Origin of the sequence: Massilia pinisoli (assembly GCF_024753285.1) — a bacterium.
GTDB classification, from domain to species: domain Bacteria; phylum Pseudomonadota; class Gammaproteobacteria; order Burkholderiales; family Burkholderiaceae_D; genus Telluria; species Telluria pinisoli.
The window spans coordinates 1-113,090 of the sequence record NZ_JANUGW010000021.1 but is presented as its reverse complement, the minus strand read 5'-3'; the positions used below and the strand labels follow the sequence as shown (position 1 = coordinate 113,090).

The following is a 113,090-nucleotide window of genomic DNA, read 5'->3' as shown; positions in this document are numbered from 1 at the left end:
AGCGACCTGCTGCGCACGCTCGGCCTGCCCCTGTTGATCGGCTACGTCGGCCTCTCCGTGTGCGGCATGCTGCTCGTCGAACAGGTCTACCGTAACAAGACCATCGAAGAACGCTGGGCGATCAAGTTCGCCTGCCTGGGCATCGGCGGCCTGTTCGCCTACGACTTCTACATGTACAGCAACGCGCTGCTGTTCCGCAAACTCAGTGCGGACCTGTGGACGGCGCGCGGCTTCGTCAACGCATTGACCGTGCCGCTGGTCGCGCTGTCGATCACGCGCCGCAAGTCGTGGACGACGTCGTTCGCCGTGTCGCGCCGCGTCGTGTTCCATACGGCCGCGCTGTTCGGTTCCGCGATCTACCTGCTGGCCATGGGGTCGGTCGGCTACTACCTGCGCTTCGTCGGCGGCAGCTGGGGCACCGTGATGCAGACGGGCTTCCTGTTCGGCGCCATCTCGCTGCTGGCCGTGATCCTGTTTTCCGGCACGGCCCGTTCGTGGCTGAAGGTCTCGATCAGCAAGCACTTCTTCCGCTACAACTACGATTACCGCGAAGAGTGGATGCGCTTCACGCGCACGCTGTCCGAGCGCGGCCCGAACCTGGGCGAGCGCGCGATCGAGGCGCTGCCCACCCTCGTCGAAAGCCCCGGCGGCACGCTGTGGCAGCGCGATGCGGGCGGGCGCTTCACGGTGCAGGCGGGCTGGCAGGTGCCCGACATGCACGTGGCCGAACCGGCCAACACGCCGTTCTGCCGGTTCCTGGAAAGCACGCAGTGGGTGATCGACGTCGACGAGTACGTCGAGCGGCCCGACAAATACGAAGGTCTCGCACTGCCCGACTGGTTGCTGGACGCGCCGCGCCGCTGGCTCGTCGTGCCGCTGATGCTGCAGGAAAAACTGTTCGGCTTCGTCGTGCTGCAGCGCGCGCGCAGCCCGCTGAAGCTGAACTGGGAAATCATCGACCTGCTCGAAATCGCCGGCAGCCAGGCCGCCAGCTATCTCGCGCAGCAGGACGCGGCCAATGCGCTGATGGTGGCGCGGCAGTTCGAGTCGTTCAACCGCATGTCGACGTTCGTCGTGCACGACTTGAAGAACCTCGTCGCCCAGCTGTCGCTGATGAACGCGAACGCGGAAAAACACAAGGACAATCCGGAATTCCAGCGCGACATGCTGGAGACGCTGAACCACTCCGTGCAGAAGATGAAGCTGCTGCTGCAGAAGCTGTCGCGCAGCGAGAATGCCGACAAGCCGCAGCCGCTGGCCGTGGACGACGTCGTGCGCCAGGCGCTGGCGCTGAAAAGCGCGTTCGAACCGCATCCGCAGCTGCTCGTCGAACAGGCCGGCCTGCTCGTGCTGGCCGACCGTGAACGTCTCGAACGCGTGCTGGGCCATCTGATCCAGAACGCGATCGAGGCGACGCCGCGCGACGGCCACGTGATGGTGCGCGTGGGCCCGGCGGGCGGCCGCGGGGACGCCGTCGAGGTCGACATCACGGATACGGGTGAAGGCATGACGGAGGAGTTCATCCGTGAGCGCCTGTTCAAGCCGTTCGACTCCACCAAGTCGGCCGGCATGGGCATCGGCGTGTTCGAGAGTCGAGAGTACATCACAGAGCTGGGCGGGGCGCTGGAAGTGACCAGCCAGCCCGCGCACGGTACAACATTCAAGGTCGTCCTGCCGCTGCACCGCGTCGCCGCGGCAGCGACGATCGCCTGAAAGAAGACACCATGACCCCATCAAAACCCAAGCTGTTGATCATCGAAGACGATCCTGGCCTGCAGAAGCAGCTGCGCTGGAGCCTGGACGCGTACGACGTCGCGGTGGCCGGCGACCGCGAGGCGGCGCTGGCGCAGATCCGCCGCCACGAGCCGGCCGTCTGCACGATGGACCTGGGCCTGCCGCCCGATCCGGACGGCTCCACCGAGGGCCTGGCCACGTTGCAGCAGATCCTGGCGCTCGCGCCGGACACGCGCGTGATCGTCCTGACGGGCAACCAGGACCATGCGAACGCCGTCAAGGCGATCGGCATGGGCGCCTACGACTTCCACCAGAAGCCCGTCGATCCGGAAGTGCTGAACCTCGTGATCCAGCGCGCCTTCTTCCTGCACAACCTGCAGCAGGAAAACCGCCGCATGCAGCAGTCGCAGGCCGACTCGCCGCTGGCCGGCGTGATCTCGCGCGACCCGGGCATGCTGAAGGTCTGCCGCACCATCGAGAAGGTGGCGCCCACGTCCGCGTCCGTCATGCTGCTGGGCGAATCCGGCACCGGCAAGGAGGTGCTGGCGCGCGCCATCCACGCGCTGTCGCCGCGCGCGAAGGAACGCTTCATGGCCATCAACTGCGCGGCCATTCCCGAAAACCTGCTCGAAAGCGAATTGTTCGGCTACGAGAAGGGCGCCTTCACGGGCGCCGCCAAGCAGACCAAGGGCAAGGTCGAACTGGCCCACGGCGGCACGTTCTTCCTCGACGAGGTGGGCGACCTGCCGATGGCACTGCAGGCCAAGCTGCTGCGCTTTTTGCAGGAGCGCGTGATCGAGCGCGTCGGCGGCCACGAAGAGATCCCCGTCGACGTGCGCATCGTCTGCGCGACGCACCAGAAGCTGAAGGACTTGTGCGCGCAGGGCCGCTTCCGCGAGGACTTGTACTACCGCCTGTCGGAGATCGTCGTGACGATCCCGCCTCTGCGCCTGCGCGAAGGCGACGCGGCGCTGCTCGCGCACCATTTCAAGAACAAGTTCTGCGCGCAGGAAGCGCGCGCCTCGCTGCATTTCTCGCCCGACGCGCTGGCCGCGATCGAAGCGTACCAATGGCCCGGCAACGTGCGCGAGATGGAAAACTGCATCAAGCGCGCCGTCATCATGGCCGACGCCAACACCATCGTCGCCGACGACCTGGGCCTGCCCGACACGGTCGTGGAGGAAGAGCCGCTGAACCTGCGCCAGGTGCGCGACGAGGCCGAGTACAAGGCCATCGCGCGCGCGCTCGCGCGCACGGACGGCAACATCGTCAAGGCGTCGGAGATGCTGGGCGTCAGCCGGCCCACGTTGTACGACCTGATGGGACGCCACGGCATCAAGGCGAGCGCGTGACGGTGCGCAGGCTGGCGCGCCGCGGCCTGCTGGCGGCGGGCATCCTCGCCGTGGCGGGTGCCGCCGCGCTGCCGGCGCTCGTCGACCGCGTGGGCGTCGCGCCGCGTACGCTCGCGCCGTACATCGAAAAGCGCACCAGCGGCCATAACCCCGTCATCGTCGGCACCGGCCGGCGCGTCGCCGCCACCTTGCTGGCGCTGGACCGCGGCACCGCCGACGCGCCGCCGCGGCAGCTCCCGCGCGACGCCGGCGCGCAGGCGCGGCCGGCGGGACAGGCTGCCGGCGGCATCGAGGTCGCCACGCCCGACGCCTTGCGCGCCGCGCTGCTGCAGGCGGCGCCGGGCGACGTCATCACGCTGGCGCCGGGCACCTACCGCTTCCAGGGCAAGGGCATCGCCGTCGGGCGCCCGGGCCGCGCGGACGCGCGCATCGTCGTGCGCGCAGCAACGCCGGGTACCGTCCACATCGAACTGGCCACGGTCGAAGGTTTTGTCGTCGCCGCGCCGTACTGGCGTTTCGAGAACCTGGACATCCTCGGCGTGTGCGCGGCCGACGACTACTGCGAGCATGCGTTCCACGTCGTGGGCGACGGCCATCACTTCGAGAGCGTCAACAACACGATCCGCGACTTCAACGCGCACTTCAAGGTCAACGGGGACCGCGGCCGTTACCCGGACGACGGCCTGATCGAGCACACGACATTGGGCGCCACCCACGTGCGCGCGACCACGAAGCCCGTCACGCCCGTCGACATCGTCGCCGCGAATGGCTGGACCTTGCGCGCGAATCTCATCACGGACTTCGTCAAGCGCGACGGCAACGGCGTCAGCTACGGCGCATTCGTGAAGGGCGGCGGCAGGAACAACGTCTTCGAACGCAACGTCGTGTGGTGCGAACAGAATCTGCGGGGCGAGCCGGGACAGCGCATCGGCTTGTCGCTGGGCGGCGGCGGTACCGGGGGCGAATTCTGCCGCGACGGGCGCTGCATCACGGAGCAGGAAGGCGGCGTGCTGCGCGCGAACCTGATCGTCGGTTGCTCGGACGTGGGCATCTACCTGAACAGCGCGGCTGCTAGCCGGATCCTCGACAACACGCTCGTCGACACGGCCGGCATCGACGTGCGCTATCCGACGAGCAGCGCGGTCGTGGACGGGAATCTCGTCGACGGACCGGTCCGCAGCCGCGAGGGCGGCATCGTGCACCTGGGCGACAACCGCGCACTGCCGCTGTGGCGCACGTACCTGGGGAATCACCCCGTGCGCAGCCTGTTCCGCGCGCCGGAAACGGGCGATTTCTCGTGGCGCGACGGGGCACCGATGCGCGAGGAATCCGATGCCATCGAGCGGCCCGCGGACGCGCTCGACCTGTGCGGCGCACGCCGCGCGACACAAGCCGTGTACGGCGCGTTCGCCAGCTTCAAGGATTGCGCGGCAGCGCCTTGAGCGTCACCACGACACGACCCAGTCGTGGGTCCATGCGGCGACCTGGTCGCGCCAGGCGCGCCGCGAGAACGTGTGGTCGGCATCGTCGAGGCGGCGCCACGTGACGTGCGGCGCGGCCGCCAGGCGCTTCCACGCCGGCGTGGACCCGGCCACGTCGCAGAACTCGCGTCCCGTCAGGTCGGCGCCGCCGATCACGAGCAGGGTGCGGCCCGTGAATGCGTGCAGGCCCTGGCGCATGCGCTCGGGCAACGGGGCCGAGGCGCCGGCGGCCGCCGGGCGGCGCGCGAACGCCGCGCGCACGAGGCCCAGCATCGACTTCAACGAGCCTGCGGCGTCGAACCGGCCGCGCGCCAGCTTGCGCCAGAATTCCGGGTCGCGCAGACGGTCGCGGTAGTGGTGTTTCAACGTCGTGCGGGCCACGCCGTCGTCCGTGCGCACCCAGGGGTTCAGCAGCACGAGCCCGCGCACGCGCGCGTCGCCCGGCGCATACATCGCGGCCGCCGACGCACCGTCGCACAAGCCCCACAGCACGACCTCGCGCACGTCCGGCACGGCCGCCATGAACGCGTCGATGGCGGCGCGGATATCGTCCTGGATCGCTTCGAAATCCCGCTCGTCGCCTTCGCTGTCGCCCATGCCCCGGACGTCGAAGCGCAGCGCCGCGATGCCGTGCGCGGCCAGGTGGCGTGCGAGTAGCGCGAACTGGCGGTGGCTGCCGACGCGGTATTGCGGCCCGCCGACGATGATCAGGATGCCGCGCCGTGCGGGTGCGGCGGGGACGCTGGCGATACCCACGAGCGTGGCGCCGCCACAATCGATGGCGAGCGCGCGTTCTTCAAACGGCATGGGCACGCTCCTCCAGCACGGCGGCCGTCGCGTCGAGCAGTTCGGGGCACGTGGTGATGCCCGTCGTGGCCCAGAACGGCAATCCCTGCACCGTGTGCACGTGCAGCGCCGCGCCCTGCGCTTCCCACGCCGCCTTGACGCGCGCGGCGGCCGGTCCCGGTGCCTGGTTCGGTGCGCCCAGCACCTCGAACCAGTGCGCGGGCACGGAGGGCGCCATCGCATCGGGCGCGGGCAGCGCGTCGATCGCGTGCGCCAGGTCGGGCGTGAGGTCGTAGCCGGCGATTTCCAGCGTCTCGCCGGCCTGCAGCGCGGCGCGCAAGGCCTTGGTGCCCGTCTGCGCGGAGGCGTCGTCGCCCAGCATCGCGTTGGCCGTGCGCAGACGCAGGAACTGCGTCAGGTAGGTCGAACCGCTGGCCACCGGTTGCCACAGCAGCAGCGGCGCGAGCGGGGCTTGCGCCGTGCGCGCGTAGTCGAGGGCGAGCAGGGCGCCCAGGCGCAGGCCCCACAGCGTGAGCGGCGCGTCGATGCGCGCGCGCAGCCAGGCGGCGCCCGTGTCCAGGTCGTCCTTCCACAGGTCCCAGCGTGCGTCGGCGAAGTCGCCGGCACTGTCGCCCGTGCCGGCCAGGTCGATCTGCAGCACGCCGTAGCCGTGCGCGGCCAGGCGGCGCGCGCCGAGGGCGGCCATGCGGCGGCTGCGGTTGAGCTCTTCGGCGAACGGCGGGACGTACAGGACGGCGCCGCGGCAGGGGCCGGCCGGCCGGTGGAACAGGCAGAAGCGCTGGTGGGCGCCACTGCCGAGGAAGAACGGTTCCGTGTCCACCTCAGCCGGTCCGGAGGTCATTCGGCGCGTTTCGCGGCCACGAAAGCGGCCAGGCTGCCGAGGGTTTCGAAGGTGCTGGCGCTGATGTCGTCATCGTCGATGGCGATGCCGAAGCGTTCTTCGAGGGCGCCGATCAGGCTGACGACGGCCATCGAATCGAGTTCGGGCAGGCTGCCCAGCAGGGCAGAGTCGGCGGTCAGGCGCTGGCCGGCGTCGCCCAGGCTCAGCACGTCGATCAGCGTGGCTTTGACTTCGTCGAGATACGTCATGATGGTCGTTCGGTTCGTGAGCGGGCGCTTGCGGCGCGCGGTCGATTATACATTCGGAAGCAGCAGGGCCAGACGGGCCTTCAGCGGCGCGGCGAGGCGGTGCACTTCGCCCACCAGTTCGTGGCGGGTGACGCGCAGCAGCAGGTACCAGGTGACGGCCAGCGGCAGCGCGAGCACGAGCAGGCGCGCCATCGGCGGAACGGCCGCGGGCAGCAGCAGCGCCAGCAGCCAGGCGACGGCGCCGGTGCCGATCGCCACGAGGGCGCTGGGCAGCAGGGCGCGGATCATCAGCGCGGTCGTGAAGCCGAAATAGCGGCTTTGCTGGATCGCGGTGACGGGGGCGCTGGCGAGCGTCGCGAAGAACAGTGCCCACGCAAATCCGTTCAGGCTGCCGTCGAACAGCAGCACGCCGAACAGGATACGCGTGCCCAACGTGACGACGACGGGGAAGGCGCTCAGGTAAGGGCGGCCGATCGCCGTCACGGCCATCGGGATGTAGTTGAAGGCCAAGGTCACGACGGCCGCCAGCACGAGCGGCACGATCGCCGGGACGCATTCGAGCCATTTGGCGCCGTACAGCGCGACGACGATGTCCGGGCCGAGCACCGCGGTCAGCGCCAGTGCCGTCCAGCCGACACCCGTCAGCAGCAACGTGGAGCGGGCCAGGATGGGCGCCAGCGATTCGCCGCGGTGCCAGGTCTGCGACAGGTAGGGGATGGCGCCGTAGTTCATCGTCGAACCGGCCACGTAGCTGAAGATCGACACCGTCGAATTGGCGCGGCTGAACAGGCCGACGTGGCGCGCCGTCCCGAGCTTGCCCAGCAGGATGTCGGGAATCGAATTGTTCAGTGCCACGGCGCAGTTCGAGAGCAGCGAGCCGACGCCGAAATGCGCGACGCTGCGCCAGTGGCGCAGGCCCGGCATCCACGGCATGCCTTTCGGGCGCAGGGGCACGTACGCGATGCCGCAGGCGAGGATGTTGATCAGGTTCCCGTAGGCCATGGCCATGGCGCCGAAGCCCAGGTTGCCCAGGATCAGGGTGCTGGCGCAGAACGAGATCGTGCCGGCCGCGTGCACGATCGCCTGCTTTTCCGCGTCAAAGTTCCGGTTCAGCAGGGCACCCGTGACGGTGCCGAACGGGATGAACACGAAGCCGATGGCCAGCACTCGCATGACGGGCACGATGCCCGGTTCCTTGAACCAGATGCCGAGCCAGCCGCTCGCCGTGTACAGGACGGCCGCGATGACCCACGACGTCGTGAACACGACGCCCGTCGCCGAGCGGATCTTGTCGTTGTCGAGGTCCTGTTCCCGCTGCAGGTAGTTGGTGACGCCGAAATCGCGGAAGACCTGGGCAAAGTTGACGAACACGATCGTCATCGAATAGATGCCGATCTCGCTCGGGCTCAGGATCCGGGCCAGCAGGATGCTGACGATGAATTGCAGGACCTTGGCGCCGGACGTCGAAAAGAAATTGATGATCAGCGAGCGACGCAGATTTGCCATGACAGCGCAGTAGGGAAAGGAAAACCGAGCGGAACGATCAGGCCGGCGCGCTCGAGATCAGGTGGATGGCCTGGCGCGACGTCGTCTTGTACTTGTTGTTAATGAAGCGCATCGGCCCGATGAAGTGGAAGAACGCCGTCTCCGCCGTGGCGCAGTCCGGAGTGCCGTATTTCGGGAACGGCAGCGACCTGGTGGCAAACGCGTTCGCCACCAGATAGTTCGAGGTCACCTGCTCGGTGCCCCAGCGTTTCCAGTCGTCGCCCAGCTTGCCCGTCATGCGGCGCGAGAAATCGAGCAGGTTCTCGCGCATCGCCGCCGACGGCGGGAAGCCCGTGAAGCCGGAGCAGCCGCGCACGTAGCGGGCATCGCCCGGCAGGCCGACGTTGGCCATTTCCGCTTCCGACAGCGTCTGGATGTGCGCACCCGGCTTCACCTTCGGCAGCGCGTGTTCGCGCACGGCGTCCAGCGGGCGGATCGGCGTATCGGGGATTTCGCCCAGCACGAAGCCCGCGCCCGTCTGGATGGCGTGCAGCACTTCCGGGATCGGCTGCATGGTCAGCGTGTCGGCATCGAGCTGGATGACGTAGCTGTCCAGCGCATAGCCGGAGATCGCGTACAGGCGCTCCCACGTGCCGCCACGGGGGATGTCGGGATGCGTGAATTCGGCCGCCTCGCGCAGGTCGACGTGCGGCAGGTGGTGTTTCAGTATCGCGCGGTCGTCCTCGTCGATCGACGGATCGCATACGACGACGATGCGGGACGGGTTCAGGAAATGGGTGAACGACTTCACCGCGACCAGATAGGAATGGACGTCGCGCTGGTGCACCATCGACAGCAAGGTGAACGGCAGGTCGCCGCGCTCGACGGGGCTGGTATCCAGGACCTGGCGCGCGACTTTCTGGTACTGCCATCGGAAATAGTCTCGCGTGACGCGCTGGACCACCCTCTCGACTAAAGACATTCCTCAGGACTCCCTTTTCTGCTGATCGAATTCAAAGCATGGATGCGATGTGTTTGTCGGGTAATCACAAGAATCGCTCGATGTGTGCGGCGAACTCCTTGCTTTGACGCACAACATTATATGCGGTATCGACGTGAGCACGCGCGTTCTTTCCATGCATTTTTGTTATTTCCGGATTGTCCACATAATGCAGCACGGCCTGCCTGAAGCCGACGAAGTCGTCCACGCCGGCGACGGCGCCCGTTTTGCCGTCGAGGATGATTTCCTTCGGCCCCAGCGCGGCGCTCGCGACGACGGGCAGGCCGCTCGCCATCGCCTCGACGATCGCGTTGCCGAAGCTTTCGCGCTCGGCCGCGTGCACGAACAGGTCGGCGGCGTGGTAATACGGCACCAGATGGTCCTGGCGGCCGGCGAACATGCAGACGTCGTCCAGGCCGAGCTGTGTCGCTACCTGCTTCCATGCCGCGGCCGGCTCGCCATCACCCACGTAGATGAAGCCGATGCGGCGGTCCGGGCGGGCATCGATGACTTCGCGCACGACGTGCAGGATACGCTCGAGCCGTTTTTCCGGCCGCGCCTGCGACACGGCGAGCAGCCAGAAGCGGTCGGGATCGAGCCCGAGTTGCGCGCGCGCGACGGCCCGGTCGCCCGGCTGGTATTTGACGCTGTCGACCGAGTTGCGCATCAGTACGACTTTGTCGCGCGGCAGCATCTGATAACGCAGCAGGAAATCCTCCTGGGCAGCGGAATTCGCCAGGTGCAAGTCGTGCTGTTGTAGACGCAACACACGCCGCGCGACGTATTTCGCCGCCTTTTTGAGCGCGCCGTCGCGTCGGCGTGGATCGAAACCGTTGTTTTCCGTGTTGAGCGTGCGCACACCCAGCCGGCGCAGCAGGTCGAGGCACACGGTGTGGGAAAACGCACTCATGAACACGACCACTTTGACGTTGTGACTGCGTACGAATTGTTCGATCGCGGTGCGGCCTCGAGGGGTGTTGTCGTAAAAATCGAGCTCCACCGGTTGCAGATGCTTAGTCTGGTAGCTGGGATTTCCGGACAGTTTCGGAAAGGCCATATAGACGTCCGCCCGTTCGCGCAGATGGGCGCTGGCCCGGTCGCGCACTGCGGCCGTGAAATTCCATACGTAACCGGTATCGTCGGGATAACGCATGGTGAACACGACGCATGGCCTTTCCAACATTGTCACACAGTCCCCTGTATTTGTTGCAATATTGCAATAATTGACACAAATTATAGCCCATTCATGAATTTTGCATGTTGCGGCGCAACGTAATCGTGCGCACCCGCTTGGCATTTCTAAACACTGCGCGACATGCGTTCAGGCGAGAAACGGCCGTGCCGTCACACGATTGATTTCCGAGCGACAAGCGCGTTGTGCTAGTATTGCAATACTTTTAACGGCAACACCTTAGCGCGGCATCTTCACGTGGAACGTTATCGACCATGCGCGCTCGGTGCCATCGATACGGGCCGCAAGAATTCAAAGCGATGTTGAAAAAAGCTCAGCACGTGCCTGCGCAACTGGCACCCGGACAGCGTCCGGTCCTGCTCGTAATCGTCGACACCGAAGGTGAATTCGCCTGGGACCAACCGTTCAACCGCAGCGCCATCGGCACGACGTCGATCGCCAGCCAGCCGCTGATGCACGCGCGCGTGTTCGACAAGTTCGGCATCGTTCCCACGTACATGGTCGACTGGCCCGTCGCGACGACGCCGTCCGCCGTCGCCACCTTGCGCGCCTTGCTGGACGCGGGCCGCTGTGAGATCGGCGCCCACTTGCATCCGTGGGTATCGCCGCCGTACGAAGAGACGCTGTCCGACTTCAATTCCTACGGCGGCAACCTGCCGCGCCAGCTCGAGTACGACAAGCTGCGCCTCCTCACCGAGACCATCGCCGACGCCTTCGGCAGGCAGCCCCTCGCGTTCAAGGCCGGTCGCTACGGCCTTGGGCCGCACACGGCCGAGTCGATCGCCTCGCTCGGCTACGACGTCGATGCGAGCGTCGTCCCGTACAGCGCGTTCACGGAAGACGGCGGGCCGGATTTCCGCGCTTTCGATGAGCATCCGTACTGGTTCCGCGCCGGGCAGCGCGAATTGCTCGAACTGCCGGTGACGACGGGGTATTGCGGCTGGTTGCGCGGTGTCGGGCCGCGCCTGTACGACGCCGCGCAGGGCCGCTGGGGACGCCGCGCGCGGCTGGGCGGCGTGCTGGCGCGTACGCGCGCGCTCGAGCGCGTGCGCCTGAGTCCGGAAGTGGCGAGCGGCGCCGAGATGCGCCGCCTGACCGGCGCTCTGCTGGGCGGCGGCTGCCAAGTGTTTTCACTCACGTACCACAGCCCGTCGATGATGCCGGGCCATACGCCCTATGTGCGCAGCGCGGCGGATCTGGAACGTCTGATCGCCGCAGTGCACGATTATTGCGCCTGGTTCCGCGACGAGGTCGGCGGCGAGTTCATGAGCCTGTCGCAGCTGCGGCAGGCGCTGGCGGCGCAGCGCTGACGTCCGCCTCGCCGCCCCGGTCGCGCGCGGCGAGGGCGTGCAGGCGGCCCAGCAGCGGCCAGCGGTAGCCGTTCAAGTGGTACATCGTGCGGATCTCGTCGGTCCAGCGGGTGTGCCATTCCATCACCCGTCCATAGAATTCGATGCGCTCGAAACGCGCTTCGTCGAACAGGCCGCGCGTCGCTTCCTCGCGCATCAGCAGCGCGGGCGACAGCTGCGGTCCCAGCGCCTCGTCGTACGCCGTCTTGAGGATCACGATGCAGTCGCCGCCTTCCACGCACAGGTCCATCGCGGCGAGATGCGGGCCGCTTGGCCCGTCGAACCAGTAGCGGTACACGCTGGCCGCGCCGCGCCGGGCAAAGGCTTCCAGCAGCGCGCGGTAGAAGCGGCCCTGGTCGTTGTCGGCGGCGACGGCCGTGCCTTCGGCGGCCTTCCAGCCCGTCGTCTCGAGTTTGCCGTAGTCGGCGACGGCGCCGGCCATCAGCTCCCGTTCGCGCACGACTTCAAGGCGCGTGGCGATGCCGTCCTGGCGCAGCCGGTTGCGCTGCTTTTTCAGGTTGTTGCGCAGGTTCTTGCCGCGTGCATTCCAGTAGTCGTCGAAGCCGCCCTGCAAGGTGATGCGGGCGGTGCGGATGTAGTCGAAGCTGCGCGCGCCGCTGGGCGTGTCAAAGGCCGGGCGCGGCATCAGCATCGGGTCGCATTGCGTGAGGCCCAGCATCAAGGCGGGGCCGGGCAGGGCACGCAGCAGGCCGGCCAGCAGGCCGTCGGCGGGACGGGTATCGCGTTGCAGCCACAGCCCGACGGGCGCCTGCGCGGGCTGGAACGTGTTCCAGGCGCCGAGCCGGCCGGGCGTGACGATCGTCATCGCGTCCGTGTCATCGGCATCGCCGTGCCAGGCCAGCATGTCCCGGCCCGTGCCGAACACGTCGAGCAGGGCTTGGACAAAATCGACGTCGAGCAGGGGCGAGGCGGGACCTGCCGCATGCAGGCGCTGCCAGCGCGAGGCGTGGCGCGCGAAGTCGGTGGCGGGAACGACGGTCCAGCTCATGCCGGCACCGCCGCGCAGGCTTCCAGCGCCTGCCGTACCTGCGCGTGCAGCCACGCGCGCTCCGTGTCGGTCAGCGCCTGGTGGCAGGGGAAGGCGATCAGGCGCCGGCCGAGGTCCGCGCTGTTGGTGCACACGCTCGCGTCGACGCCGGGCCACAACGTGGCGCCGAAGCGGGTGATCGGTACGCCGGCGCGTACCAGCATCTCGGCCACGGCCTGCGGCTGGTCGACGAGCAGCGGGAACATCCACGGACATGCACCGTCGGGCAGGCGCGCAAACAGGGGGCGGCAGCCGGGCGCGCCGTCCAGCGCGCGCTGCAGCTCGAGATAGTTGCGGCGGCGGCGTGCGACGATGCGCGCGGGTGACGCCAGGCGCAGCACGGCGCGCGAGAACCAGGACGAGCGTTTGTCGGCCCAGCGCGCGTCGAACTCGAAGCTGCTGTCCGACGACGATGGCGCGAGCGGGGCAGCCCGTGCACCGGTCTCGGCACCGGCCGCCGTGCCGCGTGCCTTGACGGCGCGCCACAGCGCGCTTTTCAGCCGCAGCGGCAGCGCGAGCAGCATGCGCAGCATGGGCAGGCGGCCGTGGGCGAAGGCGGCTTCCAGCGTGTTCAGCGCCGCTTTCATTTCGAAGCCGGCGCCTGCGCCGTGCAAGGCGACGTCGAGCCGATGGCGCCGCGACACGAGGCAGCCACCCTCATAGACGGGGAAGAATTTCATCGTGCTGCCGATCGCGTAATCGCCCGTGCTGCCGATCGTCACCCCGTCGCGCGCGCCGAAGAACGCGTGGGCGCAGTCCTCGACGAGGCCGATGCCGTGGTGGTCGCACAGCGCACGCAGCGGCGCCAGGTCGTGTGGGATGCCGAAGAAATGGGTGGCGATGATTGCCTTGACGCGGCCCGTGCCGATCTTCGCCTCGATGTCGGCCAGGTCGGGCGCCGTGTCGGGCAGCACGCGATAGAACGCGACCTCGGCGCCGCACCAGTGCGAGGGTGGGATCATCGATGGGCTGTGGTAGGCCGGCACCAGCACGACGTCACCGGCGCCCACGCCGAGCGCGCGCAGCGCGAGGCCGATGGCGATGCGGCCGCTGGTGACGAGAAGCACGTCCGCACCGTCCAGCAGCGACGGCAGCGCAGCGCGGCGCCCGCCACCGAATGCGTCGAGTGACAGGATCGGAACGTGGGGAATCAGGGGACGGCGTGCGGCCGGCCGATCGGTCGTGGCGTGCATGCTTTGACTATACCATGTGCCCGGTGGACGGCCGCGCCGCAGGCGCCGTCAGGATTTCTGGGCGCCGACGCCGAACCTGCCGAGATGCCATTTGGCGATGGAGACGACGCGCTTGTAGTTCTGGCGTACCCACACCTTGGGCGGCTTGATCGGGTGCCACAGCACGTCCTTGCGCCGGCCGGCGAACAGGCGGATATTCATCGTGCCGAAGCTGCCGTTCTTCTGGAAGCCGTCGTTCGGCAAGCCGTAGTAGCGCTTGTTGCGGTCTTCGTCCGCGACGTATTTGCCGTTGCCGCCGAAGTCCACGACGTCCATCCCCGCGTGCTTGAGGATCGTGGCCCACATGTTTTCGCTGTGCCCCGACCAGCCGTCGCGGTAGTAGCGGTCGATCGTGTCGAGCGCCTCGCCGCTGATCCGGAAGAACGTCAGGAAGACCAGCCACGTGTCGGCCGGCTTGACGTCGCCGCCGGGCGAACGCAGCATCGACGCATACGTCCAGCCGTCATAGCCGTGCGCCAGGTGGGTCGCAAGGAGGTCGCCGCGGCGGCCGTCCAGGCTGGCGAGCAGCTCGTACGGATCGCCCGAATACTCGACGTCGTCCTCGATCACCCAGTACTGCGCGTACTGCGGCGCCGCCTTGCGGGCCAGCAGGGCCATCAGGTCGCAGTTGCCGGGAATGAGGCGGAACGGACGCGCCGCGCCCTTGATCGGGTACGCCAGCGTGTCGACGGCGTCCTCGCTGAACACGTAATGGTCCATGCGCACGCCGTCCAGGTCGACCTTGCGCACTTCCGTCTTGGCGTTGGGAAGATAGGACACGAGGGCGAATTCGTAATTCGGTCCCAGGCGGAGGAACGCTTCGCGAAACCGCAGCAGGCGTTTCTTGACGTGGACGGGATCGGTCGTTTGGAACAGCAGGATTTGTTGGGGCGCCATGGTTTTTATCGTTGGCAGGGGGATGCACTCTCGGGAATGTCTAGCGTGTAGACAAAAAGATACTAACAGGCCGGTATTTGTGAGTCCACCCCTGCAAAAATTCGGTGAACCATCTGTCGTGTAAAGTTAACGATCGCCCGGCCCACTCGCTCGGTGAATACGGCGGCAACACTGTGACGAGGCGGCCGGTCGCGCCGCTGGGCGAGTCGCCGGAAGGCCACGCCGGACCGTCAGCTGTTCCATTCGCGCGGCCCGAACTGGTAAGATGGGCATTTGCCCGACCACGCCCTGCCAGCCATCCGCGCTGTGGGCAGAACCTTGGCAGCGATGAACCATCTGATCCACGATTCCCTGTTCGACAGCGCCGCGCGCACGCCCGCTGCCGAGGCGCTCGCGTATGGCGACAAGCGCTGCACCTATGCGCAGCTGGCGGCGCAAGTGCGCGCCGTCGCCGCGCTGCTGCTCGACGCGCGACTGGAACCCGGCGCGCGCGTGGCCGTGTACATGGAAAAGCGCATCGAGAACGTGGCCGCCATGTTCGGCGCCGCGGCCGCCGGCTGCGTCTTCGTCCCCGTCAATCCGCTGCTCAAGCCCGAGCAGGTCGCGTACATCCTCGCCGACTGCAACGTGCGGCTGCTCGCCACGACGGCCGAACGGCTCGCGCAACTGGCGCCCGTGCTGGACCGCTGTCCCGACCTGCGCACCGTGCTGCTGGCCGATGGCGACGCGCTGCCCGCCCAGGCCGCGCCGCCCGTGCTGGCGTGGCCCGCGCGTGAGGCCGCAACCTGCACGCCGCACCGCCGCATCGACACGGACGTCGCCGCGATCCTGTACACGTCCGGCAGCACGGGCCAGCCGAAAGGCGTCGTGCTGTCGCACCGGAACATGGTGGCGGGCGCGCAGAGCGTCGCCAGCTACCTCGGCCTGCGCGCCGACGACCGCCTGCTGGCCGTGCTCCCCTTGAGCTTTGACTACGGCCTGTCGCAGCTGACGACCGCGTTCCTGTGCGGCGCCAGCGTCGTGCTGATGAACTACCTGTTCCCGAAGGACATCGTGGCGATGGTCGCGCGCGAGCGCATCACGGGCCTCGCTGCCGTGCCGCCGCTGTGGATTGCGCTGGCGCGCCTCGCGTGGCCCGCCGATTGCACGCTGCGCTTCGTCACGAATTCCGGCGGCGCCATGCCCGTGCCCACCGTGCACGCGCTGCGCGAAGCCTTGCCCGCCACGCAGATCTTCCTGATGTACGGACTCACGGAAGCGTTCCGCTCCACGTATTTGCCGCCGGACGAGGTGGCGCGCCGTCCCGATTCGATCGGCCGCGCGATCCCGAACGCGGAGATCCTCGTCGTGCGTCCGGACGGCACACCGTGCGATGCGGACGAACCGGGAGAACTCGTGCACCGCGGCGCGCTCGTGGCGCTGGGCTATTGGAACGACCCGGCGCGCACGGCGCAGCGCTTCCGCGCCGCGCCCGGCCACGATCCGGGCCTGCCCGTGCCGGAGCTGGCCGTGTGGTCGGGCGACACCGTGCGCCGCGACGCCGACGGCTACCTGTACTTCATCGGCCGCAGCGACGACATGATCAAGGTGTCCGGCTACCGCATCAGCCCCACCGAGATCGAATCCGTGCTGCACGCGACGGGTCTCGTCGCCGAGGTGGCCGCGTTCGGCATCGACCATCCGCAGCTGGGCCACGCCATCGCCGTGATCGCGGTGCCCGTGGAAGATGCCGGGCTCGATGCCGCCGCCCTGCTGGCCGAATGCAAGCGCCGCCTGCCGGCATACATGGTGCCGGCGCGCGTCGACCTGCGCGCAGGTCCGCTGCCGCGCAACCCGAACGGCAAGATCGACCGCAACCTGCTGCGGCAAACCCTGCAAGCGAACCAGACCTCATGAACAAACCGCGCCACGCGCCGCAGATCCACTTTCCCGTCGTCGACGACGTCCTGCAGGTCGGCGGCATCCCGCTGACCCGGCTCGCGCAGCGCGTGGGCCGCACGCCGTTCTTCGCGGTCGATCGCGCGCTGTGCACCGAGCGCGTGCGGGAGCTGCGCGCCCAGCTGCCGCAAGGCGTGCTGCTGCACTACTCGATCAAGGCGAACCCGATGCCGGCGCTCGTGCAGCACATGGCGGGCCTCGTCGACGGCCTCGACGTCGCCTCCGGTGGCGAATTGAAGACGGCGCTGGACGCCGGCATGGCGCCCGCGCGCATCAGCTTCGCGGGACCGGCCAAGCAGGAGGCCGAGCTGACGCAGGCCGTCGCGGCCGGCGTGTGCGTGAACGTGGAGTCGGAACGCGAACTGGTTTCCCTCGCGCGCATCGGCGACGCGCTCGGCGTCGCGCCCCGCATCGCGCTGCGCGTGAATCCCGACTTCGAACTGAAATCATCCGGCATGAAGATGGGCGGCGGCGCCAAGCCGTTCGGCATCGACGCGGAAGAGGTGCCGCGCCTGCTGCGCATGGCGGGCACGCTCGCCGTCGACTTCCAGGGCTTTCACATCTTCGCCGGTTCGCAAAGCCTGCGCGCAGATGCCATCATCGACGCGCAGGCGAAGAGCATCGATCTCGCGCTGCGCCTGGCCGACGCGGCACCGGTGCCCGTGCGCCAGGTGAACATCGGCGGCGGCTTCGGCATCCCGTATTTCCCGGGCGAGGAGAGGCTGGACGTGGCACCGATCGCCGCGCGCCTCGCACCGGAATTCGACAAACTGACGGCCGCGCTGCCGCAGGCGAAACTGGCGCTGGAACTGGGCCGCTACCTCGTGGGCGAATGCGGCATCTACGTGATGCGTATCGTCGACCGCAAGGTATCGCGCGGCGAAGTGTTCCTCGTGACGGACGGCGGCATGCACCATCACCTGGCCGCCTCCGGCAACCTGGGGCAGGTCATCCGCAAGAATTATCCGGTCGCGGTGGGCAACCGCGTGGCGCCCGTGGACAGCGGCCCGGCCAGCGTGACGGGCCCGCTGTGCACCCCGCTCGACATCCTCGCCGACCGCATGGAGCTGGCGCATGCGCAGGTCGGCGACCTGATCGTCGTGTTCCAGTCGGGCGCCTACGGCCCGTCCGCCAGCCCGGGCGCCTTCCTCGGGCACCCGGCGGCGCTGGAAGTGCTCGTCTAGCGCTTGCGGGGCGCGGCCGCTGCTTCCGGCCGCTTCCACGCATCGCGTTGCTGCTTGCTGCGCGACAGGAACGGCAGGCGCAGCGGCGGCGTGTTGTCCGGCTGCGGTGCGATGAACAAGACTTTCTCGAGGCAGACGAGGATCGCCAGCACGTAATAGGGCAGGTCGTAATAGGCCATCGCGAGGAACGCACCCGCCGTCATGTAACCGATGATGCTGACCTGGCACATGCGGGCGGTCGTCGCGGCCCAGGCATATTCCGGATTCGTGCCGCACTTGCGTACGATGCGCGATCCGGTCCGCCACGCGAAGAGAAGCAACAGCAAGTACAGGAACAGGCCGATGTAGCCGTGCTCGCCCAGCACCTGGAAATAGATACTGTGGGCGACGTAGAACACGGTCGGATCGGGCGCGTAAATCTGAAAGATCTTCGGTGTGAACGTGGCGAAGCCGCCGCCGAGCGGCAGGTGGTTGGCGACGTTGATCGCGAACCCCCACGAGTTGAGGCGGCCCATCGCCGACGCGTCCTGCTGGTAATTGTCGATCGAATGCATGCGCTCCATCCACGCGGGCGGCATCGCCACCAGCAGCAGCGGAATGACCAGCGCGAATATCAGGCCGGTCTTGAGCTTCGAGTGCGACTTCAGCCACAGGAACAACATCATCGCGGCACCGCCCAGCAACGCGCCACGCGAATAGGACCCGATGACGGACACGCCGGTGAGAACCGCGACGCCGATGGCCGCGCGCTTCGTCCACTTGGTCGGCGCGAACGAGGCCGCCGCCACCATCAGCGGAATACTCGTGATCATCGCCAGCGCCAGCGTGTTGTTGTCGCTGATGTAGGTTCCCGGTGGGCCCAGCAGGCCGTTGTGGCCGCCGGTCGCGATGGTCCACAGCCCGCCCTTGAAACCCCAGAAGCCGAGCGACAGCACGACGGTCAGCACGAGCGCCTTGACGTCGTTGACGGTGCGCACGACGGCGATCGTCAGGACCACGATCAGCATCGTCTTCATCACGGTCGTCCATTCGTCCCAGGCGCCGGTCGAGTTCAGCGCGAATACGGACGTCAGCGTGACCCAGAAGACCAGCAGGAGCAGTTGGATGACGACGGGGAGGAACGGGACTTTCTTCTCTTCCTTCGAGGCCACCGTCGCGAGGAGCGTCACCACCGCGATGATCATCACGAACGGGAACGTGCCGGCGAAGCCGTAGGTCATCCGGTGCGGATTCATCAGGCTGAAGATGGCGTACATCAGCGCGCCCACGACGGGGCGCTTGAGCGTGTAGGGGATGCTGGCCAGCATCACGATCAGCAGGAATATGTCACGCATGCTGCGTCCTCAAGTGCCCGCGCTCACGCGCAGGAAGGCGTCGAACATCATCAGCGACCACAGTGCCACGCTGTGGTCCGCGGTGCCCGCGTGGTGTTCGGCCACCAGTTTTTCCAGATAGCGGCGGTTGAAGATCCCGGTATCGACGAGGCGCGCGCCCAGCACCGCCTCGCGCACGGCGGCGCGCAGCGGGCCGCGCAGCCAGGCCGCCAGCGGAATCGAGAACCCCTTCTTCGACCGGTACATGATGTCGTGCGGCAGATGCGGCTCGAGCGACTTCTTGAGGATGTACTTGCCTTCGCCGCCGCGCAGCTTCAGGCTCGGGGGCAGCGTCGCCGCGTATTCGCAGAACTCGTGGTCCAGCAGCGGCACGCGCACTTCCAGCGAATGGGCCATGCTCGCGCGGTCGACCTTCGTGAGGATGTCGCCCGGCAGCCAGGTCTTGAAATCGAGGTACTGGATCAGCGACAGCGGGTCGTCCGTCGGCGCCTGCGCGGCGTGTTCGCGCATCACGTCGATCGCGCGGTAGCCTTGCAGGTCGCTCTTGAAGCCGTCCGAGAACAGCTGGTTGCGCTGGCGGTCGGTCAGGCGCGACACGCCGTGGAAATAGCCCTCGACGAGGTCGCGCGCGATCGCCTCGAACGTCGTCTTGGCGCGGAACACGCGCGGCGCCCAGTCGGCCTTCGGATACAGGCTGCCCAGGGTGCCGAACAATGGCTTCCTGATCGCTTCCGGCACCTTCGAGCGCACGCTGTGCTCGGCCATCGCGAAGCGGTAGCGGCGATAGCCCGCAAAATTCTCGTCGCCGCCGTCGCCCGACAGCGCGACCGTCACGTGGCGGCGCGCCAGCTGGCACACGCGGTACGTCGGGATCGCGGAGCTGTCGGCGAACGGTTCGTCGTACAGGTGCGCCAGCGTGTCGATCAGGCCGTAGTCGTCCTTGTCGACGATCTGCGCGTGGTGGTGCGTGCGGTAGCGCTGCGCGACCTGCATCGCGTACTGCGTCTCGTCGAATTCCGGATCGTCGAAGCCGATCGAGCACGTGGTGACGCCTTCGCTGACCGAGCCGTCCCGTGCGCCCGCCATCATCGCGACGACGGCGCTGGAATCGACGCCGCCCGACAGGAAAGCACCCAGCGGCACTTCCGATTCCATCTGGCTTTTCACCGCTTCGCGTACGCGGTCGATCAGCTCGGCCTCGACGTCCGCTTCCGGCCGCGCCGGCGCGACGTTGAACGCGAGGTCCCACCAGCGCTTCGGCTGGACGGCGCGGTCGCCGACCTTCAGCAGGATCGAGTGGCCGGGGCTGAGTTTATAGGCGTTGTGGAAGATGGTGTTCGGCTCCGGCACGTAGCCGTAGGCGAAGTAATCCTCGACGGCGCGCGGGTTCAGCTTGCGCGACAGTTCGGGGAAGGTCATGATCGACTTCAGTTCCGAGCCGAACACGAACAGGCCGCTCGGCAGCAGCGAATAGAACATCGGCTTCACGCCCACGTGGTCGCGCGCGAGGAACAGCGTCTGCTTCCTGCGGTCCCACACGCCGAACGCGAACATGCCGCGCAGGCGGCGCACGCAATCGTCGCCCCACGCGAGCCACGCGTTCATGACGACTTCCGTGTCCGACTTCGTGCGGAACACGTGGCCCAGCGCGATCAGTTCGTCGCGCAGGATCCGGTAGTTGTAGATCTCGCCATTGAAGACGAGGGCCACGTCGCGCGCGGCGTTCAGGAACGGCTGCTGGCCCGTGGCCACGTCGATCACGGACAGGCGGCGGTGGCCCATGCCCAGCGCCTTTTCCAGATACAGCTCGCCTTCGTCGGGACCGCGGTGGTGCTGGCTCTCGTTCATGCGCCGCAGCGCTTCGCGGTCGATCTCCCGGTTGCCCTGGGTGTCAAAGATTCCGACTATTCCGCACATGATTTGCTTTCTTGCTTGTTCGTTGGGTGAAACGGTAACGCGTCAGTGTGCCTTGTTTCGGCAAAGTCCGTCGTAAAGTAGACCGTATGCGGTCACCATGGCACGCAGGCTGAAACGGTCTTCCACGCGCGCGCGCGCGGCGGCGCCGTGCGTGGCGCGCAAGCCCGCGTCCTGCGCGTAGCGGGCGAGCGCATCGGTCAGCGTGGCGATGTCGCCGACGGGGACCAGCAGGCCTTGCACGCCCTCGTCCACCACTTCCGGGATGCCGCCGACACGCGACGCGACGACGGGCAGGCCGCACGCCATCGCTTCCAGCATCGACACGGGCGTGCCTTCGGCCAGCGATGGGAGGGCGAAGATCGAGAACGAGTGCAGCACGGCGGCGATGTCGGCGCGCGCGCCCGGCAGCCACACGGCGTCTGTCAGGCCGAGACTCGCCACCTGCTCGCGCACGGCCTTCAGCAATGGGCCGTCGCCGACGATCGCCAGCTTCAGTCGCGGCGCGAGCTGCGGCAGTTGCGCCCGCAGCCGCGCGAAAGCGTCGACGAGGGCGCGGTGGTTCTTGACGTCCTGCACGCGGGCGACGGTGCCGATGACGATGTCGTCCGCTGCAAACGGCGCATCCGCGGCGGGCGCGCCGCCGGGTGCGTACTTGTCCGTGTCGACGCCGTTCTTGATGAACAGCGTCTTCGCGGTCGGAATGCGCACGACGTCGCCGAGCCAGCGATTCAAATCCTCCGAGACGGGGATGAAGCGGTCGACGAACGGCACGAGGCGCCGGCGCAGGAAGTTGTGCTTCGGGTTCAGGCCGTGCGGATCGCTCGCGTCGCGGCCGTGTTCCGCGTGGACGCGCACGGGGACGCCGGCCATGGTCGCCGTGAACGCGTACTCCAGCGCGGCCAGGTTGTACGTGTGCAGCACGGCCGGTCGCAGGCGCCGCATCAGGCGCCAGAACGTCAGGTGCGTGCCGAGCCCGAGGCCGGGCGGCTTGCCGAGCGCGAAGAGCTCGACGTCGCGGCGCGCGATGCGGTCGGCGAACGACGTGTACGTGGTCAGGCAGACGACGGCGTGGCGCCACGCGGGCATGCGGTTGATGCAGTCGACGAGCAGCGTCTCCAGGCCGCCCACGCCGAGCGAATACACGAGGTGCACGACGAGCGGCCGCGTGTCGACGCCGGATGGCGCGAGCGTCGGGGCAGGTGCGTTCATCGTCGTGCCTTTGCCTTCCGTTCCATTATGCCGCCAGCGCCTTTTGCGTCAGGCGGCCGTAGATCGCAGGGTAGCGGCCCACGCTGACGCGCCAGTTGCGCTCCGTCTCGACGTAGTGGCGGCCGGCCTGGCGCAGCTTCGGCCAGGAGTCGTGCGCGGCGAGCAGGGCGCCGACCTTGTCCGCCAGCGAATCGGGATCGTCGGCGCCGAACAGCACGCCGGTCTTGCCGTCCTCGATCAGCTCGAGGTGGCCGCCGACGTCGGACGCGGCCAGGATGCGGCCCTGCGCCATCGCTTCCAGCGGCTTCAGGGGCGTGACGAGGTCCGTCAGGCGCATCGACAGGCGCGGGTACACGAGCACGTCGAGCAGGTCGTAGTATTTGTTGACCTGGTCGTGCGGCACGCGGCCCGTGAACACGACCTTGTCCGCGATGTTCAGGTCCTTCGCCAGCTGGCGCAGTTGCTCGTCCTGCGGACCGCCGCCGACGAGCAGCACGCGCAGGTCGGGCATGCGCGCGACGAGCTTCGGCACGGCGCGCAGCAGCACGTCCAGGCCTTCGTACGCGTAGAACGAGCCGATGAAGCCGATCAGACGCGCATCGCCCAGGCCCAGTTTTTCCTTCAGGGCGAGGTCGGGCGTGCCGCCCATCGAGAATTTCTCGATGTCGACCGCGTTCGGGATCACGGTGACCTTATTCGCGGGCACGCCGCGCGCGACGATATCCTTGCGCAGGCCTTCGCAGATCGTGGTGACGGCGTCGGCCTGCTTCAGCGCATAGGTTTCGAGCGCGCGTGTGAGGCGGTAGCGCAGGCCGTTTTCCGAGCTGGTGCCGTGGTCGACGGCGGCGTCTTCCCAGAACGCGCGCACTTCGTACACGACGGGGATGCCGAAGCGCTTGCCGGCGCGCAGCGCGGCGATCGCGTTCAGCGACGGCGAGTGCGCATGCAGGACGTCCGGTTTCACGAGCGGGATGATCTCGGCCAGGCGCTTGGCCAGGCCGTCGATCACGTTCACCTGGTTCAGCACCGGCAGCTTTGCCAGCGCGCCCTTCGATTCCGGCGTGCGGTAGAAGTGCAGGCCGTCGACGGTTTCTTCGAGCATGTCGCCGGCGTTCTGCTTGGCGCCGGTGACGTGGAAGGTTTCCCAGCCGAGCGCGCGCTGTTCGCGCAGGATCGAGCGGGTACGGAAGGTGTACCCGCTGTGCAGCGGGATGGAGTGGTCGAGGACGTGCAGGACTCGCATGATCTTAATTCCGTTCTTGGTTCTTGGTATGGCGTTGTTCGATTGTCGTGTCAGCGGCCGCGCGTGGCCTTCAGCGCGCCGTCGATGGCCTGGCCTTGCTCGGCCAGGAAGCGGTGCAGCGCGGCGCGCGCACGCTCCTTGTCGTTGTCGTACGGGACCGCGAGCATGACGGCCGCGCCGTCGTCGCCGCGCAGCATGGCCTTGTTCGCGGCCTGCCACAGCTTGCCGACGTAATCGCTGCCGGTGTAATGCCCGCCGACCCATTTGAAGGCCCACACCATGATGGCACCCTGCGGAACGCGCAGGATGCCTTCGTGCACGGTCACGGGCGTACCGGCGACGGTCTCGCTGCGGCCCGTGCTTTCCACTTCGTGCCAGGCGTCCTGGTAGCCGCTCAGGCGGTTCATGGAACTGATCAGGCTCTTTTCGGGATTCTGGTTGCGGTAGTACAGGACGGTCAGGCTGACGGGCAGGCTGCCTTCCTGGTAGGCGCGGTGGAAGCGCGCGTCCGGCTCCATGTAGAACGGCTTCCAGTCGGCGAAGTCCCGGGCTTCCGGCGAGGTCACGGCGACGTCGGCCAGGCGCACGGGCGCCGGGTTGTCGTTGGCGCGCTCGCCCACCAGCGCCAGCGCGGGCCAGAAGCCGCACACGAGCAGCACGCCGGCCACCATCGCGGGCAGGCGGCGCGGCATCGCACCGGGCAAGACGGGCGCAGGCTTGGTGCCGGCGGCCGTCGCCGCTGTCGCGGGCACGGGGGCGTTGTCCTCGCGCCAGAAGCTGCCGATCCAGAACATGATGAACATGACGAGGCCGAAGAACAGCCAGCCGTAGATGATGTGGTCGACGCCCGTCGCGAGCGCCATGCCGGACAGGTGGCCGATCATCACGATCATGTAGGCGCGCAGGCCGTTGGCGATGACGGGGACGACCATCGCCAGGCCGATGAACAGCGCGCGTCGCGCGGTGGACCGGTAGGTCAGGTAGGCGTACAGGCAGCCGAGGGTAATCGAGGAAATCAGGTAGCGCACGCCGCTGCAGGCTTCGACCACGGACCAGCTGCCGGTCGGCAGTTCGAAGCGCGTGCCGCTGCGCAGCACGGGAATGCCGGTGGCGCGCACGGCCCATACCGTGAAGTCGGCCGTGAACTGGATCAGCGGGGCGACGAAGATCTCGCCGAACGGCACCGCGAACAGCAGGAACAGCAGCGGGAACGTGAGCGAGCCGGCCAGGCGCGGGCCGAACAGCGCGAGCGCGGCGACGGGGAACATCGCGACGAACATGTATTGCGACACGACCTGCACCTCGCCCAGCTGCGCGGCGAGCCAGCCGACGCCCAACACCGCGAGCAGCAGCAGCGCGGGCGGCCACGGCTTGGGCGGATACAGGCTGAAATTCTCGCGCCGGCGCCAGACGAGCCACAGGCTGATCGGCAGGATCACATAGCCGTGCGCGAAGGTCTCGGAACTGTTCCACACCGAGACGATCGAGCGCACGGTGCCGAAATACAGCAGGAACGGGGCGAGCAGGGCGAGCGCGATCAGCACTGCGCCCTGGCGCGACATGGGCGCAGCGGTGGCGTTGATGACGCCCGGTGGCGGATTCAGGAACATTCGAGACTCTCCCCAATACAGGCAAGGTTGCTGGACCAGCTGTAGTTGCGTTGGACCTTGGCGCGCGCCGCCGCGCCGATCGCGGCCGCGGCGCTCTCCTGGCCGGCCAGCAGCGTGCCCACGGCGTCGACGAAACCGGCGGCATCCTCGGCGAGCACGAGTTCGCTGCCCGGCACGGCGTCGATGCCTTCCAGTGCCTGCGGCGACACGACGACCGGCGTGGCCATCGCCATCGCTTCCAGCACCTTGTTCTGGATGCCGCGCGCGATGCGCAGCGGCGCCACCGACACGGCGGCATGTGCGATGTACGGCCGCACGTCCGGCACGGTGCCCGTGACGACGACACCCGGCAGCTTCGCCAGTTCCTGCACGGCCGGCGCCGGGCGCGAGCCGACGATGTAGAACTTCACGTCGGCGAACCGCTCGCGCAGGAGCGGGAAGATGTCGGCGGCGAACCACTGCACGGCATCCACGTTCGGCCAGTAGTCCATCGCGCCCGTGAACACGATGGCGCGTTCGTCCGCCGCGTACGGATTCGCGTGCGGCTGGTCGGGCGAGAAGTAGTCGGTGTCGACCCCGTTGCTGAAGTGGCCGATCTTGCCCGTGCTTTCCGGTGCCAGCTGGCGGAACAGGTCCGCCTCGGGCGCCGAGACGAACAGCGATGCGTCGTAGTCGCGCGCCACGCGGCGCTCGTACGCGAGCAGGCGGCGCGCCTCGTAGCGGTACAGCCAGTTCATCGGCCACGATTTCTGGTCGGCGTACTGGCGCCATTTGTCGGAGTCGACGTCGCAGAAGTCGACGACGCGGCGCGCCGAGCGGTACGGGTCGGCGTACTGCGCCATCGCGCCGGAGAACACGAGCACGCGCTCGATCTTGTGTTTCGCCACGGTGTCGTCGACCCAGCGCGCGAGCGAAGCGTCGCGGTAGTACTCGAGCGACAGCGAACGGTTCTTGAGCAGCGCCTGCAGGCTGCGCACGCGCGCCAGCAGCGGGTTCATGCGGGCGAAACGGCTGCTGGCGCACAAGCCCTCGACGTGCGGCACGTATTGCCAGTCGGCGGGATCGTCCACGAACGTGGCCAGATGCACGCGGTAGTGCCGGGCCAGGTGCTTCAGCAGGTGGTACGAGCGGATCTTGTCGCCCTTGTTGGGCGGGTACGGGATCCGGTGGATCAGCAACAGCAGGTCTTCCACGATGTTTTCCTTATCACCCCAGATTGCGGACGATGTAAGGTCCCATGAAGTTTGCCAGCGGCAGCGGCAGCTTCTTCCACATCTTGATGAACAGCTGGTATTTCGGGTTCAGCGGATTGTTGTCCGGCAGCGCGCTCGCGGCGTACAGCTTGTATTCGTACGGCAGGTGCTGCGCCGTGAAGCCCCAGTTCTTCTTGAAGTCGTAGGCGCCGGTGCCCAGCTTGCTGCGGCCGAAGTCGAACAGCCGGCAGCCGCGCGCGGCCGCCGCCTGCATCAGGTTCCAGTACATGAAGTCGTTGCCGGCCACTTCGCGCGCGAGGTCCATGCCGCCGCCGTAGTAGGGCACGACTTCGTCGCGCCAGTAGAACGACAGCACGGCGGCCACGAGGCGGTTGTCTTCCGTGACGATGGTGCGCACTTCGCACTCGTCGCCGAACACTTCCTGCAGCATGGCGAAGTATTTTTTCGGGAACACCGGGGTGCCCAGCCGGTGCACGCTGTGCGCATACGCGTCGAACATGCGGTCGACGTTCGTGTCGACTTCGCCGCGCAGGCCCAGCTTGATGCCCTTGCGAACCATCGCCCGCTGCTTGCGCGGGATGGCGTTCAGGTTGGCCTCGTCGTCGCCCGTAATCTCCTTGCGGAAGGTGACGTACAGCTCCTTCGTGTGCCAGCTGGCGTCGTCGGGGTGGAAGCGCTGCATGCCGCGGTATTCCAGGTGGCCTACGCCCAGCTTCTGCGCCAGTTCGTCTGCGGCCGTATCCAGCATGGCGCGTGCCGCGTCGCTCGTCGCTGCCGGGCCGCCGTACACGCAGAACGGCATCGCGCCCAGCGAGTGGCCGAACAGGCGACTCTTGATTTCCGCGAGGGGCAGCACGCCGAGGATCTGGCCGTCCTGCTGCACGTAATAAAACCAGGTCTTGATGCCGAACGAGCCTTCGATCACCTTCTGCCAGCCGGACAGGTGGAAGAAGGTGGCGTCGGGACAGGCGCGGACGAAGGCGTCCCAGCGGCCGTATTCGTGCGGCTGGAGCAGGTGCAGCGTCATGGGCGACGTGGACAGCACGGGAGCTGCCCGTTTGGCCTGTGCGGCCTCGATGATCGAATTCATGGGCGGTTGAGGAAGATGTTGTCCATGCGGTCCCACGCGAAGTCGCGCGCGAGGGATTCGATGCGACGTTCCATCCGGTCGATGTTGATGTAGTGGCGGAAGCGCGCCTTGGCGCCGAGGCCTTGGGGACGCGGCTGGCCGGGGTCGACTTCCCACGGGTGGAAGTAGAACAGGGCGGGCTGGCCGTCCTCGCGGTTCACCTTGGCCATCATCCAGCGCGACAGCGCGTACGGCAGCAGGCGGAAATAGCCGCCGCCGCCGGCGGGCAGATTACGGCCCATCATGTGCACGGTCGTGATCGGGATTTCCAGCAGGCCGTCGGTGCCGTTCGGGTAGAACGCGAACCGGGGCGCTTCCGGCATGCCGTAGTGGTCGTGCACGACCGGGTAGATGCTGGAGCTGTAGCGGTAGCCCGCCTCGAGCAGCTCGTCGAGCGCCCACAGGTTGTCGCGGCCGATCGAGAAGCTCGGTGCGCGGTAGCCCAGCACGGCCTGGCCGCCGATGTCTTCCAGCAGCGCTTTCGCGGAGCGGATGTCGTTGGCGAATTCGGCGCGGGTCTGGTCCGACGCGCGCAGGTGGCCGTAGCCGTGGCTGGCCAGTTCGTGGCCGGCGGCCACGATGCGCTTGACGACCTGCGGATAGCGCTCGGCGATCCAGCCCAGCGTGAAGAACGTGGCACGCACCCCGTGGCGCTCGAACAGCGCGAGGATGCGGTCCATATTGGCTTCGACGCGGCATTCGCGCGTGGGCCAGCTGGCGCGGTCGATGTAGGGCGCGAAGGCGGAGACCTGGAAATAGTCCTCGACGTCGCAGGTCATCGCATTGCGGATGCGTTGTCCCGGGGCCGGTGCGGGCCGCGGGGCGAGTTCGAGCATGTTCATTCTTGATTGTCCATCGGATGGGTTACCGCCCCCTGGGGCGTGGCGACGATCTTCTTCAGGATCGACAGCACGGACACGATCGACTTCTCCAGGCGCATCATGCGTTCGTCCAGCACTTCGACGCTGCTCACGCGGCGGTCGCCGACGCGCTGGTCGATGGTGCGCAGGTCGGAGCGGAAGGCCGCGTCCAGGTCCACGTCGGCCGATGTGCCCTTCAGCGTGTCCGGCGCCGGCGTGCCGAGGGGATCGTCCACCTCGAATTCCTCGCTGATGTCCTTCACGACCATGTTGATGTCCTGCTCGCCGAACGCGTGCATCTCTTCCAGGAAGCCCATCAGCAGCACGCGGTCCATCAGCGTGTTGACCTTGCGCGGGATGCCGCCGCTGTATGCGTAGATCGCGGCATGGGCGCCGTCGTCGAACGACGGATCGCCCTTCCAGCCGACGGTCGCGAGGCGGTGCTCGACGTAGGCGTGGGTTTCCTGCGCATCCATCGGGCCCAGGTGGTAGCTGGCGATCACGCGCTGGCGCAGCTGCTGCATGCCGGGGCTGTGCAGGGTGGCGCGGAATTCGGGCTGGCCGAGCAGGAAGGTCTGCAGCAGCGATTTGTCGTCGGTCTGGAAGTTCGACAGCATGCGCAGTTCCTCGACCGTGCGTGCCGACAGGTTCTGCGCCTCGTCGATGACGAGCAGCGCGCGCTTGCCCTGGTGGTCGACGTCGCACAGGAATTTTTCCAGGCGCGTGAGCAGGTCCGTCTTGCTGGCGCCTTCGTACGGCAGCCCGAACGCCGACACGACCATGCGCAGCGTGTCGTCCGGATCGAGGTGCGTGTTGACGATGTGGGCGGCGACGATCTGGTCGGACGGCAGCCGGTTGAACAGGTTGCGCACCAGCGTCGTCTTGCCCGCGCCGACTTCGCCCGTGATGACGATGAAGCCTTCACCTTGTGACAGCCCGTATTCGAGGTAGGCCATGGCCCGCTTGTGGCCTTTGCTGCCGAAGAAGAAATGCGGGTCCGGACGCAGCTGGAAAGGTTTGGCGGAAAATCCGTAGAAAGACTCGTACATCGTATGCCTCCGCGGGCTCAATACTGGACGGAAAGCGTCGCCACGAGCGCATTCTCGTGGTAGTCGCGATTGTCGAACACGCCGCTGCGGCCCTTGGAATGGCGCAGGTCGAGCGTGCCGATGGTCTTGATGTTGAAGCGGCTGCTCAGGCCCACGCTCACCTGGCGGATGTCGTTCGTGAGGCCGGTCTTCAGCGATTGCACGTTCACGCCGTACAGGTTGGCGTGCGCCGAGCTGCGCGAGGACAGGCGGTAGTCGAAATTCGCGCTGGCGCCGTGCTGCTTCGTGTCCTCGTTCAGGGCGCTCAACTGCGTCGGCAGCAGCACGCTGTCTTCCTGCTGGAGCGACAGCGCCTGCGTGCGCTCGCTGAAGACCGACAGCACGAGGTCGCTGCGCGAACCCTTGAACGTGGCGGAACCCTGCAAGCGCTTGTTGCGCATGTAGCGGTTGCTCAGGTAATTGATGCTCTGGAGCAGCGTGGGCGGCAGGCCCGTCTGCGCCATATAGGCTTGCACGGCCTGCTGGCGCGCGATCGGGTCGGGAAACGCGGTCAGGAACAGGTGGTCGAGCATCGCGGCCGTGTCGAGCGCGGCCGGCAGCAGGAATTGCGAACGCGTCGTCGTGACGACGTCGGCATACGTCAGCGCCCAGATGCTGCGCTGCGTGCGGTAGCTCGCGTCGAACGAGCCCGTCTTGCCGAAGTAGCGCCGGCCGTACGATGCACTCACCCGCGTGCGCGACGACGGCGCCCAGATGAAGCCGCCGGACCAGCTGCGGCCGCGCGTCCGCTGGGCCAGCGCGCGGTATTCGTATTTGTCGTAGCCGACGCTGGTCGTCGCGCTCAGGTGCTGCGTGACGCGGTACTGCAGGCCCGCCAGGCTGTTTTCGGTCGTGGTATTGCCCGTGTTCTGGGCACTCATGTCCTGGTGCGAATGGTGGAGGTTCCAGCCGAGCTCGGTGAAGCGCGGACCACTCACCAGGTCGAGCGAGCGCGTGCTGGCCAGGCTGTTGCCGAAGCCGCTCTTGGCGCCGCCCTCGACCGCGTCGCGGGTGTAGCGGGCCGTCATCATGGCCGTCGCGCCGAACCGGTGCCGGAGGTAAGGGCTGATGCTCCACGTGTGGATGTCGGTGCCGTTGTTCGCGCTGAACGAATTGGCCGGCAACGGGCCGAACGCCGAGACGGCCTGGCGCGTGCCGCTGGCGCTCGCGTCCACGTACAGCAATTCCCGGACCGCGATAGCCTCGGCCGCCGCCGAGTAGCGGCGGTCGCTGTCGCGCGTGTTCGGGGTGTCGTCGTTGCTGTAGGCGTATTTGCGCCATTCCGCGCTGGCATTGAACTTCAGGCGCGGGCTGATGCCGATGATGGACACGCTGGGGGCCACTTCGCTGACGAAGCTGCCGCGTGCGCGGTCTTCGGACAGGTTCCCCACGTTGTCGGAATAGGTTTCACGCAGCTGGACACCGGGCGCGACTCTCCAGTCCGCCAGGCAGTCGTTCGACAGCAACAGTGCTGCCAGCGCAAGCGGCGTGAGCCGAAGCGTGGCACTGCTGGGCCATTTGACGAACCGGTGAGCGGACAAGGACAAATTAGCCGTAGTGATAGTCATACGTTTCTTCGATGCCGGGGAACTCCCTGGTCTTGTTATAGATGAGATTGACGTTCGGATAGCTTTCCAACTGGCGCAGGGCTTCCTTGACGGCGTGCTGGGTCGTCGTCTGGGCTTCGATCACCATCACGATCTGTCCCATGTGCGACGCGAGCACGCGCGATTCGCTGGTCAGCAGCAGCGGCGGCGAATCGAAGATCACGATACGGTCGCGATAACGGTTGGCGATTTCGCTCACGAGCGTGCTCATGGACGAGCTGGCCAGCAACTCCGTTGCGCGCGGCGTGCTCGTGCCGGCCGGCAGGATCGACAGCGTGTCGACGTTCGTGCGCAGCATGACGTCGGCCATGTCGATCTTATCGTCCACGAGGATGTCCATCAGGCCGCGGTGCGCCGGCAGGCCGAGCGAGCGCAGCACCGACGGGCGCGCGACGTCGGCGTCGACGAGCAGCACCGTGTGGTCGAGTTCCATCGCGATGCTCATCGCCAGGTTGATGGCGCAATAGGTCTTGCCTTCGCCCGGCAGCGAGCTGGTGACCATGATCAGGTTGCCCGGCTTTTCGCCTTCCGCGCGCTCGGCGAACGCGCGCTGCAGCAGCGGGCGCTTGATGACGCGGAAGTCTTCCAGCAGGCGCGTGCGGCCGCCGGCGGCCGTCACCATGCCCAGGTCGCGCATGCGGTTCAAGTCGAGCTCGACACGGCGCGTCGAGGATTTCTGCGCCGGGCGTGCTTCGGCCTCGGCCGCCTTGGGCGCCGCGTGCGGCGCTGCCTGGGGCGCCGCTTCGGGCGCGGTCGGGGCGTGCGCCGGTGCCAGGTTGATGGGGGCGTTTGGTGCGGCCGCGTGGGCGGCCTCGATGGCGTCGATGGCCGCTTCCGGCGCGTTGGCGGCGGCCGGTGCGTTGCGCTTCAGGTCGATCCGGCTTGCCGCTTTTTCGATGATGCTCACGGTGTACTCCTTAATCTTAAAGCGTGGGGCGGACCAGGATCGCGGCCATCCCGATGCCATAGGCGCCGAACAGCAGCAGCACTGAGCTCGCGAGCGCGACCAGGCGGCGCTTGCGTTTGACGGTCTGTTCCGGCGTCCAGTTCATCCCGATCGAACCGAGCACCGGCAGGCCGGTTACTTCGCGCAGCGCGCTCTGGCTCAGGAAGGTCGGGCGCAGCTGGCTCATCAGGAACGCGACGGCCAGGCCGGCGACGAGGGCGCCGACGAACACGAGCGAGAACAGGCGCAGGCGGTTCGGGCCGCTCGGATGGTTCGGCACCGTCGGCGGATCGATCACGCGGAACTGCAGCATGTCGGTGGCCGACGTCAGGTCGCCCGACAGGCGTGCCGATTCGCGGCGCTCGACCAGCTTCTGGTAGTTCTCGCGGTTGACCGTGTAGTCGCGGTTCAGCTGCGCGAACTGGGCTTCGATTTCCGGCGCCGTCGTGCTCTGGGTGCGCAGGCGCGCCACGCGGGCTTCGTATTCGGAGACGCGGGCACGCATCGACGCAACGTGCGCCTCGGCCTGCGACAGCGACACGTTCAGCTGCTGCAGCATCGGGCTGTAGCTGGCGCCCGGGTCGAGGCTGCGCTTCTTGCCCTTGGCCAGTTCGGCCCTCTGCGCCATCAGCTGGTCGAGCAGGCGGCGCGTGGAGATCACGTCAGGATGCTGTTCCGTGTACTGCATGCGCAGCGTGTCCAGGTTCTTCTGGGCGGCGACGATGCGTGCTTCCAGTTCCGGATCCATGAGGGCCGGATCGACCTTCACGGTGCCCGGCTTGGCCGGGTCGCCGGAGATCTGGCGGCGGATCGCGTTGCGCGCCTGCTCGGCCTCGGCCAGCTCCAGTCGCGCCTGGCTCAACTGGTCGACGGCCTGCTGCAGCTGGCCGCCGAAGTCGCCCGTGCCGCTGCCGCCGCCCGGGAGCATGCCCAGGTTCTTCAGCTTGAATTCCTTCAGCGAGTTTTCCGCCGCCGCCAGTTTTTCCTCATATGTCTTGATCTGGTCGTCGATGAACTGGACGGCTTTTTCCGAATCCTGCTTCTTGCCGCTGAAGCTGCCTTCCACGAAAATCGTCAGCAGCGACTGGACGACGTCCTTGCCCAGCTTCGCATTGTCGGCCGTGTAGGTGATCGTGTAGATGTCGTCGCGCTCGGTGCCCGTGATCTTGATCTGCTGCATCAGCTCGTCGACGATCTTGTCGTGCTCCTTGGTGTCCTTGGCCTTCACGTCGAGGTCGACCATGCGCATCAGGCGCTCGACGTTCGGACGGCTGATCAAGGTGCGGCGCATGAACATCACCTGTTGTTCCAGGTTCGGCACGCTGGTCATGTTGGCCAGCAGCGGTTTCAGGATGCTTTGCGTGTCGACATACACGCGTGCCGAAGCTTCGTATTGATTGGGAAGGCGTAATACCACCACCCAGCCGATCAATGCGACGACCCAGGTAATGACGATGGCATGCCAACGGTATTTGCCAATCGCCTTGAGGAAGTTAAGAAGTACGGCTGTGATCTCTGCCATCTCGTCAGTCTCGCCTTGAACGACCTGTCACCCCTGCGGGACGAAAGGCCAAAAAAATAACCAAATACCACGCATGATCGCTTGTACCCCGAGCAATTGCAATTACGCGCGAGAAAAATGTGGCGAGCGCATTGGGAAGTGCCTCATCCGCAACACAAGTGCCACCAAGCAATCTAAAATGGCGCGGTACTTTGCTCCACAACCGCCAATTATTAGCACGGATTTAATAAAAGTTCGTGAAACCGTTGTATGTCATCGACGCCAACGTGGATGCATTGAGCGATCTCATCGCGTAGACTACCTGCGCAGCAATTGATCAGTTCAAGCGCTTTATTGTAATGTCTAAAATGCAAAAAGGGGTGCACGGTTGATGCTGCCTCGAAATACAGATCGCCCCCGGGGCCACCCGTCCGCCCGTTCGCGGCAGCGCCGCAGTTGGCTGGCGCTGCTGGCCTGGTCGCTGGGCGCGATGGCGCTTCCGGCCGCGGCGGCCGACCTGCGGACGATTGTGCCCACCATCAAACGCTCCGTCGTCGGCGTGGGCACGTTCGAGCGCACGCGCAGTCCGTCCATCGTCTTCGTCGGCACCGGTTTCGTCGTCGGCGACGGCCTGGACGTCATCACCAATGCCCACGTCGTGCCCGCCACGCTGGCCGAGGGCAAGATGGAACAGCTCGGCATCGTGCTGCCGGACGGCGAAGGCGTGCGCTTCCGGCCGGCCGAGCTGGTACAGCGCGACAACGAACACGACCTCGCCCACCTGCGCCTCAGCGGCACGCCGCTGCCCGCGCTCGAGCTGGGCGACTCCGACACCGCGCAAGAAGGGCAGGAACTGGCGCTGACGGGCTTCCCGCTGGCGATGGCGCTGGGGCTGCACGCCGCCACGCACCGGGCGACATTGGCCGCCATCACGCCCATCGTCCGGCCGTCGCTCGGCGCACGCACCCTCGATCCGCGCCAGATCGCCGCCCTGCAGCGCGCGCCGTTCAGTATCTTCCAGCTCGACGGTACGGCCTACCCGGGCAACAGCGGCAGCCCCGTTTATGATCCCGCCACCGGCAAGGTATTGGGCGTGATCAATGCCGTGTTCGTGAAGGGGTTGAAGGAAACGGCGATCACGGCACCAAGCGGAATCACCTATGCGATTCCCGCGAACTATGTGCGTGATTTGCTGCGGAAAAAATGAGCAAAAAACGGGCGCGCGTGTCATGATCAAAAACAATTTGTATCGTGCGCAGTCTTTTCATTCGGCACTATGATATACAATACCACGCTGTTGATGGCTTTTTAACAACGAATATTCGGCCACGGAAGTGGCCAGCGACGAAAGGGACTGACGTGGGCAAGTACAAGGCGAACCTGATGAAACATTCGACGATCGTGCTCGCCGCCGCGTGCGCGCTGGCGCTGGGCGGTTGCGCAACGCATCGCGGCGGACAGCCGATCGAGACGCAGGTGACCGACAGCCAATACCTGATCGGGCCGGGCGATTCCGTGAACATCATCGTCTGGCGCAACCCGGAAGTGTCGATGTCGGTGCCGGTCCGTCCGGACGGCAAGATCACGACCCCGCTCGTCGAAGACCTGCCGGCCGCCGGCAAGACGTCGACCGCGCTGGCGCGCGACATCGAAAAAGCCCTGTCCAAATACATCCAGCAACCGGTCGTCACCGTCATCGTGACGAACTTCGTCGGCAATTACAACGAGCAGATCCGCGTGATCGGCCAGGCTGCCAAGCCGCAGGCGCTGCCGTACCGCCGCGACATGAGCCTGATGGACGTGATGATCGCCGTCGGCGGCACCACCGAATTCGCGGCGGGCAACCGTGCCAAGCTGATCCGCAACGTGGATGGCAAACAGCAGCAGTTCAACGTTCGCCTGGACGATTTGATCAAGGATGGCGACATTTCGGCCAACGTGCCGATGCGCGCGGGCGACATCCTGGTCATCCCGGAAAGCTTCTTCTAACAACATCCCCGTCGATATTTTTTACACCACCCGGCGTTCCAACATACAATAGTCGTTGCTGGGTGGTATGGCGCCAAAATAAGCACCTGATTTGATGTAAGTTTTTCTTCCGGGCAGCATGCTGGCGCAAAACTTGCTAATACAGGTACTGGTCGCCCTCACTGGGCGACATCATTTTGGGGAACGCACGTGGCTACCGAAAATCAAGATAACGACAAGATCAAAGCGGCGCCGTCCTTGACTCAACGGGGCGCGGCCCGCCGTCGCCTGGCCAAAGTCGGCGTGGGTGCCGGCGTCCTCGCGACGCTGCAAAGCAAGTCGGCGATGGCATCGATGGTCTGCAGGTCGCCGTCGGGTTCGCTCTCGAACGGCTTGTCCACCAGCCATTTCGGAAGAACGGCGCCCACCTGCGAAGGGGTGTCGCCCGGTTACTGGAAGCAGGATCAGCACGCCTGGCCTGGGGCCGTGTCGCGCACGGCGATGTTCTCGAGCGTGTTCTACGCCGCCAGTGCCCCTGGGGCGTGTCCGACGCGCGCAGCTTCCTACCCTAACGGCAAATGCTACAACCCGGGCTCATATGCCTGCGCGTCCCTGGAAGACATGCTGAACCACCAGGACTTCGACAACAACAACGTCGGCATGCACCTGGTGACGGCCTACCTCAACGTCATGTCGAAGAAAGTCGGCTTCCTCGAGGTGACCGACTTGCAGACGATGTGGAGCGAGTTGCAGAGCACGGGTCGCTACAGCCCGACCGCCGGCGTGTACTGGGACAATTCCCAGGTCGCGAACTACCTCAGCTCCATCCACGATTGAGGTCGCGGTGTGGCGCTTGACGCCTGGCCAGGCGCTGGCCTGCCGGGAATGGGACGGTGAAGCGGTGCTGTACAACGATCTCTCGGGCAGCACCCATTTGCTGGATGGCGCCGCGCTCGACCTGTTGTACGCGCTGCGCGACCAACCCGCCGACGCCGCCGCCCTGGCGGCTCGCCTGGCCGATCAATTCGACGCCGGCGACGACGATCTCGTTTCCCTCATCGACGACATGCTCGCCACGCTGGCCGGGTTGGACTTGATCGAATCATGCTGACGGTCGGTTCGCTGTCGCGCGCCGAACTCGCGGCGCGCCTGTCGGGTGACGGCATCGTGCTGCGCACGGGCCCGTTCGCCAACCGCATCCGCAGCGACGTGCCGCCGCTGATCGACAGCTTTGCGCTGATGTATGCCGACTATCCGGTCGACCCGGACGGTGGCTTCGTCGATTTTTACCTCGATTTGCGCCGTTCCGGCGGCCTGCGCCGCTGGTATCGCCCGCAGGTCCACTTCGCCTACGACGGCGCGACGCCGTTCCAGCCGCTGCCGCTCGGGCAGGCGTATCCGATGCTGGAATGGACGATGAACTGGTGCGTTTCGCACCGCGCCCACGGTTACCTGATCATCCACGCGGCCGTGCTGGAAAAACACGGCCGCGCCGTGATCCTGCCGGCGCCGCCGGGTTCCGGCAAGAGCACGCTGACGGCCGCCCTGCTGGGGCATGGCTGGCGCCTGCTGTCGGACGAGATGACCCTCGTGCACCTGGACGACGGCACGCTCGTGCCGCTGCCGCGTCCGGTGAGCCTCAAGAACACGTCGATCGACATCATCCGCGCATTCCGGCCCGACGCCGTGCTCAGCCGCCCCGTCGAGGAAACGACCAAGGGCACGATCGCCCACCTCAAGGCGCCGGCCGAGAGCATCGCCCGCGCCGCGGAGCCGGCCCGGCCGGCGTGCATCGTGTTCCCGCGCTGGGAGGCCGGCGCCGCCATGCTGCTCGACCCGCTGCCGAAGGCGCGTGCGTTCATGCAGGTGGCCGACAACTGCTTCAATTACCAGGTGCTGGGCGCACGCGGCTTTGCCGCCCTCGCCGGACTGATCGACGCCAGCGACGCGTACACGTTCCGGTACAGCAGCCTGCCGGATGCGATGGCGCTGTTCGAGCGCCTCGCGCTGGGGACCGCATGAACGGCCTGCCCCTGCCTTTGCCCCTGCTTGTGCGCGTGTTGCGCGACCCGTCCACCGCGCAAGGTCTGGATGGCGCCGGCTGGGACTTGCTGCTGCGCCAGGCCGACGCCGCCAATCTCGACGCCTACCTGCTCGTGCAGCTGGAAGATGCGGGCCTGCTGGACACCGTCCCCGCCGCGCCGCGCGCGCACCTGGAGTGGACGCGCGCGGGCGCGGCCGGCCACGCGCAGGCCGCGCGCTACGAAGTGCGCCAGATCGCCCGCGCGCTCGATGGTCTGGGATTGCCGCTGATCCTGCTCAAGGGGGCCGCGTACGCGCTGGCGGGACTGGACGCGGGCCGCGGCCGCCTGTTCTCCGACATCGACATTCTCGTGCCGAAGGCGCGCCTGCCCGAGGTCGAGGGGGCCCTGATGATGCACGGCTGGATCACCACGCATCACGACGAGTACGACCAGCGCTACTACCGGCAGTGGATGCACGAGCTGCCGCCGATGCAGCACGCGCGCCGCGGCAACTCGATCGACGTGCACCACGCGATCCTGCCAGAGACGGCGCCCGTGCGTCCGGACCCGGACAAGCTGCGCGCCGCGGCCCGTCCGATCGCGGGCGAGCCGGGCCTCGCGACGCTGGCCCCGGCCGACATGGTGCTGCACAGCGCCGTGCACCTGTTTTTCGACGGCGAGTTCGACAAGGGCTTGCGCGACCTCGTCGACATGCACAGGCTGTTCACCGAGTTCGGCGCGCAGCCGGGGTTCTGGGAGGCGCTGCCGGCGCGCGCGCGCGAGCTCGAGCTTGGGCGGCCGCTGTTCTATGCGCTGCGCTATTGCCCGCGCCTGCTCGGCACGGTCGTCCCGCCGGCGGTGCAGGCCGCCATGGCCTGGGCGGCGCCCAACCCGGCGCTGCTGTGGCTGATGGACCGGTTGTTCGGGCGCGCGCTGCTGCCGATGCATGCGAGCTGCGCCGACGCGTGGAGCGACGTTGCGCACTTCGCGCTGTATGTGCGCGGCAACTGGCTGCGCATGCCGCCGCAGCTGCTGGCACGGCATCTGTTTCATAAAGCGTTTATCACGAAGCACAACACGTCGCAGGCGGCCTGAGCCCCGCGCGGCGCCCGTCGACCCCAACAGGAGCGGCCTGGCCGCGGGAACGTATGTCCGAATCGTTAGATATCGACCAGAACTGGGACGCCATCGTCGTGGGCACGGGCATGGGAGGCGCGACCTTGGGCCTGGCGCTGGCGCGTGCGGGCCGCCGCGTGCTGTTCCTGGAAAAAGGGTCCGCGCACCCGGACCTCGTCGGCCGCTATGCGGAGGAGGACTTCCCGGCGCCGGAAGCGCCCCAGACGGCGCACCGGAGCATCCTCGCACGCGCGGGCCGTTACGCGGACGAGATCGTCGACCGCTCGGGGCCGCGCACGCAACGTTTCGTCCCGTTCATCGGGGCCGGCGCGGGCGGTTCGACCGCGCTGTACGGCATGGCGCTGGAGCGCTTCTTCCCATCCGACTTTGCCGCGCAAGACCATTACCAGGCGCCGCGCGGTGCCGACCTGCCGCCGCGCTGGCCCGTGGGCTACGACGAGCTGGCGCCGTATTACGACAAGGCCGAGCAATTGTTCCGGGTGCGCGGCACGGCGGACCCGCTGCGTGCGGACGGGCAGCGCGAACACCTGCTGCCGTCGCCGCCGCTGACGCCGGCGTCAAAGGAGCTGTACGGCTTCTTCGAGCAACGGGGCCTCCACCCGTATCGCTTGCCGCTCGCCTGCGAATTCGTCGAGGGTTGCAGCGGTTGCCAGGGCTATCTGTGCAGCCGCGCGTGCAAGAACGACGCCGGCAAGATCTGCCTGGAACCGGCCGTGCGCGACCACGGCGCGCGCCTGCTCGACGACTGCGCCGTCGTCGCGCTGGAAGCCGATGCGCACCGCGTGACGGGCGTCGTGTGCGAGCGGGGCGGCCACCGGTTCACGGTACGCGCACCCATCGTCGTGCTGGCGGCGGGCGCGCTCGAGACGCCGCGCATCCTGCTCGATTCCGTCTCGGACGCATGGCCGCACGGCCTGGCCAACGCATCGGGCCTCGTCGGCAAATACCTGATGCGCCACCACATCGACCTGTACCTCATCGAGCCCAAGCTCGAGGGGGAGTTCAACAACCGCCAAAAAGAGCTCGCCTTTAACGATTTTTATGTCGTGGATGGGCAAAAACTCGGCTCCGTGCAATCGTTCGGCCGGTTGCCGCCGCCCGCCACCTTGGCCGCGTCGGTCGCCGACGACTTGCGCCAGGGGCCGCTGCCGTGGGTCGCGCCGCTGTTCAAGCTGGCGCAGCCGTTCGTCACGCCCGTGCTGGACGGCCTCGTGCACCGCCGCATGATCCTCGCCGCGACGCTCGAGGATTTTCCGTATGCCGACAACCGCGTCGAGCCCGCGCACGACGATGCACGAGGCGCCCGCCTGGCCATCGAATACCGCGTGCGCGATGCCGACCGCGCGCGCATCGAGGCTTTTCGCGCGCGCATGCGTGAGGTGCTGGCCGGCTACCGTTTCAAACTCATCAAGCAGGCCGAGAACAACCAGCGCATCGCCCACGTGTGCGGCACGTGCCGGTTCGGCGACGATCCCGCACGGAGTGTGCTCGACCGCAATAACCGCGCGCACGGGCTTGCCAACCTGTACGTCGTCGACAGCTCGTTCTTCCCGTCGTCCGGCGGCACGAATCCCAGCCTGACGATCGCGGCGAACGCCTTGCGCGTGGCCGACCACCTGCTGGCGCGGGCGTGAGGCGGCGCAGTGTCTTCATCATTCATCATTCATCGACTAGGAGATCGCGGATGCAGCTTTCCGACTTAACAGGCCATTGGGCGCTCGTGACCGGCGCCTCGTCCGGCATCGGCGAGGAATTCGCCGGGCAACTGGCGCAGGCCGGCATGCGGCTCGTGCTGGTGGCGCGGCGGGAAGAGCGCCTGCAGGCCGTCGTCGACACGCTGCGCACGCGGTACGGCGTCGAAGTGCGGGCCATCGTGGCCGACCTCGCCGATACCGCGGCCGCGGCGCGCATCCGTGCAGAGCTCGATGAGGCCGGCATCCGTGTGCGCCTGCTGTGCAATAACGCCGGTGCGGGCCGCTGGGGACGCTTCGAAGCCACCGAAGCGCGCGTGTACGACGAGCTGGGCACGCTCAACACGACGGCGCTCGTGGCGATGTGCCGCCGATTCTTCGACCACCTGGCGGCATTCCCCAGCAGCGCCGTGATCAACGTGTCGTCCGCGGCCGCCTACCAGCCGGTGCCGTACATGGCCGTGTATGCAGCCAGCAAGGCGTTCGTGCAAAGCTTCAGCCAGGCGCTGCACGGCGAATGGAAGGAGCACGGCATCCTCGTGCAGACGCTCGTGCCGGGGCCGACGGACACCGAATTCGACGCCAAGGCCGGCGCCTACGAAAGCGCGCTGACGGAACGCGATCCGCCGGCCGACGTGGTGCGTGCGTCGCTGGCGGGGCTGGAGCGCGGGGTGCCCGTCGTGACCGCGGCCAAGGGCACGTACAAGCAGCGCATGTTCGCGGGACTGGCGCCGCCCGCGATGGTCATCCGCGAGGTCGGCAAGATGTTCAAGCCGCCCGCCGGAAAGTGAAAACACAATAAAAAAACCGCGGTCGAGACCGCGGTTTTTTCATGAGGCTGATCCGGAAACCGGATTAGGCCTTCGGAGCGCGACGACGTGCGCCGACCAGACCCAGCATGCCCATGCCCAGCAGCATCATGGTGCCCGGTTCCGGAACGGGGCTGCCGTTCAGGGTGGTTGCGCCATCGACCTTGAACACGATGTCGTTTGCGGTCACGTTGTAGCCCGGGAAGAGCGTCTCGTCGCCGCCTTTCTGGAAGTTGTTCGTTGCCGAGCTGCCTGCCGGGTAGTTCAGGTTCGAGTCGAACTGAACGCCGAACAGCATCTCGCCGACGCCTTGCAGGTAAGCCGGATTGATGAAGTCGCCCGGTTCCTTGATCAGGGCTTGCAGCTGGGTCGAGCCTTGGCCTTTCGTCGCGGACTTCGCCGTGAATTGCGACAGCGAGCCGTCCGGGACGACGGTCAGCAGGGCGACCAGCGTACCATCGTCGAAGCCGGTGCCGGCCTTGGTGTTGGCGTTTGCCTTGGTGTCGTAGTAGATCGCGACCTTGTTGGCGCCCGGGGTGTTGTTCAGGCCGAAGTTCGCGGTTGCGAAACCACCGATCACGCCCGACGACGTCACGGTTTCGCTCAGCTTGGCGACGATCGTGAATTCGAAGGCGGTCGGGCTGTTGCGCTTGATGCCGTCTGCGCTCGAATCGATGCCGTTCAGCCATGCATCGGTCTGCGTGCCGGTCACGCCGTTCATGTTAGCTTGGTACAGGAACTGGAAATTGGTGCCAACTGCGAGGGCTTTGCCGCTGTCGAACGGGCCGACGCCGATGGCGACGCCGCTGCCGGTCTCATTCCAGTCCAGTGCGGTTGCATCGGTGGCGTATGCAGTGCCGGTACCGTTCAGCAGGGTGAATGCTTGTGCCGACGACGCGGCGAATGCGAAACCAAGGGCGGCTGCGACCGGGATCAGTTTGCGGAACGAATTCTTCATTTAAGCTCCAAATAATCTGCTGGTTGATTTTTTTTCGGGGGTAGCCCAGCTTTGTTCGCGGGCTCTTGCCAGACTTAATGCAAGGTGCGTGCCAGCTAAGCTACGCTCTGTTTAAAATCAAAGGTTTATGAACAGTTGCAGAAAAACAAATGGTCTACAGGAAATGAGGTGTAAGAATTTCCGACACTTCTTCAGTGCAAGTTTGTCAGTACCGCGCTCCCATCGTCGTCCGCCACGCCGGCGACCTGTTGCCCGTCCGTCCCATGGGACGGCGCGAACCGGTGGAATGCGCGCACGCCTTCCAGGAAGGCGGCCATGCGCTGCGGCGCGGGATAGTTGGCAAACGCGTCTGCCACGCGCCGCGCGGACGTCGCGAGCGTGCGATCGTCGAGCATCGCACTGACCTGGCGTGCCAGCTTCTTGGCGCGGAAGCGGTCGGCGCGCAGCAGGGCGCCGGCGCCGGCCTTCATGACGCCGCTCATGTTCAGGAATTGGTCGAGGTTGGCGGCGATGCCCAGCACCGGCACGCCTGCCACCAGCGCCTGCTGGCTCGTCGGGCTGCCGCCGTTGCAGATGACGAGGCTGGCCCGCCGGGCCGCCAGGTCGCCCGGCAGGTAAGGCGCGACGAATGCGTTCGCCGGCGCGCCGGCCACGTCGATGGTCCCGGCCGTCGCGGCGATGACGGTCACGGGCAGCGCCGCCAGGGCATCCAGCACGAGCGGCAACAGGCGGCCCTGGCCGGAACTGCCGAGCGTCACGTAGATGATCGGCTTGTCTTGCGGCAACGTATCCCACCAGTCGGGCTTGGCCAGCGGCGGTGCCCAGATGATGGGGCCGATGTAGGCGTGCTGCTGCGGCAGCAGGTTCTTTGGCGGGAACAACTCGGGCACGTCGGCGTACATGCTGTAGTCGGCGTCCGTGTAGACCTTGCGCAGGTCGGTGCCCAGCGACGGCAGGCCATACTGGCGCCGCACGCGGTTCAGCGGCACGGAGTGCGAGGCGAAGGCGACGGGACGGGCCATCCGGAAGATCGCATTCGCGATGCGGATCGGCAGCAGGCGCGTCAGCGGGATGTGCGGCACGGCATAGTGCTGCACGACGTACGGGCTCCAGTACGCATTCATCAGCGACACATACGGAATGCCGCGCAGGCGTGCACTGACCGACAGCGACAGCCGGAAGTCGCCGACGACGATGTCCGGACGCACGGCGTCGAGCACGCGCAGGTCGTCCTCGACATAGCCGGCGAGGGTCGCCGTGTTGTACACCGGCTTGCCGCCCGCGAGCGCGTCGAGGAATTGCTGGCTGGGGATGCTGCGGATGGTCCAGCGGGTGAACTGCGTCCCGGTGAAGCAAAAGTCGTAGCCGTCCGCGCAGGCGAAATGCACGTCGAAACGCGCAGGGTCGAGGGATTGTGCGAGCGCAATGGGACGGCCGACGTGGGCCAAGGTCACGGCTTCCGCAAAGAACAGGATTTTTATGCGTTCCATAGGGATATTGATCGTGTAAGGGTTGCGGCAAGTGGACGCCGCTGGCGCGCGGGGAGGCCCACGCTGCAGGTTACTTCATCAACTCTTCGACCGGCTTGCGCAGCGAACGGGCCTGGGGTGCCGGGCCGGCGCCGAGGCGGCCCATGAAGACCGGCTGGCCGTTGCCGGTGCCGATCAGTTTGTGCAGGCGCTGGTGCAATTGTCGTGCCGAACCATGCAATTTGTCGACCGTCGAGAACGGTTGATCGTGCTGCACGTAGGCGGAAAAGATCAGGGGCGTCATTTCCGGCTGCATCGCCAGTCCCAGATGGGTCAGCGTGAGCCAGAAGCGCTGCACGGCGCGGCCGGCGGCGACGTGGTCCTCGACCGTCTCGGGCGCGCGCCTGGCCATGATGACGAAATGGGCAGCGCAGCGCAGGCCGGGCACGAGGTCCATCTGCAGGCGCGGCGCCCAGGTGCCCATCAGGCGGTTCATCGTCGACATCCGGCCCCAGCTGACCATCGCCCATTTCATCAGGCGCAAGGTGGCGGCGTCGACGCCGAGCGCCTGGTCGGGCACGCGGTCGGGGCTGTGGCGCGCGTTCCAGTGGATGATGCGGCGGTGCACCTCGTAGGCTTCCGGCATCGTCAGGCGCAGCTTGGCGTTCGAAAACATCAGGCGCGCCGCGGCCAGCTTGCCCTGGAAACCCTCGATCCAGCGCACTTCGTAGCCGGCACCGACGCTGTCCTCGAGGGCACGTTTTTCCTCGGGCATCAGCGCACGCGTGCTCATCGGGCGGCGCTGCACGCTGCGGGTCGGGATGGCGGGCAGCAGGGGGCTGGGGTTGATCGCGGGATCGGGCACGAAGCGCACGTCGAACACGGGCAAGTGGTCGGTGTCGCCCTCGCGCCGGCGGATTTCCGCGCGCAGGCCGTGGGCGGTGGCGGCGATCGCCATCGTTTCCAGCAGGGCGCCATGCGACAGCTGGCTGGGGCGGCCGCGAAAGTCGTACACGCAATCGTCGCGCGTGTCGTGGAAATGCACGGCGACGTGGTCGGGGCCGAGCACTTCGAAGCGCCAGACCTGGGTATTGTCTCCACTTGGTGCCCAGCGCGCGAGGTCGAGGATGTCGTGGATCGTCTGCGGGAGATTCATGCCTTCGTCGCTTTCGCTGCCAGTTCACGCGTCATCTGGCGCTTGGCGACGGCGATCATCAGGCGGTGCAGCGGATTCCCGTTGCCGCCCGGGCGCCAGGTATGGGCCAATTTGTTGCGGTAGGCGTCGAACTGCATGCCGTGCGGTGCGGCCAGCACCTTGCCGCGGCCGAGCAGGATCTTCAGCGCTTCGGTGGCGACGATGCCGGCGCACAGCTGGCAGGCCATGAACGTCGACGGACCGCGGCGCTCCGCGAAATTGACGGCGTCCGGCACGACGAGGTAAGGGCGATGCAGGCCGGCCGGCGCAAGGCCGACGACGAAGCGGATCGCCTTGTCCAGTTCGGGCAGGTCGCCCCACTGGAAGTACTGTTCGAACGTCATCTGGCCGGGCAGGAAGTTCAGCAGGGCGGCACCCATGCCGAGCGGCGCGGCCGTCGTGGCCGGGATGCCGAGGCGGGCGCAGGCGGCGAACGTCTGCTGGCGTGCGTCGAACGCGAAAAAGTCGAGGGCGTCGACGTACAGGTCGACGCCGTCCAGGAATTGATCGAGATTGCCCGCGTTGACGCCATCGGGAAAAATCTTGACATCGATTTCAGGATTGATGTCCTTGGCCATGCGGGCCAGCACCTCGGCCTTGGGCTGGCCGACCGTCGACATCATGGCGCCGACTTGGCGATTGAAGTTGACGAGGTCGAAGGTGTCGAAGTCGGCGATATGGAACTGCGCCACGCCCAAGCGTGCCAACGTCAGCATGTGCACCCCGCCAACGCCGCCGCCGCCGGCGATGGCGACACGTTTGCCGCGCAGGGTTTGTTGTTCTGAAGGCGTTACCCAGCCGATATTGCGTGAAAACGCTTGTTCATAGCGGAACGGATTTGTCATTGATGAAGAAAAACGGTTTTATCAATAAAGCGGCAAAAACGCGCCGATATCTACTATGAACAGGATTTTTAAGCGTGCTGTTCGTCCATGCGCAGGAGGCGGTTGATGATGCCTCGTTCTTCGCGTGGCGAGAAGAAATAGGGATAAAACGAACGCTCCGAAACGTTGTTATCGGCACTGAACGTGCCGCCGTATTTCTGGATCTGTTCCGTAACAAATTCCAGATTTACCCGTAATAGGTAAGCCGGCGCTTCGACGCGCGGGTTGATCTTCAGTTCGCCTTCCTGCTTGAAGCCGAGCATCCGTTCGTAAAAACGGCGATGACGCGGATTCACCTCGATGACGATATCCGTGCACTGGTGAATGTCGCGCGCATAGATCACGGCCAAGTGGAACAGGTTGGCCAGCGAGGTCTTGGAGCGTACCGACGGGTCGAAGGCGAGCTTCGTGAACTCGCACAGGCGCGCGCCAAGGTTGCGATGGGCATCCAGCTCTTCCTTGAAGATCTGGTCTGCCATCAGGCCGATCGGCGAATCGATACCAATCGTGAGCGTGCCGACCACGTCACCCTTGTCGGTGGCGGTCAGCGTAATGCGATTCGGGTCGTCGCTGAATTGATGGGTGCCCGCATAACCGCGCCAGGCATACATCTTGTTGATCAGCATACTGGCCGAATTTCGCCCGTCCGCAGTATCGGTAAGCCGGATTCCATACGAATCGTGGTTCACGATAACATCCTCATATTGCGAGGGCGTCATATTATCGCGATCACTGAAATCATGAGCGTCCGATAGGGATGCGGCCGAAACACCCTCTGGATCCTTGAAATCGTCAAATGTCGTCATCGCAGGATTCCCCAATTGTTTAAAAACGTCCGCGGCTGCGGCGGACGGAGTTCTGGTCGCCCGCGCCCTGGCGGTGCCGGGCGCAGATTATTATTTAATTATTAATTGATCTTGGCGTCTTACAAAGTCTTCAGCAACGCGCGCGCTTCGTCAGCCTGAGCGAACGACTTGTCTTCCGCGAGAAGCTTGTCGAGCTCCTTGCGTGCACCGGCCTTGTCGCCCGACTTGCTCAGGCCGACCGCCAGGTGGTAGCGCACCTCCGACGATTTCGGCGCCAGGCTGCTGGCTTTCTGCAACAGCGGCACACCGCGGCTCGTGTTGCCCTGTTCCACGAGCAGCCAGCCCAGCGTATCGATCACGCCGGGGTTGTTGTCGGCCAGCTTGTACGCCTGTTCGGCGGTGGGCACGGCACGCGGGTCCTTTATCTGTTGATAAGCATACGCCAAGTTGTTCAGCACGGCTGGATTGTTTGGCACGCGTTTGACGATGTCTTCCAGGCGCGCGATCGCCGCCTTGTAATCCTTGGCGACCAGGTTGTTCTCGGCCACGTACATGCTGATCAGCGAGTCGTCCGGATGGTCCTTCAGCCACTGCGTCGCGCGCGCCAGCGCTTCCTTGCTTTTGCCGGACTGGGCCATGGCCTGCAGGGATTTCATGAGGATTTCCGGCGCCTTGGCGATCGCGAACGCCTTGTCGTAGGCCGGCAACGCTTGCGCCGGTTTTTTCTGCGCCATCAGGACGTCGCCTTCGGTCGCGTAGCCGACGGGCGACTTGTCGTTGATCTTTTGGATCTGGCGTGCCGCGGCCAGGGCGTCGTCCGGGCGTCCCGTGCGCATGGCGAGCTCGGCCTGGGCCAGGCGGGCGGGAATCAGGTCCGGTTGCAGGTCGACGGCACGCTTGAGGTCATCTGCCGCGGCGGCGTTGTTCTGCAACATCATGTGTACGCCGGCCAGGTGCAGGTGCGGCGCGGCCGATTTCGGTATGAGATTCACGAGCTTGCTGAAGGTATCCAGCGCGCCGGGCGCGTCCTTGGTGGCGACCTGGGCCTGGCCCAGCATTTCCACCAGTTCCGGATTGGTCGGGTTGGCGGTCTGGAGCTTGCGTGCCAAGGTCAGCGCCTTCTGTGCCTGATTCGTGCGCAGGTAATGCCTGCCGAGATTGATCGCCGGGCCGACGGCGTTCGGATTCGCATTGCTGGCCTTCTCGTACCACGTGGTCGCTTCTTCGGGATGGTTCTGCAACAGGGCCAGTTCGGCCAGGGCGCGCATCGCGTCGGCGTTGTTCGGTTCCTTCTGCAGGACTTTTTCGTAGCGCTGCTTCGCGGCGTCGGGTTTCTTTTCCACGAGGTCCAGGCGCGCCAGGTTCTGCACGGCCGGAATGTACGTGGGGTTCAGCGCGACGGCCTTGTCCAGCGCGGCCCGGGCGGCCGGGACGTCGCCCTTGACCATGTTGACGGCACCCTTCAGCGTCAACACTTGCGGATTGTCGGGCTGCTGCTTTTCGAGTGCATCGACGGCGGCCAGCGCCTTGTCGTAATGCTTCAGCGTCATTTCCGTCTGGACCAGCGCCATCGTCGCTTGCGGCGACTTCGGATCGAGCGTCGTCGCCATCTCCAGTTCGGACAGGGCGCGCGCCTGGTCGCCCTGGGCCAGCTTGGACAGGCCCAGCGATGTGCGCAGGCTGGCCGCTTTCGGCGCCAGCGCCGCGGCTTTCTCCAGGTAGGCACTGGCCTTGTTGAAGTCATGCACCTGCATATAGGTTTCGCCGGCCAGCGCGAGCACTTGCGGGTCGTCCGGCGCGTTCTTCAGTGCCGGCGCCAGCGTGGCGACGGCGTCGGCCGGCTGGGCGCTCTTGAGCTGGACCTGCGCCAGCAGCTTGCGCGCATAGACGTCGTTGGGATTGCTCTCCAGGTATTTGCGCAGATGCAGGTCGGCCTGTTGCAGCGAGCCGAGATTCAGCTCGGATGCGCCCGCCAGGAGCACGCTGGGCATGTGGTCGGGCGCGACTTTCAGCACGCGCTGCAGGTTGTCCTGCGCGGCCTGGTACTTACCTTGCGAGAATTCGTACAGCGCGCGGGTGTACGTCACGAGCAGATTGCCGGGCGCATTCTTCTCGGCCGCGTCGATTTCCGCTTTCGCTTCGGGGAATTTGCCGCGGGTGATGTCGATGTACGCTTTTTCGATATGGGCCGTGCGATTGCGCGGATCGAGCGCGAGGGCCTGGTCGAAGGCGGCCATCGCCTCGTCGGCCTTGCCCTGCGTGCGCAACATGGTACCGCGCGCCAGGAGTGCGTCCGCGTTCTTCGGATCCTTGGCGACCGCCTCGTCGATATACCGTTGCGCGCCCTCCTTGTCGTGATTGACGACGGCGTAGCGGGCGATGCCGAGCAGCGCGTCACCGGAATTCGCGTTCAGCGCCAGGGCCTGTTCGAACGCCTTCTTCCCATCGTCGGCCTTCCCGGTCGACAGCAGGGCATCGCCGCGCAACACCAGCAGCGGCGCCGATTTGGCGGACGCCTCGGGCGTCACTTCGTCAAGAACTTCCTTGAATTTGCCCTGCTGCGACATCGCCTTGGCCAACAGCGGCAGCACGCGCTCGGACGGGATGCCGGCGGAGCGGGCTTTACGGAATTCCTTTTCGGCCGACGGGTAGTCGCCCATGTCGAGTTCCAGACTGCCCAGGGCCAGGCGCGCTTCGCCGTTTTCCGGGCTCTTTTCGACGGCATTTTTCAGCTGAATCATTGCCGACTTCAGGTCGCCCTTTTGCTGATACTGTTTGGCATCGGTCAGCAATTGCTCGGTCGATTGCGTGGAGCGCCCGCAGGCGGACAATCCCGCGACCATGAAAGCGCCGGACAGGATCGCAGCGGTGAGTTTCAGCTTGTTCGGGTGACGCGGCATCTGGATTCCTCAAGATAAGTTTGGAGCAGCATTGTCGTGCAGATTCCTCTTCAACAATAATACCTGAAGGAATAGTAAGAACGTCGCAGAAGTTGGGCGCCATGTTGCAAATCCCCCCACCAAAGTAGGGCAATTCCACCGCTTCTGGTGCGATGTGCCGGGAATATGACGACCATATTACTTTCCCGGCCCGTCGCCGCCGTTGCGCAGGCGGCTCAGCAAGGCTTCCACGTTGTCCCCGACGGGCAAGCCATGGCGACGTAACAATTGCACGTGCAGCACCAGATTTTCGAGCACGAGCTTGGCCGAAACGGCCAGCAAGGTCATCAGCCGGTCTTCGGTGCTGAAGTTGTCCATCGAGGCGGCCATCTCGCACAGATGATTGGCGACCAGTTCGCGCAGGTCGTCCTCGGGGAAGGGGAGGTCCGCGAAGTCGATCTGGTCTTCCTGTTCGACTTCGCGCATGAGTTCGGCGAGTTGCTGGGGCTGGATCGGCATGGATGGCTCCGTGGAAGCTGCTCTGACCCCGATTCTACTGCGTCGCCCGCTTTACATATTGCGGCGATACTGCCCGCCGACCTCGAACAGCGCCGTCGTGATCTGACCCAACGAACATACGCGCACGGCATCCATCAGCCGAGCAAACACGTTCTCGTTGTCGATGGCGGCCTGCTGCAGTGCCGCCAGCGCGGCCGGTGCCTCGTTCGCGTGGCGCCGGTGGAAGTCGTCCAGGCGCGTCAGTTGCGACTGTTTTTCGTCGTCGGTGGAGCGTGCGAGCTCGATCGTCGCCGGCGCCGCGGCACCCTTCGGATTGCGGAACGTGTTGACGCCGACGATCGGGAGGCTGCCGTCGTGCTTGCGGTGCTCGTACAGCATCGACTCTTCCTGGATCTTGCCGCGCTGGTAGCCCGTCTCCATCGCACCGAGCACGCCGCCGCGCTCGGCGATGCGCTCGAATTCCTGCAGCACGGCTTCCTCGACGAGGTCGGTCAATTCCTCGAGGATGAACGAGCCCTGGTTCGGGTTCTCGTTCTTGGCCAAGCCCCATTCGCGGTTGATGATCAGCTGGATCGCGAGCGCGCGCCGCACGGATTCGTCGGTCGGCGTCGTGATCGCCTCGTCGTAGGCATTCGTGTGCAGCGAGTTGCAGTTGTCGTAGATCGCGATCAGTGCCTGCAAGGTCGTGCGGATGTCGTTGAAGTCGATCTCCTGCGCGTGCAGCGAGCGGCCCGACGTCTGGATGTGGTACTTCAGCTTTTGCGAGCGGTCGTTCGCACCGTACTTGTCGCGCATGGCGACGGCCCAGATGCGGCGCGCCACGCGGCCCAGCACCGTGTATTCCGGGTCCATGCCGTTACTGAAGAAGAACGACAGGTTCGGCGCGAAATCGTCGATGTGCATGCCGCGGGCCAGATACGCCTCGACGAAGGTAAAACCGTTCGACAAGGTGAACGCCAGCTGCGAGATCGGGTTCGCGCCCGCTTCCGCGATGTGGTAGCCGGAGATCGACACGGAGTAGAAATTGCGCACCTGGTTCTGGACGAAGTATTCCTGGATGTCGCCCATCACCTTCAGCGAAAACTCCGTCGAGAAGATGCACGTGTTCTGGCCCTGGTCTTCCTTCAGGATGTCGGCCTGCACGGTCCCGCGCACGTTCGCGAGCACCCAGGCGCGGATCTTTTCCATTTCGTCGGCCGCGGGTTTGCGTCCATTCTCGCGTTCGAACCGGTCCATCTGCTGGTCGATCGCCGTATTCATGAACATCGCGAGGATCGTGGGCGCCGGGCCGTTGATCGTCATCGACACGGACGTGTTCGGGCTGCACAGGTCGAAGCCGTCGTACAGCACTTTCATGTCGTCCAACGTGGCGATCGACACGCCGGAGTTGCCTACCTTGCCGTAGATGTCGGGCCGCAGCGCCGGGTCGGCGCCGTACAGGGTGACGGAGTCGAACGCCGTCGACAGGCGCTTCGCGTCCATGCCTTGCGACACCAGCTTGAAGCGACGGTTCGTGCGGAACGCGTCGCCTTCGCCGGCGAACATGCGGGTCGGGTCTTCGCCTTCGCGCTTGAACGGGAATACGCCGGCCGTGTACGGGAAGGCGCCCGGCACGTTTTCCAGCATCAGGAAGCGCAGGATCTCGCCGTGATCCTCGAAACGGGGCAGGGCAACCTTGCGCACCTTGTTACCCGAGAGCGTCGTGTACGTGAGATTCGTGCGGATTTCCTTGTCGCGGATTTTGACCACGTGCTCGTCGCCCGCATAAGTCTCCTGCAGCTGCGGCCACGCTGCGAGCAGCGTTTTCGCCTCGCCTGCCATCGCGTTGTCGCGTTCCGTGATCAAATCGTCGAGGACGACTTCACGGTTGGCGGCCGCCAGCATGCGCTTCGTTTCCGTCAACTGCTGGCGCTCGCGCGCAAGTTTGACTTGCTTGCCGACGTTGCGGTGGTAGCCGCGCACGGTGTCCGCGATCTCGGCGAGGTAGCGATTACGGGCAGGCGGCACGATCACGTTCTTGCCGCTCGAGTATTTGGCGGCGGGCTTTGGCAGCTTGGGCGTCTCGGTCTGCAGGCCGAATTCGGCCAGCGCCGGCAGCAGGCCGAGGTACAGCGCCGTCACGCCGTCGTCGTTGAAGCGCGACGCCTGCGTGCCGTAGACGGGCATCTCGTCCGGCGACTTGCTCCACAATTCCTTGTTGCGCTGGACTTGCTTCGCCACGTCGCGCAGCGCGTCCTGCGCGCCCTTGCGGTCGAATTTGTTGATGGCGATGAAGTCGGCGAAGTCCAGCATGTCGATCTTCTCGAGCTGCGACGCGGCGCCGAATTCCGGCGTCATCACGTACATCGACACGTCCACGTGCGGCACGATCGCGGCGTCGCCCTGGCCGATGCCCGACGTCTCGACGATGACGAGGTCGAAGCCCGCAACCTTGCACGCTGCGATCACGTCGGGCAGCGCCTGCGAGATCTCCGAACCCGCTTCGCGCGTGGCCAGCGAGCGCATGAACACGCGCGCCTGCCCGTTCCAGGGGTTGATCGCGTTCATGCGGATGCGGTCGCCGAGCAAAGCACCGCCGGATTTGCGGCGCGACGGATCGATGGAAATCACGGCGATGTTCAGGCGGTCGCCCTGGTCGAGGCGGATGCGGCGGATCAGTTCATCCGTCAGCGACGACTTGCCGGCACCGCCCGTGCCCGTGATGCCCAGCACCGGGACCTTCAGCCCTTCCGCCGTGTCCATGATGCGCTTGCGCAGGCTGGCCTCGGCTTTGCCGTTCTCCAGCGCCGTGATCAGCTGCGCGAGCGGGCGGTGGCGCTGCTCGATCGATCCCGTCTGCAGCGGCTCGAGCGTCGTGGGCGCGTACGGCGACAGGTCGACGTCGCACGCTTCCAGCATCGAGCGGATCATGCCGACGAGGCCCATGCGCTGGCCGTCTTCCGGCGAGAAGATGCGCGTGACGCCATATGCATGCAGTTCTTCGATCTCGTGCGGGACGATGACGCCGCCGCCGCCGCCGAACACTTTGATGTGGGCGCCGCCGCGCTGGCGCAGCAGGTCGATCATGTACTTGAAGTATTCGACGTGGCCGCCCTGGTAGCTGGAGATGGCGATGCCCTGCACGTCCTCGGCGAGCGCCGCGGTGACGACCTCGTCGACCGAGCGGTTATGGCCCAGGTGCACGACTTCGGCGCCGTTCGTCTGCAGGATGCGGCGCATGATGTTGATCGAGGCGTCGTGGCCGTCGAACAGCGAGGCGGCTGTGACGAAGCGGACTTTGTTGGACAGTTTGGCGTGCTCCGGCAGGTCGAGCTTGGCGGCGGGCGTGATGTCGTTCATGGGGTTCCTTGGAAAACGGAAGCGAACCGGGGTTCTTTGTACGGTATATGACGTTAACGTAAACGTCAAGAATGTGATCGGGATTGTGTCGATGCCGTAGGGTAGGCACCCTGTGCCCACCAAATGCCGGCGTAGCGAAACGCATGGTGGGCTCGGGGAGCCCACCCTACGGCGGTCCACGCGTTCAACCGGCGTCGATCAGGCGGCGCGTTTTTTTACGCTGCCGGACAGCAGCTCCTGCTTGCGCACTCGGTACTCGGCCACGGCCTTTTCCTTGACGTGCCCGAAGCCGCGGATCTGCTCCGGCAGCGCCGCCAGCTCGACGGCCACGGCGTGATTCGCCGCATCCAGCGACGCCAGCTGCGCCTCGATCATGTCACGGTATTCGGCGATGAGGGCGCGCTCCATCTTGCGCTCTGCCGTGTAGCCGAACACGTCGAACGCGGTGCCGCGCAGGCCTTTCAGCTTGGCCAGCAGCTTGAACGCGCTCCACATCCACGATCCGAATTCCGCTTTCACGAGGTGGCCCTTGGCGTCCTTCTTCGCGAACAGCGGCGGCGCCAGGTTGAATTTCACGCTGAACGTGCCTTCGAACTGGCTTTGCAGCTGCTCCACGAACCGGCCGTCCGTGTACAGGCGCGCCACCTCGTATTCGTCCTTGTAGGCCAGCAGCTTGGCGTACGACTTCGCGACGGCCATGGCGAGCTTGTTGCCGAGGCCGAGCGCCGCCTCGCGCTCGCGCACGCGGGCGACCAGCGCTTCATACTGCGCCGCGTAGGCCGCGTCCTGGTAACCGGTCAGGAAGTCGACGCGCTTCCTGATCACGCTGTCGAGGCTCTGCGGCATTTGCAGCACCACCGGCTGCGCCGGCGTCGCCACTTGTTCGACGCGCTTGAAGTCGACGGCGGCTCGGCGGCCCCACAGGAAGCTGCGCTGGTTGGATGCGACGGCCACGCCATTCAATTCGATGGCGCGCAGCAGCGACGCTTCCGACAGCGGCACGAGGCCCTTCTGCCATGCATAGCCCAGCATGAACAGGTTGGCGGCGATCGAGTCGCCCATCAGAGCCGTCGCCAGCTTCGTCGCGTCGAGGAAGTCGGCGCCCGACTCTCCACCGACGGCTTCCACGATCAGCGAGCGTACCTGGGCGGCGGGGAATTCCCAGTCGCGCTGCTGGGCAAAGGTGCCGGTCGGCTGCTCGTGCAGGTTGACGACGACCATCGTGCGGCCCGGACGCATCTTCGAGATGGCGTCGGCCGCGCCCGCCGTCAGCATGTCGCAGCCCAGCACGAGGTCGGCCTCGCCGGTGGCGATGCGCTGGGCGCGCAGGCGCTCCGGCGTCTCGGCGATCTTCACGTGCGACGTGACGGAGCCGTTTTTCTGGCTCATGCCCGTCATGTCCAGCACGGACGCGCCCTTGCCTTCGAGGTGCGCGGCCATGCCCATCAGTGCGCCGACGGTGATGACACCGGTGCCGCCGATGCCGTTGATCAGGATGTTGTACGGTGCCGCGATCGACGGCAGCGCGGGTGTCGGCAGCGGACCCCAGCCGTCGTCGCCGTCCTTCTTGCTGGCGCCGGCCTTGTTCTTCTTGAGGGCACCGCCTTCGACGGTGGCGAAGCTGGGGCAGAAGCCCTTCGTGCACGAGTAATCCTTGTTGCACGCGGATTGGTCGATGGCGCGCTTGCGGCCGAATTCCGTTTCCTTCGGCAGGATAGCCACGCAATTCGACTGCACGCCGCAATCGCCGCAGCCTTCGCACACGGCTTCGTTGATCACCATGCGCTTCGCGACATCCGGGAATTCGCCCTTTTTACGGCGGCGGCGCTTTTCGGCCGCGCAGGTCTGGTCGTAGATCAGCACCGTCACGCCGGCGATCTCGCGCAGTTCGCGCTGCACGTCGTCCATCTTGCTGCGGTCGTACAGCGTCACTTCGGCCGGCAGCGCGGAGCGGTCTTCATAGCGCGACAGGTCTTCCGTCACGAGCGCGATGCGCTTGACGCCTTCCGCCGCCATCTGGCGCGCGATCAGCGGCACGGACGTCGTGCCGTCCACGGGCTGGCCGCCCGTCATCGCGACGGCGTCGTTGTACAGGATTTTATAGGTGATGTTCACGTTGGCCGCGATGGCGGCGCGCACGGCGAGATAACCGGAGTGGAAATAGGTGCCGTCGCCCAGGTTCTGGAAGACGTGCGGCACGTTGGAGAATGCGGCCTGGCCGATCCACGGCGCGCCTTCGCCGCCCATATGCGTCGTCAGCTTGTTCATCTCCGGGTAGATCGACGTGGCCATCACGTGGCAGCCGATGCCGGCCAGCGCGAACGAACCGTCCGGCACTTTCGTCGACGTGTTGTGCGGGCAGCCGGAGCAATAGAACGCGGGACGGAACGGCGTCGTCACGGCCTTCATCAGCACGGCGTCCTTCGCTTCCAGGAACGCCAGGCGGGCGCGGATCAGATCGCGCGTGCGTTCGTCGAGGTTCAGGCGGGTGATGCGGCCGGCGATCACGCGCGCCACCTGTGCGACGGAGAAATCGGCCTTCGGCGGCAGCAGCCATTCGCCGCGCGGCGCGACCCATTCTCCCTTTTCGTCGAACTTGCCGATCACGCGCGGGCGCACGTCGTCGCGCCAGTTGTACAGCTGTTCCTTGAGCTGGTATTCGACGACCTGGCGCTTCTCTTCCACGACGAGGATCTCGTCCAGGCCCTGCGCGAATTCGCGCACGCCTTCCGGCTCCAGCGGCCAGATCATCGCGACCTTGAACAGGCGCAGGCCGACTTTTGCCGCCATCGCTTCGTCGATGCCCAGTTCTTCCAGCGCTTCGAGCACGTCCACGTACGATTTGCCGGACGCGATGATGCCTAGCTTCGCATCGGGGCTGTCGATCGTCGTGCGATTCAGCTTGTTTTCACGCGCGTACGCGAGGGCCGCGTAGATTTTATAGTCCTGCATCAGCGCTTCCTGATTGCGCGCCTGCTGGCCCAGCGGGATCGACGACAGGGTCGTATTCAGGCCGCCTTCCGGCATGGCGAAATCGTGCGGGATTTTGACGTCGACGCGGAACGGATCGGCATCGACGGAAGCACTCGATTCCACCGTGTCGGCCAGTGCCTTGAACGCGACGGCGAGGCCGGAAAAGCGCGACATCGCCCAGCCGTGCACGCCGAGGTCCAGGTATTCCTGCACGTTCGACGGGTACAGCACGGGGATCATGCAGGCGGCGAAGATGTGGTCGGACTGGTGCGGCAAGGTGGACGAATAGGCGCCGTGGTCGTCGCCCGCGACGAGCAGCACGCCGCCGTTTTTTGCCGTGCCGGCATGGTTCATGTGCTTGAAGACGTCGCCGCAGCGGTCCACGCCCGGGCCTTTCGCGTACCACATCGCGAACACGCCATCGTATTTCGCGGGGCCGATCAGGTCCACGGTCTGCGTACCCCAGACGGCCGTCGCGGCCAGGTCCTCGTTCACGCCCGGCACGAACCGGATCGCTTTCGCTTCGAGGTGACCCTTGGCCTTCCACAGGTTCTCGTCCAGGCCGCCCAGCGGCGAGCCCCGATAACCCGAGACGAAGCCCGCGGTGTTCAGGCCGGCCTGCTCGTCGCGCAGCTTCTGGATCATCGGCAGGCGCACGAGGGCCTGGATGCCGGACAGGAAGATCTTGCCGGAGGTGGCGGTGTACTTGTCGTCGAGGCTGACGTCTTTGAGGGGAGCGGGAACGGCGGGCGTGGCAGGGGGGGACGCGGATGCGCCCTGGCCCAGGACGGTGTCAGGCATGGAGTCTCCAAACTTTGTGTTTTCAGATGGACCCGTGCCGGTGGCGCGCCGGGTAGGCGCTGGCCGGATCGGGTCCCGGTGCCGCTTTGGCGGCTGTTACACCCAGTGTAGAGACAAGTTGACGTATACGGAAATACGGATTGGGGATGGAGCCATAAGAAAAAATGATGGCCCTGACTTACCCGGCGAGCGCGCGGGCGCCGACCCAGCGGCCGTCCGTGCACAGGTCGTGCGCCACCTGCGTGACGAGACGCCCGACGGCCGCCGCCGCATTCGTCAGCGGGATATTGCGCGACGCGCACAGCACGACGGTGCGGGCGATGGCCGGATCGCGGATGGCAAGTGCCCGCATGGCACCGCGCTCGACCTCGGCCTGCACGGGCGCGACGGGCAGGATGGTGGCACCCATGCCGGCCAGGATGGCCGATTTCAGGATCGCGATCGAATTGATCTCGATGACATCGCGCGTGGCCAGGCCCGCGGCGCGCGCCGTGCTTTCGATGCGTGGGCGCACGCCGTGCTGCAAGCCGGGCAGGATCAGCGTGGTGTCCAGGGTGTCGCGCAAGGTCAGGCTGTCGCGTCCGGCGGCGGCAGGCGCGTCGGCGCGGCAGACGTAGCGCAGCTCTTCCTCGACGAGCGGGGTGGCGCTGAAGCTGCCCAGCTGGCCGTCGTCGAACAGCACGGCCAGGTTGATGCGGCCGGCGCGCAGCTGCTCGGCCAGGCTGCCCGTGATTTCCTCCGTCAACTGCAGCGTGATTTCCGGATAGCGCGCGCGGATCGCGGTCAGTAGCGGCAATGCAAGGGCATCGGAAATGCTGTGCGGCAGACCGAGCGTGACGCTGCCCGATGGGCGTTCGGCCGACTGCACGACGGCGGCCTGCGCATCCGCGACTTGCTTGAGGATCGCTTGCGCATGCTCGTAGAACACCTTGCCGGCGTCGGTGTTCAAAACGCCCTGGGCAGAGCGGTGCAGCAGTTGCACGCCCAGTTCCTCTTCGAGCTGACGCAATTGCTGCGTCAGCGCCGGCTGCGCCACGTGCAGGACCAGTGCAGCGCGCGACAACGAGCCGTGGTCGACAATGGCGACGAAATAGCGCAGCTGGCGAAGTTCCATTTAGTAAATATTTGTATCTTTATGGCTACAGACATCCGCCATATGTTTATTATTGGAAACTTTATTGTCATCAAGTAGCTATACTTGAACGACCTAAAGGCGCCGAGATTAACATACCCCTGGACACTTCCATGCTCAAGAAAGTCGGTTCTTCCCAGTTGCGAGTCGGGATGTTCATCCATGACCTCGACTGCGGCTGGATGGAACATCCGTTCGTCCGCAACCGTTTCGTCATCACCGACGAGGACGAGATCCGCAAGATCGTCACCGCCGGCATCCGCAGCGTCACGATCGACTGCGCGCGCGGGCTGGACGTGGCCGATGCGCCCACGATCGCGGAAGCGGCAGCCGCGACGGAGGCCGAAGTGGCCGCGCTGGCCGTCACGCCAGTGACGCCGCTGCGTGTCTCGCTGGCCGAGGAATTCGACCGTGCCGTGTCGATCCGGCGCCAAGCGGCGGGACTCGTCAAGACGGTGATGCAGGATGCGCGCCTGGGCAAGGCGGTGGAGCTGGACAAGGTGTCGCACGTCGTCGAGAACATCACGGCATCGATCCTGCGCAATGCGTCCGCGTTGCTGGGCCTGTCCGTCATCAAGAACAAGGACGACTACACGTTCCTGCATTCGGTCAGCGTCTGCACGCTGCTGGTGGCATTTTGCCGTTCGCGCCAGCTGGATGCCGAGACCACGTACCAGGCCGGCATCGGCGGCCTGCTGCACGACACGGGCAAGGCGCTCGTGCCCGACGCCATCCTGAACAAGCCTGGCCGTCTGACGGAAGAGGAATTCGACATCGTCCGGCGCCACCCGAAGGACGGCTACGACATCCTGCGCCGTTCCGAGGGGATCGGCGCGATTCCCCTCGACATCACCTTGCACCACCACGAGCGGCGCGACGGCACCGGGTATCCGGACCGCCAGGCCGAGCACGACATCAGCGAGCTGGCGCAGATGGCCGCGATCGTCGACGTGTACGACGCCATCACGGCCGACCGCTGCTACCACAAGGGCATGCCGGCGGCCGAGGCGCTGCGCAAGATGTACGAGTGGAGCAAATTCCATTTCAACCCGGCGCTCACGCAGGAATTCATGCGCTGCGTCGGCATCTATCCGGTCGGGACGCTCGTCCTGCTGGAGTCGGGGCGTCTCGCCGTCGTCGTGGAACCGCACGAAACGAGCTTGCTCACGCCCAAGGTCAACGTGTTCTACAGCACGAAGAGCCAGACCTATATCAAGCCGGAGACGGTGGACCTGGCGCGCGGCGTGGGCTTCGGTGGCGGTGACAAGATCGTGCGCTACGAATCGCCGGAGAAATGGCAAGTCGACCCGCAGCGCTTCATGCAGGTGGCTTGAGCCGCGCGGGCGGTTGTCAGAAGAACTCGGCGGTGTCGTTGGAGGCGACGGTCTGCAACAGGCCGTGCGCGATGAGGTCGTCGTAATGGCAGGCGCGGTTGCGCCCATTGCTTTTCGCGTAGTACAGCGCCTGGTCGGCGTGGCCCAGCGTGACCACCGGCGAGTCGTAGGCGCTGATGCTGACGAAGCCGACGCTGACCGTGACCCGTCCCACCTGCGGGAACGCGTGGCTTTCGACATTGGCGCGGAAGCGGTCGATGATCTTCCAGGCATTGTCCAGCGTGGTCGAGCGCAGCAGCACGACGAATTCCTCGCCGCCGAAGCGGAACACGCGGTCCTGCGCGCGGAACGAGGATTGCAGCAGGTTCGCGATCAGGATCAGCACTTCATCGCCGTACAGGTGGCCGAACTTGTCGTTGACGGCCTTGAAGTGGTCGACGTCGACGACGGCCAGCCATTGCTTTTCCTCGGCATGGTGCTGGCGCCGCTCGGGCTCGCCCGGCAGGCGCGGGTCGTGTTCGTGCGCGTTCTGCAGCATGCGCGCCAGCTGGTCGTCGAAGGTCTTGCGGTTGAGCAGGCCGGTGAGGGAGTCGCGCTCGCTGTAGTCGAGCAGGTTCTGGAAATTCCGGTAGACCCCGACGATCCCGCCGACCACGTACACGGTGTCGTGCGAAAACGGCTTGTCGTCGCGGATTTCGAGGCAGGTCGTGGCCTTGTCGCCAAACCAGATCGGCAGCCAAAGCACGCGCACGCCGTTGGGCAGGATCGTTTCCGCGCTGTTCTGGTGCTCCGCGAGGCAACGCTTCAGCTCGGGAAGGGCCGCCACGGCTTCGCCCAGTGCGCCGTCGTACGTGTCTTCCAGGCGGGCCGAGCCGCCTTTCACCACGCTTGCGCGCGCACGCAGGTACTGCTGTCCAGACACGGTGGTGATGGTCAGGATGCGCGTCTGCGCCGCGTCCGCCAGCTCTTGCACGGCCGAGATTACGGACATGTCGAGCATCGCGTGATCGCGGTGGCCGGTCATGTCAACCATGTGTTTCAGAAGCGAATCCATGTCGTTCTCAGCAATGTAATCAACCGACCTGCGGGCTGGGCACAGCCGCCGTCGCGTTCGCAGGTGTCAGGCGTTTCACAAAGAGCAAGCGAAACAGGATATCGGGTTTTTGCATTCCAAGCAATTATGCAAATGCAATTTCTTTAGCCTGAGTGAATTTTCTCAACCTTACACCACATCATACTCTCCCTATCGTCAGCGATTTATATCCTAAAAATCAACTAATAGTTCTCTATGGAAAAGTTGCGAGGGGTCAAATTGCCGTGCGGCATCGACTCTTATAGTGAATTCACTGGCACGGAACGCATCAAGCCCGCGACAGTGACTTGACCAGCGCCCTCCGGCTAGTGGCAGTTCTTATCAACCTACCATATGGGAGTTTGTCATGAGCAACTTCATCTCTGCAGTCAAAACCTTTGCCGCTGACGAAAACGGCGTGACGGCCATCGAATATGGCCTGATCGCCGCCGTGATCGGCGTGGTGATGGCAGCCTCGGCGAAAGACGTGGGCGCGAAGGTGAAAGCGGCGTTCGACTACATCTCCGGCCAGATGGGCACCATTGGCGGTTAATGTAGTGGCAGCCCTCCGGGTTTTCCAGCCCGGGGGGCTTTTTTTTGGGGGCGTCATGCAAGTCGAACAATATCGCGATGCGCTGCTGCTGCTCATGGTAAGCATCGCCGCCGTCAATGACCTGGCGACGCGGCGTATTCCGAACCGCCTGCTGCTCGTCGGCCTCGCCGGTGCACTGGTACTGCACGCGCTGTCCGGCGCACCGGGCGCCGCGCTGTTGTCCGCGCTCGGCGGCATGTTGCTGGGCCTTAGCCTGTTCCTGCCGTTTTACCTGGTGCGGGGCATGGCCGCCGGCGACGTCAAGATGATGGCGGTGGTCGGCTTCTTCACCGGCCCCACCGCGGCATTCCAGATCGCCGTCATCACGTGGTGCGCCGGCGGCGTCATGGCACTGCTCGTCGTATTGCTGTGCAGCCGGCTGCGGTTGGCGCTCGTGAACATCGGCCACCTGCTGTGCGGACTCCTCGTGCCGGGCACCAAACTGGCCGACACGACGCTGCCGCAAAGCGCCGGTTCGATGCCGTACGGACTGGCCATCGCGCTCGGCACCATTGCCGTCCTCGTCACCCGTTATGGATGAGTCCGCTCTTGGCGAACCTCAAGGGTGGCCAAAAGACCGGTCGCTAGAATCATTCTGACCTGTTTCGGAAAACACGCAAGGCAAGGGGGTTCCGATGTTTGAAACGCTATCGACAGGCAATACCGCGTCGGCGCCGCGCGCCGCGCAACCGGCGGCGCCGGCGGGCGGTCCGGACATCGCGCCGGTCCTGCCGCGCCAGGCGAAGACCGTGCGCGATACGGGCCTCGAACCGCGCTTCGTGACGGACCTCGTGCTCAAGGCGATCCAGGCCGGCGGCAAGGCGCCGTTGACGCTGTTGGCCGGCAAGTTGCGGTTGTCGATCAGCGTGCTGCGCGAAGTCCTCAATCCCCTGATCGCGGAACAGCAGGTGGAAGTCGCGTGGTGCGGCGAATCCGACATCGACATGCAGTACCAGCTGACCGCGCACGGACAGCGCGGCGCCGCCGACGCCCTGGCGCGCTGCCGCTACGTCGGCCCGGCGCCCGTGACGCTCGCGTCGTACCGCGCCGTCGTCGAACGGCAGGCGCTGCGCCATGCCGATGCCGAACGCATCACGTCCGCGCAACTGGCCGGCGTCCTCGGCGAGGACGGCCTGGCGCCGGCCGCGCGCGACGTGCTGGGCGCCGCCTTGTATGCGCGCCGCTCGCTGTTGCTGTACGGGCCGTCCGGCGGCGGCAAGACGACGCTGGCGCGCAAGCTCGGGCGCCTGCTGCCCGGTTCCATCGCCGTGCCGTACGCGCTGATGGCCGGACGTCACGTCATCCGTCTGTACGATCCCGCGCTGCACGTCGCGCCGCCGCCGAGTGCGCGCCAGCAGGAGGAACGGCGCAGCTGCGATGCGCGCTGGACCGTGTGCCAGCGTCCGCTCGTCCACGTCGGCGCGGAACTCGGACGTGACATGCTCGACCTGCGCCACGACACGGAACAGGGCGTCTGCCACGCGCCGCCGCACCTGCAGGCGAACAACGGCATGCTGGTGCTCGATGACGTCGGCCGCCAGCGCATCGGCGCCGCCGAGCTGCTGAACCGCTTCATCGGCCCGCTGGATGCCGGCTGCGACCAGCTGACCTTGCAGGGCGGCCAGGCCGAACCCGTGCCGTTCGACGCGGCCGTCGTGTTCGCGACCAACCTGCCGCCGTCCGCCATATTCGATGACGCCGCACTGCGCCGCATCGGCTACAAGGCCGACATCGGCGCGTGGACGCCGGCCGGTTACCGCGCCCTGTTGCGGCGTCAGTGCCGCATGCGCCGCATCGACGTCGACGATGCCGCCATCGATCACCTGGTCGAGCGGCTGCACCCGCAATCCGGGCGCGCGCTGCTGGCCTGCTATCCGGGCGAACTGCTCGACCGGGTCGCCGACTTCGCCGGCTTCGCCGGCACGGAGCCGCGCCTCACGATCGCCGCCGCCGAGCAGGCCTGGCGCAGCATGTTCATCGCCGCCGCGACGGAGGGCGAGCCATGAAGAACAAGCGCGCCCTCGTCGTCATGACCGTCGCGGTCCTGTTCGGATTCGCGGCCGTCGTGTTCGCGTCGCGCTGGCTGCTGAAGCAGCCGGGCGGCAGCAGCGGCCGCATCGTCGTGGCGGCCGCCGACATCAGCCTCGGCCAGCGCCTGGCACCGGAGATGTTCAAGCTCGCGGACTGGCCGGCCGACAGCGTGCCGAAAGGCGCATTCACGGATCCGCAGAAACTGAGCGGCCGCGTGCTGAGGACCAATCTGCTGATGGGCGAGCCGGTCAGCGAAACGAAGCTGGCACCGGCCGGCACGCTCGGCGGGCTGTCCGCCCTGATCACGGAAGGCAAGCGCGCGATCACCGTGCGCGTGAACGACGTGATCGGCGTGGCGGGCTTCGCGCTGCCCGGCAACTACGTCGACATCATCGTCAGCACCCAGAAGGATCTGCCGCCCGGCGCGGAAGCCCGCCAGCAGAACATCTCGAAGATCGTGCTGGAGCGGATCCTCGTGCTCGCGGTCGCCCAGGAAGTCAACCGCGACGAGACGAAGCCGAAAGTCGTCAACGCGGTCACGCTCGAAGTCACGCCGGAGCAGGCCGAAAAGCTCGACCTGGCGCGCAGCGTCGGCACGTTGTCGCTGGCCCTGCGCAACCAGGTCGACCCGCAGTCAGCGAGCACGGAAGGCGCGACCAAGGTGACCCTGCTGCCCGAGCCGCCGCCGGCGCCGCGCAAGCCCGCGACCAGGCCGGCGCCGGCGGTGCGCCCGGCGCCCGTGGTCATCAAGGTGGCGGCGCCGGTGCGGCGCGAATGCGTCACCGTGCTCAATGGCCTGCGCGTGTCGCAGGAGTGCTTCTGAACCTCGCAGGGTAAAGCCATGAACGGATGCTTGACGCCATCGCCATTGTTTCGCTGCCTGTTCGCCGCCGGCCTGGCGCTGGCGGCCGCCGGACCCGCCGGCGCGGCCGCCAGAACGAAAGCCCAGGCCGCGGACAATCCGGCCGAGGGCGCGCCGCCGCGTGCGGAGGCCGGCCCCAATTGCAAGGGCGAAGCCGCGCGGCCGGCCCAGCTGGCCCTGCAGGTCGGCAAATCGAGCCTGATGCGCCTGCCCGAGCCGGTCCAGCAACGCAGCGTCGGCAACCCGCTCGTCGTGCAGGCCCTGATGGTGGCGCCCGATACGCTGTACATCGCCGGCGTCGACGTCGGCACGACCAATATGATCATCCAGGGCAAAAGCGGCTTGTGCAGCGTCCTTGACATCACGGTGGCGATGGACCCGTCGGCCCTGCAGGCGACCTTGGCCGTCGCCTTGCCGGACGAGCACGACATCAAGGTGCTGGCCGCGTCCGACGCCCTAGTGCTGACCGGCACCGTGAGCGACGCCACCGCCGCCGCACGCGTCGTCGAACTGGCGACGGCCTATGTGCGGCGGCCGCTGCGCGCGCTGACCGTGCCCGACAAGCAGGACGCCGCCAGCCAGAACCAGCGCGAAGGGCAGAACCAGGGCGGCGCGGCGTCTGCCGCGGCGCGGGTGGTCAACATGCTGTCCGTCCGCGCGCCGCAGCAGGTGCAGCTGGAAGTCAAGATCGCCGAAGTGTCGAAGTCGCTGCTCGATCGCCTCGAAGCGGGCGTCACGTGGCGCTTCGGTTCCGGCAGTTGGGGTGCGACCCTGCTGTCGAACTTCATCACCGGTACGGCGCACGCATCGATCCAGGCGCAGAAAGGCACCCGCGGCACCTTGGCCGGCGCGGCCGAGAAGCAGGACGGACTCGTGCGCGTGCTGGCCGAGCCGAACGTGATGGCGATCAGCGGCCAGGAAGGCACGTTTCTCGTGGGCGGCAAGTTCTATATCCCGGTCGCGCAGGAGAACAACCGGGTGACGCTCGAGGAAAAGGAGTTCGGCGTCGGCCTGCGCTTCACGCCGACGGTGCTGGGCGGCGGACGCATCAACCTGCGCGTGGCGCCCGAGGTATCGGAATTGTCGCGCGAGGGCATCGGCATCTCGGCCACCGGTTTTGCCGGCACCGCCATCATGCCGGTCGTGACGACGCGCCGCGCCACAACGACGGTCCAGTTGTACGACGGCCAGAGCTTCGCGATCGGTGGCCTGATCAAGAGCAACCTCGTCGCCAACATGAAAGGGCTGCCGATACTGGGCGAACTGCCTGTGCTGGGCGCGCTGTTCCGCAGCACGGATTATCAGCAGGACCGCACGGAATTGGTGTTCGTGATCACCGCGCACCTCGTCAAGCCGCAGGCCGGCAACAGCTACACGCTGCCGACCGACAACGTGGGCGAGCCGTCGCGTGCCGCGCTGATGCTGGGCGGCCGCCTCGACGGGCCGCCGCCGCCGGCGTCGACGGCCGCCCTGTCGGCGCCGGCGCCCGCGACACCGCCGGCGCACAGCGCGGGCGGCTTCGAATTGAAATAGGAGAGAGCGATGGCCATCACAACCCAATACAAGGCAATGGCGCGCGCGGCGCTGGCGGGCACGCTGCTGTGCGGATGCAGCACGACGCCGCGCTTCAACGAACACTTCGGCCAGTCCGTGCGCGCCAACGTGTCGGCGCAGGTACTCGATCCGGCCGCCGCGGCGAACACGAATCCGGCTGCCGGCATGGAAGGCGCCGCCGCCGCCATCGCCCACGAGCGCTACCAGAATTCGTTCAAGGAACCGGAAAAACCCGTCAGGCCGCTCGTCATCAGCGGGGCGGGCAGTAACTGACATGAATTTAACCGAATGCCGTCCCGAGGACCACGATGAAAGCCCTCCTGATCAGCCGCGACACCCAGCTTTACGCGGAGATCGCCTCCCAAGGCGCGGCGCGCGTGCCGCCGTTGAACGTCGCCGCCAGCCGCGCCAGCCTGCGCGATGCGCTCGAACGCCCGCTGTCTGACAGCCCGAGCCTGATCATCGTCGACATCAGCGATGCCGACGCCGATGCCGCCGACGGCGACCTGCTGGAGCGCCTGACCCGCCATTATTCGGCAGCGCATTTCATGCTGTTGACCGACAATCACCATCCCGACCTCCTGATCCGCGCCATGCGCGCCGGCGTGCGCGAGGTGCTGCAACTGCCGCTCGTGCATCGCGCTCTGCACGAGGCGATCGACCGCATCGCGGCGAGCGCCGGCGTGGTTGCGCTGCGCGACGGGAAGATACTCGCCTTCATCGCCTGCAAGGGCGGTAGCGGCGCCACGTTCATCTCCACCAATTTCGGCTACGCGCTGGCCACGCTGGCGGACAAGAAGGTCTTGCTGATCGACCTGCACCGCCAGTTCGGCGACGCCACGCTGTACGTGTCGGACCAGAAGCCGGCCATGACCCTGTCGGACGTGTGCCAGCAGATCGCCCGCATCGACGGGCCGTTCCTGGAATCGTGCCTCGTGCACGTGGCGCCCGGATTCGGCGTGTTGGCGGCGGCCGACGATCCGGGCCAGACAACCGAGGCCAAGCCCGAACACATCGACACGATCCTGCGCGTGGCGCGCCAGCACTACGACTACATCCTGCTCGACGTCGGGCGCCAGATCGATGCGGTATCGCTGCGCGCGCTCGACGGCACCGATGCGATCTACCCGGTGCTGCAGCTCGCGTTGCCGGACATCCGCGACGCGCGCCGCCTGCTCGACATCTTCCGCTCGCTCGGCTACGTGACCGACCATATCCGCCTGATCGTCAACCGCTACGAAAAGGGCGGCAAGCTGCGCCTGCAGGACTTGCACGCCGCGCTGGGCGCGGAAGTGCTGCACACCGTCCCCAACGACTACATCGCCGTCACCGACTCCGTCAACCAGGGCATTCCCGTGCTCCAGCTGGCACGCACGAGCGCCGCGGCGCGCAGCCTGGCCGATCTCGTCGAAGTGGTGGCGTCGCGCCGCATCCCCGAGGCCAAGGGTCTGTTCGACCGCCTGTTCGGGCGCGGCGAAGACGATTGATTGTTCAAGGAGCCGCCCATGTCCCTGCGCGAACGCCTGTCCGTGACGGACGAGGAGCGCCAATACCAGCCGGTACCGGCTGCGGCGCAACAAGCCTACGCCGAGCTGAAGAAGACGATGCACCAGATGATCCTCGACCGGATCGACCTGGAGCGCCTGAAGCGCCTGACGAGCGAACAGTTCAAGCACGAGCTGGCGCTGCTGGTCCAGCGCATCATCGAGGAAGAACGGATCGTGCTGAATCAGCAGGAGCGCCATCACCTGGTGCTCGACATCCAGCACGAGATGCTCGGCTTCGGCCCGCTGGAGCCGCTGCTGAACGACCCGACCGTCTCCGACATCCTCGTCAACACGTACGACAAGGTCTACGTCGAACGGCGGGGCCGCCTGGAGCTCACGGACGTGACCTTCCACGACAACGCGCACCTCATGAAGATCATCGAGAAGATCGTCTCGCGCGTGGGCCGCCGCGTGGACGAGTCGAGCCCGATGGTCGACGCGCGCCTGCCGGACGGCTCGCGCGTCAACGCGATCATCCCGCCGCTCGCGGTGGACGGCCCGCTCGTGTCGATCCGGCGCTTCGGCGCCTCGCCGCTCACGGTACAGAACCTGCTCGACTACAAAAGCGTCACGCCGCCGATGATCAAGGTGCTCGAGAGCCTCGGCCTCGCGAAGGTGAACATCCTGATTTCGGGTGGCACCGGCAGCGGCAAGACGACGATGCTGAACCTGATCTCCGGCTTCATTCCGGGGAACGAGCGCATCGTGACGATCGAGGACGCCGCTGAACTGCAGCTGCGCCAGCCGCACGTCGTGCGCCTCGAGACGCGCCCGCCGAACATCGAAGGCAAGGGCGAGGTGACGCAGCGCGCGCTCGTGCGCAACTCGCTGCGCATGCGCCCGGACCGCATCATCCTGGGCGAGGTGCGCGGACCGGAAGCGCTGGACATGCTGCAGGCCATGAACACGGGCCACGAGGGTTCGCTCGCCACCATCCACGCGAACACGCCGCGCGACGCGCTCGCGCGCCTGGAAAACATGGTCGGCATGGCCGGGGTAAGCCTGACGCCGCGCGCCATCCGCCAGCAGATCGCGTCCGCCATCACCGTGATCCTGCAGGCCTCGCGCCTGGCCGACGGCACGCGCAAGGTCGTCAGCATGCAGGAAATCACGGGCATGGAAGGCGAGATCATTTCGATGCAGGAGATATTCCGCTTCGAGCAGACGGGAATCGACGCCGACGGCAAGGTGCAAGGCCATTTCTGCGCGACGGGCGTGCGGCCGCGTTTCGCCGACCGCCTGCGGATGTTCGGCGCAGCGGTGCCCGAGGACACCTTCGACCCCGACCGCGTGTTCACCTGAACCGTTGAACCGCATACCGCGAAAGTCTCGCATGGACATCCTCTTCTACGGATTCATCGTCTTCCTGTTCGCCGCCATCATCCTCGGCATCGAGGGCGTGTATCTCTGGTGGGTGAACACCCACGGCGCCAGTGCCCAGCGCATCGCGCGCCGGCTGCAGCTGATGTCCGGACACCAGGGCAAGAACGCCGAGCGCATCTCGATCCTGAAGCTGCGCCGCTTCGGGCGGCACGAGCTGACGGAGCGCCTGCTGCAGCGCGCGCGCTTCGCGCACCGCATCGACCGGCTGCTCGTGCAGGCCGGCATGGGGTGGTCGGTCGAGCACTTCCTGGTGTGCTCCGGCGCCGTCGCGGCGGTGGCCGGCTATCTCGTGCTGCAGTGGCCGATGCCGGTGTTGGTGCGTGTGGCGCTGGTCCTGCTGTGCGCCTTCGTGCCGCTGCTGCTGGTGCGGCGCGCACGCCTGCGCCGCCTCGCGCGCATCGAGGAGCAACTGCCGGACGCCGCCGATTTCATCGCACGCGCGCTGCGGGCCGGTCACTCGTTCTCGAACGTGTTGCAAATCGTCGGCAACGAATTGCCGGAACCGCTCAGCGGCGAGTTCCGCATCGCGCGCGAGGAGATCAATTACGGCGTGCCGCTGGGCGAAGCGCTGCACAACATGGCGTCGCGCATTCCGCTCACCGACCTGCGCTATCTCGTCATCGCGATCCTGATCCAGCGCGAGACGGGCGGCAACCTGGCCGAAATCCTCGGCAACATCGGCCACATCATCCGCGGCCGCCTGCGGCTCGCGGCCCAGGTCCGCGTGCTGTCGGCGGAAGGGCGCATGTCCGCCTGGATCCTGGGACTGCTGCCGTTCGCCGTGGGCGCCATGCTGGTGCTCGTGAATCCCACGTACATCATGGTCCTGTGGACCGATCCGGTCGGCGTCAAGCTGCTGTGGACCGCGCTCGTGATGATCATCGTCGGGGTGATCTGGCTGAAGAGGATGATCCGCATCCGCATCTGAGGAGACATCGATGATTCGCGCACAGCTGCTGTTCCTGTTGATCGTCTTCGCGGTGGTCTGCTGCCTCGCGTGGCTGGCGACGGTGCTGTTCGCGCCCGCCGCGCTGCGCGCCCGGCTGGCGAGTTTCATGGGCCACACGGACGACGGCCACGCGCCGCGCAGCAGCTGGGTCGATCGCGTGGCGCGCGCGGCCAAGCCCCTGACGAAGCTGTCGGTGCCGGACGAGGGCTGGGAAAAGTCGGCGCTGCGCACCCGCTTCATGAACGCCGGCTGGCGCAATCCGGCCGCGCCGACGCTGTACTTCGCATCGAAGACGGCGCTGGCGCTGGGACTGCCCGCGCTCGTCGGCCTCGTGCTCGCGTTCGTGCCCGCCACCGTCGCCGGCTTCGAGACGATGGCCCTGCTGCTGTTCGCGGCGACGTGCGGCTACTACCTGCCGAACGTGATCCTCGACCGCGTCGTCAAGCACCGCAAGCGCGAGATCTTCGAGAACATCCCCGATGCGCTCGATCTGCTGACCGTATGCGTGGAGGCGGGCCTGAGCCTCGAGCGCGCGCTGGTCAAGGTCGCCGCCGAGATCCACGTCAAGAGCGTGACGCTGGGCCAGGAATTGCAGCTCGTGCTAATGGAGACGCGCGCCGGCTTCAGCAAGGAAAAGGCGCTGCGCAATTTCGCGCTGCGTATCGGGCTGGACGACATCGATTCGCTCGTCGCAATGCTGATCCAGTCCGAGCGCTTCGGCACGAGCATCGGCGACGCCCTGCGCGTGTATTCGGAGGCGCTGCGCACCAAGCGCCGCATGCTGGCGGAAGAGGCTGCCGCCAGGATCGGCCTGAAACTGTTGTTCCCCCTCGTCTTTTGCATCTTCCCGACCTTGTTGATGGTGCTGCTCGGCCCCGCCGGCATCCAGATCACCAAGATCTTCGGCACTGCCCTGGGCGGTACCAACTGATTCGACGGAGATTGCCATGCGCTCGCGTATCCTGCTGTCCGCCTTGCCCCTGTTGTGCAGCAGCGTGCTGCTGCTGGCCTGCAGCAGTCCGCCGCCGCAGCCCGACGCCGGCGGACCGGCGTTCTCCGCGGCGAACGACAACTACCTGCGCGGCCGCAACCTGTACCTCGCGCGCCGCTACGACGATGCGATCGCCGCGTACGAGGCCGCGCTACGCCTCGACGCCACGCACGTCAACGCGCGCAACGGCCTGGCGATCGCGTACGCCGAGCAGCGCGATTTCGCCCGCGCGATCCCGATCTGGCGCGACCTCACGCGCGACGCCACCATGGCGTCCGGCCCCGCGGCCGCCTTCCTGTTTGCCAATCTGGGTTATGCCTACCTGCTCAGCGGCGACGTCGACGCGGCCCAGGTCGCGCTCGAAAAGGCCTGCCTGCTCGATCCGCTGGACCAGCGCGCCTGGCAATACCTGGGCGAGACCCTGTTAAAACTCGGCCAGGAAGAACGCGGCCGGCAGATGCTGCGCCAGGCCGAGGCCTTGCGTGCCCACGACTTCCGCGCCGACTATGCGACGGCGAACGGCGGCACGCGGCTGCACGCCATCGAGCAGGCCGTCAAGGCCACCCAACGGCCCGACGAGGAATGGGCCGCCGTGGAAGTGGTCCGCAAGGACGACGGCATGCTCGAATTGCGCCGCGTGCCGTCGAACAGGGCCGCGCCGATCGCCCGGCCGTCCGCGCCGGAGACGGTCGCCCGACTGGAGATCAGCAACGGCGACGGCCGCCAGGGCCTCGCGCGCCGCGTGGCGCGCGAGTTGCGCGATGGGGGGCTCAAGGTGGTGCGCCTGACCAACGAAAAAGGGTTTGGCGTGCACCGGACGCGCGTCGAATACCAGCCGGCCTTCCGGACGGTGGCGGAACGCCTGGCGCGGCAGGTCGGCACCGGGGAACCGGTCGAGGCCGGCATGGATGGGCGCGCGGACGTGCGCCTCGTCATCGGCCACGACGTGCCGCCGCACCGCATCGGGGACAAGCCGCCGTCGGGGCTGCTCGTCGCACAGGCAGGCGGCGCCGACGGCCCGGCGCGAACCGTACCGATTCCACAACAGTAGCGGGCGACAGGCTGTCCCGAAATTCGGAATAATAAAATTCTTGATAACTCGGGAGAAGCGCCATGAAGCTCATTCGTTTCCAGACCGCTATTGCTCAGTCTGTTCTCGCGACCTCGCTGCTGGTCTCGCTCGTCGCCTGCGCCCCGACGCCGACCCGCGAAGGCACGGGCGAATACGTCGACGACTCCTTGATTACCAGCAAGGTGAAAGCTGCCTTCGCTGCCGACCCGAGCGTCAAGGCGACCCAGGTCAACGTGGAAACGTTCAAGGGAACGGTGCAGCTGAGCGGCTTCGTCGACTCCCGTGAATCCGCCGAGAAGGCCGTGGAAATCGCGCGCAACGTCAAGGGCGTGAAGTCGGTCAAGAACGATACGGTGATCCGCTGACGCGGCACGGCGGCGCCGTGCCGGTGCACTGCTTTATTGCCAGCTGACCTTGCCGAAGCCGTTCGTCGTCGCATTGCGCGTCGCCGGCTTGCCGTAGACGGTGGCCGAACCCATGCCGCTCAGATTCACGTTGGCCGCCGTTTTCGCGTACACGCTGGCACCGCCGAGACCGGTCATGTCGAGGTCGACCGTTTCCGCGCGCAATTGTTGAGCGTCAAGGCCACCGACGCCGCCCAGTTGCGCGCGCAATAATTTCGTCTGGCCCGCCACCGTGATATGGCCGGCGCCACCCAGGTGCAGCTCGATGCGCTCGGCCTGGCCGGGGTTCAGCGTGAGGCCGCCGACGCCGCCCAGGCGCGCATCGACGTCGCGATACTGTCCCGTGAAGCGCACGGCGCCGGCGCCGTCCAGCGCCAGCTTCAGCTTGTCGCCGCTGAAACCGGATACGTCGCTCGAACCGACGCCCTGCGACACGAATTCCTGCAGGTTCGGCACGGTGAGATCGGCGCGCAGTTCGCTCTTGCTGTTGCCGTCCATACGGGTATTGTTTTCCATATCGATGACGAGCGTATCGCCGCGCTGCGTGGTCGTCACCTTTGCGACATAACGCTTGTCGCCGGACACGACGAGCGAAGGCGTCGATCCCTGGTGCAGGTTCAGGCGGATCACGCCGCCCAGGCGCACCTTCGATACGCTGGCATCGACGGGGCGGTTTTCGCGGACGAGGTCGTCGGCCAGGGCAGCATGCGTGCCGATTGCCAGGGTGGTGGCGAGGACGGCGCTCTTGATCAGGTTGTTCATATCGGGTCTCCGTTGGTTTGCTGTTGGAATCACTATAGGCAAGTGCCATGAACGGAACCCGGCGATTGCGACGGATTGCAGCATTGGCGGTACAGGCCGCGAAAACCCCGCGCCGTCCCGCTGTCACCCGCGCACGTCGTCCCAGGACAGCCCGAACCGCGCCAGGTATTTCTTGAGGCGGTCCGCATCGTTCGGCTGGCGCTTGGCGGTGCGCGAGACGGCGAACAGCTTGCGGCCCGCATCCGACAGCGACATGGACTGGCGGCACACGCCGACGACAGCCTGCAACTGCAGCGCATCGAACTGGTCGAGCTGCGCGGCCGCGGCGGCCCCTAGCACCTGATCCAGATCTGCCTGCTGCGCGCCGGTATCGTCGAATGGCCGCCACAGTTGTCGCAAGCGCGCAATCTCGCCGGCGACGATGGTATCGTTGATGCGGCCGGATTCGGCCAGAGTGGCCATCCGGGTCATCGACGCGGACAGGTCGCGGAAATTGCCCGTCCAGCGTGCGTCCTGCGACATCGCAAATCGCATGTAGTGATCGCGCGCTTCCTTGTTGAAGCGCACCATGTGCCCGTGTTCGGCGCCGAATTCGCGCAGCAGGTACTCGATGTTGGGCTCGATGTCCTCGCTGCGTTCGACCAGCCCCGGCAATTCATATGTCCATAAATTGATCCTGGCGAAAAGGTCTTCGCGGAAGCGGCCGTGCGCGACTTCGCGTGCCAGGTCGCGGTTCGTACCGGCGACCAGCTGGAAGTCGCTGTGGACTTCGTGGTCGCCGCCGACCGGCAGGAAGCGTTTTTCTTCGATCGCCTTGAGCAGCATCGCCTGTTCGTCCAGGCCCAGTTCGCCGATCTCGTCCAGGAACAGCACGCCTTTGTCGGCCGTGCGCAGCAGGCCGCTGCGTTCCGACATCGCCCCGGTGAACGCGCCCTTGACGTGGCCGAACAACGTGGAACCCGCACCGTCGCCATGCAAGGTGGCGCAGTTGATTTCGACAAAACGTCCGGCCACTTGCCGACGCGCTTTCTTGAGTTCGTACAAGCGGCGCGCGAGGAAGGACTTGCCGGCGCCTGTCGGCCCCATCAGCAGGATCGGCGCACGCGATTTGATGGCCACGCGTTCGATCTCGTCGATCATCGTGTTGAAACGGACATTGCGCGTCGCGATGCCGGATTTCAGGAAGGCGACGGCATCCTGCTGTTCGCGCGAGAAGCGCCGGGCGATCTGGTCGTATTTCGACAGGTCGAGGTCGATCAGCGCCAGCGTACCGGGCGCGCCCGGCGCGTGGCGGCGCGGCGGCGATGTCTGCAGCAGGCAGCCCGGGAAATAGCGCGCCTCCGTCATCAGGAACAGGCAGATCTGGACGACGTGCGTGCCCGTCGTGATGTGGATCCAGTAATCCTCCCGGTCGGGCTCGAAGGGATAGGCGCGCGCGAAGTCGAACAGTGCGCCGTAGACCTGCTCGAAATCCCATGGGTCGTCGATGTCGATCTGGCGGGGGACGATCTCCGTTTCCGGCGATACCTTCCCGATGTCTTGCGTCACCTGGTCGACCAGTCTCGTGGGATCGCGGTTGAACAGCAGCTCCAGGCGGTCGATGACGACGTCTTCGTGCTGCGTCAACGCCACCGTCGGCCGCCATTTTTCCCAGCGCGCGCTCCCTGTGCCGCTGTCGAGCTGGGTGCCGATGAAGCCGATCACGACGGTTTTCTTTTTATTGATTTTATAAAAACTTATAAATTTGGATAACTCTAGCACGTTTTGCTTTTGCCAACGAACACACCGGCTTTTCGGCTGCGATGCAAAAACACAAGAAAATCAATGGATTGCGAATCCCGGAGCGACACCGGCCCAGGCTGGCACGCCGATTGCAAAAGAAGCGATTGCGAGATAAAGACAAGGAGACGATGATGGGTTGGACGATCAGCGTCGGCACGGCCGGCGCAACAGACAGCAGAACGAGACATGGACGGCCGCAGACGCTGTCGGTCAGCTTCGACGCACACGGCGTGACCGCGCGGGTGACGGCGAACCCGGGTGCTGCCGGAGGCGCGTCCGATGTTGCCGGTTCGGTGCCGGCCTGGCAGGCGCGGCGCGTCTGGCAAAACGTGCTGACCACGCTCGTGGGCACGTAAGACGAATACGAAAGAGAGAGTACGCAAATGACGAAACATGAACACTACGATGTGCTGAACGTGGAAGGCGGCCGTCCCGTCAAGATGTGGACGCGCGGCGTCCCGGTGGAAGACGAGGCGAAACGCCAGCTGGCCAACACGGCGCGCATGCCGTTCATCTACAAGCACATGGCCGCGATGCCCGACGTCCACCTGGGCAAGGGCTCGACGATCGGCAGCGTGATCCCCACGCTGGGCGCCGTGATCCCGGCCGCCGTCGGCGTCGATATCGGCTGTGGCATGATGGCCGCGAAGACGACGCTGAGCGCGAACGACCTGCCGGACAACCTGGGGCCGCTGCGCAGCGCCATCGAACGTTCTGTGCCGCACGGGATGTCGCCGAAGACGCGCGGCTTCAAGGGGCGCGACAAGGGATCGTGGGACACGCCGCCGCTGCCCGTCGACCAGGCCTGGATGACGCTGAAGGACGAGTTCGACGACATCTGCCACAAGACGCCGCGGCTGAAGAACACGAACAATTACAAGCACCTGGGCACGCTGGGCAGCGGTAACCACTTCATCGAGATCTGCCTGGACGAGCAGGGCTTCGTGTGGTTCATGCTGCACTCCGGTTCGCGTGGCGTCGGCAATGCGATCGGCTCGCACTTCATCGAGCTGGCCAAGCAGGACATGCGGACGCACTTCATCAACCTGCCGGATCAGGACCTGGCGTACCTGCCGGAAGGGACGCAGCATTACGACGACTACGTCGAAGCCGTGGGCTGGGCCCAGAAGTTCGCGCGCATGAACCGCGAAGTCATGATGCAGAACCTGATCGCGGCCGTGCGCACGGTCATCACGAAGCCGTTCGAGACGCACGTCGAGGCGGTGAACTGCCACCACAACTACGTGCAGAAGGAACACCACTTCGGCAAGGACGTGCTGGTGACCCGCAAGGGCGCCGTGTCCGCGCGCGCGGGCGAGCTGGGTATCATTCCGGGTTCGATGGGCGCGAAGAGCTTCATCGTGCGTGGCAAAGGGAATCCGGAGAGCTTCCACAGCTGCAGCCACGGCGCAGGCCGCACGATGAGCCGCACGGAAGCCAAGCGCCGCTTCTCGGTCGAGGACCAGGTGCGCGCCACGGAAGGCGTCGAGTGCCGCAAGGATGCCGACGTGATCGACGAGATCCCGATGGCCTACAAGGACATCGACGCGGTGATGGAGGCACAGAGCGACCTGGTCGAAGTCGTGCACACGTTGAAGCAGATCGTCTGCGTCAAGGGATGAAAGGACAACACATGATCGAACTGGATGGCGCCGTCGGCGAAGGCGGCGGCCAGATCCTGCGCAGCGCGCTCACGCTGGCCATGATCACGGGGCAGCCGTTCCGCATCAGGAACATCCGCGCGAATCGCGCCAAGCCCGGCTTGATGCGCCAGCACCTCGTGGCCGTGCAGGCGGCGCTGCAGGTGTGCGGTGGCGACGCGTCCGGCGCGGCACTCGGCAGCCAGGATCTGACGTTCCTGCCGGGTCCCGTGAAGGGTGGCGACTACGCGTTCGCGATCGGTACGGCCGGCAGCTGCACGCTGGTGCTGCAGACCGTGTTGCCGGCCTTGCTGATGGCGGACAAGCCGTCGACATTGAAGCTGACGGGCGGGACGCACAACCCGATGGCGCCGCCGGTGCAATTCCTGCAGCGCGCGTGGTGTCCGCGCCTGGCCGAGATGGGGGCGCACATCGACATCCGCCTCGAGCGCTTCGGTTTTTATCCGGCCGGCGGCGGCGGCGTCGAGGCGCGCGTGGAACCGTGTGCACAACTGCTGCCGCGCACATGGATGACGCGCGGCGAGCGCCGTGCCGCCTATGCCGAGGCGTTCGTGGCCGGCGTGCCGGGGCGGGTGGCGCAGCGCGAACTGGAATGCGTCGGCAAGTCGATGAACTGGGACGAGGACCAGTTGCTGATACGCGGCCTGCCGGCCGACCAGGGACCGGGCAACGCCCTGATGTTGACCCTCGAATACGAGCACGCGACGGAAGTTTTCACGGCGTTCGGCGAAAAATCCGTGTCGTCCGAACAGGTGGCGCGCCAAGTGGTGCAGCGTGCGCGCCAATACCTCGTGTCGCAGGGGGCGTTCGCCGAATACCTGGGCGACCAGATGATGGTGCCGCTCGCGCTGGCGGGCGCCGGCGGATTCACGCTGGACGAGGTGTCCATGCATGCGCGGACCAATGCTCAAGTGATCGAGATGTTCCTGCCGGTGAGTTTCGACTTCGGACGCCAGGATGGCATGGACAGCTGCACGGTGACGGCCCGGACGACGGCGAACGCATCGGGTCAATAAATATTCCCTAATAAAACTTTATATTGATGCAAGTAATTTACAGATATGCATAAGAATGTCGAGTAACTTTACATTCATTCTGCATATTTCTATTTTGCTATATAAATCAATAGCATTTTGTTACTGGCATAGCTCTTGCTAATCTCGGTCCCGGGGTACTTTTGATAAACCTTTTTCATTAACTAGGACCGAGAATGAGATTCAAACCCGCTGTCGCCATGCTGGCATTGGCCGTATTCGCAACTGGCGCCCAGGCGACCGACCTGTCTTTCACGGGTAACTTCAACCATGACAATGATGTGCAAGCCTTTACCTTCACGGTGAGCAGCACGTCGAGTGTGACCCTGCGCAGCTGGTCGTATGCCGGCGGCGTGAACGCGAACGGCGACACGATCGCCCGCGGTGGATTCGATCCGATCCTGGGGCTGTTCGACTCGACGGGCATCAAGCTCTACGAACAGGACGACGCCGGATGCGGCGCGGTGGCAGGGGATGCCGTGACGGGCCGTTGCTTCGACGTCAAATATACGACTGACCTGGCGGCTGGGACGTACACGGTGACGGTCCAGCAATATGCCAACTTCTCCGCAGGCGCTCATCTGTCGGATGGCTTCGATTACGACGGCGTCGCCAACCAGAACTTCCGCAACGGCTTCGTCGACGTGGCGGGTGACAAGCGCGATGCGCGCTGGGCATTCGACATCCTGAACGTCGACTCGGCCGTCGTCGTTCCGCCGGCGGACGTACCGGAACCGGCATCGCTGGCACTGCTGGGCATCGGTGCATTGGGACTGCTGCGCCGCAAGCGTTCGTAAGCCGTACTGAGCAGCCAAACACAAAAGGGTTACGAGCTCGCGCTCGTAACCCTTTTTTTGATCGCTTTTGATCCCGTTTTATCCGGAAAGGCGCTCTTTATCGGCAGCAACGCTGGCCGACGGCTGGGGCGGCAAGAGGAGATCGTCGAGCCGGATCGCCACGTCGTTCTTGGCAGGCTTCGACCATCCCGGCCTGGCTACATTGCCGACTCGGTCGATCAACTTGCCGATCCAGCCCTTGTGCCGCTCGCACAGAATCGCGAGCCATGCGGCGACCAGGAATGGCACGAGGTAGATGGCCGCAACGAACATGGGCCCGCTCGTCAATTTGGCGCCGTACAGAACCGCCTTGATGAAATACATGAGCGGGTAATGGAACAAATACAGCCCGAAGCTGATATCGGCACCGACCCGGATCGGCCACGAAAAGCGCTCCAGTACCGCCTGGAAGCGGTCGGCAATGAGCGAGAATCCGTAGATATTGATGGCGACCAGTGCGCCGATGACGTAGCTCGCCGGCCAGAAACCTACCTTCCATTTCGCACCGGCCGCAATGCCCGGGAAGGTCTCCGCAAGTACCGGACCGGCATCGAACACTGAAAATGCGAGGGCGGCAACGATCGATCCGAGCCACAATGTCCAGCCAACCCAAGCCGACGTACCGCGGCGCGCCACCGCAAAGTGCAGGGCAGAGCCCAGCAGCCAGATCGGGAGTCCCACGAGGATATCCGGGCCCGCAATCGCGGCCACACAGGCGATGGCAATGTATTTTTTCTTGCCGGAGAAATAGACGCCGGCAGCGAAAATCATGTAGTACCAAAATTCATAGGAAAGCGACCAGAACGGCCCATTGGTACCCGGATAAATGTTCGCATGCCAGACCTGGTTGAGGAACAGCGCATTCAGACCAAGGGACGCGACCCATTTGAAGATGTTGTAGGGCTGCATGGGCGAATAGGCGTCCAGGGAGATGGATTGGCCTATCGTGTCCCACACCATCGTCAGCACCAGTGCCGGCAGGCACACGGACCATAACCTGACCAGGCGCGCGCGCAGGAACGCATATCCGTCGGGCTGTTTCATGCCCGAGAACGTGATCAGCATCCCGGAAAGGACGAAAAACACGAACACCGCCTCACTGCCCATATTCCCGACGTACGGGATGCGCATTTTCGTGAAGTAACCGGCATGGGAGACATACACCGCCAGCGCAGCCAGGAACCGCAAGAGGTTGAGGTAGGAGGACAGTGATCGGTTCATCAGCTTGGAAATAAAATATGGACGATGAGTGGACTAGGAAGCAAGCCGCTCTCTTGGTTGCTTAGCCACGTCGACGCCGGTCGCGTGTCCGGCTGGACGGTGTTCGTCCGCGCCGGCCGCCTCGATCGGTAGCGGATCGTGAACGGCGGCCGTTTTCTTGTTCGGCCAGATCTTGCTCAACTTCGAGCGATACCAGGCGGTACGCCGTTCGGTCAGCGTGCCGAGTATCCAGACGCCAGCCATCAGCAGCCCGAAAAAGACGGGCGCCGAACGCACGTGCAGGCCATTCCAGAGAATGACCGCGAGCGGCAGGTGGAATACGTAAAGCGAGAACGTGAAGCTGGATAAATAGCGGATGACGGTCTTGAATTTCAGGGCCAGCTTCATGCCGAGCGAACCGGCGGCCAGGAAATTCAACGCCACGATCAGGCCAAGTATGAAATCGCCGACGAATTGATTCGACCCTTGGGTCACCTGGATCAACCACGGCGACAGCACGCGCATGGCTTCGCGTATCTGGATGCCGGCATCGAACCAGAAGAACGCCAGGCCCGCCGCGAGCGACACGACGAACAGCGACAGCGCGTATCGCGGTTTCAGCGGCACCATCTTGCGGTGTAACACGACGCCGAGCAGCCAGACGGGCATCAGCAACAGGATTTTCGGCCCGGCCACCAGGGCAGCACACGCGAGCAACGGAAAACTCCGGTAATAGCACCACAGGCCAAACAGGATGTAATACCAGATTTCGTAGTCCAGGGACCACAGCGTGCCGACGTAAGGCATCGCCACGTCTGTCCATGACTGCCCGAGAAACGCGAGATTGATGCCGATATCTTGCCAGTCAGAACCGCGTGGGCTGCCATAGTGGATGATGTTGGGGATCCCAGCACCCGCGATGCCGATGGAGAGCAGCGCCGCGGCCAGCACGACGGGGTAGATGCGCGCGATCCGGTGCAGCGCGTAGCCGTGCAGGCCGAGGTCGGGCCTCGCCGCATGGGAAATCACAAAACCCGACAGTACGAAAAAGATGACGACGGCCGAATGCCCGGGCCAGGGCAGGGGGTGTTGCGGGAAAAGGAAGGGCCAGGCGTGCGTAAACAGGACGATGAAAGCCGCTGCGAGCCGCACCAGGTCGAGGTAGATCGAAAGCCCATCCGGGATGTTACGTTTCATGCGATTCGGGTAAGACGGAAACCGTTGAGGTCGAATGACCTATGATGTCAAAGTCTTGCAAAAAAGTCACTCACTAACACACCGATCACGCTTGGACCATGAATCGTTGCGGTAAATGAGTATGACAAACAACGGTGAGTTCTGGCTGCAGGAAATTAGTATGCCGTTCGGCAATCTGACGGCACAGCGTGGCACGGTCACGGCGGATAAGGATGAGGACATCATAAACCAAATTCATGTTGCGGCTCGATATCGAACGCTCAGTACGTCGTCGCGCTGGGCACGGGCGCCTCACCCGGCAGATCGGCTCGGAACCGTTGCTCTGTGTTGATGTTAGAAATCGCTCGTTTGTTAACAGGTCAGCTCAAGAAATTAAGCGCCGGTTCTCAATCCTCATCAGTACTGTCGGAAAAACTTACAGTTTCATCCAGTCATCATGTGTTTCAAATAGTCAAGTTGTTGATTTTTATATTTATTTTTCCATGTGGCATGTTTATTGCTAAATTACATGTATAACTAAATAATTTCTCCCAAACAACTTGTAATGATTCCTTAAGGAAACAAATGAAGATTACCAAAATTGTCGCTGCTTTGTTCCTCGTTGGTACGGCGTTTAGTGCCTCCGCAACGCCTTTGGTCTCGGGCATTCAAACTAACGTGGCGGAAGCCAGCTTCCTGTCGGCAGGTTGGACGGAAGTATCGGCATCGAGTACCGACCAATACGCAAACATTGCTACCTCCGTCGCTGGGATTGGTCAGAACGACTTGGTCGCCGTGGGTGTACGTGACAACACTACTGGCAACTTTTTGACGGTAGCTGAGACCACGCTGGGTAGCTTCCAGACGTACACTCCGTACAACCAGACTCACGATGACAATGGTGTTTCGTGGTATTACAACGCCTACTCAGTAGGTTTCGCGCAGCTTGGTGCTTCAATCCAACAGAATGAAGCAGACGTTAATCTCTTCCAGCATGAGGGACTGAGCTGGCACGCCATCTCCAACAGCTATGGCGGCATGTGGGGATTTAATTCGAGCTTGTCCCCAGATACCTTCTTCCCAGGTTGGGCGACAAATAACGGCCAATTTATCTCCACGTGGTCGGATCAGTACAGCCGCGTCATCCTTACTGCTGCTCCAGATACGCAGAACAATGTTCCAGAACCGGCATCCGTTGTACTGCTGGTGTCGGGCCTGCTGGGCCTTGGTGTAATGCGTAAGAAAAAGAATTGATACGCAGAACGTGCGTTTGCTTCAAGAAAAACCATCCTTTGAGGATGGTTTTTTGTTTGTTGAGACTTGGAAAACCTACGTCCTCCCTACATGGAGTAGTCAGCAAAAAGCCCAGCTGGTTTAGGGCTGGGCTAAGTGCTTGATCCTTGGTGCCGGCTGCAGGACTCGAACCCGCCACCTGATGATTACAAATCAACTGCTCTACCTGATGAGCTAAGCCGGCGATGTGGCCAGAATTATACCCTTATTTGATCCGGGTCAACGTCGGACGGCCACCTTTTTTGGGGGGGTCGTCGTCATCGTCAGGTACATGCGACATGTCGGAGGCCGTCTTGGCCGGGACGGCGGCCAGGCCGGGGGCCGGGCTGGCTGCAGGTTCCGGTGCCGGCGGAGGCAGGTCGGCGGCCGTCGTCGTCACGTCGAAGGCCATGCCCTGGCCGTTTTCGTTGGCGTAGATGGCCAATACGTTGTGAACCGGGATGTACAGCTCGCGCGAGACACCATTGAAACGGGCGCGGAACGTGATCGCGTCGTTGTCCATCTTCAGCCCGGACGTGGCGCCGTAGCTGATGTTGAGGATGATCTCGCCCTTCTTCACGTATTCCATCGGAACCGTGGTGGCGGCGTCGACCTTGACGGCCAGGTAGGGCGTGTAGCCGCTGTCCGTGCACCATTCGTAGATGGCGCGCAGCAGGTACGGCTTGGTGGAGATGTCTGGCATAGTTATCGGGGCGTGATGCGGGATGTTACACGCCAGTGTACTTCGATTCGCCTGCGGCGTCGTAAACTGGCGTGCAACGGCGATGGCGCTTAGCGGCGCATCACCTTTTCGGACGGGGTCAGGGCTTCGATGTAAGCCGGGCGCGAGAAGATGCGCTCGGCGTATTTCATCAGCGGGGCCGCCGTCTTCGACAGTTCGATGCCGTAATGGTCCAGGCGCCACAGCAGCGGGGCAATTGCCACGTCCAGCATCGAGAATTCGTCGCCCAACATGTACTTGTTCTTCAGGAACAGCGGAGCCAAGGTCGTCAGGCGGTCGCGGATTTCGGCGCGCGCCTTGTCGTGGCTCTTGTCGCCCACCTTGTTGCGCTCGTTCTCGAGCGTGTTCACGTGGACGAACAGTTCCTTTTCGAAGTTGAACAGCATCAGGCGGGCGCGGGCGCGCATGAGCGGGTCGGCGGGCATCAGCTGCGGATGCGGGAAGCGCTCGTCGATGTATTCGTTGATGATGTTCGATTCGTACAGAATCAGTTCGCGCTCGACCAGGATCGGCACCTGGCCGTACGGATTCATCGTCGAGATGTCCTCGGGCTTGTTGAACAGATCCACGTCGCGCACTTCGAAGTCCATGCCCTTTTCGAACAGGACCAGGCGGCAGCGCTGGGAGAACGGGCACGTGGTGCCGGAGTAGAGAACCATCATGGTTTATAGTTCCTTCAAGAAACAAAGGGGTGAAGCGCAAGCGGCTCACCCCGAATAGAAATTGCCCGCATTATAACCGGGCAATCAACTCACTTTACGTCTTTCCAATAAGAAGCATTCAAAGACCAGGCAAGGAAAGCGAAGAAAGCGAGGAAAATCACGACGATCGCACCGAGGCGCTTGCGAAAGTCGCGCGCCGGTTCGGCCATCCAGTCCATGTAAGCGACGAGGTCGGCCACTTGCGTATCGAATTCCTGCGGGGTCAGCGTGCCCGGCGTCACCTGCTCGAAGCCGGCGAAGCGGTGCACTTTTTTTCCTTCCTCGTGTGGATCCGGTTCCTCGACCATCTTGACCGTACGCACACCCTGCAACTGCCACAGCACGTGCGGCATGGCGACGTTCGGCACGACCATGTTGTTCCAGCCGGTCGGGCGAGTATCGTCCTTGTAGAAAGTACGCAGGTAAGTGTAGATGTAGTCGGGGCCGGAACCGGCGCCCGACGCGCGCGCACGCGTGATGACCGACAGGTCCGGTGGGACCGCACCGAACCAGGCTTTCGCATCCGCAGGACGCATCGCGATCGTCATCATGTCGCCCACCTTCTCGCCCGAGAACAGCAGGTTGTTCTTGATCTGGTCTTCGCTCAGGCCCAGATCACGCAGGCGATTGTAGCGCATCGCCGATGCGGAGTGACAGTTCAGGCAGTAGTTGACGAACAGCTTGGCGCCGTTTTGCAGGGAAGCGATGTCCGTGCGTTCGGGCGCCCGGTCGAGCGCGAACCCACCTTCGTTCGCGAACGCGAATCCCGGCAGCAGGGCCAGGACCGCGAGCAGTTTTTTCGAAAAAAGCATCATGGTTGTCCTTTGGCTAGATTCCAGAAATCAATGCGGGGTGAACGTAACGCGCTTGGGCACGGGCTTGAACTGGCCCATCGCGCTCCACCACGGCATCAGGAGGAAGAAGCTAAAGTACAGCAGGGTGCAGGCCTGGGCGACCAACGTGTAGGCCGGGGTCGGCAGCTGGGTGCCGAGGTAGCCGAGCGTCAGGAACGCCACGAAGAACACGGCGTACACGTATTTGTGCCAGCTCGGGCGGTAGCGGATCGATTTCACTGGCGACTGGTCCAGCCACGGCAGCAGCGCCAGGATCACGACGGCCGAGCCGAACAGCACGACGCCCCAGAATTTCGCGTCCAGCACCTGCGGCAGCATGCCGATCTCGGCCAGGATGGCGACGATGGTGATCGCGACCTTCGTCTTGTACGACAGGCGCGAACGCATCCAGATGAGCACGACATACGCGGCCAGGCCGAGCATCACGACCCACATGAAGTCCGACGTCGTCGCGCGCAGCACGGAGTAGAACGGCGTGAAGTACCAGGTCGGCGCGATGTGCGGCGGGGTCTTCAGCGAGTCGGCCGGCAGGAAGTTGTTGTATTCCAGGAAGTAGCCGCCCATTTCCGGTGCGAAGAACACGACGGTGCTGAAGATCAGCAGGAACATCGACACGCCGAACAAGTCCTTGGTCGTGTAGTACGGGTGCGACGGGATGGCATCGACCCCATGGCCGTCCGGCCCGAGGTTTTCCTTGACCTCGATACCGTCCGGGTTGCTCGAGCCTACTTCATGCAGCGCGATCAGGTGCGCCGCGACAAGGCCCAGCAGCACGAGCGGGATCGCGATCACGTGGAAGGCGAAGAAGCGGTTCAGCGTCGCGTCCGACACCACGTAGTCGCCGCGGATCCACAGCGAGAGATCCGGGCCGATGAACGGGATGGCGCTGAACAGGTTGACGATCACCTGCGCGCCCCAGTACGACATCTGGCCCCACGGCAGCAGGTAGCCGAAGAAGGCTTCGGCCATCAGGCACAGGAAGATCGCGAAGCCGAACAGCCAGATCAGCTCGCGCGGCTTGCGATACGAGCCGTACAGCAGGCCACGGGTCATGTGCAGGTACACGACGATGAAGAACGCGGAGGCGCCGGTGGAATGCATGTAGCGCACGAGCCAGCCCCAGTGCACCTCGCGCATGATGTTCTGCTCGACCGAGTAGAACGCGAGGTTGGCATCCGGCTTGTAGTACATCGTCAGGAAGATGCCGGTGACGATCTGCAGTACCAGGATCAGCATCGCCAGCGAGCCGAACAGGTACCAGATGTTGAAGTTCTTCGGCGCGTAGTAGCGTCCCCACTGGTCGTTCCACAGTTTCGTCAGGGGGAAGCGGTCGTCAACCCAGGCCAGGGCCTTGTGGCTTTTCGGCGCGTCGGCCGGGAGTTTGGTTTCCTTGAACGCTGCGCCCATCTTATGCCTCGCCTTTCTCGTCTTTGCCGATCAGGATCTTGTTGTCGGACAGGTACATGTACGGAGGGACGTCAAGGTTGGCCGGAGCGGGCTTGTTCTTGAAGACGCGGCCCGACAGGTCGAACGTCGATCCGTGGCAGGGGCAGAGGAAGCCGCCGTGCCAGTCGTCCGGCAGGTTCGGCTGCGGACCTTCGGCAAAGCGGGCGGAGGGCGAGCAGCCCAGGTGGGAGCAGATGCCGACGACGACAAGGAGTTCCTTGTGTTTTTCGTAGGCGCGGAATTCGTTCTTCGCGTATGCCGGCACCGGCATTTGATAGGGTTTATCGGAATTCGGATCGGCGACCAGGCTGTCGTTCTTCGGCAGGCTGGCCAGCATTTCGGGCGTGCGGCGCAGGATCCACACGGGTTTGCCACGCCACTCCACGACCTTCAGCTCGCCCGGTTTGACATCGGATATATCCGCTTCGACCGGGGCGCCGGCCGCTTTTGCTCGCTCCGAGGGCTGCAACGTACTGACCAGCACCCCGGCCGTTGAAACACCGACAACGCCACCCGCCGCGCATGTAGCCACGAGCAAGCCTCGCCGGCCTGGATCGACCTGCTTCTCATTACTCATACCAACTCCATTCGTCAAATGCGAAATGTTGCAATGCAATACGTTGCAAACCAGTCAAAGGCTTTTTTGCAACAGTCGATTATAGGTGAACAGATATGCAAATTAAAGAAAAAACGTTTCGGTTGTAGCGAGGCTCTCCAAACGCGCATTTTTGACTTGGACCCCTTGACCACATGGATATCTCGCACGATCAGCAGCGGACGCGTTTCCTGTATCATCGCTGCGTACTTGGCAAGATTTTTAAAAACACAAGGAGGTCCGGGATGTCGATGATGGAAGAGTTCAAAAAATTTGCGCTGAAGGGCAATGTCGTCGATCTCGCGGTCGGTGTCATCATCGGCGGTGCGTTCGGACGCATCGTGGATTCCCTCGTGCAGGACGTCATCATGCCGCCGATCGGCAAGCTGTTCGGCGGCCTCGATTTCGCCAGTTACTACGTGCCGCTCAACGGCCAGCCATACGGTCTGCCGCTGGCGGAGGCGAAGAAGGCCGGCGCCGTGCTGGCGTACGGGAATTTCTTCACGATCCTGCTGAATTTCCTGATCCTTGCGTTCGTCATTTTCCAGATGGTCAGGCTGATGAATCGCATGCGCGCGCCGTTCACCAAGGCCGAGGAAGCGCAGCAGGCGGCCGCTGCGGTGGCGACGTCGGAAGAAATCGTTCTGCTGCGCGAGATCCGCGACGCGCTGAAGCGATAACGCCGGGGGCAGTCCGATGCGCCGCTACTGGCTGCTGTTCGCGCAAACCGTCACGATTGCCCTCGGCGTCTATGTCGTGATCGCGGCGCTGCGGCCGGAGTGGACGACGCGCGCGCCCACGCAGGTGGGCGTCGGCGGGCCGGGGCGGGCGGTGCCCGTGCTGCAGGCGCCCGGCGGCGGGCCGGCGCCGGCCAGCTACCGCGATGGCGCCTCCCGGGCCATGCCGGCCGTCGTCAACATCCTCACCAGCAAGGCGTTGCGCGAGACCCATCCGCTGCTGAAGGACCCGTTCTTCAAGCGGTTTTTCGGCGACAAGATGCCGCCGCAGGAACAGATGGCGAGCCTCGGCTCCGGCGTGATCGTCAGCGGCGACGGCTACATCCTGACCAATTATCACGTCGTCGAAGGCGCCGACGAGATCGAAGTCGGCCTGGCCGACGGCCGCAAGGCCGCCGCCAGCGTCGTCGGCACCGATCCGGAAACGGACTTGGCCGTGATCCGCATCAACGCCGATAAGCTGCCCGTGATCGTGCTGGGCGACCCCGATCAAGCCCGCGTGGGCGACGTCGTGCTGGCGATCGGCAACCCGTTCGGTGTCGGCCAGACCGTCACGCTCGGCATCATTTCCGCGTTGGGCCGCAACAACCTGCACATCAATCACTTCGAGAATTTCATTCAGACCGACGCCGCCATCAACTTCGGCAACTCGGGCGGCGCGCTCGTCGACACGCGCGGCAATCTGCTGGGCATCAACTCGGCCATTTATTCGCAGACGGGTGGCTCGGTCGGGATCGGGTTCGCGATTCCCGTGTCGACGGCGAAGACCGTGCTCGATGCGATCATCAAGCATGGCCAGGTCGTGCGCGGCTGGATCGGCGTCGAATCGCAGGACATCACACCCGAGCTGGCCGACAGCTTCGGCCTCGCGCGCGATCGGGGCGCCATCATCGCCGGCGTCGTGCGTGGTGGGCCGGCCGACCGCGCCGGCATCCATCCGGGCGATATCCTGCTGGCCGTGCAAGGCAAAAAAGTGAGCAGCACCAACGACATGATGAACCTCATCGCCGACCTGCCGCCCGGCGGCAAGGCGACGATGACGGTCATGCGCAAGAACCGCGAGACGGCGATCGACGTGACCGTCGGCCGGCGTCCGCGGCAAACCCCCTGAACTTCCGGATTTTCTATGCACCTGCGCGACCTGACGCAATTCCTGTCCGAACTCAAAGAGAACAATACCCGCCCGTGGTTCGTCATGAACAAGCCCCGCTACGACATCCTGCGGGCCGAATTCCTCGAGGTGCTGACGGAACTGATCCGCGACATCGGCAAGTTCGACAAGCAGGTCGTCGCGTGCGACCCGAAGAAGGCGATGTTCCGGTTCCAGCGCGATACGCGCTTTTCGCACGACAAGACGCCCTACAAGACGCATTTCTCGGCAGGCATCGCGCCCGGCAACAAGCGCCGTCCCAGCGAAGGCGGCGGGCCGACGTATTACTTCCACATCGAAGCCGACGGTACCTTGCTGTACGGTGCCGGCGAATACCTGCCGCCGGCGGCGCGCCTGAAGGCGATCCGCGTGCACGTCGTCAACGATGCGACAGGATTCGCCAAAATGTTGAAGAATAAACATCTGCGCGAGACCTATGGCGACCTGCAGCCGGAAGACAAGCTGCAACGCCCGCCGAAAGGATTCGATCCGAACCATCCGCTCGTCGAATACCTGAAGCTGAAGAGTTATTTCGTCTGGAACGAAGAGAAGCTGGACATCAACGCCCCGGACAAGCTCGTCCCGCGGCTCGCGCAGGGATTCAAGGACGCCACCGCGCTCGTCACTTGGCTGCGCGGGGTGCCGCAGACATTTGAAGAAGAGTAAAGGGAGTCACACATGGCGTTGCACCATGCAGTCTCGGGTGAGCGGATCGCACTCCAGCGGGGCGAAGACGACATCGCGAACTTCACATCGATCGCGTTGATCAAGACCGATCACATGGAATTGATCCGGCTCGTGGTACCGAAGGAAAAACCGCTGCCGGAACATTGGGTCGAAGGCGAGATGACGCTGTTGTGCCTGGAGGGCGAGATCGCGTTCCAGGCCCACGGCCGCACGACCATCCTGCGTCCGAACGAGATGGTCTACCTGGCGGGCGGCGAACCGCATGCGATCCACGCGAACGAGGATGCGGTCGCGCTGCTGACGATTCTGCTGCATCCAGGCGACAATTCAGGCGGGCCGACGCGCAACACCCCGGCAACGTGACGTAACCGTTACGCGTGGGCACGCTACCGTCTCAGGCCAACTCGTCGCGCGGATCGCGCGCCAGCAACCTGCTGACCATGTCGCTGGCCGAATCGCCATCGAACAAGACGCCGGCCACCGCATTGGTGATCGGCATGTCGACCCCCATCTTCGCGGCCAGTTCGCGCACGGCCTTCGCGCAGGGCACGCCTTCGGCGACGTGGCCCAGTTCGCGGACGATCGTGTCGAGCGGCTTGCCTTGCGCCAGCGCCAGGCCGACGCGGCGGTTGCGCGACAGGTCGCCCGTGCACGTCAGGATCAGGTCGCCCATTCCCGTCAGGCCCATGAACGTGCCGGCATGGCCGCCCAGCGCCATGCCGAGGCGGGTGATTTCCGCGAGGCCGCGCGTGATCAGCGCGGCGCGCGCGTTCAGGCCCAGCCCCAGGCCATCGGCCGTGCCGGTGGCGATGGCCAGGATGTTCTTGACGGCGCCGCCGACTTCCACACCGACGAGGTCGTCGCAGGAATACACGCGCATATTGCCGCCATGGACGAGCGCGACGACCCGTTCGCGCAGCGCGCGGTCGGTCGACGCCACCGTCAACGCACACGGCAGGCCGCGCGCCACTTCCTGGGCGAACGACGGGCCGGACAGCGCGGCGCCCGGCACGGCATCGCCCAGCACCGCGCGCACGACTTGGTGCGGCAGCAGGCCGGTGTCGTATTCGAAGCCCTTGCACAGCCAGACGATGTTCGGGATCGCGCGGCCCTTCAACTGCTCGAGCAGCGGGCGCAGGCCGGCCACCGGGCACGCCGCGATCAGCAGCGATTCCGCATCGGGCTCGGCCGCAGCGTTGACCACGTGCGCCACAGCCGCGTCGAAGTCGGCCGTCACGTTCAGGCCGTCCGGCAGCGGGAAGCCGGGCAGGTAATGGGTGTTCTCGCGCGCGGCGGCGGCCTCCGCCATCTGCGCGGGATTGCGTCCCCACAGCAGGACGTCATGGCGCGCGGCGAGCGCGATCGCCACCGCCGTGCCCCAGGCGCCGGCACCGAGGACGGTGATCTTTTGGGGTGATTTCGGTTCGTGCATGGAAGGACGGGCTAGATGCCCCAGATGTCGGAAGCCTTGACGTAGCCGACGATCCCGTCGCGATGGCGCACGCGCACCCAGTTGCCGGCTTCCGGATCGATGAGCTCGAGCATGACGTTCTTTTCCGCGAGCATCACGACGGGCGCGTTCTCGTCGGGCGCCGAGCGTACCTTGGCGGAGGCCACGCGCACGATGACGTTGCGCTTGGCAGACAGGTTCTTCGCTTCCGTCCAGGCCATGTCGCCGGTGACGTCACGCACTTTGACCCAGTCGGCGTAGCTGAGTACGACCTCGACCGGCATGCCGCTGGGGGCGATGTACAGCTTGCCACCGCGGGTGGACGGCGCGTCGTACAGGATCACGGAATGCGCGCCGATCGTCTTGAAATCGAACGCGGCGGCCGCGCACGATACCAGCAGCATCAGGCTGCCTGCGATGAGTCGATGGCGGAAACGGATGGGGCGCATGTGGGCCTTTGTAGACGGCGCAAGCGTGCCGCCAAAAAAGCGTCAATGAAACAAGGCGTCCGGCCCCGCCGTGAAGGCAGTGCGGGACGCCCGGGAGATTACTGGTTGCCGGCCGGCGTGCCTGCGGCGGCAGCCTGCTCTGCCAGCGCCTGGCGGCGCTGCTGGTAGAACACTTCGAAGTTGATCTCGGCCAGGTGGACCGGCGGGAAACCGGCACGGGTGATCACGTCCGCGATGTTGCTGCGCAGGTAAGGATAGACGATGTTCGGGCAGCCGATGCCCAGCAGCGGGTCCATCTGCTCGGCCGGGATGTTGCGGGCTTCGAAGATCCCTCCCTGCTTGCCTTCGACCAGGAAAGCGACTTTGTCCTTGACCTTGGCGGTCACGGTGATGGTGACGGTCGATTCGTAGATGCCATCGGCAATGCCTTCGGCGCCGACGTCCAGCGAGACCTCGATGGTCGGGGCTTCCTGCTCCAGGAAGATCGCCGGGGAATTCGGTTGTTCCAGCGACAGATCCTTCAGGTAGATACGCTGGATTTGGAATACGGGTTGCAGGTTTTCGTCAGCCATGGAACGCTTTCGTGTAATTTTTAAGAAGAATGGCAAAGCCTGCCATTCGAGGTGCTTCACCAAGCGATTTCGCTTGTCAAGGCGCCGGCAATTGTATCAAAACCAATTCGGTTTCAATAGTTGCCGGGGCCCGGGGTCAGGCTGCCTCGCCTTTCAGCAGCGGATCCAGGCGGCCGGCCTGGTCGAGCGCGTACAAGTCGTCGAAGCCGCCCACGTGCGTGTCGCCGACGTAGATCTGCGGGACGGTACGACGGCCCGTGCGCTGCATCATGATGGCGCGCTGTTCCGGGTCAAGGTCGACGCGGATGCGTTCGATGTCGGTCACGCCCTTGGCTTCCAGCAGGCGTTCGGCACGCACGCAGTAGGGGCAGCTGGCGGTGTGATAGAGAACAACATGGGCTGTCATGACAGAATCCTTTCCAATTATTTGATCAAGGGCAGGCCGGCAGCCGTCCAGGCCGCGATACCGCCTTCCAGGCCATAGATATCTTCGAACCCTGCCGCTTTCAACTGGCGCGCCGCTTTGTCGGCGTCTTTGCCGTCCTGATCGATGACGATGATGGTCTTGATTTTCGATTTGTCGAGCTCGCCGGAGCGATTGCCCAAGTCTGCCAGCGGAATGTGTTTGGCGTCGCGCAGATGCCCGACGGCAAATGCATCGGCGGTGCGCACATCGATCACGGCGGTGGACTTGCCGCGGTTGATCATCTGGGTGGCCTGCAGCGGCGAGGCTTGGCGGCCACGGGGCGCCAGCGACAACCACAGCAGCGCGCCCCCCGACAGAACCGCGATCGCAACAGTAATGAGATGGTCAATGATGAATTTCACGAAGTTTCCGTTGGTTGAACTGAATCATCGCATTATAAAATAGAAGTCGGTTCGGTATTTCCTGCTCACTTTTTTCTATAAAGCACCTATGTACAAAATCGTATTCATGCGCCACGGCGAGTCCACCTGGAACCTCGAGAACCGTTTCACCGGCTGGACCGATGTCGACCTGACCGACAAAGGCGTCAACGAAGCCAAGCTGGCCGGCCGCCTGTTGAAGGAAGCCGGCTTCACGTTCGACCTCGCCTACACGTCGGTCCTGAAGCGCGCGATCCGCACGCTGTGGCTGGCGATGGACGAGATGGACATGATGTGGCTGCCGGTCAAGAACAACTGGCGCTTGAACGAGCGTCACTACGGCGCCCTGCAGGGCCTGGACAAGGGCGAGACGGCCGCCAAGTTCGGCGACGAGCAGGTGCTGGTCTGGCGCCGCAGCTACGACACGCCGCCGCCTGCGCTGGAAGCCAACGACCCGCGCACGTCGTTCGACGATCCGCGCTACGCCGGCCTCGACAAGGCACAGATCCCCCTGACCGAATGCCTGAAGGACACGGTCGCCCGCGTGATGCCGGCCTGGGACCAAGAAATCGCACCGGCCATCCGCGCCGGCAAGCAGATCCTGATCTCGGCCCACGGCAACAGCCTGCGCGCCGTGATCAAGATGCTGGACAACATCAGCGACGCCGACATCGTGGGTCTGAACATCCCGAACGGCACGCCGCTGGTGTACGAGCTCGACGCCGATCTGAAGCCGATCCGCCACTACTACCTGGGCGACCAGGCAGCGATCGCGGCCGCCATGGCCGCCGTGGCCAACCAAGGGAAGGCGAAGTAAGTCTTGTTGTCCTTCGTGAAGTCCAAGTCCGCGGGCCCGTCCGTTCGCGGCAAGTTGTTGTGCGGTCTGCTCGCATGCGTGTTTGCCTTCGGCGGCGCGCAGGCGGCGCCGCGCCAGACCACGCGCAGCAAGGAGAAGGCCGCGGCCGAGGCCGCGCGTGCCGGGATCCAGCAAAAACTCAATGCGCTCAAGAAGGACATCAGCCGCACGGAGAGCGAAAAAGAGGACGCCGCCGACGAACTGGCGGATTCCGAAGAGGCGATCTCCGACGCCAACCGTTCCCTGCGCGAACTGGCCGACGAGCAGTCCACCACCAATGCCAAGCTGAAGGACCTCGCGGCCGAAGAGGCGCGCCTGGGCAACGTCATCGCGGCCCAGAAAGGCCAGCTGGCCAGGCTGTTGCGCGAACATTATGTCGCCGGCAACGAGGACCGCATCAAGCTGCTGCTGTCGGGCGACAATCCGAACCGCATCAACCGTGACCTGCAGATGATGGCGTACGTGTCGCAGGCGCAAGCCAAGCTGTTGAATGCATTGCGAGCCAACCTGGCAGCCGTCGAGGCGAACCACGCCGAGACGCAGAACGCCCAGGACGAGCTGGAAGAAATTGCACAAGAGCAGAAGGGCCAGAAGGCGCTGCTCGAGAAGGAAAAGGCCAAGCGGGCCACGTTGCTGGCGAATCTGTCGAGCAAGCTGACGGACCAGCGCAAGCAGGCGAGCCGCCTGGAGCAGGACGAGCAGCGCATGAGCGGTCTCGTCGACCGCCTGACCCGTTTGATCCGCGAACAGGAAATCGCCGCGGCGGCCGAGCGCAAGCGCCAGCAGGAACTGGCCGCCGCCCGCGCGAAAGCGGCCGCCGAGGCGCACGAACGGGCGCTGGCGCGCGCGAAGGCGCTGCGCGAAGAGCGCGAACGCCTGGCGCGCGAAGCCGCCAAGGAAGCGGCCAAGACCGGCAAGCCGGTCAAGCCGTTGCCGCCGCCGAAACCGGAGCCCGAAGAGACGCAGGTGGCCGAGGAACCGCCGCAAAAAGCCCCGCAACGCAGCGCCGACACCGCGCTCGCGGCCGACCTGCCCAGTGGCGCGTTCGAAAGCCTGCGCGGCCGCCTGCCGGCGCCGATCGCCGGCAAGGTCGTGGCCCGCTTCGGCGCCAAGCGCGGCGACGGGCCGACGTGGCGCGGCATGTTCATCAAGGCGCCGGAAGGCACGGACGTGCATGCCATCGCGGCGGGTCGTGTCGTGTTCGCCAACTGGATGCGCGGCTATGGCAATTTGATCATCATCAACCATGGCGGCGAGTACCTGTCGATCTACGGCAACAACCAGACGCTGATGAAGCAGGCCGGCGACGCCGTCAAGCCGGGCGACGTCATCGCCAGTGCCGGGAATACCGGCGGTAACGAGGAATCGGGGCTATACTTCGAGCTCAGGCATCTCGGAAAAGCATTCGATCCCTCCGGCTGGATCAGGTTCTGAGTCCGGAAGCACAATCCAGGAACTAGCATGGGCAAGAAACTCAAGAACCTCGGTCTGATCGGCCTTGGCATGGTGGCCGGCGTGGCCGCCTCCGTCCAGTACTCGGCGCTGGCGCAGAAAGGCGGCGACACGCCGCTGCCGCTCGACGAGCTGCGCCAGCTGGCCGACGTGTATGCCCTCATCAAGAGCGATTATGTCGAGAAGGTCGACGACAAGAAGCTGTTGTCGGACGCCATCGCCGGCATGGTGAATTCGCTCGACCCGCATTCCGTCTACCTGGACCAGAAGGACCTGACCGAATTACGCGAAGAGGTGCAGGGCCGCTTCGTCGGCCTCGGCATCGAGATCGCGATGGAAGACGGCTACGTCAAGATCGTCTCGCCCATCGACGAGTCGCCCGCCTATCGCGCCGGCATCAAGGCCGGCGACCTCATCACCCGCATCGACAACGTGCCCGTCAAAGGCCTGTCGCTGGACGACGCCATCAAGCGCATGCGCGGCGAACCGCACAGCAAGGTCATGCTGACCATCGCCCGCCGCGGCGCCGACACGCCGTGGGTCGTGCCCGTCGAGCGCGAGGAAATCCACGTGGCCAGCGTCAAGGCGAAGGTGATCGAGCCCGGCTACGCGTGGCTGCGCATCAACCAGTTCCAGGAAGAGACCGTCGACGAGGTCGCGGGCAAGCTGAAGGACTTGTACGCGCACAATCCGAACATCAAGGGTCTCGTGCTGGACCTGAGGAACGATCCGGGCGGCCTGCTGCCGAGCGCGATCGGCGTCTCTGCCGCCTTCCTGCCGGCGAACGACGTGATCGTGTCGACGAAGGGGCAGATGGCCACGTCGAACGTCACGTATTACGGCCGGCGCGAGTTCTATGCCGTCAAGCCGGGCGCCGATCCGCTCGCCAAATTGCCGGCCGCGCTGAAGACCGTGCCGATGATCGTGCTCGTCAACACGGGCTCGGCGTCGGCGTCGGAAATCGTCGCGGGTGCCCTGCAGGACTACAAGCGCGCCATCGTGATGGGCAGCCAGACGTTCGGCAAGGGTTCCGTGCAGGATCTCCGCCAGCTCACGCCCGACACGGCCGTCAAGCTGACGATCGCACGCTACTTCACGCCGAAAGGCCGCTCGATCCAGGCGCTGGGCATCGTGCCGGACCTGAAGGTCGACGAGACGCCGGATGGCGACGGCCTGAACGCCGTGCGCGTGCGCGAGGCCGACCTCGACCGTCACCTGGCGAACGACGCGGTGGACGGCAAGAGCGCCAACGCGAAGCGTCGCGACGAACTCGAGGAAGAGCAGTTCACCGTCGCCGCGCTGAAGAACGCCAAGCCGGTGGAATTCGGCGGCAAGGACGACTTCCAGCTGGCGCAGGCGCTGAATCACTTCAAGGGCTTGAAGGTGCAGCTGGCCAAGGCCGACCCGGACGAGGACAAGCCTGCACCGGCCAGCCTGCCGGGCCAGGAGCCGAAACCGGCCGAGATCAAGGATGGCGCCAAGCCGCCGGCCCTCGAGTCCAAGACGCCCGCGCCGAAGAAATGATGTGCTGGCGATGAACGACCAGCAGCTGCTGCGCTATTCGCGCCATATCCTGCTCGACGAGATCGGCATCGAAGGCCAGGAACGCCTGCTGCGCGCGCGCGTGCTCGTGATCGGCGCCGGCGGCCTCGGCTCGCCGGCCGCGCTGTATCTCGCCGCCGGTGGCGTCGGGCGCCTGACCCTCGTCGACGACGACACCGTCGACCTCACGAATCTGCAGCGCCAGGTGATGCACACGACGGCGCGCGTGGGCCAGCCCAAGGTCGAGTCCGGACGCGAAGCCCTCCACCAGATCAATCCCGACGTCGACGTCGTCGCCTTGCGCGAACGCGCCGATGCCGCGCGTCTGGCGGAACTCGTCCGGGATTCCGATGTCGTACTCGACTGCAGCGACAACTTCGCCACGCGCCATGCCGTCAATCGTGCCTGCGTTGCCGCCGGCGTCCCGCTCGTCGCGGGCGCCGCGATCCGTTTCGACGGGCAGATCTCGGTCTACGACGTGCGAGACCCCGCTTCGCCCTGCTATGCCTGTCTGTTCCCGGAGGATGGCAAGTTCGAAGAGGTCGCGTGCAGCGCCATGGGCGTGTTCGCGCCGCTGGTGGGCATCATCGGCGCCATGCAGGCGGCCGAGGCGCTGAAGCTGCTGGCCGGCAGCGGCCGCTCGCTGGCTGGCCGGCTGCAGATGCTGGACGGACGCAACATGGAATGGACGGAAATCGGCGTGGCGCGCAACCCTTGCTGCCCTGTTTGCGCGGGACGCCCCGGCGTAAAATGAGTCGCCGGACGCGCGCGCCTTGCCTTAAGCGTCGTTAAAGGTGTCATTTGGTGCTGCCTAACTTACAATTGGAAAATTTTCCGGACCATTTGGGAAATTTTCCGAACGAGTTTTGGCATCGCCCGAAGACGTTCGGCCTTATACTGTTTTTCCGACCACACTCATCATACATATGCAGAACTTCAAGCATCGTTTCGCAGGGCAGCGCCGCCAGGGTGGTTTCACCCTCGTCGAAATCATGGTCGTCGTGGTCATCATCGGCATCCTGGGCGCGCTCGTCGTGCCCAAGCTGCTGGGTCGTACGGGCGAGTCGCGCGTGGCCGCGGCCCGCGTGGACATCTCCACGCTGATGTCGGCCCTGAAGCTGTACAAGCTCGACAACCAGCGCTATCCGACCACGGAGCAGGGCCTGCAGGCGCTCGTGCAGAAGCCGACCAGCGGCCCGCCGGCCAACGGCTGGAAGGAAGGCGGCTACATCGACAAGCTGCCGAAGGATCCGTGGGGCACGCCTTACCAGTACCTGTCGCCGGGCCTGCATGGCGAAGTCGACGTGTTCTCGCTCGGTGCGGACGGCCAGCCGGGCGGTACCGGCGAGGATGCCGACGTCGGCTCCTGGGACAACAAATAACACCGACATCCGATGACCACGCGCGCGCGCGGCCTGCCGCGCCGGCCTCGTGCGCCGGCCCACGGCGGCTTCACTCTGGTGGAGATCATGGTCGTGATGGTCATCATCGGCATCACGCTGGGGCTGGCCAGCCTCAACGCCATTCCGAGCCCGCACCAGGACCTGCAGAAGGAGGCGCAGCGCATCGCGCTGCTGCTGCAGCTTGCGCGTGACGAAGCCATCGTGCGCAACCGCCTCGTCGCGTTCGAAGCCACGCCCGAGCGCTACCACTTCATCGTACGCACGGAGACGCGCTGGGCGCCGATCGTGAACGACGACCTGCTGCGCGAGCGCGACTTCAAGAACGCGCCGGTGACCTTGTTGCTCGACCCGACCAGTGCCGGCACGCTCAATCCGCTGCGCATCACGTTCGGCAGCGAACCCGTCGACAAGCCGTTCGTGCTCACGCTCGCCAGCGGCAGTGACCACGTCGCGATCCGGGCCGATGGCGTCGGCCATTTCACGGTGGAATAGCACGCCATGACGACCCCGACGCGCATGCGAATCCCGAACCGGCAACGCGGTTTCACGCTGCTGGAAGTGCTCGTGGCCCTCGTCATCGTGGGCACGGCGCTGGGGGCCGGCCTGCGCGCCGTCGGCAGCCTGACGGCCAACAGCAGCGGCCTGCGCGCGTCGATGATGGCCACCTGGTCGGCCGAGAACCGGCTCGTGCAAATCCGCCTGGGCAAGGAATTTCCCGAGGTCGGCAAGCACAGCTTCGACTGCCCGCAGGGCGACCTGCACCTCGTCTGCCAGGAAGAAGTCATCGCCAGCCCGAATCCGCGTCTGCGCCGCGTCGAAGTGTCCGTGTTCGACATCGCCAATCCCAACCGGCGCATCGTCAAGCTGGTGCAACTCGTGTTGAAGCCGTGGCGATGACGACCCGTATCCGCCACCAAAACCGGCTGCACGGCTTCACGCTGGTGGAGCTGCTCGTCGCGATCAGCATCCTGGCCATCGTCGCCGTGCTCGGCTGGCGCGGGCTGGACGGCATCGTGCGCGCGCGCGTGGCCCTCACGCAGCAGATGGAAACGACGCGCGGCATGCAGCTGGCCTTCGCCCAGATGCAGAGCGACTGCGAACACATCGTCCAGCGCGACATCATCGACCAGCGGCCGTATCTCCTCATCGGCGTCGACCGCTTCACGCTCGTGCGCGAAGTGTTCACGGAAAACCAGCCGGCGCGCCTGCAGGTGGTCGCCTATCGCATCGTCAACGGCACCTTGATCCGGCGCGAATCGCAGGCGACGCGCGACCTCGTCCAGCTCGACGCGTTGTGGCAGGCCGTCACCGGCGACGCCGACACCAACCCGGCCGTGGCCCTGCAGGCCGGCGTGACGGGGATGCAGGTCGCGACGTGGGTCAACAACACGTGGCGCCAAGGCGGCGTCGATCCCGGTGCGAACACGGCCGGTACGGCGCAGAGCCCGCCGCCCGAGACACCCCAGACGCCCGGGCCGCTGACGCCCGAGCAGATCGCACAGGCGGCGGCACGGGCGAACAACGACCCGACCGGCTTGCAGGTCGCGCTGCAGGCGCCGAGCCTGCCGGCGCCCCTCGTCAAATCCTTCCTGCTGGGGGAGCCATGAGCGTGCGCAACGTCAGGCCCTGGCGCGAACGCGGCGTGGCCGTGATCACGGCGCTGCTGCTCACGACGCTGGCCATCTCCATCGTCGCCAGCCTGTTCTGGCAGCAGCAGGTGCAGGTGCGCTCGATGGAAAACCAGCGCCTGCATTTGCAGACCAAGTGGATCCTGCGCGGCGCGCTCGACTGGGCCACGCTGGTCCTGTTCCAGGACGGCATCGACCACAATCAGTACACGTCGCTCGACCAGGTGTGGGCGACGCCGCTGGCGGAGACACGCCTCGACCAGTACATCGAGCGCGAGCGCGTCGAGGGCGAGAATTTCGACGCGAGCCTGTCCGGCGACATTACGGACGCGTGCTCGCGTTACAATTTGCGCAACCTGGGGAAGAGCAAGGGTCATCCGGACGAGGACCAGGTCGTGATCTTCGGACGCCTGTTGCGCAACGTGCAGCTCGATTCCGGACTCGCGCGCCGCGTCGCGGCTTTCGTGGCGGCCGGCATGCCGGTCGGGACCGAACCTCCCGATCCGGCGAACGACACGCAAGCCACGCCCGTGACCGGAGCGCCGGTGAAGATTCTGCAAGTGGAAGACCTGTTGGCGGTGCAGGGCGTGACGCCGGCGATCATCGAGCGGCTGCGGCCGTTCGTGACGGTGTTGCCGGAACATAATACGCCCGTGAACGTGAATACGGCGCCTGCGGAGGTGCTGGCTGCCGTCGTGCCCGACATGTCGGTGTCGGAAGCGAAGACGCTGATCGTGCGGCGCAAGCAGGCGGCGTGGCGCGGGGTGAATTACTTCTCGGACGAGGTCCACGGCTCAACCCGTGGGCTGAAGGACAGAACCTACGACGTGAGAAGCGACTGGTTCCTCGTCGACACGCGCATCCGCCTGGACCGCGCCGCGCTGGACGCGCAGGCACTGATCCACCGTGCGCCCGAGCAGGCCCCGGGTGGTGGCCCGAAAGTGGTTTGGATCCGCCAGCAGTATTGAAGAATTCGAAAAGAAGTCTCGAGGGATAGCGCAGGGCATGTTAAAACGACCAACAAGAGATCGAGAAAGCGAGACAGTTTGAGCACACTTTATATCCGGCATCCAGCGCGCGCCGAAGGGGAACACGCGCTGTGCCGCTTCGCCCTCGTCACCGATGGCGGCATGATCGACCAGCACGGCGAAGGGCCGCTGCGCAACCTGGGCGACCTGGTCGGCACGAGCCGCCGCATCGTGCTGCTGCTGGCCGCCGCCGACGTCAGCCTGCTGTCCGTGCAGGCGCCGCCGCTGTCCGGCGCGCGCCTGAAGGCCGCGCTGCCGGGCCTCGTCGAAGAACACATCCTGGGCGACCCGGCGGACGCCGTGCTCGTGGCCGCGCCCGAGCAGCCCGACGGCACGCGCCCCATCGCCGTCGCCGACCGCGACTGGCTGGAAGCTCTCGTCCGTAGCCTGCTGGTCCAGGGCGCGCGCGCCGTCACCGCCGTGCCCGCGCAGCTGTGCCTGCCTTTGCAGCCGGGCAGTGTCGCGGCCGCGATTTCCGGTGTCGAACTGACGTTGCGCCAGAGCCTGTTCCAGGGCTTCGGCCTCGCGCTCGAGGCGACGCCGGCCGTCGTGCTGCAGACGGCGCGCACCTTCAGCGGCGACGCGCCGCTCGTGCTGTACGTGCCGCCCGCCCAGCTGGGCGAATACCAGGCGCTCGCGCAGGACGCCGGCCCCGGCATCACGCTCGAAGCGGACGACTGGGTGCACTGGATCGCCGGCTCCAAGACCACCGCGCTGGACCTCGTCAGCGGTCTCGGTGCGGCGGGCAGCCCCGCGCGCGACTGGCGCCGCTGGCGCTGGCCGATCGCGCTCGCCGCGCTGGTCATCGCCGTCAACCTGATCGGCCTGAACGTCGACTGGCTGCGCCTGCGCAGCGAAGCGACGACGGTCCGCCAGTCGATGACGCAGACCTACCGCAACGTGTACCCGCGCGAGACGACGATCCTCGATCCGGTGCTGCAGATGCGCCAGCACATCGCCCGCGCGCGCGCCAACACGGGCGAGGTCGCGCCCGACGAATTCACGTACCTGGCGTCGGCGCTGGGCGAAGCGACACGCGCGCTCGGCCGGCCGGTTGGGATTGCATCAATCGAGTACCGCGAACGCGCGTTGACCGTCAAAGTCAAACCGGAATCGGTCGACCCCGGCTTGACGGGGCAGTTGCGCACGGCCCTGGCCACGCGCCGGCTCACCCTGGAGGAAACCAAGCCGGGCAACTGGGTCATCCGCAGCACGGGAGCCAAACCATGAGCATCGCCACCACCTTCGCCCAGTACCGCGAGCGCGCCACGGCGCTGTGGCTCGCGCGCACCGAGCAGGAACGCCGCTTCCTGGCGGCCGGCGGCGCCGTCGTGCTGGCCGCGCTGCTGTACCTGCTGTTCGTCGATCCGGCGCTCGAGGGCCGCGCGCAACTGCGCCGGACGCTGCCGCAACTGCACCAGCAGGAGGCCGAACTGAAAGCCATGGCCGTGCAAGCCGCGACGCTCGCCCAGACGACGGAAACGCAGGTCGCGCCGCTCACGCGCGAGGGCATCAGCAGCAGCCTGTCGGGGCGCGGCCTGAATCCGCAATCGTTGTCGGTGGAAGGCGAGTACATCAAGGTGCAGTTGAATAACGTCGCGTTCGCCAACCTGGCCGCATGGCTGGACGAGCAACGTCGCGCCAACCGCGTGCTCGTGCAGGACGCCGCCGTGACGGCGCTGCCCGCCGCGGGCCAGGTCGACGCCAGCCTGACGCTGCGCCAGAACACCGGCAGCGGCCAATGAAGCGCGCGCTCGCCTGGATCGTGCTGCCGACACTGGCAGTGATCGTCACCGTGTTCGCGTTCCTGCCCGCCGCCTGGCTCGGCCCGATGGTCGAACGCCAGACCGGTGGCCGTTTGACTCTGGGGGATGCGCAGGGTACGCTTTGGCGCGGCTCAGCCTTTGTGGGCGGCGCGCCGGGCGAAGGCGGTGCCGTCACGCCGCTGTTGCCCGGACGTTTTTCGTGGCGCCTGTCGCCGCTGGTGCTGCTCGGCGACGTCAGCATGGACCTGGCCAACGACCAGGCACTGGCGCAGCCCGTGCACGTCAGCGGCAGCTGGTCGCAGTGGCAGGTCAGCGCCGGCCAGCTGCTGCTGCCGGCGGATGGCCTGGCCGGGCTGGGCGCGCCGCTGAACACCCTCGCGCTCACGGGCGCGATCAAGCTGTCCTGGAACCTGCTGGACATCGCGCGCCAGGGCAATACGGTGGCGGTGAGCGGACGCACGGTGCTGTCGCTGACCGACATGGGGTCGCGCATGAGCCCGATCAAACCGCTTGGTACTTACGAGATGGCGATGGACTGGCACGGCCAGCGGGCCGACGTCGTGCTGCGCACGGTGACCGGGGCGCTTTTGTTGTCGGGTAGTGGAGCATTAGAAAATGGTCGCCTGCGTTTCTCGGGACAGGCAGCGGCGGCCGACAAGTACGAAGACACGCTGGGCAACCTGCTCAACCTGCTGGGGCAACGGCGTATGGTGAACGGCAAGAACATAATCGCGTTAGAGTTCAGATGATGAAAACAAACCAACTCCGCAGCAAAAAGCAATTTCCGGCACTGCGCCGTATCGTGGCCGGCGCCGTGCTGTGCTGTACCGTCGGAACAAGCGTCCTGCCGTCGTTTGCCTACGCCCAGGAGGGCGGCGGCGCCGCGCTCAACTTCGTCAACGCCGACATGGAATCCGTGATCAAGGCGGTCGGCCACTACACGGGGATGACCTTCATCATCGACCCGCGCGTGAAAGGCACGCTGACGCTCGTGTCGGAAAGGACGCTGACGAAGGCCCAGGCATTTTCGCTGCTGACCTCTGCGCTGCGCCTGCAGGGCTATGCGGTCGTCACCGGCGACGGCTACGCGAAAGTGGTGCCGGAAGCGGAAGCGAAGCTGCAATCGTCGCCCACGCAGGTGGGCACCGGCGGCTCGAAGGTGAAAGGCGACCAGATCGCCACGCAGGTCTACCGCTTGCAGCATGAGTCGGCCGCGAACCTGACGGCCGTGCTGCGTCCGCTGATCTCGCCCAACAACTCGATCATGGCCGATCCGGGCAACAACAGCCTCGTGATCACGGATTACGCCGACAACCTGCGCCGCCTGTCGAAGATCATCGCCGCCCTCGACGCGCCGTCCACCGGCGACCTCGACGTGGTCCCGATCCGCAACGGCATCGCCAGCGACGTGGCCACGCTCGTCACGCGCCTGATGGAACCTGCCGCCGGCGGCGACGCGGGCCGCGTCACAGTGCTGGCCGATCCGCGGACCAATGCGGTGATCGTGCGCGCGCCATCGCCGGCGCGCGCGAACATGGCGAAGAACCTGATCGCCAAGCTCGACCAGCCGACGACGGAACTCGGCAACATCCACGTGGTCTACCTGAAGAACGCGGACGCCACCAAGGTGGCGCAGACCTTGCGCGCCGTCGTCTCGCAGGACACGTCGGCCGTCGGCACGCAGCAGCAGGGCACGGCCGGCGGTTCGATCCAGTCGACGAACACGGGCGGCACCGGCGCCGGCGGCCTCGGCCAGCAAGGCCAGCAGGGCAGCACGGGCTTGGGCGGCACGAGCAACACGTTCGCGCAGCAGGGTCAGTCCACGGCTGGCGGCGCCGGCGGCCAGGGCTCGGGCTTCATCCAGGCCGACGCGTCGACCAACAGCCTCATCATCACGGCACCCGATGCCGTGTACCGCAACCTGCGCTCCGTCATCGACCAGCTCGACGTGCGCCGCGCCCAGGTCTACATCGAGGCGCTGGTGGTCGAGGTCACGTCGAGCGACGCGTCCGAGTTCGGCGTGCAATGGGTGGGCCTGACCGGCAACAACAACAGCGCCTATCGTGTGGGCGGCCTGCAGTCGTTCAGCGTGGGCGGCACCGCCAACAACCTCGTCAACCTCGCGCTGGCCGCGGCGACGGGCGTCACAGGCAGCTCGTCCAGCGCCAGCGCCGGCGGCGGGCAGCTCCCGAACCCGACCGGCCTGTCGATCGGCCTGTTCAAGCAGGTCAACGGCGAGCTGGGCCTGGGCGCCATCGCGCATGCGCTGGAAAGCACGGGCAACGCGAACATCCTGTCGACGCCGAACATGATCACGCTGGACAACGAACTGGCCACGATCAAGGTCGGCCAGAACATCCCGATCATCACCGGTTCCTTCACGACGGGCGCGAGCGGCGCGAGCAATCCGTTCCAGACGGTCGACCGCAAGGACGTGGGCCTGCTGCTGAAGGTGCGCCCGCAGATTTCAGAAGGCGGTACCATCAAGCTGTCGATCTACCATGAGAATTCGGGCATCGACACGACGACCACGAACTCCGGCGGCATCATCACGACGGTCCGCGCCATCGAAAGCAATGTCCTGGCCGACAATGGCCAGATCATCGTGCTGGGCGGCCTGATTTCGGACGCTGAAGACGATAGCAACGAAAAGGTGCGTGGCCTGGGTGACATACCCATCCTGGGCAACCTGTTCAAGTACCGCAAGCGCAACCGTAACAAGCGCAACCTGATGGTGTTCCTCCGTCCGGTGGTGGTGCGCAGCAAGGAGCAGAACGACAGCATTTCAATGGACCGCTACGAATACATGCACGCCGCCGGCGAGATGGCGCAGCCGGCCGACGACACCGTGCTGCTGAAGAACCTCGGCGCGCCGTTGCTGCCCAAGCTGACCAATGGCCAGCCGTCCGCGGGCGGCCTGATGGCCACGATGCCGCCGCCGGCACCCATGACGGCGCGCCCGGGCGCGGCGACGGGACCGACGCAGCCGCAGACGAGGCCGCAGGCGCCTGCCCAGCAGGCCGTGCCCGAATTCCGCCCGGTGCAACCCGCGCAACCAGCGCAACCCGTGCAACCCTGAGCCGACAGACGATGAATAACTTGTTGCCCTACGCATTCGCACGCGATTACGGCGTGCTGGCGCGTTCCAACGGCGACCCGTCGCAAGCCGTCGAAGTGCTGGTCTCGAACGCGACCAAGCCGGCGGCCATCGCCGAGGTCTCGCGCCGCTTCGGGCGTATCACGCTGCGGCGGATGGAACGCGCGGAACTGGAATCGGCCATCGCCGCCGCGTACCAGTCGGCCGGCGGCGACGCGTCGCAGGTCGCGGACGAGTTCGATGCCGACCTCGACCTCACGAAGCTGCTGCAGGACGTGCCGGCGATCGAAGACCTGCTGGAATCGTCGGACGACGCCCCCGTCATCCGCATGATCAATGCGCTGCTGACGCAATCGCTGCGCGAAGGCGCGTCCGACATCCACATCGAACCGTTCGAGCAGACGTCCGTCGTGCGCTTCCGCATCGACGGCGCGCTGCGCGACATCGTGCGTCCGCGCAAGGCGATCCACGCATCGCTGATCTCGCGTATCAAGATCATGTCGCAGCTCGACATCGCGGAAAAACGCCTGCCGCAGGACGGCCGCATCACACTACGCATCGGCGGCAAGCCCGTCGACGTGCGTGTCTCGACCCTGCCGACCGGCCACGGCGAGCGCGCCGTGCTGCGTCTGCTCGACAAGGAAGCGGGGCGCCTCGACCTCAGCCACCTCGGCATGAGTGAGCAGATGCTGCCGCAGTTCGACAAGCTGATCAACCAGCCGCACGGCATCGTGCTCGTCACGGGCCCCACCGGTTCCGGTAAGACGACCACGCTGTACGCCTCGCTGTCGCGCCTGAATTCGACCACCACCAACATCATGACGGTGGAAGACCCGATCGAATACGACTTGCCAGGCATCGGCCAGACGCAGGTGAACGCCCGCATCGACATGACCTTTGGTAAAGCCCTGCGCGCGATCCTGCGCCAGGACCCGGACGTCATCATGATCGGCGAGATCCGCGACCTCGAAACGGCCCAGATCGCTGTGCAGGCTTCGCTGACGGGCCACCTCGTGCTGGCCACCTTGCACACGAACGACGCCGCGTCGGCCGTCACGCGCCTGCTGGATATGGGCATCGAACCGTTCCTGCTGTCGTCGTCGCTGCTGGGCGTGATGGCGCAGCGCCTCGTGCGCAAGCTGTGCTCCTACTGCAAGCGCCAGGAAGGCGGGCAGTGGGTGGCCGTCGGCTGCGACCGCTGCGGCCACACGGGTTACCACGGCCGCGTGGGCGTGTACGAACTGCTCGAGACGACTGAACAGATCCGTTCGCAGATCCACAACCAGGCGGCCGAGGCCGAGATCCGCCATGCCGCGCTGAAGTCCGGCATGAAGACCATGCACGACGATGGCCAGCGGTGGGTGCGGGAAGGCATCACGACGGAAGCCGAACTGCTGCGCGTCACGAAGGTGGATTGATCGATGCCCGCCTTCCGCTATGAAGCCGTCGACGCCGGCGGCATCACCCGCAAGGGCGTCCTGAACGCCGACAGCCCCCGTGCCGCGCGCGCCGACCTGCGCCTGCAGGGCTTGACGCCGCTGACCGTCGAAGCCATCGCGGCCCAGCTCGACGAGAGCGGCGTGGCACGCGCGCGCGGCTTCGGCGAGCGCCTGTCACAGGTCGAGCTCGCGCTGTTCACGCGCCAGCTCGCGAGCCTGCTGGAAGCGGGCCTGCCGCTCGAGCAAGCGTTCACGGCGCTGCTGGAACAGGCCGAGCGCGCCTACGTGCGCGACCTGATCGCGTCGATCCGCTCGGAAGTGATGGGCGGCGCCTCGTTCTCCAGCGCGCTGTCGCGCCATCCGCGCGACTTCGCGGAGATCTACCGCGCCCTCGTCGCATCGGGCGAGCAGATCGGCCAGCTGTCGCGCGTGCTGTCGCGCCTCGCGGACTACATCGAACGCCGCAACGCGCTCGTCCAGCGGGTGCGCCTCGCGTTCACGTATCCCGCGATCGTGACCGTCGTCGCGTTCGCGATCGTCATCTTCCTGCTGACGTACGTCGTGCCGCAGATCGTGTCCGTGTTCGCCAACACGAAGCAGAAGCTGCCGTTCCTGACGATCCTCATGCTCGGCGTGTCGAACTTTACGCGCGCCTACGGGATCTATGTCGCATTGATCATGATCGCGGCCTGGTTCGCGTGGCGCCGTGCGCTGCAGAACCCCGTGCTCAAGCGCAGCTGGCACACGTGGCTGCTGAACGCGCCCGTGTACGGCAAGTTCGAGCGCAGCCTGAACACGACCCGTTTCGCCAGCACGCTGGCGATCACGACCGGTTCCGGCGTGCCCATCCTGCGCGCGCTCGAGACGAGCCGCGACACGCTGTCGAACGTGGCGATGAAGGAACTCGTGGAGGAGGCGACGGCCAGCGTGCGTGAAGGCGTGAGTCTGGCGCGCGCGCTGTCGGCGCAAAAGCTGTTCCCGCCCATGCTCGTGCACATGATCCGCGCGGGCGAGATCACGGGCGAGCTGCCCGCGATGCTGGAACGGGCGTCGAATTCGCAGCAGGCCGACCTCGAACGGCGCACGCTGACCATCGCCGGCCTGCTGGAGCCGGTGCTGATCCTCGCGATGGGCCTCGTCGTGCTGCTGATCGTGCTGGCCGTGCTGATGCCGATCATTGAAATCAACCAATTGGTCCGCTGATAAGGACACTGATGAACAAGCGTTTGCCTTTACTTCTGAGCCTGCTCGGCGTGATCCTGCTGGCGGCGTCGCTCGCGTACTGGATCATGCAGCTGTACCATCCGCAGCAGCGTCCGCTGGCGGCCGTGCCGCAGACAACGATGCCGGACCCGGCTATCGACGCGGCGGCCACCCTGTTCGGCGGCCAGGTCGCCGCGGCGGCCACCAATTACCAGTTGACGGGTGTCGTCGCGGACGGGCGCGACAGCGTGGCGATCATCGTCGCCGAAGGCTCGCCCGCCAAGGCGCTGAAGGTGGGCAAGGAAGTGGCACCGGGCATCACGCTGGCCGAGGTGCATCCGCGCTACGTGATGCTGTCCGACGGCGGCGTCATGAAGCGCGTCGACCTGGCCACGGATGCCAAAGCCGCGGCGCCGATGGGAGGCCCCGCCGGTGCGCCGGGCGCGCCGCCGCCCATTGCGCAGCCGAATTTCCCGCAGCCTCAGCCGATCACGACCGCCCCGGCGATGCCGCCTACGCAGGTGAATGCGGCCGCTCCCGACCCGACGATGGCACCGGGTGCCGTCCCGGCACAGCCGTCGATGACGAATCCGGGCGATATGGGCGCGCGCGACAACCCGCCGCCCGCGAATCCGAACCCGATCAATCCGCCGCCGCATCAGGTCCCGATGCCGCCCCAGACCCGCACGACCGATAACCCGGCCGGCATGCAGACCACGCAGTAAGCGGGCCGGGCGTCAGCGCCGCAGCGCCGTGAACGCTGAAAATTCCCACGATCGAAAACCCACCAGCAAGGTAAAACCGTCGCGTTCCCGCGGCGGCAGCCGGCGGTCGTTGCGGTGCATGCGCGCCAATTCCGCGGCCAGCTGGTGGATCTTTTCCGACAGCTCGGCCGCACTCGCGTGCGACAGGCGCGCGGGCAGGCACATCAGCGTTTCGCCGGCACCGTCGAAGGGGCCGGCGAAATAATCCTCGACGACGTGCGCGCGGAAAAAGCGCTGCACCGGCCCGTCCGGCAGCCAGCGGAAGGCGTTCGACACCCGCAGCGTGTAGCGGTTCAGCGGCTTCAGTTCGATCACGCCGAGCCGGTCGAGTTCCACCAGCAAGCCGATGCACTCGGGTTCCGTCAAGCGATAGGTTTCGACCATCTGCTCCAGGCTCCAGTGGCCCAGGCAGCAGATGGCGACGAGCAGCAGGCGCGGATTGGCGACCAGCGCGTTTTCCTGGACCAGGGTCAACGTGTCGGCCTGCGGGCGCGCATCGGCCGCGCGCCGCAGCACGTCTTCCATTGCGATGCCGGCCGCCTGGCAGATCTGGGCCATGCGCGACAAGGTCATGTCCTTCTGGCCGAACATGCGCTTGATGCTCGATTCGCTCATCGCGATGCGGTCGGCCAGCATTTTGTAGGTGATCCCGGCCGCGCGCAGTTCGGCGCGCAGGACGTCCAGCAGCATGTCGGGGGAGCTCATGGGTGTCGTCGTTTCCCTGTTTTCGTTCGTCAACTCGGCGCTCACGAATGTACAGAAGAAGCGGGGCCAGTTCAAGAAATGTCGAGTCCACATCACGACAGTCGCGCGCGTCGAACGGGCACCGCCCGATGAGCACGGTTCGTGTGATGATACGTATCAGTTCAGGCGCACGCGGAGGGACATTCGCCGGCGCGCCGGTGTCCAACCGTTATCTCGTGGATCGCTGAAGGAGGGAATATGGCAAGCTCAACCGTGAAAGCGCTGTTCCTGCTCGCCCTGGCGTTGCCGGGCGCGGCCCTGTGGGCGCAGGTGGCCGGGGTGCGGCGTACCGATCTGCTGCGGCATGACACCGCGGTGCCGGGGCGCGAAGTCGTCGAGGTGCGCGTGGAGGTCGACCCCGGCCACGGCGTGCCGCGGCATACGCATCCGGGTGACGAAGTGCTGTATGTCGTCGAGGGCACGCTCGAGTACCTGCCCGACGGTCAAGCGCCCGTCCTGCTCAAGGCGGGTCAATCCGTGTTCATCCCGGCCGGTACGGTGCACGCGGCCAGGAACCCCGGCTCGGGGGCCGGGGCAGGCATCGCCACCTATTTCGTCGAGAAAGGCAAGCCGCTGATCACACCGGTCAAATAGCCGCCGGAATACGTCATTCCTCGTCCGGCTCCAGCTTGACCTTCTTGAGCGCACGCTTGGCGGCCAGCCGTTCGCTGGCCGCGGGTTTCTCATGCGCCCCGGCCACGCGCGCCTTGGCGAAGCCCGCAAACGGGTTGCGCGGTTTAAGCGGCGGCGTCGGTTCGACACGCAGCCGCATCTTCTGCCGGGTTGCCAATGCCTTGTTCGCCACCGCCGCCTCCTGTTACGCGCGCCCGGGTTACAGCACGTAGCGCGACAGGTCTTCGTTGACCGCCAGCGCATCGAGCCGCTCGTTGACGTAGGCCGCGTCGATGACGAGCGCCTCGCCCGACTTGTCGGTGGCCGAGTACGAGATCTCTTCGAGCAGCTTTTCCATCACCGTGTACAAGCGGCGCGCGCCGATGTTCTCGGTACGTTCGTTGACGGAATAGGCGATCTCGGCGAGGCGGTGGATGCCGTCGTCGGCGAATTCCAGCTTGACGCCTTCCGTCGCCAGCAGGGCCTCGTACTGCTTGGTGAGGCTCGCGTCCGTCGACGTCAGGATGCTCTTGAAATCGCCGATCGACAGCGATTCCAGTTCGACGCGGATGGGGAAGCGGCCCTGCAGCTCGGGGATCAGGTCCGACGGCTTCGACAGGTGGAACGCGCCCGAGGCGATGAACAGGATGTGGTCCGTCTTGATCATGCCGTACTTCGTGTTCACCGTCGTGCCTTCGACGAGCGGCAGCAGGTCGCGCTGCACGCCCGCGCGCGAGACGTCGGCGCCGCCGTGCTCCGAACGCGACGCGATCTTGTCGACCTCGTCCAGGAACACGATGCCGTTCTGCTCGACGTTCGCGATCGCCTTCTGCTTCATCTCGTCTTCGTTGATGAGCTTGGCGGCTTCCTCGTCGACGAGCAGCTTCATCGCCTCCTTCACCTTCATCTTGCGGGGCTTCTTGCGGCCACCGCCGACGCCGGCGAACATCGACTTGATCTGCTCCGTCATCTCTTCCATGCCGGGCGGCGCCATGATTTCCATCTGGGGAGACGCTTCCGCCACGTCGATCTCGACTTCCTTGTCGTCGAGCGCGCCTTCGCGCAGGCGCTTGCGGAACGTCTGGCGCGTGGCGTCGCCACCGTCCTTGCTGTCGTTGCTGACGTTGAAGCCGAAGTCGCGCGCGGGCGGCACGAGGATGTCGATGACGCGGTCTTCGGCGGCGTCCTCGGCGCGCTGGCGCACCTTCTTCATTTCGCTGGCGCGGGTCTGCTTGACGCCGATGTCGATCAGGTCGCGGATGATCGTGTCGACGTCGCGGCCGACATAGCCGACTTCCGTGAACTTGGTCGCTTCGATCTTGATGAACGGCGCGTCGGCGAGCTTCGCCAGGCGGCGCGCGATCTCGGTCTTGCCGACGCCCGTCGGGCCGATCATGAGGATGTTCTTCGGGGTGATCTCGTGGCGCAGCGGTTCCTCGACCTGCTGGCGGCGCCAGCGGTTGCGCAGCGCGATCGCCACGGCGCGCTTGGCCTTGCCCTGGCCGACGACGTGCTTGTCGAGTTCCGAGACGATTTCGGACGGAGTCATGTTCATATGCGTGGTCATGAGTGCTTTCGTGCGGGAGACGCGGTTATTCCAGCGTCTCGATGATGTGCGACATATTCGTGTAGATGCACAGCTCGCCTGCGATGGTCAGCGCTTTCTTGACGACGTCGGCCGGTGCCAGATCCGTGTTTTCCTGCAGGGCCTTGGCCGCGGACTGGGCATAGACGCCGCCCGAGCCGATGGCGCCGATGCCGTCCTCGGGTTCGAGCACGTCGCCGTTGCCGGTGATGATCAGGGTCTTTTCGCGGTCGGCCACCAGCAGCATCGCTTCCAGGCGGCGCAGCACGCGATCGGTGCGCCAGTCCTTGGCCAGTTCGACGGAGGCGCGCAGCAGGTTGCCCTGGTGTTTTTCCAGTTTCGCTTCGAAGCGGTCGAGCAGCGTAAACGCATCGGCCGTGCCGCCGGCAAAGCCGCACAGCACCTTGTTCTGGTAGAGCTTGCGCACCTTGCGCGCGGAGCCCTTCATGACGACGTTACCCAGGGTGACTTGGCCGTCGCCACCGAGCGCGACCTGGTTGCCGCGCCGTACGCTCAGGATCGTCGTGCCGTGAAATTGTTCCATATTTGCCTCGTGGTTGATCTGCTCATCGCAAGTGGGGATGTCAAATCAAATTGCAAGACTGGATCATATCCAACGATCAATGTGCACGCGGCACCTGCCGGGCCGACGTCAGTACTTGTGCGCGTACAGCCGCACCCGCTCGCCGGCGCCCAGCAGCCGCAGCAGGGCGGCGACGGGGTGGTTCAGGTCACGCAGGACGATGTCGCGATCGTCCGCCGCCATGGCGCGCAGATGCCCGGCCAGCGCGTTGGCGGCCGTGTAATCGATGCGGGCGAGCCGTGAGCCGTCCAGCACGAGTGTCGGGTGGCGCGTCGCGTGGTCGGCGATGGCGGCCAGCAGGGTGGCACAGTCGCCTCGGACGAAGGCCGGCAGCAGGAAGCGGTCGCTCGCGGTGGCGGCGGCCGCGACCGGACTCGCCGCGGCCAGGCTCACGGCCAGGTGCGGCGGCGCTTCGAACGACGGCGGCGACACTTCGAAGGTGACGCAGTAATCCATCGCGGTTTCCTCGAAATCCTTTTCGCGGTTCGTCAGCAGCAACAGTTCCAGCAGCAGCAGCCAGGGGGCCTCGCCGGGGCCGCGGTCGCCGATGGCCAGCATCGGGCGCAGCACGGCGACGAGATGGTCGGCGCCGGCCAGCACGAGTTCGCGCCCGGCCTTGCGCAGCGCCTGCAACGCATCCAGCAATAGCGCGCAGCCTTGCGGTGTGACGCGTGCGACGGCCTGGAATTCGAATCGCACGAGCGGACTGGCCGAAGCGGCCTGCGCGCGCGCGAGTTGCACACGGGTGTGGGTGTCGTCGTCCAGGTTGCCGGACAGGCTCACGGTCGGGATCGCCCCGGCGAACTGGTTGTCGAGCGCGGGCCCGAGCAGTGTGCGCGACGCCGCCGCGACCGGGTGATAGGTGGGCGGCGACGTCTCGAACTGGCTGGCGTAGTCGATCGCGATGCTCTCGAACTCATGTTCCTGGCCGAGGATCTGGTACAGGTCGAACAGCATCCACCACGGCTGCCGTTCGCCCGCGCCGCCGTTCCGTTCTTTCAGGCTCGTGCGCAGCAGCAGTGCGGCGGCTTCGAGCTGGTCGTTGGCGTACAGGATCGCCGCTTCCTCGACGACGGGTGTGCTGGACGGCGCGACGGCCGCGTCGGGCAGGTCGTCCGGGCCGAGCAGCATGTCGGTGTTCTGGTCGGCCGGCGGTGTGGCGGCGCTGCCTGCCACGGCGGCCGGTGGGCGCCGGCTGCCGCTCCACGCATCGTCGTCGAAGATGTCGGAGGCCATCGCGAGTTCGATCTCGTCGATCTTCGCCGCCGTGGCGCGGGCGATTTCACGCTGCCGCTCGCGTTCCGCTTCCGTATCGAGCGCGAGTCGCGTGACGGGGCCGGCCGCCAGGGCAGGGTTCGGACGTGCGCGCACGCCCGCGCCCGCGCGTGGCGCATCGTCTTTTTTCTTCAGGAAATCGAAGAGCCCCATCCCATCCTTCTGTGCCGCGCAGCGGCGCCTGGTCGTGTGCCGGTCGAGACATTAACATGGCGGCGCGGATCACATGGCGCGCACGCCTGAGTTGCGTCAAGTTGCCGGCGATCCCTCCAGTGTATCCGATAGGCAATAATTCGTGCGCACAAAACCACCGGTCGACGGTGGCCGGAGCGTGGGCCCA

104 protein-coding genes and 1 tRNA gene (1 of these 105 running past the window's edge) are annotated in these 113,090 nt (G+C 65.6%); 53 read left to right on the top strand and 52 right to left on the bottom strand.

From position 1 onward, the window contains the following. The 3 genes in view from prsK to NX784_RS23030 are tightly spaced (at most 11 nt apart) and all read left to right on the top strand, a layout consistent with a single transcriptional unit that may run on beyond the window. Nucleotides 1–1,713, top strand: partial view of an XrtA/PEP-CTERM system histidine kinase PrsK gene (gene prsK, locus NX784_RS23040; protein WP_258819025.1) — the 3' portion only. It extends 387 nt beyond the left edge of the window; the window shows 1,713 of its 2,100 coding nt (coding positions 388–2,100); its start codon lies beyond the left edge, outside the window; the stop codon is at nt 1,711–1,713. An 11-nt stretch (nt 1,714–1,724) separates the two neighbouring features. Then, complete coding sequence (gene prsR / locus NX784_RS23035) at nt 1,725–3,086, top strand: PEP-CTERM-box response regulator transcription factor (RefSeq protein ID WP_258819024.1); 1,362 nt, start codon at nt 1,725–1,727, stop codon at nt 3,084–3,086. After that, nucleotides 3,083–4,528, top strand: a complete 1,446-nt coding sequence (locus tag NX784_RS23030; protein WP_258819023.1) for a right-handed parallel beta-helix repeat-containing protein — start codon at nt 3,083–3,085, stop codon at nt 4,526–4,528. Before prsR ends, NX784_RS23030 begins: the two co-directional genes overlap by 4 nt. Nucleotides 4,529–4,531: 3 nt before the next feature. On the opposite strand, the gene NX784_RS23025 is transcribed toward NX784_RS23030, so the two are convergent. From NX784_RS23025 to NX784_RS23000, 6 genes are all read right to left on the bottom strand, one after another. Next, a complete protein-coding gene (locus NX784_RS23025) occupies nt 4,532–5,374 on the bottom strand; it encodes a hydrolase 1, exosortase A system-associated (protein ID WP_258819022.1) in 843 nt (280 codons plus the stop codon). Next, nucleotides 5,364–6,215 (bottom strand): hydrolase 2, exosortase A system-associated, encoded by an 852-nt coding sequence (locus NX784_RS23020; RefSeq protein ID WP_258819021.1) that lies wholly within the window; start codon nt 6,213–6,215, stop codon nt 5,364–5,366. Before NX784_RS23020 ends, NX784_RS23025 begins: the two co-directional genes overlap by 11 nt. Then, entirely contained in the window at nt 6,212–6,463 is a 252-nt protein-coding gene (locus NX784_RS23015; RefSeq protein WP_258819020.1) for an acyl carrier protein, read from the bottom strand. The genes NX784_RS23020 and NX784_RS23015 overlap by 4 nt, the downstream gene beginning before the upstream one ends. Before the next feature lie 45 nt (nt 6,464–6,508). Continuing rightward, nucleotides 6,509–7,969, bottom strand: coding sequence for an oligosaccharide flippase family protein (locus tag NX784_RS23010; protein WP_258819019.1), 1,461 nt, complete (start codon nt 7,967–7,969; stop codon nt 6,509–6,511). A 37-nt stretch (nt 7,970–8,006) separates the two neighbouring features. Beyond that, nucleotides 8,007–8,930 carry a hypothetical protein gene (locus tag NX784_RS23005; protein WP_258819018.1) on the bottom strand — a complete coding sequence of 308 codons (924 nt, stop codon included), beginning with the start codon at nt 8,928–8,930 and terminating at the stop codon, nt 8,007–8,009. Between the two features lie 64 nt (nt 8,931–8,994). After that, nucleotides 8,995–10,245: a glycosyltransferase family 4 protein gene (locus NX784_RS23000; protein ID WP_258819017.1), complete on the bottom strand. Its 1,251-nt coding sequence runs from the start codon at nt 10,243–10,245 to the stop codon at nt 8,995–8,997. Between the two features lie 194 nt (nt 10,246–10,439). Here NX784_RS23000 and NX784_RS22995 point away from each other — a divergent pair, with 194 nt between their 5' ends. Beyond that, nucleotides 10,440–11,450 carry a polysaccharide deacetylase family protein gene (locus NX784_RS22995; protein ID WP_258819016.1) on the top strand — a complete coding sequence of 337 codons (1,011 nt, stop codon included), beginning with the start codon at nt 10,440–10,442 and terminating at the stop codon, nt 11,448–11,450. On the opposite strand, the gene NX784_RS22990 is transcribed toward NX784_RS22995, so the two are convergent. The 3 genes from NX784_RS22990 to NX784_RS22980 are packed head-to-tail and all read right to left on the bottom strand — an operon-like array spanning nt 11,404 to nt 14,666. Next, complete coding sequence (locus NX784_RS22990) at nt 11,404–12,552, bottom strand: GNAT family N-acetyltransferase (RefSeq protein ID WP_258819015.1); 1,149 nt, start codon at nt 12,550–12,552, stop codon at nt 11,404–11,406. The genes NX784_RS22995 and NX784_RS22990 overlap by 47 nt on opposite strands. Further along, a complete protein-coding gene (locus NX784_RS22985) occupies nt 12,495–13,730 on the bottom strand; it encodes an aminotransferase class I/II-fold pyridoxal phosphate-dependent enzyme (RefSeq protein WP_258819014.1) in 1,236 nt (411 codons plus the stop codon). The genes NX784_RS22990 and NX784_RS22985 overlap by 58 nt, the downstream gene beginning before the upstream one ends. A 48-nt stretch (nt 13,731–13,778) precedes the next feature. Beyond that, complete coding sequence (locus NX784_RS22980) at nt 13,779–14,666, bottom strand: hypothetical protein (RefSeq protein WP_258819013.1); 888 nt, start codon at nt 14,664–14,666, stop codon at nt 13,779–13,781. A gap of 327 nt (nt 14,667–14,993) precedes the next feature. On the opposite strand from NX784_RS22980, the gene NX784_RS22975 reads away from it, so the two are divergent. Next, complete coding sequence (locus NX784_RS22975; RefSeq protein WP_258819012.1) at nt 14,994–16,562, top strand: acyl-CoA ligase (AMP-forming), exosortase A system-associated; 1,569 nt, start codon at nt 14,994–14,996, stop codon at nt 16,560–16,562. Then, a complete protein-coding gene (locus tag NX784_RS22970; RefSeq protein ID WP_258819011.1) occupies nt 16,559–17,788 on the top strand; it encodes a pyridoxal-dependent decarboxylase, exosortase A system-associated in 1,230 nt (409 codons plus the stop codon). The genes NX784_RS22975 and NX784_RS22970 overlap by 4 nt, the downstream gene beginning before the upstream one ends. Here the strand turns inward: NX784_RS22970 and NX784_RS22965 are convergent. The 12 genes from NX784_RS22965 to NX784_RS22910 are packed head-to-tail and all read right to left on the bottom strand — an operon-like array spanning nt 17,785 to nt 33,467. Continuing rightward, complete coding sequence (locus NX784_RS22965; RefSeq protein ID WP_258819010.1) at nt 17,785–19,122, bottom strand: putative O-glycosylation ligase, exosortase A system-associated; 1,338 nt, start codon at nt 19,120–19,122, stop codon at nt 17,785–17,787. The genes NX784_RS22970 and NX784_RS22965 overlap by 4 nt on opposite strands. Before the next feature lie 9 nt (nt 19,123–19,131). Further along, nucleotides 19,132–21,039 (bottom strand): XrtA/PEP-CTERM system amidotransferase, encoded by a 1,908-nt coding sequence (locus NX784_RS22960; protein WP_258819009.1) that lies wholly within the window; start codon nt 21,037–21,039, stop codon nt 19,132–19,134. A gap of 42 nt (nt 21,040–21,081) precedes the next feature. Then, nucleotides 21,082–22,248 carry a TIGR03088 family PEP-CTERM/XrtA system glycosyltransferase gene (locus tag NX784_RS22955; RefSeq protein WP_258819008.1) on the bottom strand — a complete coding sequence of 389 codons (1,167 nt, stop codon included), beginning with the start codon at nt 22,246–22,248 and terminating at the stop codon, nt 21,082–21,084. Between the two features lie 25 nt (nt 22,249–22,273). Then, nucleotides 22,274–23,491, bottom strand: coding sequence for a TIGR04063 family PEP-CTERM/XrtA system glycosyltransferase (locus NX784_RS22950; protein ID WP_258819007.1), 1,218 nt, complete (start codon nt 23,489–23,491; stop codon nt 22,274–22,276). A 50-nt stretch (nt 23,492–23,541) separates the two neighbouring features. After that, the gene (gene xrtA / locus NX784_RS22945; protein ID WP_258819006.1) at nt 23,542–25,101 is read right to left on the bottom strand and encodes an exosortase A; all 1,560 of its coding nucleotides are present in this window, start codon (nt 25,099–25,101) and stop codon (nt 23,542–23,544) included. Further along, entirely contained in the window at nt 25,092–26,294 is a 1,203-nt protein-coding gene (locus NX784_RS22940; protein WP_258819005.1) for a TIGR03087 family PEP-CTERM/XrtA system glycosyltransferase, read from the bottom strand. The genes xrtA and NX784_RS22940 overlap by 10 nt, the downstream gene beginning before the upstream one ends. A gap of 13 nt (nt 26,295–26,307) precedes the next feature. Continuing rightward, entirely contained in the window at nt 26,308–27,405 is a 1,098-nt protein-coding gene (locus NX784_RS22935) for a FemAB family XrtA/PEP-CTERM system-associated protein (RefSeq protein WP_258819004.1), read from the bottom strand. Beyond that, nucleotides 27,402–28,286, bottom strand: coding sequence for an XrtA system polysaccharide deacetylase (locus NX784_RS22930; RefSeq protein WP_258819003.1), 885 nt, complete (start codon nt 28,284–28,286; stop codon nt 27,402–27,404). The genes NX784_RS22935 and NX784_RS22930 overlap by 4 nt, the downstream gene beginning before the upstream one ends. Further along, on the bottom strand, nt 28,283–29,353 hold the full coding sequence (locus NX784_RS22925) for an XrtA/PEP-CTERM system-associated ATPase (RefSeq protein ID WP_258819002.1): 1,071 nt from the start codon (nt 29,351–29,353) through the stop codon (nt 28,283–28,285). Before NX784_RS22925 ends, NX784_RS22930 begins: the two co-directional genes overlap by 4 nt. 17 nt (nt 29,354–29,370) lie before the next feature. Next, nucleotides 29,371–30,960: a TIGR03016 family PEP-CTERM system-associated outer membrane protein gene (locus NX784_RS22920; protein ID WP_258819001.1), complete on the bottom strand. Its 1,590-nt coding sequence runs from the start codon at nt 30,958–30,960 to the stop codon at nt 29,371–29,373. Continuing rightward, nucleotides 30,941–31,906, bottom strand: coding sequence for an XrtA-associated tyrosine autokinase (locus NX784_RS22915; protein WP_258819000.1), 966 nt, complete (start codon nt 31,904–31,906; stop codon nt 30,941–30,943). Before NX784_RS22915 ends, NX784_RS22920 begins: the two co-directional genes overlap by 20 nt. 16 nt (nt 31,907–31,922) lie before the next feature. Beyond that, a complete protein-coding gene (locus tag NX784_RS22910) occupies nt 31,923–33,467 on the bottom strand; it encodes an XrtA system polysaccharide chain length determinant (RefSeq protein ID WP_258818999.1) in 1,545 nt (514 codons plus the stop codon). A 370-nt stretch (nt 33,468–33,837) separates the two neighbouring features. Between NX784_RS22910 and NX784_RS22905 the strand changes: the two genes are divergently transcribed. From NX784_RS22905 to NX784_RS22870, 8 genes are all read left to right on the top strand, one after another. Beyond that, the gene (locus tag NX784_RS22905; protein ID WP_307736104.1) at nt 33,838–34,653 is read left to right on the top strand and encodes a S1 family peptidase; all 816 of its coding nucleotides are present in this window, start codon (nt 33,838–33,840) and stop codon (nt 34,651–34,653) included. 176 nt (nt 34,654–34,829) lie between these two features. Continuing rightward, nucleotides 34,830–35,435, top strand: coding sequence for an XrtA/PEP-CTERM system exopolysaccharide export protein (locus NX784_RS22900; RefSeq protein ID WP_258818998.1), 606 nt, complete (start codon nt 34,830–34,832; stop codon nt 35,433–35,435). A gap of 189 nt (nt 35,436–35,624) precedes the next feature. Beyond that, a complete protein-coding gene (locus NX784_RS22895; protein WP_258818997.1) occupies nt 35,625–36,251 on the top strand; it encodes a hypothetical protein in 627 nt (208 codons plus the stop codon). 16 nt (nt 36,252–36,267) lie between these two features. Beyond that, complete coding sequence (locus NX784_RS22890) at nt 36,268–36,525, top strand: HPr-rel-A system PqqD family peptide chaperone (RefSeq protein WP_258818996.1); 258 nt, start codon at nt 36,268–36,270, stop codon at nt 36,523–36,525. After that, nucleotides 36,519–37,436, top strand: a complete 918-nt coding sequence (locus NX784_RS22885; RefSeq protein ID WP_258818995.1) for an HprK-related kinase A — start codon at nt 36,519–36,521, stop codon at nt 37,434–37,436. Before NX784_RS22890 ends, NX784_RS22885 begins: the two co-directional genes overlap by 7 nt. Next, complete coding sequence (locus NX784_RS22880; RefSeq protein ID WP_258818994.1) at nt 37,433–38,533, top strand: nucleotidyltransferase domain-containing protein; 1,101 nt, start codon at nt 37,433–37,435, stop codon at nt 38,531–38,533. The genes NX784_RS22885 and NX784_RS22880 overlap by 4 nt, the downstream gene beginning before the upstream one ends. Before the next feature lie 53 nt (nt 38,534–38,586). After that, a complete protein-coding gene (locus NX784_RS22875) occupies nt 38,587–40,209 on the top strand; it encodes a GMC oxidoreductase (protein ID WP_258818993.1) in 1,623 nt (540 codons plus the stop codon). A gap of 50 nt (nt 40,210–40,259) precedes the next feature. After that, on the top strand, nt 40,260–41,057 hold the full coding sequence (locus NX784_RS22870) for an SDR family NAD(P)-dependent oxidoreductase (RefSeq protein ID WP_258818992.1): 798 nt from the start codon (nt 40,260–40,262) through the stop codon (nt 41,055–41,057). Nucleotides 41,058–41,121: 64 nt separating this feature from the next. On the opposite strand, the gene pepA is transcribed toward NX784_RS22870, so the two are convergent. The 10 genes from pepA to NX784_RS22820 all read right to left on the bottom strand — a co-directional run bounded on the left by pepA (nt 41,122) and on the right by NX784_RS22820 (nt 58,012). Further along, nucleotides 41,122–42,033: a flocculation-associated PEP-CTERM protein PepA gene (pepA, locus tag NX784_RS22865; RefSeq protein WP_258818991.1), complete on the bottom strand. Its 912-nt coding sequence runs from the start codon at nt 42,031–42,033 to the stop codon at nt 41,122–41,124. A 191-nt stretch (nt 42,034–42,224) separates the two neighbouring features. Beyond that, a complete protein-coding gene (locus tag NX784_RS22860) occupies nt 42,225–43,523 on the bottom strand; it encodes a glycosyltransferase (protein ID WP_258818990.1) in 1,299 nt (432 codons plus the stop codon). 70 nt (nt 43,524–43,593) lie between these two features. Then, nucleotides 43,594–44,658 carry a nitroreductase family protein gene (locus NX784_RS22855; RefSeq protein ID WP_258818989.1) on the bottom strand — a complete coding sequence of 355 codons (1,065 nt, stop codon included), beginning with the start codon at nt 44,656–44,658 and terminating at the stop codon, nt 43,594–43,596. After that, the gene (locus NX784_RS22850; RefSeq protein ID WP_258818988.1) at nt 44,655–45,542 is read right to left on the bottom strand and encodes a ThiF family adenylyltransferase; all 888 of its coding nucleotides are present in this window, start codon (nt 45,540–45,542) and stop codon (nt 44,655–44,657) included. Before NX784_RS22850 ends, NX784_RS22855 begins: the two co-directional genes overlap by 4 nt. A 68-nt stretch (nt 45,543–45,610) precedes the next feature. Beyond that, on the bottom strand, nt 45,611–46,387 hold the full coding sequence (locus NX784_RS22845; RefSeq protein WP_258818987.1) for an N-acyl amino acid synthase FeeM domain-containing protein: 777 nt from the start codon (nt 46,385–46,387) through the stop codon (nt 45,611–45,613). 119 nt (nt 46,388–46,506) lie between these two features. Beyond that, a complete protein-coding gene (gene prsT, locus NX784_RS22840; RefSeq protein WP_258818986.1) occupies nt 46,507–49,287 on the bottom strand; it encodes an XrtA/PEP-CTERM system TPR-repeat protein PrsT in 2,781 nt (926 codons plus the stop codon). A gap of 177 nt (nt 49,288–49,464) precedes the next feature. Next, nucleotides 49,465–49,785, bottom strand: a complete 321-nt coding sequence (locus tag NX784_RS22835; protein WP_258818985.1) for a hypothetical protein — start codon at nt 49,783–49,785, stop codon at nt 49,465–49,467. 51 nt (nt 49,786–49,836) lie between these two features. Next, nucleotides 49,837–53,124, bottom strand: coding sequence for a fused isobutyryl-CoA mutase/GTPase IcmF (icmF, locus tag NX784_RS22830; protein WP_258818984.1), 3,288 nt, complete (start codon nt 53,122–53,124; stop codon nt 49,837–49,839). A 198-nt stretch (nt 53,125–53,322) separates the two neighbouring features. Next, nucleotides 53,323–56,898 (bottom strand): indolepyruvate ferredoxin oxidoreductase family protein, encoded by a 3,576-nt coding sequence (locus NX784_RS22825; protein ID WP_258818983.1) that lies wholly within the window; start codon nt 56,896–56,898, stop codon nt 53,323–53,325. A 178-nt stretch (nt 56,899–57,076) separates the two neighbouring features. After that, nucleotides 57,077–58,012, bottom strand: coding sequence for a LysR substrate-binding domain-containing protein (locus NX784_RS22820; protein ID WP_258818982.1), 936 nt, complete (start codon nt 58,010–58,012; stop codon nt 57,077–57,079). A 131-nt stretch (nt 58,013–58,143) separates the two neighbouring features. On the opposite strand from NX784_RS22820, the gene NX784_RS22815 reads away from it, so the two are divergent. Continuing rightward, on the top strand, nt 58,144–59,364 hold the full coding sequence (locus NX784_RS22815; RefSeq protein ID WP_258818981.1) for an HD-GYP domain-containing protein: 1,221 nt from the start codon (nt 58,144–58,146) through the stop codon (nt 59,362–59,364). Nucleotides 59,365–59,380: 16 nt separating this feature from the next. On the opposite strand, the gene NX784_RS22810 is transcribed toward NX784_RS22815, so the two are convergent. Beyond that, nucleotides 59,381–60,418: a GGDEF domain-containing protein gene (locus NX784_RS22810; protein ID WP_258818980.1), complete on the bottom strand. Its 1,038-nt coding sequence runs from the start codon at nt 60,416–60,418 to the stop codon at nt 59,381–59,383. A 385-nt stretch (nt 60,419–60,803) separates the two neighbouring features. Between NX784_RS22810 and NX784_RS22805 the strand changes: the two genes are divergently transcribed. The 12 genes from NX784_RS22805 (at nt 60,804) to NX784_RS22750 (ending at nt 71,782) form a co-directional block, all read left to right on the top strand. Next, nucleotides 60,804–60,989, top strand: coding sequence for a Flp family type IVb pilin (locus NX784_RS22805; protein ID WP_258818979.1), 186 nt, complete (start codon nt 60,804–60,806; stop codon nt 60,987–60,989). Nucleotides 60,990–61,044: 55 nt separating this feature from the next. Then, on the top strand, nt 61,045–61,569 hold the full coding sequence (locus NX784_RS22800; RefSeq protein WP_258818978.1) for an A24 family peptidase: 525 nt from the start codon (nt 61,045–61,047) through the stop codon (nt 61,567–61,569). 94 nt (nt 61,570–61,663) lie between these two features. Continuing rightward, nucleotides 61,664–63,034 (top strand): DUF8689 domain-containing protein, encoded by a 1,371-nt coding sequence (locus NX784_RS22795; protein WP_258818977.1) that lies wholly within the window; start codon nt 61,664–61,666, stop codon nt 63,032–63,034. Continuing rightward, nucleotides 63,031–63,882: a Flp pilus assembly protein CpaB gene (gene cpaB / locus NX784_RS22790; RefSeq protein WP_258818976.1), complete on the top strand. Its 852-nt coding sequence runs from the start codon at nt 63,031–63,033 to the stop codon at nt 63,880–63,882. The genes NX784_RS22795 and cpaB overlap by 4 nt, the downstream gene beginning before the upstream one ends. An 18-nt stretch (nt 63,883–63,900) precedes the next feature. Further along, a complete protein-coding gene (locus tag NX784_RS22785) occupies nt 63,901–65,454 on the top strand; it encodes a type II and III secretion system protein family protein (RefSeq protein ID WP_258818975.1) in 1,554 nt (517 codons plus the stop codon). A gap of 9 nt (nt 65,455–65,463) precedes the next feature. Continuing rightward, on the top strand, nt 65,464–65,748 hold the full coding sequence (locus NX784_RS22780; RefSeq protein ID WP_258818974.1) for a hypothetical protein: 285 nt from the start codon (nt 65,464–65,466) through the stop codon (nt 65,746–65,748). 35 nt (nt 65,749–65,783) lie between these two features. After that, nucleotides 65,784–66,962 carry a CpaE/TadZ family protein gene (locus NX784_RS22775; RefSeq protein WP_258818973.1) on the top strand — a complete coding sequence of 393 codons (1,179 nt, stop codon included), beginning with the start codon at nt 65,784–65,786 and terminating at the stop codon, nt 66,960–66,962. 18 nt (nt 66,963–66,980) lie between these two features. Then, nucleotides 66,981–68,324 carry a TadA family conjugal transfer-associated ATPase gene (locus NX784_RS22770; protein WP_258818972.1) on the top strand — a complete coding sequence of 448 codons (1,344 nt, stop codon included), beginning with the start codon at nt 66,981–66,983 and terminating at the stop codon, nt 68,322–68,324. 31 nt (nt 68,325–68,355) lie between these two features. Next, nucleotides 68,356–69,333, top strand: a complete 978-nt coding sequence (locus NX784_RS22765) for a type II secretion system F family protein (RefSeq protein ID WP_258818971.1) — start codon at nt 68,356–68,358, stop codon at nt 69,331–69,333. Between the two features lie 10 nt (nt 69,334–69,343). Then, nucleotides 69,344–70,285, top strand: a complete 942-nt coding sequence (locus NX784_RS22760; protein ID WP_258818970.1) for a type II secretion system F family protein — start codon at nt 69,344–69,346, stop codon at nt 70,283–70,285. A 16-nt stretch (nt 70,286–70,301) separates the two neighbouring features. Further along, nucleotides 70,302–71,396: a LytR C-terminal domain-containing protein gene (locus tag NX784_RS22755; RefSeq protein ID WP_258818969.1), complete on the top strand. Its 1,095-nt coding sequence runs from the start codon at nt 70,302–70,304 to the stop codon at nt 71,394–71,396. A gap of 62 nt (nt 71,397–71,458) precedes the next feature. Beyond that, on the top strand, nt 71,459–71,782 hold the full coding sequence (locus tag NX784_RS22750) for a BON domain-containing protein (RefSeq protein WP_258818968.1): 324 nt from the start codon (nt 71,459–71,461) through the stop codon (nt 71,780–71,782). A gap of 33 nt (nt 71,783–71,815) precedes the next feature. Here the strand turns inward: NX784_RS22750 and NX784_RS22745 are convergent, their stop codons facing one another. Then, a complete protein-coding gene (locus tag NX784_RS22745) occupies nt 71,816–72,583 on the bottom strand; it encodes a GIN domain-containing protein (protein ID WP_258818967.1) in 768 nt (255 codons plus the stop codon). A gap of 123 nt (nt 72,584–72,706) precedes the next feature. Further along, entirely contained in the window at nt 72,707–74,287 is a 1,581-nt protein-coding gene (rtcR, locus tag NX784_RS22740) for an RNA repair transcriptional activator RtcR (RefSeq protein ID WP_370662964.1), read from the bottom strand. A gap of 98 nt (nt 74,288–74,385) precedes the next feature. Between rtcR and NX784_RS22735 the strand changes: the two genes are divergently transcribed. The 4 genes from NX784_RS22735 (at nt 74,386) to NX784_RS22720 (ending at nt 77,857) form a co-directional block, all read left to right on the top strand. Further along, nucleotides 74,386–74,721 (top strand): hypothetical protein, encoded by a 336-nt coding sequence (locus tag NX784_RS22735; RefSeq protein WP_258818966.1) that lies wholly within the window; start codon nt 74,386–74,388, stop codon nt 74,719–74,721. Nucleotides 74,722–74,748: 27 nt separating this feature from the next. After that, nucleotides 74,749–75,987, top strand: a complete 1,239-nt coding sequence (locus NX784_RS22730) for an RtcB family protein (RefSeq protein WP_258818965.1) — start codon at nt 74,749–74,751, stop codon at nt 75,985–75,987. An 11-nt stretch (nt 75,988–75,998) separates the two neighbouring features. Continuing rightward, nucleotides 75,999–77,042, top strand: a complete 1,044-nt coding sequence (gene rtcA, locus NX784_RS22725; protein ID WP_258818964.1) for an RNA 3'-terminal phosphate cyclase — start codon at nt 75,999–76,001, stop codon at nt 77,040–77,042. A 194-nt stretch (nt 77,043–77,236) separates the two neighbouring features. Next, nucleotides 77,237–77,857 carry a DVUA0089 family protein gene (locus NX784_RS22720; RefSeq protein ID WP_258818963.1) on the top strand — a complete coding sequence of 207 codons (621 nt, stop codon included), beginning with the start codon at nt 77,237–77,239 and terminating at the stop codon, nt 77,855–77,857. A 78-nt stretch (nt 77,858–77,935) separates the two neighbouring features. Here the strand turns inward: NX784_RS22720 and NX784_RS22715 are convergent, their stop codons facing one another. Both NX784_RS22715 and NX784_RS22710 read right to left on the bottom strand, forming a co-directional pair. After that, on the bottom strand, nt 77,936–79,117 hold the full coding sequence (locus NX784_RS22715) for an acyltransferase family protein (protein ID WP_258818962.1): 1,182 nt from the start codon (nt 79,115–79,117) through the stop codon (nt 77,936–77,938). Between the two features lie 33 nt (nt 79,118–79,150). Continuing rightward, nucleotides 79,151–80,293 carry an acyltransferase family protein gene (locus NX784_RS22710; protein WP_258818961.1) on the bottom strand — a complete coding sequence of 381 codons (1,143 nt, stop codon included), beginning with the start codon at nt 80,291–80,293 and terminating at the stop codon, nt 79,151–79,153. A 564-nt stretch (nt 80,294–80,857) separates the two neighbouring features. Between NX784_RS22710 and NX784_RS22705 the strand changes: the two genes are divergently transcribed. Beyond that, a complete protein-coding gene (locus tag NX784_RS22705; protein WP_258818960.1) occupies nt 80,858–81,526 on the top strand; it encodes a VPLPA-CTERM sorting domain-containing protein in 669 nt (222 codons plus the stop codon). Between the two features lie 147 nt (nt 81,527–81,673). On the opposite strand, the gene NX784_RS22700 is transcribed toward NX784_RS22705, so the two are convergent. The 6 genes from NX784_RS22700 to petA form a co-directional block, all read right to left on the bottom strand. Continuing rightward, nucleotides 81,674–81,749, bottom strand: a tRNA-Thr gene (locus NX784_RS22700). 21 nt (nt 81,750–81,770) lie between these two features. Next, nucleotides 81,771–82,247, bottom strand: coding sequence for a ClpXP protease specificity-enhancing factor (locus NX784_RS22695; RefSeq protein ID WP_258818959.1), 477 nt, complete (start codon nt 82,245–82,247; stop codon nt 81,771–81,773). 89 nt (nt 82,248–82,336) lie between these two features. Then, on the bottom strand, nt 82,337–82,948 hold the full coding sequence (locus tag NX784_RS22690; RefSeq protein ID WP_036231132.1) for a glutathione S-transferase N-terminal domain-containing protein: 612 nt from the start codon (nt 82,946–82,948) through the stop codon (nt 82,337–82,339). 89 nt (nt 82,949–83,037) lie between these two features. Then, nucleotides 83,038–83,799 (bottom strand): cytochrome c1, encoded by a 762-nt coding sequence (locus NX784_RS22685; protein ID WP_258819034.1) that lies wholly within the window; start codon nt 83,797–83,799, stop codon nt 83,038–83,040. Nucleotides 83,800–83,829: 30 nt separating this feature from the next. Continuing rightward, the gene (locus NX784_RS22680; RefSeq protein ID WP_258818958.1) at nt 83,830–85,248 is read right to left on the bottom strand and encodes a cytochrome b; all 1,419 of its coding nucleotides are present in this window, start codon (nt 85,246–85,248) and stop codon (nt 83,830–83,832) included. 1 nt (nt 85,249) lies between these two features. After that, nucleotides 85,250–85,864, bottom strand: a complete 615-nt coding sequence (gene petA / locus NX784_RS22675; protein ID WP_166857699.1) for a ubiquinol-cytochrome c reductase iron-sulfur subunit — start codon at nt 85,862–85,864, stop codon at nt 85,250–85,252. 263 nt (nt 85,865–86,127) lie between these two features. Here petA and mscL point away from each other — a divergent pair, with 263 nt between their 5' ends. The 4 genes from mscL to NX784_RS22655 are packed head-to-tail and all read left to right on the top strand — an operon-like array spanning nt 86,128 to nt 88,819. Next, a complete protein-coding gene (gene mscL, locus NX784_RS22670) occupies nt 86,128–86,562 on the top strand; it encodes a large conductance mechanosensitive channel protein MscL (RefSeq protein WP_307736102.1) in 435 nt (144 codons plus the stop codon). 16 nt (nt 86,563–86,578) lie between these two features. Next, nucleotides 86,579–87,730 (top strand): Do family serine endopeptidase, encoded by a 1,152-nt coding sequence (locus NX784_RS22665; protein ID WP_258818957.1) that lies wholly within the window; start codon nt 86,579–86,581, stop codon nt 87,728–87,730. A gap of 15 nt (nt 87,731–87,745) precedes the next feature. Continuing rightward, nucleotides 87,746–88,435 (top strand): DUF2461 domain-containing protein, encoded by a 690-nt coding sequence (locus NX784_RS22660; RefSeq protein ID WP_258818956.1) that lies wholly within the window; start codon nt 87,746–87,748, stop codon nt 88,433–88,435. Nucleotides 88,436–88,447: 12 nt separating this feature from the next. After that, a complete protein-coding gene (locus tag NX784_RS22655; protein ID WP_258818955.1) occupies nt 88,448–88,819 on the top strand; it encodes a cupin domain-containing protein in 372 nt (123 codons plus the stop codon). 31 nt (nt 88,820–88,850) lie between these two features. Here NX784_RS22655 and NX784_RS22650 read toward each other — a convergent pair whose 3' ends face one another. From NX784_RS22650 to NX784_RS22630, 5 genes are all read right to left on the bottom strand, one after another. After that, on the bottom strand, nt 88,851–89,888 hold the full coding sequence (locus NX784_RS22650; protein ID WP_258818954.1) for an NAD(P)H-dependent glycerol-3-phosphate dehydrogenase: 1,038 nt from the start codon (nt 89,886–89,888) through the stop codon (nt 88,851–88,853). Between the two features lie 11 nt (nt 89,889–89,899). After that, nucleotides 89,900–90,355: an SH3 domain-containing protein gene (locus tag NX784_RS22645; protein WP_258818953.1), complete on the bottom strand. Its 456-nt coding sequence runs from the start codon at nt 90,353–90,355 to the stop codon at nt 89,900–89,902. A 98-nt stretch (nt 90,356–90,453) separates the two neighbouring features. Next, a complete protein-coding gene (gene secB, locus NX784_RS22640) occupies nt 90,454–90,927 on the bottom strand; it encodes a protein-export chaperone SecB (RefSeq protein ID WP_258818952.1) in 474 nt (157 codons plus the stop codon). A gap of 136 nt (nt 90,928–91,063) precedes the next feature. After that, the gene (gene grxC, locus NX784_RS22635; protein ID WP_052234210.1) at nt 91,064–91,333 is read right to left on the bottom strand and encodes a glutaredoxin 3; all 270 of its coding nucleotides are present in this window, start codon (nt 91,331–91,333) and stop codon (nt 91,064–91,066) included. Between the two features lie 17 nt (nt 91,334–91,350). Then, nucleotides 91,351–91,755: a rhodanese-like domain-containing protein gene (locus NX784_RS22630; protein WP_258818951.1), complete on the bottom strand. Its 405-nt coding sequence runs from the start codon at nt 91,753–91,755 to the stop codon at nt 91,351–91,353. 88 nt (nt 91,756–91,843) lie between these two features. On the opposite strand from NX784_RS22630, the gene gpmA reads away from it, so the two are divergent. The 16 genes from gpmA to NX784_RS22550 all read left to right on the top strand — a co-directional run bounded on the left by gpmA (nt 91,844) and on the right by NX784_RS22550 (nt 107,912). Beyond that, on the top strand, nt 91,844–92,590 hold the full coding sequence (gpmA, locus tag NX784_RS22625) for a 2,3-diphosphoglycerate-dependent phosphoglycerate mutase (RefSeq protein WP_258818950.1): 747 nt from the start codon (nt 91,844–91,846) through the stop codon (nt 92,588–92,590). A 15-nt stretch (nt 92,591–92,605) separates the two neighbouring features. After that, the gene (locus tag NX784_RS22620; protein WP_370662963.1) at nt 92,606–94,063 is read left to right on the top strand and encodes a murein hydrolase activator EnvC family protein; all 1,458 of its coding nucleotides are present in this window, start codon (nt 92,606–92,608) and stop codon (nt 94,061–94,063) included. A 27-nt stretch (nt 94,064–94,090) separates the two neighbouring features. Further along, nucleotides 94,091–95,605, top strand: a complete 1,515-nt coding sequence (locus NX784_RS22615) for a S41 family peptidase (RefSeq protein ID WP_258818949.1) — start codon at nt 94,091–94,093, stop codon at nt 95,603–95,605. A 10-nt stretch (nt 95,606–95,615) separates the two neighbouring features. After that, nucleotides 95,616–96,377 (top strand): HesA/MoeB/ThiF family protein, encoded by a 762-nt coding sequence (locus NX784_RS22610; protein ID WP_258818948.1) that lies wholly within the window; start codon nt 95,616–95,618, stop codon nt 96,375–96,377. Nucleotides 96,378–96,549: 172 nt separating this feature from the next. Then, nucleotides 96,550–97,005: a type II secretion system major pseudopilin GspG gene (gene gspG, locus NX784_RS22605; RefSeq protein WP_258818947.1), complete on the top strand. Its 456-nt coding sequence runs from the start codon at nt 96,550–96,552 to the stop codon at nt 97,003–97,005. A gap of 12 nt (nt 97,006–97,017) precedes the next feature. Further along, on the top strand, nt 97,018–97,518 hold the full coding sequence (locus tag NX784_RS22600; protein ID WP_258818946.1) for a GspH/FimT family pseudopilin: 501 nt from the start codon (nt 97,018–97,020) through the stop codon (nt 97,516–97,518). Nucleotides 97,519–97,524: 6 nt separating this feature from the next. After that, nucleotides 97,525–97,923 (top strand): type II secretion system minor pseudopilin GspI, encoded by a 399-nt coding sequence (gene gspI, locus NX784_RS22595; RefSeq protein WP_258818945.1) that lies wholly within the window; start codon nt 97,525–97,527, stop codon nt 97,921–97,923. Further along, a complete protein-coding gene (locus NX784_RS22590) occupies nt 97,920–98,633 on the top strand; it encodes a PulJ/GspJ family protein (RefSeq protein ID WP_258818944.1) in 714 nt (237 codons plus the stop codon). Before gspI ends, NX784_RS22590 begins: the two co-directional genes overlap by 4 nt. Continuing rightward, complete coding sequence (gene gspK / locus NX784_RS22585; protein ID WP_258818943.1) at nt 98,630–99,622, top strand: type II secretion system minor pseudopilin GspK; 993 nt, start codon at nt 98,630–98,632, stop codon at nt 99,620–99,622. Before NX784_RS22590 ends, gspK begins: the two co-directional genes overlap by 4 nt. A 78-nt stretch (nt 99,623–99,700) precedes the next feature. Continuing rightward, nucleotides 99,701–100,912 (top strand): type II secretion system protein GspL, encoded by a 1,212-nt coding sequence (gspL, locus tag NX784_RS22580; protein WP_258818942.1) that lies wholly within the window; start codon nt 99,701–99,703, stop codon nt 100,910–100,912. Continuing rightward, entirely contained in the window at nt 100,909–101,427 is a 519-nt protein-coding gene (locus NX784_RS22575; protein ID WP_258818941.1) for a type II secretion system protein M, read from the top strand. Before gspL ends, NX784_RS22575 begins: the two co-directional genes overlap by 4 nt. Continuing rightward, nucleotides 101,424–102,197 (top strand): type II secretion system protein N, encoded by a 774-nt coding sequence (gspN, locus tag NX784_RS22570; protein ID WP_258818940.1) that lies wholly within the window; start codon nt 101,424–101,426, stop codon nt 102,195–102,197. The genes NX784_RS22575 and gspN overlap by 4 nt, the downstream gene beginning before the upstream one ends. After that, nucleotides 102,194–104,527, top strand: coding sequence for a type II secretion system secretin GspD (gene gspD, locus NX784_RS22565; RefSeq protein ID WP_370662962.1), 2,334 nt, complete (start codon nt 102,194–102,196; stop codon nt 104,525–104,527). Before gspN ends, gspD begins: the two co-directional genes overlap by 4 nt. An 11-nt stretch (nt 104,528–104,538) precedes the next feature. Next, nucleotides 104,539–105,963: a type II secretion system ATPase GspE gene (gene gspE / locus NX784_RS22560; RefSeq protein ID WP_258818939.1), complete on the top strand. Its 1,425-nt coding sequence runs from the start codon at nt 104,539–104,541 to the stop codon at nt 105,961–105,963. Nucleotides 105,964–105,966: 3 nt separating this feature from the next. Further along, nucleotides 105,967–107,187, top strand: a complete 1,221-nt coding sequence (gene gspF / locus NX784_RS22555; protein WP_258818938.1) for a type II secretion system inner membrane protein GspF — start codon at nt 105,967–105,969, stop codon at nt 107,185–107,187. Between the two features lie 11 nt (nt 107,188–107,198). Continuing rightward, nucleotides 107,199–107,912 carry a type II secretion system protein N gene (locus NX784_RS22550; protein ID WP_258818937.1) on the top strand — a complete coding sequence of 238 codons (714 nt, stop codon included), beginning with the start codon at nt 107,199–107,201 and terminating at the stop codon, nt 107,910–107,912. A 12-nt stretch (nt 107,913–107,924) separates the two neighbouring features. Here NX784_RS22550 and NX784_RS22545 read toward each other — a convergent pair whose 3' ends face one another. Further along, on the bottom strand, nt 107,925–108,656 hold the full coding sequence (locus NX784_RS22545; protein ID WP_258818936.1) for a helix-turn-helix domain-containing protein: 732 nt from the start codon (nt 108,654–108,656) through the stop codon (nt 107,925–107,927). A 237-nt stretch (nt 108,657–108,893) separates the two neighbouring features. On the opposite strand from NX784_RS22545, the gene NX784_RS22540 reads away from it, so the two are divergent. Beyond that, nucleotides 108,894–109,289 carry a cupin domain-containing protein gene (locus tag NX784_RS22540; RefSeq protein ID WP_258818935.1) on the top strand — a complete coding sequence of 132 codons (396 nt, stop codon included), beginning with the start codon at nt 108,894–108,896 and terminating at the stop codon, nt 109,287–109,289. Between the two features lie 13 nt (nt 109,290–109,302). Here the strand turns inward: NX784_RS22540 and NX784_RS22535 are convergent, their stop codons facing one another. From NX784_RS22535 to NX784_RS22520, 4 genes are all read right to left on the bottom strand, one after another. Further along, a complete protein-coding gene (locus NX784_RS22535; protein ID WP_258818934.1) occupies nt 109,303–109,500 on the bottom strand; it encodes a hypothetical protein in 198 nt (65 codons plus the stop codon). A 27-nt stretch (nt 109,501–109,527) separates the two neighbouring features. Continuing rightward, entirely contained in the window at nt 109,528–110,862 is a 1,335-nt protein-coding gene (gene hslU, locus NX784_RS22530; RefSeq protein ID WP_258819030.1) for an ATP-dependent protease ATPase subunit HslU, read from the bottom strand. A 37-nt stretch (nt 110,863–110,899) separates the two neighbouring features. Further along, nucleotides 110,900–111,436 carry an ATP-dependent protease subunit HslV gene (gene hslV / locus NX784_RS22525; RefSeq protein WP_166857747.1) on the bottom strand — a complete coding sequence of 179 codons (537 nt, stop codon included), beginning with the start codon at nt 111,434–111,436 and terminating at the stop codon, nt 110,900–110,902. Between the two features lie 108 nt (nt 111,437–111,544). Next, nucleotides 111,545–112,903 (bottom strand): STAS domain-containing protein, encoded by a 1,359-nt coding sequence (locus NX784_RS22520; protein WP_258818933.1) that lies wholly within the window; start codon nt 112,901–112,903, stop codon nt 111,545–111,547. Nucleotides 112,904–113,090 lie beyond the last annotated feature (187 nt).

What these genes read in the sequence shown, in the direction of transcription:
- prsR (WP_258819024.1), top strand. Translation starts at nt 1,725, where the DNA reads ATGACCCCATCAAAACCCAAGCTGTTGATCATCGAAGACGATCCTGGC.
- NX784_RS23025 (WP_258819022.1), bottom strand. Translation starts at nt 5,374, where the DNA reads ATGCCGTTTGAAGAACGCGCGCTCGCCATCGATTGTGGCGGCGCCACG.
- NX784_RS23020 (WP_258819021.1), bottom strand. Translation starts at nt 6,215, where the DNA reads ATGACCTCCGGACCGGCTGAGGTGGACACGGAACCGTTCTTCCTCGGC.
- NX784_RS23015 (WP_258819020.1), bottom strand. Translation starts at nt 6,463, where the DNA reads ATGACGTATCTCGACGAAGTCAAAGCCACGCTGATCGACGTGCTGAGC.
- NX784_RS23010 (WP_258819019.1), bottom strand. Translation starts at nt 7,969, where the DNA reads ATGGCAAATCTGCGTCGCTCGCTGATCATCAATTTCTTTTCGACGTCC.
- NX784_RS23005 (WP_258819018.1), bottom strand. Translation starts at nt 8,930, where the DNA reads ATGTCTTTAGTCGAGAGGGTGGTCCAGCGCGTCACGCGAGACTATTTC.
- NX784_RS23000 (WP_258819017.1), bottom strand. Translation starts at nt 10,245, where the DNA reads ATGCCAAGCGGGTGCGCACGATTACGTTGCGCCGCAACATGCAAAATT.
- NX784_RS22995 (WP_258819016.1), top strand. Translation starts at nt 10,440, where the DNA reads ATGTTGAAAAAAGCTCAGCACGTGCCTGCGCAACTGGCACCCGGACAG.
- NX784_RS22985 (WP_258819014.1), bottom strand. Translation starts at nt 13,730, where the DNA reads ATGCACGCCACGACCGATCGGCCGGCCGCACGCCGTCCCCTGATTCCC.
- NX784_RS22980 (WP_258819013.1), bottom strand. Translation starts at nt 14,666, where the DNA reads ATGGCGCCCCAACAAATCCTGCTGTTCCAAACGACCGATCCCGTCCAC.
- NX784_RS22975 (WP_258819012.1), top strand. Translation starts at nt 14,994, where the DNA reads ATGAACCATCTGATCCACGATTCCCTGTTCGACAGCGCCGCGCGCACG.
- NX784_RS22970 (WP_258819011.1), top strand. Translation starts at nt 16,559, where the DNA reads ATGAACAAACCGCGCCACGCGCCGCAGATCCACTTTCCCGTCGTCGAC.
- NX784_RS22965 (WP_258819010.1), bottom strand. Translation starts at nt 19,122, where the DNA reads ATGCGTGACATATTCCTGCTGATCGTGATGCTGGCCAGCATCCCCTAC.
- NX784_RS22960 (WP_258819009.1), bottom strand. Translation starts at nt 21,039, where the DNA reads ATGTGCGGAATAGTCGGAATCTTTGACACCCAGGGCAACCGGGAGATC.
- NX784_RS22955 (WP_258819008.1), bottom strand. Translation starts at nt 22,248, where the DNA reads ATGAACGCACCTGCCCCGACGCTCGCGCCATCCGGCGTCGACACGCGG.
- NX784_RS22950 (WP_258819007.1), bottom strand. Translation starts at nt 23,491, where the DNA reads ATGCGAGTCCTGCACGTCCTCGACCACTCCATCCCGCTGCACAGCGGG.
- xrtA (WP_258819006.1), bottom strand. Translation starts at nt 25,101, where the DNA reads ATGTTCCTGAATCCGCCACCGGGCGTCATCAACGCCACCGCTGCGCCC.
- NX784_RS22935 (WP_258819004.1), bottom strand. Translation starts at nt 27,405, where the DNA reads ATGAATTCGATCATCGAGGCCGCACAGGCCAAACGGGCAGCTCCCGTG.
- NX784_RS22930 (WP_258819003.1), bottom strand. Translation starts at nt 28,286, where the DNA reads ATGAACATGCTCGAACTCGCCCCGCGGCCCGCACCGGCCCCGGGACAA.
- NX784_RS22925 (WP_258819002.1), bottom strand. Translation starts at nt 29,353, where the DNA reads ATGTACGAGTCTTTCTACGGATTTTCCGCCAAACCTTTCCAGCTGCGT.
- NX784_RS22920 (WP_258819001.1), bottom strand. Translation starts at nt 30,960, where the DNA reads ATGACTATCACTACGGCTAATTTGTCCTTGTCCGCTCACCGGTTCGTC.
- NX784_RS22910 (WP_258818999.1), bottom strand. Translation starts at nt 33,467, where the DNA reads ATGGCAGAGATCACAGCCGTACTTCTTAACTTCCTCAAGGCGATTGGC.
- NX784_RS22905 (WP_307736104.1), top strand. Translation starts at nt 33,838, where the DNA reads ATGCTGCCTCGAAATACAGATCGCCCCCGGGGCCACCCGTCCGCCCGT.
- NX784_RS22900 (WP_258818998.1), top strand. Translation starts at nt 34,830, where the DNA reads ATGAAACATTCGACGATCGTGCTCGCCGCCGCGTGCGCGCTGGCGCTG.
- NX784_RS22885 (WP_258818995.1), top strand. Translation starts at nt 36,519, where the DNA reads ATGCTGACGGTCGGTTCGCTGTCGCGCGCCGAACTCGCGGCGCGCCTG.
- NX784_RS22880 (WP_258818994.1), top strand. Translation starts at nt 37,433, where the DNA reads ATGAACGGCCTGCCCCTGCCTTTGCCCCTGCTTGTGCGCGTGTTGCGC.
- NX784_RS22875 (WP_258818993.1), top strand. Translation starts at nt 38,587, where the DNA reads ATGTCCGAATCGTTAGATATCGACCAGAACTGGGACGCCATCGTCGTG.
- NX784_RS22870 (WP_258818992.1), top strand. Translation starts at nt 40,260, where the DNA reads ATGCAGCTTTCCGACTTAACAGGCCATTGGGCGCTCGTGACCGGCGCC.
- pepA (WP_258818991.1), bottom strand. Translation starts at nt 42,033, where the DNA reads ATGAAGAATTCGTTCCGCAAACTGATCCCGGTCGCAGCCGCCCTTGGT.
- NX784_RS22860 (WP_258818990.1), bottom strand. Translation starts at nt 43,523, where the DNA reads ATGGAACGCATAAAAATCCTGTTCTTTGCGGAAGCCGTGACCTTGGCC.
- NX784_RS22855 (WP_258818989.1), bottom strand. Translation starts at nt 44,658, where the DNA reads ATGAATCTCCCGCAGACGATCCACGACATCCTCGACCTCGCGCGCTGG.
- NX784_RS22850 (WP_258818988.1), bottom strand. Translation starts at nt 45,542, where the DNA reads ATGACAAATCCGTTCCGCTATGAACAAGCGTTTTCACGCAATATCGGC.
- NX784_RS22845 (WP_258818987.1), bottom strand. Translation starts at nt 46,387, where the DNA reads ATGACGACATTTGACGATTTCAAGGATCCAGAGGGTGTTTCGGCCGCA.
- prsT (WP_258818986.1), bottom strand. Translation starts at nt 49,287, where the DNA reads ATGCCGCGTCACCCGAACAAGCTGAAACTCACCGCTGCGATCCTGTCC.
- NX784_RS22835 (WP_258818985.1), bottom strand. Translation starts at nt 49,785, where the DNA reads ATGCCGATCCAGCCCCAGCAACTCGCCGAACTCATGCGCGAAGTCGAA.
- icmF (WP_258818984.1), bottom strand. Translation starts at nt 53,124, where the DNA reads ATGAACGACATCACGCCCGCCGCCAAGCTCGACCTGCCGGAGCACGCC.
- NX784_RS22825 (WP_258818983.1), bottom strand. Translation starts at nt 56,898, where the DNA reads ATGCCTGACACCGTCCTGGGCCAGGGCGCATCCGCGTCCCCCCCTGCC.
- NX784_RS22820 (WP_258818982.1), bottom strand. Translation starts at nt 58,012, where the DNA reads ATGGAACTTCGCCAGCTGCGCTATTTCGTCGCCATTGTCGACCACGGC.
- NX784_RS22815 (WP_258818981.1), top strand. Translation starts at nt 58,144, where the DNA reads ATGCTCAAGAAAGTCGGTTCTTCCCAGTTGCGAGTCGGGATGTTCATC.
- NX784_RS22810 (WP_258818980.1), bottom strand. Translation starts at nt 60,418, where the DNA reads ATGGATTCGCTTCTGAAACACATGGTTGACATGACCGGCCACCGCGAT.
- NX784_RS22805 (WP_258818979.1), top strand. Translation starts at nt 60,804, where the DNA reads ATGAGCAACTTCATCTCTGCAGTCAAAACCTTTGCCGCTGACGAAAAC.
- NX784_RS22800 (WP_258818978.1), top strand. Translation starts at nt 61,045, where the DNA reads ATGCAAGTCGAACAATATCGCGATGCGCTGCTGCTGCTCATGGTAAGC.
- NX784_RS22795 (WP_258818977.1), top strand. Translation starts at nt 61,664, where the DNA reads ATGTTTGAAACGCTATCGACAGGCAATACCGCGTCGGCGCCGCGCGCC.
- cpaB (WP_258818976.1), top strand. Translation starts at nt 63,031, where the DNA reads ATGAAGAACAAGCGCGCCCTCGTCGTCATGACCGTCGCGGTCCTGTTC.
- NX784_RS22785 (WP_258818975.1), top strand. Translation starts at nt 63,901, where the DNA reads ATGAACGGATGCTTGACGCCATCGCCATTGTTTCGCTGCCTGTTCGCC.
- NX784_RS22780 (WP_258818974.1), top strand. Translation starts at nt 65,464, where the DNA reads ATGGCCATCACAACCCAATACAAGGCAATGGCGCGCGCGGCGCTGGCG.
- NX784_RS22775 (WP_258818973.1), top strand. Translation starts at nt 65,784, where the DNA reads ATGAAAGCCCTCCTGATCAGCCGCGACACCCAGCTTTACGCGGAGATC.
- NX784_RS22770 (WP_258818972.1), top strand. Translation starts at nt 66,981, where the DNA reads ATGTCCCTGCGCGAACGCCTGTCCGTGACGGACGAGGAGCGCCAATAC.
- NX784_RS22765 (WP_258818971.1), top strand. Translation starts at nt 68,356, where the DNA reads ATGGACATCCTCTTCTACGGATTCATCGTCTTCCTGTTCGCCGCCATC.
- NX784_RS22760 (WP_258818970.1), top strand. Translation starts at nt 69,344, where the DNA reads ATGATTCGCGCACAGCTGCTGTTCCTGTTGATCGTCTTCGCGGTGGTC.
- NX784_RS22755 (WP_258818969.1), top strand. Translation starts at nt 70,302, where the DNA reads ATGCGCTCGCGTATCCTGCTGTCCGCCTTGCCCCTGTTGTGCAGCAGC.
- NX784_RS22750 (WP_258818968.1), top strand. Translation starts at nt 71,459, where the DNA reads ATGAAGCTCATTCGTTTCCAGACCGCTATTGCTCAGTCTGTTCTCGCG.
- NX784_RS22745 (WP_258818967.1), bottom strand. Translation starts at nt 72,583, where the DNA reads ATGAACAACCTGATCAAGAGCGCCGTCCTCGCCACCACCCTGGCAATC.
- NX784_RS22735 (WP_258818966.1), top strand. Translation starts at nt 74,386, where the DNA reads ATGCAAAAACACAAGAAAATCAATGGATTGCGAATCCCGGAGCGACAC.
- NX784_RS22730 (WP_258818965.1), top strand. Translation starts at nt 74,749, where the DNA reads ATGACGAAACATGAACACTACGATGTGCTGAACGTGGAAGGCGGCCGT.
- rtcA (WP_258818964.1), top strand. Translation starts at nt 75,999, where the DNA reads ATGATCGAACTGGATGGCGCCGTCGGCGAAGGCGGCGGCCAGATCCTG.
- NX784_RS22720 (WP_258818963.1), top strand. Translation starts at nt 77,237, where the DNA reads ATGAGATTCAAACCCGCTGTCGCCATGCTGGCATTGGCCGTATTCGCA.
- NX784_RS22715 (WP_258818962.1), bottom strand. Translation starts at nt 79,117, where the DNA reads ATGAACCGATCACTGTCCTCCTACCTCAACCTCTTGCGGTTCCTGGCT.
- NX784_RS22710 (WP_258818961.1), bottom strand. Translation starts at nt 80,293, where the DNA reads ATGAAACGTAACATCCCGGATGGGCTTTCGATCTACCTCGACCTGGTG.
- NX784_RS22705 (WP_258818960.1), top strand. Translation starts at nt 80,858, where the DNA reads ATGAAGATTACCAAAATTGTCGCTGCTTTGTTCCTCGTTGGTACGGCG.
- NX784_RS22695 (WP_258818959.1), bottom strand. Translation starts at nt 82,247, where the DNA reads ATGCCAGACATCTCCACCAAGCCGTACCTGCTGCGCGCCATCTACGAA.
- NX784_RS22690 (WP_036231132.1), bottom strand. Translation starts at nt 82,948, where the DNA reads ATGATGGTTCTCTACTCCGGCACCACGTGCCCGTTCTCCCAGCGCTGC.
- NX784_RS22685 (WP_258819034.1), bottom strand. Translation starts at nt 83,799, where the DNA reads ATGCTTTTTTCGAAAAAACTGCTCGCGGTCCTGGCCCTGCTGCCGGGA.
- NX784_RS22680 (WP_258818958.1), bottom strand. Translation starts at nt 85,248, where the DNA reads ATGGGCGCAGCGTTCAAGGAAACCAAACTCCCGGCCGACGCGCCGAAA.
- petA (WP_166857699.1), bottom strand. Translation starts at nt 85,864, where the DNA reads ATGAGTAATGAGAAGCAGGTCGATCCAGGCCGGCGAGGCTTGCTCGTG.
- mscL (WP_307736102.1), top strand. Translation starts at nt 86,128, where the DNA reads ATGTCGATGATGGAAGAGTTCAAAAAATTTGCGCTGAAGGGCAATGTC.
- NX784_RS22665 (WP_258818957.1), top strand. Translation starts at nt 86,579, where the DNA reads ATGCGCCGCTACTGGCTGCTGTTCGCGCAAACCGTCACGATTGCCCTC.
- NX784_RS22660 (WP_258818956.1), top strand. Translation starts at nt 87,746, where the DNA reads ATGCACCTGCGCGACCTGACGCAATTCCTGTCCGAACTCAAAGAGAAC.
- NX784_RS22655 (WP_258818955.1), top strand. Translation starts at nt 88,448, where the DNA reads ATGGCGTTGCACCATGCAGTCTCGGGTGAGCGGATCGCACTCCAGCGG.
- NX784_RS22650 (WP_258818954.1), bottom strand. Translation starts at nt 89,888, where the DNA reads ATGCACGAACCGAAATCACCCCAAAAGATCACCGTCCTCGGTGCCGGC.
- NX784_RS22645 (WP_258818953.1), bottom strand. Translation starts at nt 90,355, where the DNA reads ATGCGCCCCATCCGTTTCCGCCATCGACTCATCGCAGGCAGCCTGATG.
- secB (WP_258818952.1), bottom strand. Translation starts at nt 90,927, where the DNA reads ATGGCTGACGAAAACCTGCAACCCGTATTCCAAATCCAGCGTATCTAC.
- grxC (WP_052234210.1), bottom strand. Translation starts at nt 91,333, where the DNA reads ATGACAGCCCATGTTGTTCTCTATCACACCGCCAGCTGCCCCTACTGC.
- gpmA (WP_258818950.1), top strand. Translation starts at nt 91,844, where the DNA reads ATGTACAAAATCGTATTCATGCGCCACGGCGAGTCCACCTGGAACCTC.
- NX784_RS22615 (WP_258818949.1), top strand. Translation starts at nt 94,091, where the DNA reads ATGGGCAAGAAACTCAAGAACCTCGGTCTGATCGGCCTTGGCATGGTG.
- NX784_RS22610 (WP_258818948.1), top strand. Translation starts at nt 95,616, where the DNA reads ATGAACGACCAGCAGCTGCTGCGCTATTCGCGCCATATCCTGCTCGAC.
- gspG (WP_258818947.1), top strand. Translation starts at nt 96,550, where the DNA reads ATGCAGAACTTCAAGCATCGTTTCGCAGGGCAGCGCCGCCAGGGTGGT.
- NX784_RS22600 (WP_258818946.1), top strand. Translation starts at nt 97,018, where the DNA reads ATGACCACGCGCGCGCGCGGCCTGCCGCGCCGGCCTCGTGCGCCGGCC.
- gspI (WP_258818945.1), top strand. Translation starts at nt 97,525, where the DNA reads ATGACGACCCCGACGCGCATGCGAATCCCGAACCGGCAACGCGGTTTC.
- NX784_RS22590 (WP_258818944.1), top strand. Translation starts at nt 97,920, where the DNA reads ATGACGACCCGTATCCGCCACCAAAACCGGCTGCACGGCTTCACGCTG.
- gspK (WP_258818943.1), top strand. Translation starts at nt 98,630, where the DNA reads ATGAGCGTGCGCAACGTCAGGCCCTGGCGCGAACGCGGCGTGGCCGTG.
- NX784_RS22575 (WP_258818941.1), top strand. Translation starts at nt 100,909, where the DNA reads ATGAGCATCGCCACCACCTTCGCCCAGTACCGCGAGCGCGCCACGGCG.
- gspN (WP_258818940.1), top strand. Translation starts at nt 101,424, where the DNA reads ATGAAGCGCGCGCTCGCCTGGATCGTGCTGCCGACACTGGCAGTGATC.
- gspD (WP_370662962.1), top strand. Translation starts at nt 102,194, where the DNA reads ATGATGAAAACAAACCAACTCCGCAGCAAAAAGCAATTTCCGGCACTG.
- gspE (WP_258818939.1), top strand. Translation starts at nt 104,539, where the DNA reads ATGAATAACTTGTTGCCCTACGCATTCGCACGCGATTACGGCGTGCTG.
- gspF (WP_258818938.1), top strand. Translation starts at nt 105,967, where the DNA reads ATGCCCGCCTTCCGCTATGAAGCCGTCGACGCCGGCGGCATCACCCGC.
- NX784_RS22550 (WP_258818937.1), top strand. Translation starts at nt 107,199, where the DNA reads ATGAACAAGCGTTTGCCTTTACTTCTGAGCCTGCTCGGCGTGATCCTG.
- NX784_RS22545 (WP_258818936.1), bottom strand. Translation starts at nt 108,656, where the DNA reads ATGAGCTCCCCCGACATGCTGCTGGACGTCCTGCGCGCCGAACTGCGC.
- NX784_RS22540 (WP_258818935.1), top strand. Translation starts at nt 108,894, where the DNA reads ATGGCAAGCTCAACCGTGAAAGCGCTGTTCCTGCTCGCCCTGGCGTTG.
- hslU (WP_258819030.1), bottom strand. Translation starts at nt 110,862, where the DNA reads ATGAACATGACTCCGTCCGAAATCGTCTCGGAACTCGACAAGCACGTC.
- hslV (WP_166857747.1), bottom strand. Translation starts at nt 111,436, where the DNA reads ATGGAACAATTTCACGGCACGACGATCCTGAGCGTACGGCGCGGCAAC.
- NX784_RS22520 (WP_258818933.1), bottom strand. Translation starts at nt 112,903, where the DNA reads ATGGGGCTCTTCGATTTCCTGAAGAAAAAAGACGATGCGCCACGCGCG.